The organism is Granulosicoccus antarcticus IMCC3135 (assembly GCF_002215215.1).
Lineage (GTDB): Bacteria > Pseudomonadota > Gammaproteobacteria > Granulosicoccales > Granulosicoccaceae > Granulosicoccus > Granulosicoccus antarcticus.
Window position 1 is genome coordinate 233,630 of sequence record NZ_CP018632.1, and the last position, 115,343, is coordinate 348,972.

The 115,343-nt window shown below is 53.0% G+C and carries 102 protein-coding genes and 2 pseudogenes (2 of these 104 running past the window's edge); 52 read left to right on the forward strand and 52 right to left on the reverse strand.

Features of this window, described 5'->3' with window-relative positions:
- On the reverse strand, positions 1-213 hold the start of the coding sequence (locus IMCC3135_RS01080; protein ID WP_157735687.1) for a hypothetical protein. 312 nt of this gene lie to the left of the window's left edge; 213 of the gene's 525 nt are visible here — the first part of the coding sequence; its start codon is at positions 211-213; the stop codon falls past the left edge of the window.
- Between the two features lie 241 nt (positions 214-454).
- The gene (locus IMCC3135_RS01085; protein ID WP_088915892.1) at positions 455-994 is read right to left on the reverse strand and encodes a hypothetical protein; all 540 of its coding nucleotides are present in this window, start codon (positions 992-994) and stop codon (positions 455-457) included.
- Positions 995-1,576: 582 nt separating this feature from the next.
- Here IMCC3135_RS01085 and IMCC3135_RS34610 point away from each other — a divergent pair.
- A complete protein-coding gene (locus IMCC3135_RS34610) occupies positions 1,577-1,792 on the forward strand; it encodes a hypothetical protein (RefSeq protein WP_205737829.1) in 216 nt (71 codons plus the stop codon).
- Between the two features lie 13 nt (positions 1,793-1,805).
- A complete protein-coding gene (ltrA, locus tag IMCC3135_RS01100) occupies positions 1,806-3,158 on the forward strand; it encodes a group II intron reverse transcriptase/maturase (protein ID WP_088915895.1) in 1,353 nt (450 codons plus the stop codon).
- 275 nt (positions 3,159-3,433) lie between these two features.
- Here the strand turns inward: ltrA and IMCC3135_RS01105 are convergent, their stop codons facing one another.
- Entirely contained in the window at positions 3,434-4,207 is a 774-nt protein-coding gene (locus IMCC3135_RS01105; protein WP_088915896.1) for a DUF5677 domain-containing protein, read from the reverse strand.
- A 764-nt stretch (positions 4,208-4,971) separates the two neighbouring features.
- Between IMCC3135_RS01105 and IMCC3135_RS01110 the strand changes: the two genes are divergently transcribed.
- Positions 4,972-5,793 carry a DUF2799 domain-containing protein gene (locus tag IMCC3135_RS01110; RefSeq protein ID WP_157735689.1) on the forward strand — a complete coding sequence of 274 codons (822 nt, stop codon included), beginning with the start codon at positions 4,972-4,974 and terminating at the stop codon, positions 5,791-5,793.
- A 77-nt stretch (positions 5,794-5,870) separates the two neighbouring features.
- Here the strand turns inward: IMCC3135_RS01110 and IMCC3135_RS01115 are convergent, their stop codons facing one another.
- From IMCC3135_RS01115 to dctP, 4 genes are all read right to left on the reverse strand, one after another.
- Positions 5,871-6,506: a dimethylsulfonioproprionate lyase family protein gene (locus IMCC3135_RS01115; RefSeq protein WP_088915898.1), complete on the reverse strand. Its 636-nt coding sequence runs from the start codon at positions 6,504-6,506 to the stop codon at positions 5,871-5,873.
- A 68-nt stretch (positions 6,507-6,574) separates the two neighbouring features.
- Positions 6,575-7,894 carry a TRAP transporter large permease gene (locus IMCC3135_RS01120; RefSeq protein WP_088915899.1) on the reverse strand — a complete coding sequence of 440 codons (1,320 nt, stop codon included), beginning with the start codon at positions 7,892-7,894 and terminating at the stop codon, positions 6,575-6,577.
- Positions 7,894-8,469: a TRAP transporter small permease subunit gene (locus IMCC3135_RS01125; RefSeq protein ID WP_205737856.1), complete on the reverse strand. Its 576-nt coding sequence runs from the start codon at positions 8,467-8,469 to the stop codon at positions 7,894-7,896. Before IMCC3135_RS01125 ends, IMCC3135_RS01120 begins: the two co-directional genes overlap by 1 nt.
- Positions 8,470-8,481: 12 nt before the next feature.
- Positions 8,482-9,480, reverse strand: coding sequence for a TRAP transporter substrate-binding protein DctP (gene dctP, locus IMCC3135_RS01130; RefSeq protein WP_205737857.1), 999 nt, complete (start codon positions 9,478-9,480; stop codon positions 8,482-8,484).
- Between the two features lie 162 nt (positions 9,481-9,642).
- Here dctP and IMCC3135_RS01135 point away from each other — a divergent pair, with 162 nt between their 5' ends.
- Positions 9,643-9,951 carry a DUF1272 domain-containing protein gene (locus tag IMCC3135_RS01135; protein ID WP_088915901.1) on the forward strand — a complete coding sequence of 103 codons (309 nt, stop codon included), beginning with the start codon at positions 9,643-9,645 and terminating at the stop codon, positions 9,949-9,951.
- 265 nt (positions 9,952-10,216) lie between these two features.
- Positions 10,217-10,918 carry a GntR family transcriptional regulator gene (locus tag IMCC3135_RS01140; RefSeq protein WP_205737858.1) on the forward strand — a complete coding sequence of 234 codons (702 nt, stop codon included), beginning with the start codon at positions 10,217-10,219 and terminating at the stop codon, positions 10,916-10,918.
- A gap of 68 nt (positions 10,919-10,986) precedes the next feature.
- Here the strand turns inward: IMCC3135_RS01140 and IMCC3135_RS01145 are convergent, their stop codons facing one another.
- A complete protein-coding gene (locus IMCC3135_RS01145; RefSeq protein ID WP_088915903.1) occupies positions 10,987-12,360 on the reverse strand; it encodes an NAD-dependent succinate-semialdehyde dehydrogenase in 1,374 nt (457 codons plus the stop codon).
- A 590-nt stretch (positions 12,361-12,950) separates the two neighbouring features.
- On the opposite strand from IMCC3135_RS01145, the gene IMCC3135_RS01155 reads away from it, so the two are divergent.
- Together IMCC3135_RS01155 and IMCC3135_RS01160 are read left to right on the forward strand one after the other, a co-directional pair.
- Entirely contained in the window at positions 12,951-13,838 is an 888-nt protein-coding gene (locus IMCC3135_RS01155) for a hypothetical protein (protein ID WP_088915905.1), read from the forward strand.
- A 78-nt stretch (positions 13,839-13,916) separates the two neighbouring features.
- Positions 13,917-14,309, forward strand: coding sequence for a hypothetical protein (locus IMCC3135_RS01160; RefSeq protein WP_088915906.1), 393 nt, complete (start codon positions 13,917-13,919; stop codon positions 14,307-14,309).
- A 179-nt stretch (positions 14,310-14,488) separates the two neighbouring features.
- Here IMCC3135_RS01160 and IMCC3135_RS35375 read toward each other — a convergent pair.
- The 3 genes and pseudogenes from IMCC3135_RS35375 to IMCC3135_RS01175 all read right to left on the reverse strand — a co-directional run.
- Positions 14,489-14,665: pseudogene (locus tag IMCC3135_RS35375) on the reverse strand (hypothetical protein); the annotation flags it as partial.
- 44 nt (positions 14,666-14,709) lie between these two features.
- On the reverse strand, positions 14,710-15,078 hold the full coding sequence (locus IMCC3135_RS01170; RefSeq protein ID WP_088915908.1) for a hypothetical protein: 369 nt from the start codon (positions 15,076-15,078) through the stop codon (positions 14,710-14,712).
- A 1-nt stretch (position 15,079) separates the two neighbouring features.
- On the reverse strand, positions 15,080-16,564 hold the full coding sequence (locus IMCC3135_RS01175) for a pyridoxal phosphate-dependent decarboxylase family protein (protein WP_205737859.1): 1,485 nt from the start codon (positions 16,562-16,564) through the stop codon (positions 15,080-15,082).
- A gap of 82 nt (positions 16,565-16,646) precedes the next feature.
- Here IMCC3135_RS01175 and IMCC3135_RS01180 point away from each other — a divergent pair, with 82 nt between their 5' ends.
- Both IMCC3135_RS01180 and IMCC3135_RS01185 read left to right on the forward strand, forming a co-directional pair.
- Positions 16,647-17,375 carry a uracil-DNA glycosylase gene (locus IMCC3135_RS01180; protein WP_088915910.1) on the forward strand — a complete coding sequence of 243 codons (729 nt, stop codon included), beginning with the start codon at positions 16,647-16,649 and terminating at the stop codon, positions 17,373-17,375.
- Positions 17,376-17,735: 360 nt separating this feature from the next.
- Positions 17,736-18,455 (forward strand): lectin, encoded by a 720-nt coding sequence (locus IMCC3135_RS01185; protein ID WP_088915911.1) that lies wholly within the window; start codon positions 17,736-17,738, stop codon positions 18,453-18,455.
- Positions 18,456-18,694: 239 nt separating this feature from the next.
- Here IMCC3135_RS01185 and IMCC3135_RS33870 read toward each other — a convergent pair whose 3' ends face one another.
- Together IMCC3135_RS33870 and IMCC3135_RS01190 are read right to left on the reverse strand one after the other, a co-directional pair.
- Complete coding sequence (locus tag IMCC3135_RS33870) at positions 18,695-18,868, reverse strand: hypothetical protein (protein WP_157735690.1); 174 nt, start codon at positions 18,866-18,868, stop codon at positions 18,695-18,697.
- A 174-nt stretch (positions 18,869-19,042) separates the two neighbouring features.
- Positions 19,043-19,465, reverse strand: a complete 423-nt coding sequence (locus tag IMCC3135_RS01190) for a hypothetical protein (RefSeq protein WP_157735691.1) — start codon at positions 19,463-19,465, stop codon at positions 19,043-19,045.
- Positions 19,466-20,275: 810 nt separating this feature from the next.
- Here IMCC3135_RS01190 and tnpA (IMCC3135_RS01195) point away from each other — a divergent pair.
- From tnpA (IMCC3135_RS01195) to tnpC (IMCC3135_RS01205), 3 genes are read left to right on the forward strand one after another with little or no spacing between them, the layout of a single operon-like run.
- Positions 20,276-20,635, forward strand: a complete 360-nt coding sequence (gene tnpA / locus IMCC3135_RS01195) for an IS66 family insertion sequence element accessory protein TnpA (protein WP_088915913.1) — start codon at positions 20,276-20,278, stop codon at positions 20,633-20,635.
- Positions 20,632-21,000: an IS66 family insertion sequence element accessory protein TnpB gene (gene tnpB, locus IMCC3135_RS01200; protein ID WP_157735692.1), complete on the forward strand. Its 369-nt coding sequence runs from the start codon at positions 20,632-20,634 to the stop codon at positions 20,998-21,000. Before tnpA (IMCC3135_RS01195) ends, tnpB (IMCC3135_RS01200) begins: the two co-directional genes overlap by 4 nt.
- A gap of 38 nt (positions 21,001-21,038) precedes the next feature.
- The gene (gene tnpC / locus IMCC3135_RS01205) at positions 21,039-22,679 is read left to right on the forward strand and encodes an IS66 family transposase (protein WP_205737860.1); all 1,641 of its coding nucleotides are present in this window, start codon (positions 21,039-21,041) and stop codon (positions 22,677-22,679) included.
- Between the two features lie 567 nt (positions 22,680-23,246).
- Here the strand turns inward: tnpC (IMCC3135_RS01205) and IMCC3135_RS01215 are convergent.
- The 7 genes from IMCC3135_RS01215 to IMCC3135_RS01245 all read right to left on the reverse strand — a co-directional run bounded on the left by IMCC3135_RS01215 (position 23,247) and on the right by IMCC3135_RS01245 (position 28,176).
- Positions 23,247-23,954 (reverse strand): hypothetical protein, encoded by a 708-nt coding sequence (locus IMCC3135_RS01215; RefSeq protein WP_157735693.1) that lies wholly within the window; start codon positions 23,952-23,954, stop codon positions 23,247-23,249.
- Positions 23,955-24,148: 194 nt separating this feature from the next.
- The gene (gene tnpC, locus IMCC3135_RS01220; protein ID WP_088915917.1) at positions 24,149-25,864 is read right to left on the reverse strand and encodes an IS66 family transposase; all 1,716 of its coding nucleotides are present in this window, start codon (positions 25,862-25,864) and stop codon (positions 24,149-24,151) included.
- Positions 25,861-26,298 (reverse strand): IS66 family insertion sequence element accessory protein TnpB, encoded by a 438-nt coding sequence (gene tnpB, locus IMCC3135_RS01225; protein WP_088915918.1) that lies wholly within the window; start codon positions 26,296-26,298, stop codon positions 25,861-25,863. Before tnpB (IMCC3135_RS01225) ends, tnpC (IMCC3135_RS01220) begins: the two co-directional genes overlap by 4 nt.
- Entirely contained in the window at positions 26,298-26,738 is a 441-nt protein-coding gene (locus tag IMCC3135_RS01230) for a hypothetical protein (RefSeq protein ID WP_088915919.1), read from the reverse strand. Before IMCC3135_RS01230 ends, tnpB (IMCC3135_RS01225) begins: the two co-directional genes overlap by 1 nt.
- Before the next feature lie 97 nt (positions 26,739-26,835).
- On the reverse strand, positions 26,836-27,504 hold the full coding sequence (locus IMCC3135_RS01235) for a transposase (protein ID WP_088915920.1): 669 nt from the start codon (positions 27,502-27,504) through the stop codon (positions 26,836-26,838).
- A 21-nt stretch (positions 27,505-27,525) separates the two neighbouring features.
- On the reverse strand, positions 27,526-27,879 hold the full coding sequence (locus IMCC3135_RS01240) for a hypothetical protein (protein ID WP_157735694.1): 354 nt from the start codon (positions 27,877-27,879) through the stop codon (positions 27,526-27,528).
- Between the two features lie 12 nt (positions 27,880-27,891).
- Positions 27,892-28,176 carry a hypothetical protein gene (locus IMCC3135_RS01245; protein WP_088915922.1) on the reverse strand — a complete coding sequence of 95 codons (285 nt, stop codon included), beginning with the start codon at positions 28,174-28,176 and terminating at the stop codon, positions 27,892-27,894.
- 1,031 nt (positions 28,177-29,207) lie between these two features.
- Between IMCC3135_RS01245 and IMCC3135_RS01250 the strand changes: the two genes are divergently transcribed.
- A complete protein-coding gene (locus IMCC3135_RS01250) occupies positions 29,208-31,196 on the forward strand; it encodes a zinc-dependent peptidase (protein WP_088915923.1) in 1,989 nt (662 codons plus the stop codon).
- Positions 31,197-31,261: 65 nt separating this feature from the next.
- Positions 31,262-31,861, forward strand: coding sequence for an RICIN domain-containing protein (locus IMCC3135_RS01255; RefSeq protein ID WP_157735695.1), 600 nt, complete (start codon positions 31,262-31,264; stop codon positions 31,859-31,861).
- A gap of 645 nt (positions 31,862-32,506) precedes the next feature.
- Here IMCC3135_RS01255 and IMCC3135_RS01265 read toward each other — a convergent pair.
- Positions 32,507-33,544: a type I asparaginase gene (locus IMCC3135_RS01265; RefSeq protein ID WP_088915926.1), complete on the reverse strand. Its 1,038-nt coding sequence runs from the start codon at positions 33,542-33,544 to the stop codon at positions 32,507-32,509.
- Here IMCC3135_RS01265 and IMCC3135_RS01270 point away from each other — a divergent pair.
- Positions 33,543-35,156: an MATE family efflux transporter gene (locus IMCC3135_RS01270; RefSeq protein ID WP_088915927.1), complete on the forward strand. Its 1,614-nt coding sequence runs from the start codon at positions 33,543-33,545 to the stop codon at positions 35,154-35,156. The genes IMCC3135_RS01265 and IMCC3135_RS01270 overlap by 2 nt on opposite strands.
- Positions 35,157-35,302: 146 nt before the next feature.
- On the opposite strand, the gene tnpA (IMCC3135_RS01275) is transcribed toward IMCC3135_RS01270, so the two are convergent.
- The 9 genes from tnpA (IMCC3135_RS01275) to IMCC3135_RS01315 all read right to left on the reverse strand — a co-directional run bounded on the left by tnpA (IMCC3135_RS01275) (position 35,303) and on the right by IMCC3135_RS01315 (position 44,760).
- Positions 35,303-35,737, reverse strand: a complete 435-nt coding sequence (gene tnpA / locus IMCC3135_RS01275) for an IS200/IS605 family transposase (RefSeq protein ID WP_088915928.1) — start codon at positions 35,735-35,737, stop codon at positions 35,303-35,305.
- A gap of 119 nt (positions 35,738-35,856) precedes the next feature.
- Positions 35,857-36,777 (reverse strand): hypothetical protein, encoded by a 921-nt coding sequence (locus tag IMCC3135_RS01280; protein ID WP_088915929.1) that lies wholly within the window; start codon positions 36,775-36,777, stop codon positions 35,857-35,859.
- 224 nt (positions 36,778-37,001) lie between these two features.
- Entirely contained in the window at positions 37,002-38,825 is a 1,824-nt protein-coding gene (locus IMCC3135_RS01285) for a fibronectin type III domain-containing protein (RefSeq protein WP_157735696.1), read from the reverse strand.
- A 244-nt stretch (positions 38,826-39,069) separates the two neighbouring features.
- Complete coding sequence (locus IMCC3135_RS01290) at positions 39,070-39,588, reverse strand: hypothetical protein (protein WP_157735697.1); 519 nt, start codon at positions 39,586-39,588, stop codon at positions 39,070-39,072.
- A 155-nt stretch (positions 39,589-39,743) separates the two neighbouring features.
- Positions 39,744-40,520, reverse strand: a complete 777-nt coding sequence (gene nagB / locus IMCC3135_RS01295; RefSeq protein WP_088915932.1) for a glucosamine-6-phosphate deaminase — start codon at positions 40,518-40,520, stop codon at positions 39,744-39,746.
- On the reverse strand, positions 40,520-41,566 hold the full coding sequence (locus IMCC3135_RS01300; RefSeq protein ID WP_088915933.1) for an ABC transporter ATP-binding protein: 1,047 nt from the start codon (positions 41,564-41,566) through the stop codon (positions 40,520-40,522). Before IMCC3135_RS01300 ends, nagB begins: the two co-directional genes overlap by 1 nt.
- Positions 41,566-42,405 (reverse strand): carbohydrate ABC transporter permease, encoded by an 840-nt coding sequence (locus IMCC3135_RS01305; protein WP_088915934.1) that lies wholly within the window; start codon positions 42,403-42,405, stop codon positions 41,566-41,568. Before IMCC3135_RS01305 ends, IMCC3135_RS01300 begins: the two co-directional genes overlap by 1 nt.
- Positions 42,402-43,346 carry a carbohydrate ABC transporter permease gene (locus IMCC3135_RS01310; RefSeq protein ID WP_088915935.1) on the reverse strand — a complete coding sequence of 315 codons (945 nt, stop codon included), beginning with the start codon at positions 43,344-43,346 and terminating at the stop codon, positions 42,402-42,404. The genes IMCC3135_RS01305 and IMCC3135_RS01310 overlap by 4 nt, the downstream gene beginning before the upstream one ends.
- A 163-nt stretch (positions 43,347-43,509) precedes the next feature.
- Positions 43,510-44,760: an ABC transporter substrate-binding protein gene (locus IMCC3135_RS01315; protein ID WP_088915936.1), complete on the reverse strand. Its 1,251-nt coding sequence runs from the start codon at positions 44,758-44,760 to the stop codon at positions 43,510-43,512.
- A gap of 132 nt (positions 44,761-44,892) precedes the next feature.
- Between IMCC3135_RS01315 and IMCC3135_RS01320 the strand changes: the two genes are divergently transcribed.
- The 3 genes from IMCC3135_RS01320 to IMCC3135_RS01330 are packed head-to-tail and all read left to right on the forward strand — an operon-like array spanning position 44,893 to position 47,803.
- Positions 44,893-45,765 carry a glucosamine kinase nucleotide-binding domain-containing protein gene (locus tag IMCC3135_RS01320; protein ID WP_088915937.1) on the forward strand — a complete coding sequence of 291 codons (873 nt, stop codon included), beginning with the start codon at positions 44,893-44,895 and terminating at the stop codon, positions 45,763-45,765.
- Positions 45,762-46,907 (forward strand): N-acetylglucosamine-6-phosphate deacetylase, encoded by a 1,146-nt coding sequence (locus IMCC3135_RS01325; protein WP_088915938.1) that lies wholly within the window; start codon positions 45,762-45,764, stop codon positions 46,905-46,907. The genes IMCC3135_RS01320 and IMCC3135_RS01325 overlap by 4 nt, the downstream gene beginning before the upstream one ends.
- Complete coding sequence (locus IMCC3135_RS01330; protein WP_088915939.1) at positions 46,904-47,803, forward strand: N-acetylmuramic acid 6-phosphate etherase; 900 nt, start codon at positions 46,904-46,906, stop codon at positions 47,801-47,803. The genes IMCC3135_RS01325 and IMCC3135_RS01330 overlap by 4 nt, the downstream gene beginning before the upstream one ends.
- A 193-nt stretch (positions 47,804-47,996) precedes the next feature.
- Here the strand turns inward: IMCC3135_RS01330 and IMCC3135_RS01335 are convergent, their stop codons facing one another.
- Positions 47,997-48,527: a hypothetical protein gene (locus IMCC3135_RS01335; protein WP_088915940.1), complete on the reverse strand. Its 531-nt coding sequence runs from the start codon at positions 48,525-48,527 to the stop codon at positions 47,997-47,999.
- A gap of 430 nt (positions 48,528-48,957) precedes the next feature.
- Between IMCC3135_RS01335 and IMCC3135_RS01340 the strand changes: the two genes are divergently transcribed.
- From IMCC3135_RS01340 to IMCC3135_RS01410, 15 genes are all read left to right on the forward strand, one after another.
- Complete coding sequence (locus tag IMCC3135_RS01340; RefSeq protein WP_088915941.1) at positions 48,958-49,332, forward strand: hypothetical protein; 375 nt, start codon at positions 48,958-48,960, stop codon at positions 49,330-49,332.
- 12 nt (positions 49,333-49,344) lie between these two features.
- Positions 49,345-49,770, forward strand: coding sequence for a response regulator (locus tag IMCC3135_RS01345; RefSeq protein ID WP_088915942.1), 426 nt, complete (start codon positions 49,345-49,347; stop codon positions 49,768-49,770).
- A gap of 106 nt (positions 49,771-49,876) precedes the next feature.
- Complete coding sequence (locus IMCC3135_RS01350) at positions 49,877-52,579, forward strand: chemotaxis protein CheA (protein ID WP_088915943.1); 2,703 nt, start codon at positions 49,877-49,879, stop codon at positions 52,577-52,579.
- Entirely contained in the window at positions 52,576-53,037 is a 462-nt protein-coding gene (locus tag IMCC3135_RS01355; RefSeq protein WP_088915944.1) for a chemotaxis protein CheW, read from the forward strand. Before IMCC3135_RS01350 ends, IMCC3135_RS01355 begins: the two co-directional genes overlap by 4 nt.
- Before the next feature lie 121 nt (positions 53,038-53,158).
- Positions 53,159-53,545, forward strand: coding sequence for a response regulator (locus IMCC3135_RS01360; RefSeq protein WP_088915945.1), 387 nt, complete (start codon positions 53,159-53,161; stop codon positions 53,543-53,545).
- Position 53,546: 1 nt separating this feature from the next.
- On the forward strand, positions 53,547-54,719 hold the full coding sequence (locus IMCC3135_RS01365; protein WP_157735698.1) for a protein-glutamate methylesterase/protein-glutamine glutaminase: 1,173 nt from the start codon (positions 53,547-53,549) through the stop codon (positions 54,717-54,719).
- Entirely contained in the window at positions 54,716-55,528 is an 813-nt protein-coding gene (locus IMCC3135_RS01370; RefSeq protein WP_088915947.1) for a CheR family methyltransferase, read from the forward strand. The genes IMCC3135_RS01365 and IMCC3135_RS01370 overlap by 4 nt, the downstream gene beginning before the upstream one ends.
- Positions 55,529-55,567: 39 nt before the next feature.
- Positions 55,568-56,020, forward strand: a complete 453-nt coding sequence (locus IMCC3135_RS01375; RefSeq protein WP_088915948.1) for a chemotaxis protein CheX — start codon at positions 55,568-55,570, stop codon at positions 56,018-56,020.
- A gap of 254 nt (positions 56,021-56,274) precedes the next feature.
- The gene (locus IMCC3135_RS01380) at positions 56,275-57,150 is read left to right on the forward strand and encodes a peptidoglycan-binding domain-containing protein (protein WP_088915949.1); all 876 of its coding nucleotides are present in this window, start codon (positions 56,275-56,277) and stop codon (positions 57,148-57,150) included.
- A 40-nt stretch (positions 57,151-57,190) separates the two neighbouring features.
- Positions 57,191-58,204 (forward strand): HEAT repeat domain-containing protein, encoded by a 1,014-nt coding sequence (locus IMCC3135_RS01385; protein ID WP_088915950.1) that lies wholly within the window; start codon positions 57,191-57,193, stop codon positions 58,202-58,204.
- 87 nt (positions 58,205-58,291) lie between these two features.
- The gene (locus IMCC3135_RS01390; protein WP_088915951.1) at positions 58,292-60,106 is read left to right on the forward strand and encodes an efflux RND transporter periplasmic adaptor subunit; all 1,815 of its coding nucleotides are present in this window, start codon (positions 58,292-58,294) and stop codon (positions 60,104-60,106) included.
- Positions 60,058-62,211: an HlyD family efflux transporter periplasmic adaptor subunit gene (locus tag IMCC3135_RS01395; protein WP_157735699.1), complete on the forward strand. Its 2,154-nt coding sequence runs from the start codon at positions 60,058-60,060 to the stop codon at positions 62,209-62,211. Before IMCC3135_RS01390 ends, IMCC3135_RS01395 begins: the two co-directional genes overlap by 49 nt.
- A 168-nt stretch (positions 62,212-62,379) precedes the next feature.
- Positions 62,380-65,553: an ATP-binding protein gene (locus IMCC3135_RS01400; protein WP_088915953.1), complete on the forward strand. Its 3,174-nt coding sequence runs from the start codon at positions 62,380-62,382 to the stop codon at positions 65,551-65,553.
- Positions 65,550-67,367, forward strand: coding sequence for a GGDEF/EAL domain-containing response regulator (locus IMCC3135_RS01405; protein WP_088915954.1), 1,818 nt, complete (start codon positions 65,550-65,552; stop codon positions 67,365-67,367). Before IMCC3135_RS01400 ends, IMCC3135_RS01405 begins: the two co-directional genes overlap by 4 nt.
- A gap of 49 nt (positions 67,368-67,416) precedes the next feature.
- A complete protein-coding gene (locus tag IMCC3135_RS01410) occupies positions 67,417-68,619 on the forward strand; it encodes a serine hydrolase domain-containing protein (protein WP_088915955.1) in 1,203 nt (400 codons plus the stop codon).
- Between the two features lie 85 nt (positions 68,620-68,704).
- Here the strand turns inward: IMCC3135_RS01410 and hemH are convergent, their stop codons facing one another.
- Positions 68,705-69,829, reverse strand: a complete 1,125-nt coding sequence (hemH, locus tag IMCC3135_RS01415; RefSeq protein WP_088915956.1) for a ferrochelatase — start codon at positions 69,827-69,829, stop codon at positions 68,705-68,707.
- Positions 69,830-70,080: 251 nt separating this feature from the next.
- On the opposite strand from hemH, the gene IMCC3135_RS01420 reads away from it, so the two are divergent.
- The 10 genes and pseudogenes from IMCC3135_RS01420 to mazG all read left to right on the forward strand — a co-directional run bounded on the left by IMCC3135_RS01420 (position 70,081) and on the right by mazG (position 85,217).
- Positions 70,081-71,793, forward strand: coding sequence for a hypothetical protein (locus IMCC3135_RS01420; RefSeq protein WP_088915957.1), 1,713 nt, complete (start codon positions 70,081-70,083; stop codon positions 71,791-71,793).
- Positions 71,790-72,086, forward strand: a pseudogene (locus tag IMCC3135_RS01425) (NAD(P) transhydrogenase subunit alpha part 2); the annotation flags it as partial. The gene IMCC3135_RS01420 and the pseudogene IMCC3135_RS01425, both read left to right, overlap by 4 nt.
- A gap of 143 nt (positions 72,087-72,229) precedes the next feature.
- Positions 72,230-73,606 carry an NAD(P)(+) transhydrogenase (Re/Si-specific) subunit beta gene (locus IMCC3135_RS01430; protein WP_088915959.1) on the forward strand — a complete coding sequence of 459 codons (1,377 nt, stop codon included), beginning with the start codon at positions 72,230-72,232 and terminating at the stop codon, positions 73,604-73,606.
- 555 nt (positions 73,607-74,161) lie between these two features.
- Positions 74,162-76,348, forward strand: a complete 2,187-nt coding sequence (locus tag IMCC3135_RS01435; protein WP_088915960.1) for a primosomal protein N' — start codon at positions 74,162-74,164, stop codon at positions 76,346-76,348.
- A gap of 118 nt (positions 76,349-76,466) precedes the next feature.
- Positions 76,467-77,945 carry an arginine--tRNA ligase gene (gene argS, locus IMCC3135_RS01440; RefSeq protein ID WP_088915961.1) on the forward strand — a complete coding sequence of 493 codons (1,479 nt, stop codon included), beginning with the start codon at positions 76,467-76,469 and terminating at the stop codon, positions 77,943-77,945.
- 3 nt (positions 77,946-77,948) lie between these two features.
- Complete coding sequence (locus IMCC3135_RS01445; protein ID WP_088915962.1) at positions 77,949-78,572, forward strand: SPOR domain-containing protein; 624 nt, start codon at positions 77,949-77,951, stop codon at positions 78,570-78,572.
- A gap of 259 nt (positions 78,573-78,831) precedes the next feature.
- The gene (locus IMCC3135_RS35380; RefSeq protein WP_088915963.1) at positions 78,832-79,581 is read left to right on the forward strand and encodes a transposase; all 750 of its coding nucleotides are present in this window, start codon (positions 78,832-78,834) and stop codon (positions 79,579-79,581) included.
- Between the two features lie 85 nt (positions 79,582-79,666).
- Positions 79,667-83,575, forward strand: coding sequence for an ATP-dependent RNA helicase HrpA (gene hrpA, locus IMCC3135_RS01455; RefSeq protein ID WP_088915964.1), 3,909 nt, complete (start codon positions 79,667-79,669; stop codon positions 83,573-83,575).
- A gap of 80 nt (positions 83,576-83,655) precedes the next feature.
- Entirely contained in the window at positions 83,656-84,273 is a 618-nt protein-coding gene (locus IMCC3135_RS01460; protein WP_088915965.1) for a YfaZ family outer membrane protein, read from the forward strand.
- Positions 84,274-84,308: 35 nt separating this feature from the next.
- Positions 84,309-85,217: a nucleoside triphosphate pyrophosphohydrolase gene (gene mazG, locus IMCC3135_RS01465; RefSeq protein WP_088915966.1), complete on the forward strand. Its 909-nt coding sequence runs from the start codon at positions 84,309-84,311 to the stop codon at positions 85,215-85,217.
- Between the two features lie 67 nt (positions 85,218-85,284).
- Here the strand turns inward: mazG and IMCC3135_RS01470 are convergent, their stop codons facing one another.
- The 9 genes from IMCC3135_RS01470 to metG all read right to left on the reverse strand — a co-directional run bounded on the left by IMCC3135_RS01470 (position 85,285) and on the right by metG (position 95,030).
- Entirely contained in the window at positions 85,285-87,039 is a 1,755-nt protein-coding gene (locus IMCC3135_RS01470; RefSeq protein ID WP_088915967.1) for a L,D-transpeptidase family protein, read from the reverse strand.
- A 212-nt stretch (positions 87,040-87,251) separates the two neighbouring features.
- A complete protein-coding gene (locus IMCC3135_RS01475; protein ID WP_088915968.1) occupies positions 87,252-87,680 on the reverse strand; it encodes a DUF1841 family protein in 429 nt (142 codons plus the stop codon).
- A 34-nt stretch (positions 87,681-87,714) separates the two neighbouring features.
- Positions 87,715-88,416, reverse strand: coding sequence for an electron transport complex subunit E (locus IMCC3135_RS01480; protein WP_088915969.1), 702 nt, complete (start codon positions 88,414-88,416; stop codon positions 87,715-87,717).
- On the reverse strand, positions 88,413-89,018 hold the full coding sequence (rsxG, locus tag IMCC3135_RS01485; RefSeq protein WP_088915970.1) for an electron transport complex subunit RsxG: 606 nt from the start codon (positions 89,016-89,018) through the stop codon (positions 88,413-88,415). Before rsxG ends, IMCC3135_RS01480 begins: the two co-directional genes overlap by 4 nt.
- Entirely contained in the window at positions 89,015-90,082 is a 1,068-nt protein-coding gene (locus IMCC3135_RS01490) for an RnfABCDGE type electron transport complex subunit D (protein WP_088915971.1), read from the reverse strand. Before IMCC3135_RS01490 ends, rsxG begins: the two co-directional genes overlap by 4 nt.
- Positions 90,079-91,677, reverse strand: a complete 1,599-nt coding sequence (rsxC, locus tag IMCC3135_RS01495) for an electron transport complex subunit RsxC (protein WP_088915972.1) — start codon at positions 91,675-91,677, stop codon at positions 90,079-90,081. The genes IMCC3135_RS01490 and rsxC overlap by 4 nt, the downstream gene beginning before the upstream one ends.
- Complete coding sequence (locus IMCC3135_RS01500; protein WP_088915973.1) at positions 91,653-92,330, reverse strand: RnfABCDGE type electron transport complex subunit B; 678 nt, start codon at positions 92,328-92,330, stop codon at positions 91,653-91,655. The genes rsxC and IMCC3135_RS01500 overlap by 25 nt, the downstream gene beginning before the upstream one ends.
- A gap of 4 nt (positions 92,331-92,334) precedes the next feature.
- Complete coding sequence (gene rsxA / locus IMCC3135_RS01505; protein ID WP_088915974.1) at positions 92,335-92,910, reverse strand: electron transport complex subunit RsxA; 576 nt, start codon at positions 92,908-92,910, stop codon at positions 92,335-92,337.
- 77 nt (positions 92,911-92,987) lie between these two features.
- A complete protein-coding gene (metG, locus tag IMCC3135_RS01510; protein ID WP_088915975.1) occupies positions 92,988-95,030 on the reverse strand; it encodes a methionine--tRNA ligase in 2,043 nt (680 codons plus the stop codon).
- A gap of 139 nt (positions 95,031-95,169) precedes the next feature.
- On the opposite strand from metG, the gene apbC reads away from it, so the two are divergent.
- From apbC to IMCC3135_RS01530, 4 genes are all read left to right on the forward strand, one after another.
- A complete protein-coding gene (gene apbC / locus IMCC3135_RS01515) occupies positions 95,170-96,261 on the forward strand; it encodes an iron-sulfur cluster carrier protein ApbC (RefSeq protein WP_088915976.1) in 1,092 nt (363 codons plus the stop codon).
- Complete coding sequence (dcd, locus tag IMCC3135_RS01520; protein WP_088915977.1) at positions 96,258-96,827, forward strand: dCTP deaminase; 570 nt, start codon at positions 96,258-96,260, stop codon at positions 96,825-96,827. Before apbC ends, dcd begins: the two co-directional genes overlap by 4 nt.
- 47 nt (positions 96,828-96,874) lie before the next feature.
- Entirely contained in the window at positions 96,875-97,711 is an 837-nt protein-coding gene (locus IMCC3135_RS01525) for a sulfite exporter TauE/SafE family protein (RefSeq protein ID WP_088915978.1), read from the forward strand.
- 177 nt (positions 97,712-97,888) lie between these two features.
- Complete coding sequence (locus IMCC3135_RS01530; RefSeq protein ID WP_088921626.1) at positions 97,889-98,395, forward strand: RNA pyrophosphohydrolase; 507 nt, start codon at positions 97,889-97,891, stop codon at positions 98,393-98,395.
- A 110-nt stretch (positions 98,396-98,505) separates the two neighbouring features.
- Here the strand turns inward: IMCC3135_RS01530 and IMCC3135_RS01535 are convergent, their stop codons facing one another.
- Positions 98,506-98,934, reverse strand: a complete 429-nt coding sequence (locus IMCC3135_RS01535) for a CopD family protein (protein WP_088915979.1) — start codon at positions 98,932-98,934, stop codon at positions 98,506-98,508.
- Position 98,935: 1 nt separating this feature from the next.
- Positions 98,936-99,439 carry a TlpA disulfide reductase family protein gene (locus IMCC3135_RS01540; protein ID WP_088915980.1) on the reverse strand — a complete coding sequence of 168 codons (504 nt, stop codon included), beginning with the start codon at positions 99,437-99,439 and terminating at the stop codon, positions 98,936-98,938.
- Positions 99,440-99,750: 311 nt separating this feature from the next.
- Between IMCC3135_RS01540 and IMCC3135_RS01545 the strand changes: the two genes are divergently transcribed.
- From IMCC3135_RS01545 to IMCC3135_RS01565, 5 genes are all read left to right on the forward strand, one after another.
- Positions 99,751-100,254: an outer membrane beta-barrel protein gene (locus IMCC3135_RS01545; protein ID WP_088915981.1), complete on the forward strand. Its 504-nt coding sequence runs from the start codon at positions 99,751-99,753 to the stop codon at positions 100,252-100,254.
- A gap of 9 nt (positions 100,255-100,263) precedes the next feature.
- The gene (locus tag IMCC3135_RS01550; protein ID WP_157735700.1) at positions 100,264-102,255 is read left to right on the forward strand and encodes an Ig-like domain-containing protein; all 1,992 of its coding nucleotides are present in this window, start codon (positions 100,264-100,266) and stop codon (positions 102,253-102,255) included.
- Positions 102,256-102,388: 133 nt separating this feature from the next.
- Positions 102,389-103,669, forward strand: coding sequence for an HDOD domain-containing protein (locus IMCC3135_RS01555; protein ID WP_088915983.1), 1,281 nt, complete (start codon positions 102,389-102,391; stop codon positions 103,667-103,669).
- 120 nt (positions 103,670-103,789) lie between these two features.
- Entirely contained in the window at positions 103,790-104,971 is a 1,182-nt protein-coding gene (locus IMCC3135_RS01560) for an aminotransferase class V-fold PLP-dependent enzyme (RefSeq protein WP_205737861.1), read from the forward strand.
- A 191-nt stretch (positions 104,972-105,162) separates the two neighbouring features.
- A complete protein-coding gene (locus IMCC3135_RS01565) occupies positions 105,163-105,441 on the forward strand; it encodes a CsbD family protein (RefSeq protein WP_236994725.1) in 279 nt (92 codons plus the stop codon).
- 159 nt (positions 105,442-105,600) lie between these two features.
- Here the strand turns inward: IMCC3135_RS01565 and uxaC are convergent, their stop codons facing one another.
- From uxaC to ileS, 9 genes are all read right to left on the reverse strand, one after another.
- Positions 105,601-107,007, reverse strand: a complete 1,407-nt coding sequence (gene uxaC, locus IMCC3135_RS01570) for a glucuronate isomerase (RefSeq protein WP_088915985.1) — start codon at positions 107,005-107,007, stop codon at positions 105,601-105,603.
- 109 nt (positions 107,008-107,116) lie between these two features.
- Positions 107,117-108,223, reverse strand: a complete 1,107-nt coding sequence (gene hppD / locus IMCC3135_RS01575; RefSeq protein ID WP_088915986.1) for a 4-hydroxyphenylpyruvate dioxygenase — start codon at positions 108,221-108,223, stop codon at positions 107,117-107,119.
- 180 nt (positions 108,224-108,403) lie between these two features.
- A complete protein-coding gene (locus IMCC3135_RS01580; protein WP_088915987.1) occupies positions 108,404-108,754 on the reverse strand; it encodes a pentapeptide repeat-containing protein in 351 nt (116 codons plus the stop codon).
- 325 nt (positions 108,755-109,079) lie between these two features.
- Positions 109,080-109,961 carry a carbohydrate ABC transporter permease gene (locus IMCC3135_RS01585; RefSeq protein WP_088915988.1) on the reverse strand — a complete coding sequence of 294 codons (882 nt, stop codon included), beginning with the start codon at positions 109,959-109,961 and terminating at the stop codon, positions 109,080-109,082.
- Positions 109,962-109,977: 16 nt separating this feature from the next.
- The gene (locus IMCC3135_RS01590; RefSeq protein ID WP_088915989.1) at positions 109,978-111,006 is read right to left on the reverse strand and encodes a carbohydrate ABC transporter permease; all 1,029 of its coding nucleotides are present in this window, start codon (positions 111,004-111,006) and stop codon (positions 109,978-109,980) included.
- An 18-nt stretch (positions 111,007-111,024) separates the two neighbouring features.
- A complete protein-coding gene (locus IMCC3135_RS01595; RefSeq protein WP_088915990.1) occupies positions 111,025-112,266 on the reverse strand; it encodes an ABC transporter substrate-binding protein in 1,242 nt (413 codons plus the stop codon).
- Positions 112,267-112,300: 34 nt separating this feature from the next.
- Positions 112,301-113,254 (reverse strand): 4-hydroxy-3-methylbut-2-enyl diphosphate reductase, encoded by a 954-nt coding sequence (gene ispH / locus IMCC3135_RS01600; RefSeq protein ID WP_088915991.1) that lies wholly within the window; start codon positions 113,252-113,254, stop codon positions 112,301-112,303.
- A 3-nt stretch (positions 113,255-113,257) separates the two neighbouring features.
- Entirely contained in the window at positions 113,258-113,764 is a 507-nt protein-coding gene (lspA, locus tag IMCC3135_RS01605) for a signal peptidase II (protein WP_088915992.1), read from the reverse strand.
- Positions 113,765-113,766: 2 nt separating this feature from the next.
- Positions 113,767-115,343: the 3' portion of an isoleucine--tRNA ligase gene (gene ileS / locus IMCC3135_RS01610; protein WP_088915993.1), read on the reverse strand. The gene runs 1,258 nt beyond the window's last position; 1,577 of the gene's 2,835 nt are visible here — the last part of the coding sequence; the start codon falls outside the window, past its right edge; its stop codon occupies positions 113,767-113,769.

Consider the following 115,343-nt stretch of genomic DNA (forward strand, 5'->3'; position numbering starts at 1 on the left):
ACCGTAGAGTAGAATTTCATTATCTGTATAATTCTGAAACTCTACAATTAATGATACTTCGCTATCGTCTGCGCGAGAGGGGAAATCTTTAAAATGATGATGAACCTTTTCTATTAGATAAAACCCGAAAGACAATAGACCTACAAAAGTGCCTATAGCTGTCAACTTGCTAGGTAAAGACCATGACTTCCATTGTTTTCTAGTCGGTATCAATATTTTTTCCTGTTACTTAATATAAGGCATAACGACAAGAGGCATAACATCGCATTCACCTGCAATTGACATTCCCCGAACAGAGCGTCAGCGTCGGGAGGGCAATGTCAAATGACAGGTGCAATGTACTGTTCGATTTACTTATGGTCTTACTTCGCAGCGGCATGGGCTGTTCTGACTTCGCAAATTCAGTGCGGCTAGTTTTCAGGGTCGCGCGTCTTGGCGGTGGGTATTTGGTTGGCTACTGGTTTTTCTCTAGATGCTTTAAAATGACACTGTTAGATGCCTTGCGAATAACAACATTTTCTGAGCTTTGTTCTATCTCTATGAATCCTGATCTCGCAGGATTTCTGTGTAGAGTGGAAAGGCGTTCTAACTGCATATCCTTATATCTCGACGGTAGAGATGAAATTATTCTCTCATCTAAGTCAAAATATCCTGCAAGTTTTCTTGCTGCAGTTTGAGCATCAATTAGCGTTGCCTCCCCTTCGCTAAAACGATCTAGTTGCATTAAAACGGCATCGACTAAGTCATTGACCAAATTGGAATTCTTTCTTAGTTCCTTTTTTACTTCGCGTGATATTTTTCGAAAATCTTTTTCATTCATGCCTACGTTGCTTGGGCGTTCTTCACTTAAAAGCGGGAATCTCACTTTCCCTTGCTTGTTGTGAACGGTTTTCTCAAGATGCACATTTTTCCAATGCACACCTTGCCCATCTCCTGCTTGATGAGTATCGAAGGAAATATTTTGTCCATTTATTAGTTTTCTTAACTTTGCCAATTTGATTCCTTTGTTCTATCAACATTTCACGACGAATTATCTGCCTGCATCTTAAATTCAAAAATTGCATAGAGTCAATGTATCCGCCGTTTGCTGGGAGCTGCGGTACAAATACTGATCGTACTCATCAGTGAGGGCCGTAAATGATCAGTCGAATTTTGTGCGAACGGATCACTTATCGCATTGACCTTGGCTGTAACGAAGTTTCCTAGCAAATCGAACAGCCGCAATAAGGTGAACTTGAGGCTGACGCGGCGAAGCGGCAGCGCAGACGTGGCTGGGTCAAGTTTCAGCTTCATTGCTTTGTGTACGCCCAGCATGGGCATGAACTAATGAGGTGAAAGTCCTCTGTAGGAAGATCACCATCTAGTGATTCCAGCTATGGAGCCATTAGATGATAACTACTAGCGAATGGCAAGGGCCAATCCGTGAGGAACGGTCTGAAGGAAGCCGCTAGCAAACCTGTGAGCTGATGAACAAGAACATCATATGAGGCGTAGGCAGAAGGCGAGTCAGCACAAGATGACGAAGCCAGGTGATCTGATGGCCACCGTAAATGATGCAGTTGTGCAGGGAAAGTTCATGTTCTTATCTGGGGAGATCTGTTTGACGTGCGATCGGCCTTTTTCCAGTGAGGCGCTGGATGACCAAGCCTTGGCTCTTTGGACTCCATCAGCCAAAGAGAGCGAATCGATGAACACCGATAGCGCCGATGCGGGCAACCGCACTGGTGATCAGACAGAAGTCAGCAGACGGCATAGTAGCCAAACGCTCACCGTAATGGGTGAGACACGGTGAAGGCCCGAACATAATGAATAAAGGAGGAGCCTTGACAGACTTGAGCACACGAACACCGTCCGGTGATGGCGTGACTCAGCGTCTTGTCACGAAGCCAGCCTTTGGTGACGATCTACTTGAACGCATTCTGGACTCTGATAATCTACGCAGAGCTTGGAACCGTGTTCGAGCCAATAAGGGAGCTGCAGGTGTCGATGGCATGTCCATTGATGAGTTTCCTGACTGGGCAAGTGCGGGGCACTGGAAACGTGTTGTCAACGAACTGGAAACAGGTCGTTACCAGCCCTCTCCAGTCCGACGGGTTGAGATCGACAAGCCTGATGGCAGTAAGCGCCCGCTAGGTATTCCGTGCGTTTTAGATCGGATTATCCAGCAAGCTATTGCCCAGATACTAACGCCAGTGTTTGATCCAGACTTCTCTGAGAGTAGTTTTGGATTCAGACCAAGGCGTAGTGCAAAACAAGCGGTTAAGCAGGTTCACTCCATCATCAAGGCGGGACGTCGCATTGCTGTGGATGTGGATTTGTCCAAGTTCTTTGATCGGGTAAATCAGGATCTGCTCATGTCACTTCTCGGCAGAAAGATTCGAGACAAGCGTGTGCTACGATTGATCAAACGTTACCTGAGAGCTGGGGTTATCGATAACCAGCTTTATCAAGAGAGTCGAGACGGTGTACCTCAGGGCGGCCCACTTTCGCCGTTATTGTCGAATATCATGCTTGACCCTTTAGACAAGGAGCTGGAAAGACGCGGCCATCAATTTTCTCGCTACGCGGACGACTTTACTATTTTAGTCAGTAGTCAGCGTGCTGGCGAACGGGTGCTACACAGCATCAGCCAATTCTTGCAAAACCGTTTGAAACTGGTTGTGAATACAACTAAAAGCCGTGTCGTTAAAGCCAAAGATTGTCAGTTCCTGGGTTTCACTTTCGGGTCTGGCAGAATTCAATGGCACGCGTCGTCCTTGCACAATTTCAAACGTGAGGTACGACGTTTAACGAACCGCAACTGGGGTGTATCCATGCGCTACCAGATATTCAGGCTCAGCCAGTACTTACGTGGCTGGGTAAACTATTTTGGCATTGCCAACTGCTATAACCAGTGTGTCGAACTCGATCATTGGATACGACGCCGTTTACGAATGGCCTACTGGCGGCAGTGGCGTTTACCTCGTACCAAAATAGGAAAACTGTTAAAGCTGGGAGTTAAGATACAGACAGCGGTTGCGTGCGGTCGCACGAGTAAAGGACCTTGCCGTAGTTCCAAGACCCCGGGCATTCAACAGGCGTTATCTAACGCCTACTTGAAAGCTGAAGGTTTGTTCTCATTACGCCAAGGGTGGATCTCACTTCACCATTCAGTATGAAACGCCCTGTGCGGACCCGCATGCAGGGTGTTGTGGGGAGGGCTGGCTAAACACCAGCCCTTACCCGATTCGGTATGCGTTTAAAATTGACATGTCCGTCGTGACTCGCGCTCCGTTGCTAATGTTAGTATGTCAAGACTAATCAAAATAGTGTCTACTGCCAGCGAGCATACGGCGTAAAATTATATCCAATTGCAATAAAGAAAATAGAAATTTCTCAACAACTGCGTTAGCTCTCTATTCGCACTGCGATCTGCTGCGTTTCCATATGTTATTTATTGGCAATTTGAAAATTCTCTCCCAACATCATCTTCATACTTAGTCAGCAATTTCATAAACAAAATGGATTTCGTGTAGTCCAACGCGATTTTTTCTTCTTGTATGTATGCAGTTAAAAAACAATTCGTAATCTGATTAAGCATAATTGCCGTGGCATGTGCTGGCAAAGTCATTCCTGAATTTGATTGGCCAATCAAAAGTAAATCTTCTTTCGCTTCCTCCATACCCAGTAGTGTTTTCATTTCACTGTAATCAGCGTGGATATTTCTACTCGCTAGTTTGTAATAGTGAGACCATCCATCTAAATTTACATGCCCTCTTAATTTTTCCAGCTTTGAATACCCAGTAAACTTGCGAGCCCAGTGCCAGTGAATTTCGCCCTCACTCAATGCTTCTTTTAGCTCTAAAGCGTCCTCTAACTCCTTATCAGTATATGGTTCAACTTCCATTTTCTCTGCAGTTTTTTGATACTCTTCAATTCCTTCTACATTTTTTATATAGCCGTGTCTAATATAATCAACTGCAGCACTCTTCCCATATTTATGAATTATCAAGCAAGTTACTGATATCTCGAATAAAGTCCGCCACCTAGCCAAAGCACCATCAGGATAACCTCCCTTTATTAAATGTATAATCTCTGATGTAATTCTGCATGCATTCGCATGGAGTCTCATGAGTACGCCAAGTAGCGGATCATTTTCTAACTCCGGGAAACTTAGATAATATTCTTGAAACCAGAAAGCGGCTTCCTGAGTCGCAATGTAATGCAACTCAAGTTTATCGAGTCCTGGCCCCCAACGTTTACAATTTCTATCTATAAACTCTTGATGCTCTTTGCGCTGGCTTAATAAGTTGTCTTTTTCTGTGTCTTTTGTTGTTTCGAAAAATATTTTCGTAGCCTCATCCAGTAATTCTTCAAATTCAATCTGACTATCTTTTTTTCAAGCCTACTTTGAGCTGCTTTCAAAATATCGTCAAACATTTTTGTTCCTATTAGTGAAAACGCGCGAGCGATCTTCTTCTTCTTCTTCTTCTTCTTCTTCTTCTTCTTCTTCTTCTTCTACACACAGATCCAGTCTCGGCGCAGACGTGAACTTCTCTGTTGCACTATATTTTTTTCAAATCAGCACGTTTTCGTAATGTGGCCGAATTGTTGAAAGTGGACCTTAGCAAACCGAACAAGTATTCGGTGGGTTCAGTTATGCACCAATACCAACGCCTCACCCGTATCAGTAAAAGCCCGCGTCACCCCATCACCAATACGAATTCAAAACCCATCCAAGTCCACTACGCCCCCACCATCCACCCCTGAAATATCGCACATACGTCACATTTCTCCAAACCCTATATCCCGTTATTTTTACCACCCCCAAATAACCCCTTCCAAGTTAAAGAAGCTCCCCCGAAGCAAACGTCCCCAAACCTAATTTCTGCCGCCCAAACCACAGTCAGCAACCAGCCTGTCAGTAAAACTCCCAGACTGGTAAAATCCAGCCACGGCTGCTTGCCGCTACTCAAAAAAGGGAGAATGATTGTGTCTACAAAGGATGTGCAAGTTGGTGTCAAGGGCAGGCCTGCCTGGTATCTACCCGCTCAAGTCTGTTTGCTGCTGGTCTTGGCTTTTTCCTTGTCCAGTTGCCAGACCATTACTCGTATCAGTTGCAACCAGAAGAACTGGACCAAGGCCGGTCAGAAGGACGGTAAGGCAGGCAAGGTGTCTGAGGTGAGCTTTCAGGAGCATTTCGATAAATGCTCTGCAGCAGGCTCCGATGCCGACGAGGCTGCTTACATGACCGGCTATCGCTCAGGGCTGGGTAACTTCTGCACGCTTGATAATGGACTGGAACAAGCCACTCAGGGTTTTGAAAACAAGAACATCTGCCTGAGCGTCATGGGGCCTGATTTTGACAACGGTTTCGCGCAAGGCCTGGCCGTTCTCTGTAGTGCTTCGGGTGGCCAGCGGTTCGGTATGTCCGGGGGAACTTACAGAGGTTCCTGTCCTGCTGGAACCGAGCAGGAATTTCTCACAAGCTATCTCAACGCGATTAACTTGGCGCTGCCGCAATCCATGCAGGACATCGCAACGCTTGAGGAAAAACGCGACTCACTGGACTCCGAGATCGATCTTCTGGAAACACTGGTGAGCTATCAGGACAAGGAGCTTAAGTCTGCTGAAGCTGCTGAGAGCAAAGCCTTCAAAGATCTGGTGAAACAGCAACGCTCTACCTACAAGAGTGATTTGAGTAGTCGCCAGAGTGAAAAGTGGAAGACCGAAAGTGATCTGGACGAGGCCGAGAAAAAACGCGAGAACTTGCAGAAAATGCAGCAGCAGTGGCAGATTGAACTGGATTCCTGATTAATTCACGATCACCAAACAGGGTGCTCTTCAGGATCTGGCAACCAGCATATAGGTGCACGACGGCGGCCAGATACCTATCGGCCTTTCCACAGGCACCAGGTAGCCAGCAATGGCGAGACTCCTGAACGCATGGAATGCAGGGCATTAGGCGGATTATGGACGATGCCGCCAATGCCCGGCTCATGCCACTCACCACTGTTCTGCTGCCACTGACCCGGTGTCAGTGCCACATAAACCTCTTCAGGCAAGTGTCGATGCTCGGGGTAGGTGACACCCGGTCTCATCACACTTACGCCAATCCAGACATCATCGCGCTCTTCCAGTCCACCCTTGCCAACCAGTGTCGCATTAGCATGACCGGAAAGAAAAGGCTCACCGGTACGCTCGGCACCGGGGCGTATGAACCAGCTCAGTTGCGGTGCCAGGCTAGCCAGTGACCGAGCATGTTCGATAAGCGCTGCCAATGCGTCTGTTGCCTGTGTGCTCCCCTCTGTCGCAGGTACCGACAGATCTTCCACAAGACCATCGAGCAAACTGCAGCAGGGCTGGATCACCGGTTCCGGACTCATCCTTTGCCCGGGTGTGGCCTGCATGGCATCCACAATGCGCTGCACGGTCAGGCGGGCAGGGCTATGGGCTGCGCTACGATCATCAATGGCCGCCTGCAGGGTGTGCAGAAAATGTTGCAGTTCAGGATGTCGATCATGCATGAGCCGCGCCGGTGAGCAAGAGTCAATCTTTTAATACACCGGCGCATGATGCAAAGTCAATGAAGGTTTTAAATGGCATCCCCCATCACCAGATTCGGCAGCCAGGTGGCCAGTCCCGGAAAAATAGCCAGCAATATGATCGCCAGGATCATGCAGCCAACATAGGGCAAGGAACCCAGCAGAATCGTCTTCAACTTGATATCCGGTGCAATGCCGTTAATGACATACAGATTGAGTCCCACCGGTGGCGAGATCAGGCCGATCTCCATATTGATCGTCAGAATGACAGCAAACCAGTAGGGGTCAAACCCTGCGGTGGTAATGACCGGCAACAGCACAGGGGCTGCCATCAGGATCACGGCCACGGGCGGCAGAAAAAAGCCTGCAACCAGCAAGAACACATTGATCAGAGCCATCAGTACCCAGCGGTTCACATCCAGATCACCAATAGCGGCGGCAATCGTCTGAGTGATATAGAGGCTGGAGAGCATATAGCTGAAGACCGCTGCCGCACCAATGATAAACAGGATCATGACGCTTTCGCGAGTCGAATCCCGCAGTACGACCCACAGGGACTTCGGGCTCCACAAGCGATAGATGATGATGGCAATCAGCAGGCACAACAGGGCACCAACAGCAGCGGTCTCTGATGGGGTGGCCACACCGCCGTACATCGAATACAGCACACCGGCGATAATCAACAGGAAAGGCAGGACTCGAGGCAGTATCTCGAACTTTTCTTTCCAGCTGAAGCTGCGCGCCTCCAGTGCACCGCTGAACGCCTGTTGCCGCCAGGTGCTGTAGATAGACCAGGCCATGAACAGACCCATCAGTAGCAGTCCGGGAATGACACCTGCCAGAAACAAGCGGCCAATAGAGGTCTCGGTGGCAATGCCGTAGACGATCATGGTGACAGAGGGGGGAATGAGAATACCCAGCGTGCCGCCGGCCGCAATAGAGCCTGCCGCCACACCATCCGGATATCCGCGTTTGCGCATCTCGGGGATGCCCATCTTGCCGATCGCGGCACAGGTGGCAGGTGAGGAGCCGGACATGGCAGCAAACAGGGCGCAGGCACCCAGATTGGATATCACCAGGCCACCGGGCACCCGTGTCAGCCAGCGATCCAGAGCCTCGTACAGATCGGCACCGGCGCGGGTCGAGGAGATGGCCGAGCCCATGATCACGAACATGGGGATGGACAACAGAGCAAAGCTGTTCAGGTCGCCGAAGAAGACTTCGGGCATCAGCTCCAGTGAGCGCAGACCGTCAAAGGCGAACAGGAAGCCTGCCGAGACGATCAACAAGCCGGTGGCAACCGAGACACCGGAAAACAGGACGACGATGGTAATCAGGGCAACCAGTGCCCCCAGAGTCAACGGATCCATCAGTGTTTGCGCTCGTCAGTGTGCAAGGTATCCAGGCCTGTGGCGACGGCGACCAGATCCGCTATCAGTTGCAGGATGAACAGGCCAAAGCCGACCGGCATGGCAAGGTAGGGAATCCACAGTCTCGGGCCCCACACGGTTTCAGAACGCCAGCCTTTCTCCCAGGTCACCAACCACAGTTCAAGGCCATAGAAGAACATGATGCCCATGACGCCGATGGCGGCTACAAGCGTGACCATCGACAGGGCCTTGGCCGCCTTGGCGGGCAATAGCAGCGGTAATAGATCCACGCTGACATGACCACGCGCCCGCTGTACATAGGGTAAGCCGATCAGGGTTGCTGCAATCATCAGATAGATGACGGTTTCTGTCTGCCAGACCGTGGAGGCATTGTTGATCTTGCGTACCCAGATCATCTGGCAGGTCAGTAGTACGGCAATCAGAATCATGCTGGCCGAGACGGCTCCGCATACACCGGAGATTCTGTCTACCGTGCGCATCCACAAGGGACGAGGCAGGGAGCTTGCGTTCTCCTGCCTCGTGCTTGTGGTGTCTTGAGGTTTGTGATCAGTCACGGTAGGGATCGATTACTGGACTGACAAAGCCAGATCAAGCAGTTCCTGACCATCGGGGGTATCTTCGACAAAACTCTTGTAGGAGGACTCGGTCGCCATGGCACGCCAGGCATCAAATTCCTCGGCGCTCATTTGCTTGATTTCAACCCCGGCTTCTGTGAAGACTCTGACAGACTCTGCATCCTCTTTCTTGGCCTCTTCAAGGTAGTAGGCCTGGGCATTGGCAGAGGCAGCGCGCAGTGCTTCCTGCTGAGCTTCGTTCAGGTCATCAAAGGCATCCTTGTTCATCAGCAAAGGCTGATACATGAACCACAGGGCGACATCGCCTGCTGGTGTATAGCACTTGACCTGTTCATACAAACGGTAGGAGACAAAGGAGGAGGATGAGGTATTGGCACCATCGAGTACGCCGGTCTGCATGGCGGTGTAGATCTCGGAGGAGGCCATGGAAGCAATGGAGCCACCGGCCTTGGCCAGCATCTGCTCGAAGGCTTTGCCTGCCGCTCGTAATTGCATACCAGCGACATCATCAGGGCTGGAGATACATTTGTCCTTGCCTGCAAAACCACCGGCCAGATAGCCATGCACCAATACCATCACATCGTCTTCTGCCATGATGGATTCGATACGCTGCATGAATTCAGAGTCGTTCATGCGCGCTGCATGATCGTGGTTCTTGATCAGACCTGGCATCAGTGTCAGGTTGTAGGCAGGCTGTTGTCCGCCCGCGTAGGACAGCGGTAGAACAGTCATGTCCAACTGACCGCGAGACAGCGGCTTGTATTGTTCTGTGGCAGGAAACAGGGATTTGGATGGAAATATCTTGATATCCAGATCCACATCGGCTGCCGCTACTTCATCGGCCACCATTTGTGCCACTTTGTGGCGAATGTCATTGGTTGACCACTGATGCGATAAACGCAGCTCCGTGGCGCTGGCGATGCCACTTGTAAGCCCGAAAACGCAAAGGCTGGACATCAGCAATCGGTTGAGAGTCGGATTCTTTTTCATATTCCACCTTCCAGTTTATGAGACGCCGCGACTTGGTAGGTCACCACACACAAGAGAAGTGTTATGGTTGGCGCTAAGGTTTGTATACAATATATGACGCCTTGAATGCAAGTTTTAACGACGTCCGTTTTGCTCCTCCACGCCTTCACCGGTTGCAAAAATATGCTGGAATTAAGACCCAATTGCGAGTGCTGTGACAGGGATCTACCGCCTGAATCTACAGAGGCGATGATATGCACCTATGAATGTACGTTCTGTAAGCAGTGCGTCGATGAGGTGCTCCACAATGTATGTCCCAATTGCGGTGGAGGCTTTGTTTCTCGACCCTTTCGCCCAAGAATCGCCCGTCGGCAGGGCGTCAGTCTTGAACACCAGCCGGCCTCAACCAAGCGGGTTCAGACACGCTACAGCCTGGATGAACTGAAGGAGTTTTGTGAAAAGACCAGGCACCTGCAGCCTGAAGAGCGATAGGTCGAAAAGTTGATATCAACTGGAAATGCAGCAGCGCTCTAGCCGAGTCCAGATCATTGAACGGGCGGCAAGAGCAGGTTGGTGATACCGAGGCCGGTCGCCTCTCAAAGTGAATAGCATCTGCCGCTGCAAGGCCCATTTATAGAGATATTATGGATGGCACACGGTTTGTATACAATATATGACCCTTGGAGTGCAATTCTTGAAGTAGTATTTATCCAGATGATTCAACTTCAGATTAAACGGTATGGCTGGAAAACCCGACGTGCGAAAGGAAAACACTACAGCTGGGGTTGAACCCGCTGTTCGCCCCGCCATGCAGATACGCGAGCAGATCGAGCAGGATATTCTGCTCGGCGAACTGCCCCTAGGGTATCGTCTGGACGAGCAGCAACTGGCTGATCGATTCTGTGTGTCGCGCACCCCGGTCAGAGAAGCTCTGCAGCTGTTGATCGCATCCGGCCTGGTGGAGCATCGGCCTAACCGAGGGGCGTTTGTACATACCCCCTCACTGACAGACCTGCTGGAGATGTTCGAGGTCATGGCCGAGCTTGAGGCCATGTGCGGTCGACTGGCAACGCGGCGTGCTACACAGGAAGATATTCAGGAACTGCAAGCGCTGGGACGTGACTGTGAGGCCGCCTTGAAGGGCGGTGATAGCAACCACTACTATCGTGAGAACGAGCGCCTGCATCAGGCTTTATACCGTATGTCCGGAAATCGTTTTCTGGCGGCGCAAGCCTCCTCATTGCACCATCAGCTGCAGGCCTATCGACGTCTGCAGCTACGTGTCCCTTATCGTATGCGGCAATCGATGAGCGAGCACGAGGAGATCATTGTTGCCATTGCAGCTGGCGATGTTGGGCGCGTCGAAGTGGCCATTCGCCAGCATATTTCGATTCAGGGAGAGCGGTTCAACGATTTGCTGTCTTCACAGAGACAGCAAAACGATAAGGTCAGATCCTGAATCACTGAATTCTGGAACTTCAGAACCGTAGAGCCTTGAGACTCCAGAACTCAGGGCTTGCTGATTTTCTAGGAAGCAGGGGGTAGCAATACGGTTTTCAGATTCATGAATTCGTGCAGCCCATAAGGTCCCAGCTCCCGACCATGGCCCGAACGCTTGATGCCACCAAAAGGCGCCTCAGGTGAGGAGGCGACAATCTGATTGACAGCGGTCATGCCCGCTTCGATATCACGGATAAAGCGCTCTTGTTCGGCAGGCTCGGTGGTCCACACCGAAGAGCCCAGTCCGAAGGGAATGTCATTGGCAAGTTTGATGGCTTCATCAATATCAGCCACTTTAAAGGCCATCATCACCGGCCCGAATATCTCCTCGGCCATCAGGTCACTGCTGGGTGGTACATTCACCAGAATACCCGGAGACATGAAGGCACCGTCGCCCGGCAACGCTTCGCCACCGAACAGCAGGGTGGCTCCGGCTTTTTTCGCAGACTCCAGCTGTGACAGCACCGTGTCCCGTTGTTCAAAGCTCGACAGGGGGCCCATGTCGGTGTTGGCATCCATGGGGTCACCGGTGGTCACCGCTTTCATGGCTTCCGAATACTTCTCCAGAAATGCGTCATGGATGTCAGCATGCACAATCAGACGTTTGGCGCAGATACAGGACTGTCCCGTGTTCTGGATACGGCCTGTGACCGCTTTGCTGACCGCATCGTCCAAGTCTGCTGATGGCATGACAATGAACGGGTCAGAGCCGCCCAGTTCCAGTACGACTTTTTTCAAATGGCGTCCGGCTTGCTCGGCAACAGCCATCCCTGCGCCTTCGCTTCCTGTCAGTGTGACAGCGACAATACGTTCATCGGCAATGATGTCGGCAACCGCTCCAGACTTGATGGCAAGATTCTGAAACAGGCCTTCTGGGCCGTCAGCCGCCAGCACCATCTCTTCCATCAAGGCTCCAACGCCCTGCACAATACTGGCATGCTTCAACAGTCCGACATTGCCGGCCATGATGGTGGGTGCCAGAAAACGTACAGCCTGCCAGAAGGGGAAGTTCCACGGCATGACGGCCAGTACCGGGCCCTGCGGCAACCATTGGGCAAGCGCTTTGTTGCCGTTGCTCAGCTCTATGTTCTCAGGCTCCAGCATAGCGGGGCCATGCTCGGCGTAATAACGAAAAGCCGCGGCGCACTTTTGCACTTCGGCCACCGAGGAGGCGTAGGTTTTACCCATCTCCTGGGTTGCCATTGTTGCCAGTCGATCTTTCTGGGATTCGTACTGATCGGCCAGTCGGTTCAACAGAGCTGAACGTTCTTCCAGGCTCGATGTTCGCCATTGCTGATAAGCCGTTGCGGCCTTGTCGAGTTTCTCTTCGATCTGTGCGGCAGTCAGTTCTTCGTGAGTGCTTATCTGCTGACCCGTCGCCGGGTTGGTGCTGGTGAACATGCAATCTCCTGTAGATGTTTATCGGCAAGATAATCGGTGAAAAGTATTTGCATGAGTCAGAGGTAGGCACCTGCAACCATGCACAGTCTTCAAACAATACCGGTGAAGATCCTGCGATAACGAGACAGGTAAATGTTCTACAGTTGCGCTCTTGGGAGGCTGTCCAGGATATCGCCCACCTCAGGAACTGGACCATCTGGTGTCCGAAGCTGTATTTCGCTGGATTGCGAGCAAGTCAGGCAGGTATGGTCTGCTTTCGGCCGAGGCCGGTAGTACATTGGATAAAAAGCTGTGGGTCTGCAAAGTGCTTGTAGCGGGCTGTCGCATCTGATTTGCCGGAATTCGCCTGTCGGTCAGCAATCGGCCAAGAGCAGGAATAGGCGTCTTGCCTGCGACGGTCTGCTTTCCAGCAAATCACAGGGCTTACAAAAGGTGAACAGTTCTCTGGCGAAGTGTTCACCTTTTGGCCTTGCTGACCAAGGCTACGAGGCATGAACGGTGTAAGTATGCGGTTGTGGATTTGACAGGTTCAGTTAAAAAGTGAACACTTCCTTATCAAACTGTTCACTCTCCAATACACGGAAGATTTAATGAAACTATATTTCCTGGTGGCTTTGTGCACCATGCTTTTAGCAAGCTGTAGTAGCAGTTCTTCTACTCAAGACAGTGAAGTGGATACTACTTTGACAGGTGTGTTTTTGGATAGTGCAGTAGAAGGTGTTTCCTACAATACCGAAACCCTCTCTGGAGTGACCAACGAAAATGGAGAGTTTCAATACGTAGAAGGCGAAAGCGTTACATTTTCTGTTGGAGATCTAAGTTTTCCACTAATTAGTGCCATGGAAACTGTTACCCCTATTGACATGTCTGAGGCTAGGAGCATCTACGACAACGTGGTTGTGAACACTATTGTTCTCCTCCAATCTCTAGACGTTGACGCTAACCCAAGTAATGGTATCGAAATATCAGATCAAGCCGCTGCTGCAAGTGCTGCAGCGATCGACTTGAACGTAGCCCCTTCAGAATTCTCACAAAACCCAGACGTCGTTAACTTAATTGCAAATTCAGGCTCATCCAACACGAGCTTGATTCCCGCAGAAGTCGCATTGGTTCATTTTCAAATGACGCTCGTTGGTACAGGGGAGCTACAATCTTTGACTAGACTTGAATACACAAATTTGATGATTGGAAGCACTGCTGATTTTGCATCCGGTTCAAAAATATACTATCGCTCCGACGGCGTGAAATTCTCAAGAAGGTTAAACGGTGATGAATACCAAGGAACTTGGTCTCTTGATTCGAACGGATTGATTTGTGAAGAGATTAGAGGTGGTGAGTCAACTTACTGCATCGCGGATGCAGAGAATTACCTGATGACTAAGAATCCAGCAGTTGGCAGTTACAATTATTCAGAAACAGGTTTTGTTAGTGGTGTAACTATAACCACTGGCAACACACTCGGTTTATCTGGACCGTAGTCGAGGTTGTGATTCGAGTCATATCTACCTCACCGTTAGTGTTTACCAATCAGCTGTTAGAACTCAGGAAAAATTACTGTGAAAATTATTCGGATATTGTCTTTGACAACGGCTTGCCTCGTCTCTGGTTGTGCGGCAAATAGTGAAGTAAAAGAAATCGAGATAGATCTAGTAGCGTTGACAAAAATACAATTGCAAGAGTTACTGGTGAACCATACGTTCCCTTTCTCAAAAGGAGGTATGTTTTTCGAGTCTGATACAGTTGCGACTGTGCATTGGGATGGGGAAAATGAAGACACGATCTGGTATGCAACCGAAGATAGTACGTTTTGCTATACCGCAGAGGTATTCGGTGGCGCAGAGGAATGCTTGGGCTTGAAAAAGACAGCTTCAGGGGATTATTTGCGTGAATTTGAAGGAAAGACAATTCCTGTCAAAGCATCTGACATAAAGGAAGGGAAAACTTTCTAGAATCAACCTGAAGGTGAACACTTTCCCCAGCAATCAGTTCACCTTTCCGATCTATAAACCGGACTGTCATCAACATCTGACGAACAGCCGAATTGGGTCGATACCGGGAGTTGCCTTCGACGTGCGATCCATGTCCGCGACGGTCCGTAAAGAGGACTTTCCGGACCGTTGTACACCGATCAGTGAACCGTATTTCGGCCGGCCTGCATCAGGGTGGTCATCATAGGTAATGCAGAAAATTCGTGATTTCCAAAGCCTGCGTTTACGTCTCCGTTGGAGACTCCAGTGGCAGACTGGTTCTCGTAGACACCTGACGCCACCAATGCCTCTATAACTGTCAGGCCGCTAGTGACAGCCCGATCAGGTCGATTGCTGACGTGTGCCGCTTTTCATTCAAAGACTATTCGCAAATTGCGAATCGAGCATCGAACTCTGGCGCCTGGAAAAATTTCAGGCGAAAGTCGTCAACATCATTCTGTACAGTGAGGTTGTAGTCGCTGTTCAGCTCTTCATTGTACGGAGCACCCTTGTCCCCTGACGCTACGCGGTTGAAATCGCCAGTCAGGATATTGTTCTCGATTTGACACGCATCGTAGTTACCTCTGAAGTTCCCGCCGAACTGGATCCAATTGTCGTTATAGTGAACGTAATAACCGCCAAACTCGCATTTTAAACCCTGAAAGCCGTGTACCATTTTTACGCTCCAGGTGGTGTGGTTAGAAGGCTTTCGCAGTGCCAAGTATGACTTTTTCCGGTTGATATCTGCCATTCTATCCATCACCAATAAGACTATTGCCAATGCGCAGAGTTTCCGCCACTAGCAGGTGCAAGTCTTCGGGCAAGGTTCGATGATTGTTGATTGCCGCTCGCAGGCAGTGGCTAGCGTGTACTGTGGTATCAGAGAGTACCGCAGTACCTTCCTCTTGCAATCGGAGCATGATCTCGGTGTTCAGTGCTTTCAGTTCATCCTTGCTCCTGCCACCTGGATCAAACAGGAAGCAGACAATATTGATGCTGGTCGGGAAAAGCAATCGCAGTTGGGTGGCCTGTTCAATCAATGCCGATAAGTAAGCTGCCTTGGCAATGTCTTGATCGATGAGTCGCCCGAATTTTTTGACGCCATGCTCTCGCAGAGACATCCATACTTTCAGGGCGCGAAATCCACGCGACGTCTGGATACCGTAGTCATGTAGAAACGGAGCAGCTGCCAAACCACGAGCAGCAGGCTTCAAATATTCGGGCGACAGCGAGAACGCTTTCAAGTGTGCAGACTTGTCACGCACCAGGGCGCATCCCACCTCAAATGGTGCATGCAACCATTTATGCGGGTCCAGTGCCACCGAGTCTGCACGCTCGATACCGGCCACCCGCCATCGGTTGTTCGGAGCAATGGCAATCAATGCACCGATACAGCCGTCCACGTGAAAAGACAACCCTTGCTCTTCACAGAATTCCGCAATGGATTCAAGGTCATCAATTGCGCCGGTGTTGACGGTACCAGCGGTAGCAATAACGCAAGCTGGCCTGAGCCCCTCTGAGCGGTGTTGCGCGACCAGACTACGCAATACGTCCACATCCATGCTCATATCGCTCTTTGATGGCACTCTAACCAAAGCATGGTTTCCCAATCCCAGTGTCTCCATGGCTTGCTGGTGACAGCTATGCAGCTGATCTGATCCGTAGTAGCGTAACGGTTTCGGCATTGCCGCTACGCCCTCTTCACGAACATCGCATCCGGCGTGTCGGTTGCGCGCAACGGTCAGCCCGATCAGATTCGCTACCGAGCCACCGCTGACAAGTGAACCGCTGGTGGACTCCGGCAGGCCTATCATTTCTCGAAGCCATTGAACCACCTGACCATCCATCAGGGCAGCAGCATGATTCCCGCCACCAAGGTTAGAGCCTTGAATCGCTGCCATGAAATCTGCCAGCGCTCCGGTGACATTGCTGGTGCCCATATACCACGCCCAGAAGCGCGGATGAATGTTCCCCATGGGATACGCCATGACCGTGTCATTGACCTCAGCCACGATCTGGGAAAGTGGCGTTGGGTCTTCTGGCACACGTGAGGTAAATCCGATTCTTATGGAATCCGGCATTTCCCGCCAGACGGGTCGATTTCGAACATCCCGTGTATGCTCAATGGCAGCATCGGTGACTTGATGGGCGAGGCGACGCATCGCGTTCCAATCTTGCGGATCCAGGTTCTCATAGTCCATCGGTTCCACCTCACAGCGTAAACGCAATAAAGACACGCTAGTGCTTGCGGTCAAGTGCTGACCACAGGGTACAGTAGCACTTAAGAGACGGATTCTTCATCACGCCTTTTTAGTCTTTATGGCAGGAACCGGAAAAATTCGAACCTGGATACTCATTGCAGAACAGCAGCTGTACTATCGATTTTTTTATTCAAAACGGGATTCTATGGCTCAACCTAAAATACTCGGACTGAAAGGTGCATTAGAAATGCGTCTGTCGCAAGTGGATGATAATCACATCGCGCCATTGTCTGAATTCGTGCGTAGACTTCGAGTGAAGATGGGGCCTGGTGCTGCAATTCCGTTTGTTGATCCGTGGGATGGGGGCGTTGAGGCGGAAGTACTGTTCTTGCTCGAAGCACCAGGATCGAAGGCCAGAAGCTCTGGATTCGTATCGATGAACAATCCCGATGAGACTGCAAGAAACTTCTTCGAAGTTACGCGAGACTCAGGCATTGATCGCAAACACATAGTCATTTGGAACAGAGTCCCTTGGTACATCGGATGTTATTCTCGAATTCGACCTGCAAAATCAGCCGACATTGCCAAGGGAATAGAATCACTCGCTGAACTAATTGAGCTTTTGCCAAAACTGCGTGCGTGCGTTCTGGTTGGAGGCAAAGCGCAAAAGGCTTTGGATCATGTGAAACGCGTAGCGCCACATCTTGCGGTTTTTTCATGCCCACATCCGAGTCCGATGTTTGTTAATCGTAAGCCTGAGAACAGAGAGATTTTGCTAAGCAAGTGTCGAGAAGTGCAATCTTTTTTGCTCGGTCAAGGCCACGTAGTGGGGATCAAGCAGGCATAGAGATAGTTGTTTCCCAGGTGCTCTGTACAGCAGCATAGTGCTTGGAGCGGCCGGTCGCAGTTTGATTTTTTGGTGCATTTTCGATAGTTTCTATCAGGCGGCACTCGGCCAAATTCCTGCAGCATGAGACGAGCCTATCGAATTTCCTGTTTCTGGCGTCTATTTGACGATCCTCAGCGGTCAACAAAAATGGGGCTGAAACTCGGACATACCGCCAACGCTCTCAAGTTGACCAACCCCTGTGTGCCAAGGCGAAGCACGAGCTAGTAACGTTCATAGAGTTGAGAGCATCAAATGACTACGTTCATTTAGTAGCCAATATAATTTCCTCAATCCCTAACCATCAGGAGTTATGCACTAATGAGTGAAAACACAAAATCTGCGAACTGCAACATTGCGTTGTTTAGGGCTGCGGTCCTTGGCATCGCTTTCACTGGTTATTCCATGAGCTTCAGTGCATGGGCACAGAGTTCTGAAATGACTTTCTTCATCACTAGCGCCGGTCCGGGAAAAGGCGGTGATCTCGGCGGACTGGAAGGTGCTGATGCGCACTGTTCAACGCTGGCGGCAGCTAGTGGCTCAAAGTTGTCGAACTGGAAAGCGTATCTCAGCGTCAATGCAATGGTTGATCGCTCTGGTGATCAGGCCAAGGTAATACCCGGTGTTAATGCTCGTAATCGAATTGGCACGGGACCATGGAGCAACGCCAAAGGTGTTTTGATTGCAAATGATGTCGAAGAGCTTCACTCGGCCACTAATCTGATCAACTTGAAAACCGGTTTAGACGAAAATGGCAATGCTGTCAACGGACGTGCTGATAAGCCAAACCGACACGATATAATTACGGGCTCTACGCCACAAGGTCAGTATTCAACAGCAGGTGGCGACACTACTTGTATTGGCTGGACAAGTAGCGGGAAAGGGTCAGCTATTGTTGGGCATCATGACCGTGCAGGCCTGAGTGAGGACAGACACATGGTGTCATGGAACTCAGCCCATGGTTCTGCGGGGTGTGCTGCTGAAGATTTGCCGAAAACCGGTGGAGATGGTTTATTTTATTGTTTTTACGAGGCTGAATAAGTATGCAACTGAGGTTCTGTTTCAGGTTAACTCGGGTTTAGCGAGCTAAACTCATTTTCCAAAATTAAAGGAAAACACAAAAGAATCAATCGGGCATCATCTTCATTGGTAACTAGGATCCTAAGACATAAGCGGGTCCAGATTTCCGTTCGATGATATTAAGACCATGAAAACGTTAGCGTTGGTGTCGCTATTTGTCTGATCGATTTTTTTCCTTTTCGCCAATTTGTGCCGCTCTGTCAGTTCGATATCGATGTATCGATCGGTGATGGCGCTGGAGCTGTGTCCAGCGTCGTCTCTGACGTGTTCCCGGGGACGAACTTCACATCTTCTGAAATCCCCGTGTGACGCAACCAGTTGGCCGTACTGTCCATCATGGTTTCCGCTTCTTCATTGAACCCCTGGGTGTTCATACTATCGATCGTGCGATCAAAGCAGACCTGCACGAAGTTCCGGATATGGGGGGGTGTTTAAGGGGCCTTTGTCTCGATGTGCGGGAAACAACGGCAGTCTATCTGCCGGTGAGGGCAGTGCCGACATGCCTCGAAATCGGCGCCAGCGGCGTAGGGCGGCCAGCATGGTATCGCTCACCACAATCTGACGCTCTTTATGCCTTTGCCCACCGTGGTAAACCACCAGTGATCTTCATGATCCTTGTGGAAATCGCTCATCGTTGGTGTCCAGCGATCGCTGGCTGCAAGCTCAGAGATACGCAAATACATACTGAAGAGCGCACAGATCATGAACAGGGTGCGTTCATGGGTATCTGGGTTTTCCGCGGCCAAGTGTTCAGCCGTATCCAACACTGTTTGCCGCTGGGACTGGCTCAGCCGTCGCACGTCGCTATGACCTTGGCGTTTCTGCACGAATTTGCTCTTCTGCCGAATGAGCGCCACCGAGTTCGATAAGCAGTATTCTTCCATCTGCAGATATTGGAAGAAACTGCCTACAATCGCCATCAATTCCTTGATGGCGCCATTGGTCGGTGCGTACTCAGTTTTGTCAGGCATTTCGCCTTTCTTGAAGGCCATCCTCGATCGCCTCATGCACTAAAACTCACGGGTGCTGAGTCAATGCGTAAAGTGCTGGGCCAGTTGACTGATGGTGAACACTTGGAGTAAAAATACCCTTCGCCGATGCGTTGGTCAGTCAGGTGTTCACGTTCGGCCGGGTTGGGTGTTCATAATCACCGGAATACGCAATCAGGAATTGATCGTTGATCCGGTGGCAGCATCTTCTTCAATACCGCTTCACGACGTTCTGGTGAATAACCCATAATTTCTCTGTTGACCGCTCCCTGCTAATTCTTAAGAGTCTACCCGAGGGTAGAGGTCAACTATCCTTACGCAGGGGGATCCGCTCCAAGCAGAGACTGTGTGAAAACAATAGGCTAAAATTGGCGTGTTTTTGGGCATTTGGAGTTGCAAATGAGCGGTTACTGGCCGGGAACTGCTGCTAGCGTCGAGTGTCAGCAATTCTGGAAAATTGCGCTCGCGCGATCCTGATCAATCCCGGAGCCGAAAGATCTTTGCGCAGTGTGGCGAGATGCGGAGCCATGAATGACAGACTCTCAACGGTGTTTCCATTGAAAATAAGTTACGAAAGGCTACTTGTCAGAGCTCCGTAAATTGTTGATACTCAGGTGCGCTTTCACTGGCCGGGAACTGCTGATTTAAAACCTTCATAAGATTGACAGTCATGTTTATCGGCCCTATGGAGAGAGATAATTCGTACACGGTAAGCGCTCATAAAACCGACGTTATTGCGCGACCCCGATTGCACACGCGAGGATAGCTCCACACGCAATCGGAGCAGACCTGATGTCATCGTCTCAGCACGCCAAGATCCAAACCATCTCGACCCTGTCACGGCAAGACTTCTGGCAACAACATGTGCAGCAGTGGTTGCAGAGTTCACAGAGCAAATCTGCGTACTGTCGTGATCGAGGATTGAAGTACCACCAGTTCATCTACTGGCACAGTCGATTCGCCTCAAGTGAGCCTGGAGCGGAACAACGCTTGGCTGTTCCGGCCAAGCGATTTGTGACGGTGGCCGTGGCAAACCCTGTTTCAACAACATCGTCTGCGGGACTTCGGTTGTCGTTACCCAACGGTACGTGTATTGAAGGCATCAATTCACAATCCGTCGAATGGGTTGGTGCCCTGATCTCACAACTATGAAGGTCTATACCCTGCGGCCGGATGTCTCCCTGACACAGGTGTACGTGTATCGCGACCCTATTGACTTCAGAAAGGGCCATCGGGGGCTCTCCGCTATCGTGGAGCAAGAGCTGGGACATAGTCCTTTCAGCGACTTACTCTACGTATTTGGCAATCGCGATCGATCGAAGATCAAGTGTCTGTTCTGGGAGGACAACGGGTTCGTTCTCTACTACAAGGCACTGTCGGAAGACAAATTCCATTGGCCGCAGTCACACGATGAGTTGCTAATTCTCAGTGGTGAGCAATTGAATTGGTTGCTTGATGGATACGATATATCCCTGATGAAACCGCATCGGAAATTGTTGTATGAATCGGTCTGCTAACGGCTTTTATTATAGGATAATCTGTTAAAATACAAGCTATGAATCTGGTAGAAAGAGCCATTGAATTAACGTGCTTTGCAGGCGGTAAATTGCCTTCGCGAGATGCGTTGCTCGTGGCCTTCTTTGATCTGGAGAAGCAACTCGGTGAGCAGCAAAAGTCTGCCGCTGACTTGCAAAGCGCCCTGGTTATTCAAACACAACTGGTTGGCAAGAAGAGCGAAGTCATCACCTCTCAACAAGCTCGTATCAAGATTCTTGAGGAACGTTTGAATCTTGCTGCCATTGAGCGCTTCGGTGCCAGCAGCGAGCAGAACCCGCTGCAAATTGATTGCTTCAACGAGGCGGAAGTCGTGACAGGCGACGTAACCGATGATGATGCCGAGTCAACCGATGATAATGAGAAGACAACCAAGCCCAAAACCAAGCGCAACAAGGGACTCTCGGCTGACATCCCGCGGGTACAACAACGCATCACGCTGACAGACGAAGAGCGGGCCGGGGCGATCGATACCTTCTTTGTCACTGTCAAGGAGGAGCTCGACATCACCCCTGCCAAGGTGCAGGTGATCGAGCACCTGCAGGAGAAGGCGGTCTACCTGGATGAGGATGGCAAGCGCTGCATCCGAGCAGCAGCCCGACCAGCTCATCCACTGGGCAAGGCCATCGCCAGTACCGCCTTGCTGGCCTTCATCATCGTGAGCAAGTACTGCGACTGTTTGCCGTTGTACCGCCTCGAAGGCATTCTGAAGCGCTATGGCGGCTCGATTACCCGAGCGACCATGGCAAACTGGATGATCAGGCTCTCCCTGCAGCTGCAGTCGCTGGTGAATCTGCTTCAGGAGGTGCAGCTCACAGCGGATTACCTGATGATCGATGAGACACGAATGCAGGTGCTCAAGGAGCCCGGGATGGACCCCACGGGGGACAAGTGGATCTGGGTGATCCGGGGTGGACCTCCAGACAAACCGGTGGTGATATTTGATTATGACAAGTCACGCGCGGGAGCGGTGGCCGGGCGATTGCTCGACGGCTTCGAGGGCAGCTATGTCCAGACTGACGGCTACAGTGGCTATGATTGGCCTGTGAAAGCAGTAGGCGCTGTGCACCTGGGCTGTTTTGATCACTCAAGGCGTAAGTTCGTCGCTGCCATCAAGGCGATGCCGAAGGCGAAGAAGTCCGAGGGCAAACCGGCGAAGTGTGAGGTGGCACTGGAGAAAATTGATGCTTTGTATCGCATCGAGCGTGAAATCAAAGGACTGCCCGATGACGAGCGATATGACTATCGCCAGCAGCATAGCGTGCCCAAACTTGAAGCCCTGCATGCCTGGCTGGTAGAGAATGCACCGAAGGTAGAGAAAGATTCACTGACAGGCAAAGCGATGTTCTACACACTGAAGCAGTGGCCAAAGCTGATACGTTACTGCGAGCATGGGCAATTGCGCATCAGCAATATTCTGGCAGAAAACAGCGTCAGACCGTTTGCGGTAGGTAGGAGGTCATGGCTGTTTGCAGATACGCCAGCAGGTGCCAAGGCCAGTGCAATATTCTTTACGCTGATCGAAAGTGCCAAAGCCAATGGCCTTGAGCCCTTCGACTACATCAAATATGTAGTCGACAATATCGCCGCTGCGGAGACGGTCGAAGACATCGAAGCTCTTCTGCCGTGGAACATGAAGTAGAGCTACATCCAGAACGCAAGATACCCGGTTTTAACAGCGCTTACATTCGTACACGCATATCTCCGAGACCTCCTCTAAATGTGTATATTGCCGTGTAAATATCCCCATCGATACTCCCTATCCACTTACCTCGTATTGGGTCAGTATTTCCTTCATTTTTTTCGATGTGATCGGGAACTCTACTTAGATCTTCCTATTTATTTGGTTGTTCAAGCATTTGAAGTATGAATTTATCTTTTCTCAGAGCATCTATGCGTTCAAACCCAATACCATGCTTATCTACATTTTTCGATTTTTATTCTCATCCCATTCAAAAAGATTTTCTGGACTATAAGCTTTATCATGAGAGCATGAAGACTTGTCATCATCCAAAATCATGAAATCGCCTTTGATAGGGCTATTCATTTTATTCATACATCGAAGACCCAAGCGCAGATCTGTGTAATCTGCAAAATATTGACAACTACCGCATTTCATAGAAACTTCCATATAACTTAATATTTGTATTATACGTAGCCGGAATCAAATGTTTCTGAGTCTCCGATTGTGTTGTAGCCACGTTCCACCTTAGTTGATTGGCTCGATTAAATGTTGCACTTCGCCATGTCCATGAACTACATATATTTGATCATAATTATGGGTCGCACCCAGCTCGGCAAACGCCAACTGAACTAAGTGAGAGCTAGCCAACCATATCTCATTGATAATGCAAAGCCAGTACTCACTACCGACATGGTGCTTTCCGGGCAGATCTGTTTTTGCTCGGATTCTTTCGCCTAGTGAGTAGATAAGGTTCTCGCCAATATCAGCAGATACATCTTCGTTGAAGATACCGTACTCCATTCGCCCTTGCGTATCGCAGTCTGTATCATGAATCGTGATAGAGGCTGCGTCAGCATTCATATTTATCAGTCTGTTGGCATAGCCGAGCCCTAATACTTCGTCGATGTGTAGCTTGATTTCTCCCTTTATTTTTCGTACGTTGTTTATTGGTGTCGCTATCATCACAAGTAGTATTTTGCCCACAGGAATCTTGTCCTTGAACTGGTTGTACAGGTCAGACATCATCATGTCGGCAGGACTATCTCCAGCAAGCCTTGATTGATCGTTTATTTTTGAACCATTTAGCATCGGTTCGATTAGCCGCGTAACCTCCACAGCAACCACTCGCCCCGGCAGGTCGATATATGCATCTGGTGGATCCTCTCCATCTCGATACGAGCCTCCAATCAATGTCACTAAATGATTCAGTGCAAATATCTCTTCTGGTCTCACAGTCGATGTTCCGTAGCTGCTAGATATACTATATGTATTGTACTTCTATGCTTCACGAGGATTCACAAAACTGAAATCTAACATTTGCCTTCAGGAACACTGGAGGAACGCGGGTTATGGGCCAATGGCACTCGGATAAGCGTGAGCTTCCGGCAGCCCAGTAAAATTCGAGGCTCAACTGTGCTACGTCAGAATCACTTTTGCTGGCTGGGGTAGTTCCAGGGCATCCAGTTCTGCGGGGCGGCACGCACGGCTAGCTGATTTCTCTGTACCGCTATCAAGTAGGCTAAGGCATCGACATTTGACTCCATACAGGTGGCCAGTATCGAGGTGATGGTGTCTGAGACTTGCGCGCCGTTCTCTGTCTTAAAGAATTGAGAATTCTTGCGGCCTCTGACCATCAACTTGATGATTCTTTCGCACTCGTTGTTATCCAATGCCGCCCCGGGGGTATGGCAGAAAGCACACAATCCGTCGTAGTGTCGATCAAAGTACGCCATGGCACGGCCCAGATTGCTGTTTGGCTCCACCGGACCACCCTCTACGGTCTGTGCCTGGCACCACTGTCTGATCTGAGCCATCAATGGAAGTGAATGCGCGTGATGATAGGCCTGGCGCTGCTGGGGATCGAACACCTGTTCTTTGCAATGATCGTCGTTGACCCATATTCCGGCGTAAAGCTCCAGTGCAAACAGGCTCTCCTCGGGGCATTGCAAGGCCAGCTCGGCAAAGCCCCTTCGACCATGCGAGTTACAAAGTGAGACCACAAAGTCCTTGTCAGTCACGTGATTGGAGCTCAAGGCATCGCTCATCAGAATGGGCACCGGCAATCCGGATTCTCGTTTACCCAGAATCTCATCGAACCATTCGCCAGCGTGACCCACGCTGGTTTGATACAGCACCAATCGTTGTGCCGGCATTAGTGTCGGAGGATCCGTGGTTGCACTATTTCCCTCTTTTGGCAAAATAGCCAGACAGGCCGAGCTGTAAACCCCTGAGCGGTGTTCGCGCCCCTTGGGTGCTGCCTGTTTAATCAGAATTCGGTGCGTCGTGTCATCCAGATAGAACAACTCAGCGTTGGCTGCCATCGATATCATGGCCACAAACACCGGCGTCAAGTGATCGGCCAGCTTCTGGCACTGATCGAAGATCGTGGAGGCGCTCAGGTGTGAGCCGAGCAACCCTTGCAGTGTCTCCTGGCGGTAGAACGGGGTAGCGGCAAAGTACCGGTAGATCGCCATCAGGGCGCAGGCCGAGTAGCCATACATCTGATCGGGCCGTCCATCGGCACGCACCTCAGGTGGCAGTTCGGCAGTAAAAATTTCATGACAGGCCGAGCATCTTAATTGGTCGCTCACATGCTGCTCGGCACTGAAGGGCGAGTGCCCGACAATGCGCAGCAACTGGGCTGGATGGTACTTGTACACCTTGCCAGCCTGACAACTGGGGCAACCATCACCCTTGTTCAAGCCCTCGATGCCATGATGATGGACCGTGGGTTTGATGGCAGGCTTCTTGTCCTTCTTCTTGCGCCTGTCCTTCTTGTCGGTGCCGGTACGCGGGCGTGCTGTGTCGGGCTGTCCGTCAGCATCGGCTTTCGTGTTGCCATCGGCACCGTTGCTTTTCTTCTTACCGGGATGGTTTTTCAACTGCTCGGACGGATTAATCATGCCCAGCAGCTTTCGCAACTTCACAATGGTGAGATCGTTGTGACTGATGCGCTCTTGCAAGCTGGCCAGTGTCAACATGGCACTGCTAAGCAGGTCATAGTCATCGGCACTAAGCGCCATGCCATGCTCGCGCGCCTCGGTAATGCGTGCCATCAGCTCATCGAGCTGGGCCTCGCTCAGGTCGATGAAACCGGTGGTTTTCTCACCCTTGGCTGGGGACTTGGGGGCTTGCACGCTCATGGTCGAGGGGATTGGGGAGCACGGGGTGTTGTTGCGGGAGTGGGACAAAGCATAGCGGATACCTGTGAAGACGCAAGGGGCGTTGCATGACAATCACCGGGTTCTGACGTGGGTTGACCCGCTGAGAACCACTCGCCGCTGAGCAACAAGCGCAGTTGCCGGGCACTGGCCGGTGACAGGGCTTCATGGCCAGTAGGCCAGCCGGTGAACTTGCCACGCGAGAGTCTTTTCGTCATCAGCCAATAGCCAGTACCGTCATAACTCAAGGCTCTAATCATGGTCCTTGCGCGATTGATAAACACGAAAATCGTTCCATCACTTGGATCTTGTTCCAGCGTGTTCCGGCACTGAGCAACGAAGCCGTCAATTCCGCGCCTGAAATCCGAAGGAGCCACCCCAAGCAGTATCGGGCTTTGATGGGTAAGCAGAATCATCAGCAGGCCCTCGTGTTGCCGCCAACCCGGGCGGCCGCCTGGAACACCTCGTCGAGCGTGAATGCACGATGGATATGAATCACGGCCTTGTTAGGTAGCTCGATGATCAGACTTTCAGTGATTGGCGGAGCCGGCTCAACCAAAGCCTTTTCAACGTGGGGTAACCGAACGAAGCCAGCTGGATGCTCGGCATCAACAGGACACTCCGGGGAAGTACTATGGGGTGCAGGCTGCGTACCAGACCATTGTTTGAGTGCATTGGCGTTAATGCGCAATGCCCGACAAACATGGAAGGCACAGTGTTGCTCAAGCAACGCCACCGCACAGTGGCGCAATGCCATCGGTGTCGGTCCACGTCGTGTCCGGCTGCTGCGCCATTGTTCGAAAGCGTGCTGAGCGCTTCTCAGTGAAGGTTTGAAATCAACTACGGCTGCGTTCATCGACTGTCTCCAAAGAATCGGTTGCTGGTGGAGACACAGTGAACCAGACAATCAGGGTGAAATTTTACTGGGCTGCCGGAAGCTCACGGATAAGCCATCACTGCTCGTACATATGACAGCAAGTTCGCGCGGCGGATCGCGGAATATCCAACAATTTGCGCGATTTGGGCCTTCGTTTAATGGCTCTTGGCTCTCGTTGTCCCGGGCGATTTGCGACCCGAGGTCCTGCAACCTCGTGGAGTAAATAGTTCCAACCCTGGGCATCAAGTTGCTGACCACACTGGGACCAGGCGCTCCACAGTTGCACGGTATGTCGGAAGCTGATTGAGCGCGGCTCCCTATGTATCAGAGTCGCGGCCTCACTCATCAATAACCGTGTCAAATTGTAAGCAAGCAGGTGCACCCAGAGTTCCTTTCTGATCATCTCGGCACTGAGACAGCTCAGTATCCCTGCGTCCAGAGAGCATTTGAGCGAGCGAAAATCTGTCTCCACGTTCCATCGACGTAAGTACATTGCAACAATACCTTTGGCGCTGACCAGACGTTGGTCAGTGAATGAGGTAATGAAAAAGGTATCCTGATATCCACGACGACGGCTGATCACCTGACGAACTCTGATTTGCCTGGGGCACGATTCGTAAGTCTCGGCATCCATCCATTCTGGCCTGACCGGTCGATTCAGCGTTAGGTAGGCGCGTCGTTTTTCGGGGCGAGAGCGACTGCCGTTGATTTCGAAAACCCCATCGCATCCGATATTCTGCAGCATCACAAACGTCCAGTAGGTCTCCTAGATTGCATCGCCGACCAGAATGTCCCCTTGCGTCAAACTGCGAGCCAGAATCCTCATTTGCGACAGCACCCCCGTGGCCTTACCCTTAGCTGGTGCTATCAACGCATCAATGATCGCACCCGTGGCCGCGCACGACAATGCAACCATGCGAGCTTCGGGGAAACCAACCCCTTTTTTCTGACTGGAGGGCTGCGGAAACTCTCGCTGGTTGTCGGGCGTGTCCGGCATCGAGAGCCCAGTGCCATCGATGAAATAGACAGGACACCCACGCCAGAGCCACTCGGGCAAGGCGTTATCACTGACTTGTTGGCCAACTGCTTTGAAGAGCGTTTCGACCAGCAATACGGGCAAGCGGGCGCGTGCCTAACAATTAGCTGCTGTCGATGTTCCCGGCGGACGCAGTCCGTGGCTCAGACAGCGGATGATGCGATCGTTGACCGCCCGTTGGCAGGAGCTGTCGTCGTTGAGCACCTGTGCGACGAACATCGCCAGAGTCTCAGTCGGTGGGTAGGTGCGCTCTCGATGCGCAGGAAGCTGAGCCTCGATGGTGGCCAGGAACCGATCATCGGTAATTAAATTGAAGACACCGACAGAGTCGAGTCTGGCACGCAGGTGTTGCTCTGAGGGCAACTCACAGGTAGGCTGCATGGTGGCTGGTTCCGGTTACGTTGATGGCGTCGCAACCTGAAACGTACTCGCCGGAACCGGCCACTGCAACCTTCAAAAATCGCTTTAGATCAGAGCCTTGGATCTAAACCGAGTGCCATTGGCCCTGGATTTCGCAGATTGATACTCAAGGTAAATTCAAAGTCGTTCGAAACCCCGTGATTTGATGAATATTAAATTTCAGGAAACCTAGGGTTTACCCTAATATGAAAAAGAAAGCTTTCTTGTTATCGTGCAGTTCATGAATTTGGCAGCGGCAGGAATCAGATGTCTACAATTTAGTGGCTTAAGTACAAATAACACTGACCTTTCTAGAGCATCTTAGAGTTCGAGGGGCGAGGGCGGAGTCAGTGCCGATGGTAATCAGATATCGTGGGCTGATGATGGTCATTATGAGGTTCAGTCTGCGACCAGCTACAACTCGATGAGCGAAGGCGGAACTTCAGGAACGTTTCCACATGGCACCTACAATGTGATAAATCAGACGACCGGGGAACGTTATGAGAATATCCAGTTGTCTTCCTCAGTAAATTTCTGCATCGCAGTTTCAAGCACTAAGGAGAACAGTCAAACAGAAAGTACTTCAAAGCAGGACAGTCAGGCTGATTCAGCTGAAAGAAGTGATCAATACAAGCCACGTTTTACCATAACCATCCCCGCCGGGCTGTTAACAATGAGATGCAGCTCAACAATGGCGTTGCGATCGATTGTGAGGAGGTCACGGGCGAGCCCATAACAGATGCAGCACATTTATCCAAGCAACATCCGAATGCGTTGGGCCCAGCGAATATCAATGAGCAATTGAAAGTCCAAGAGGATCAGAAGGTAACAGAAGGCTCCTAATCGATAAAGCAGTCGTACCATTCTATGGTGGGCAGATCAAATGTCTCTGGCATTGAACTGACTTTGACTTTGATTCGAACGTTCAGACATAACAAAAATCGTCTTTAAGTTAATCTGCCTTTTAAAAATAATTACAGCACAACAATCTAATTAAACGGAGTTGATAGAGGATGTCGCCAATAAGTGGATTAAGCGCTCTGACTGCACAAAACAGTCGTTTACAGTACACGTATCGCGACAGAGAACAGAATGGCGGAAACAATGACGCATCCAGCCCGATTAGGGTAGAAGGCAACACGATCTCTTGGCCAAACGATGGTTGGTATGAGATTCAGTACGCCAAGAGCTTCAACACCGTAAGCGAGGGCGGAGCCTACGCGCAGCTGGATGACGGTATTTACAACATTATCAACCATACTACGGGGGCCAGGTACGAGGGACTTGTGGTCGGCTCTTCTGCCGCATCGCAAGATGATCAAAGAATGCCGGCCGTGGCGTACAATCCTTTCTCCGTCATAGCAACAAATGCCAGTGCCGTTTCAGTAGAAGGTAATCGTATTTCCTGGCCTGATGACGGATGGTACGAAGTGCAAGACGCTGTAACGTATCGCACCGTCTCGGAGGGCGGAACGTCGGCGGTCGTTGCTGATGGTGTTTATACCGTCATCAATCACACTACAGCAGAAAAGAACAGAAACGTGGTGGTTGGCAACCCAGATGCAGGGCTGGCCGATCCGATTGATGGCGAGGATACAGATATATCAGCTGTCGGTGACCTCATAGAAGACATCACCGATTTTCTTCCAAGTAGCGGGATAAGTCGTGAACTTCAGCACTTGAACGCCCAACAGGGAAGCGCCCTCGCAGGTGAGTTGCGATATAGTAACATTCAGTTTACGGATGGAACACGGGCTGCCTTGCTGCGTTTTCCAGGTATGCCAGAAATCATGGTCAGGACAGAGCCAGATGGAATGTCTGAGTTCTATCGAGTGACTAACGACGGACCTGAGCTGTTAGCACCGGGTGACACAGTACGTGCATCGTTCCTGGGACAAGGCACGGTAACCATCGATGGTGATGGTCAAGGGCTCACAGCATCTGGGGTGAGTTCGTACATGTCGTTTGGAGCAGCAGGGTATACGGTTGATTTAACATCAGGTCAGATCCTGGGAAGCTCAGGCTATTCGGGACCTCATTTTGGTTTTACAAATGTGCCCGATGCCACAGCGGAGACGGTTGATGCCAACCTCTGGCAAGGTGCCGAATTGGCTATCCGGGAGTTGCCGGTAGGCACTGATGTGCATGGTTCTGCTGCGTACGACTTCTACGCCGGTACACCGGAAGGGGCAGCGATTCTTGCGCGAGAGCAAGCATTCTATGGCGGCTTTGGTGTTGATAAGCAAGCACTTTTTGTCGCACGAACTCGCTTTCTAAGAGATGAAGGAGGTATAGAGCTTTTCGAGGCGTTTATGCCAAGGCGTACAGCCTTGCTGGACGATCCGGTGCAGCTTGCGGAATATGACGCGCAGTTCGATAAGATGTTGAACCATGTGTCTAACAGCCGAACCAGTAGAAGCGGTGGTATTCCAGCCAGTGAACTCGATGCGTCTCTTCGCGTGTTGATTGCTGCAGATGCTGCAGAGGCGTTTGGTCATTCACCGCGGCTGATCGACATGGTCATCAGCGATCTGGACAGGGGCTGGAGCGTGGCCAACGACATCCCAGGTAGAGGGGGCCAATATGAATACTGGCAACCCATTTTTAAATCCGTTAAAGGTCACATTACTCTTGGCCTTGGCTCTTGGCTTGGCAGCTTCGCCGATCCGAACGACTCATATGATGTGGTTGCTCACGAGATGGTGCACTCGCTCGATGGTTTTGGTAATAATGGGCTAGACGGTCTTCCAGCGTCTACATCTGCCGAGGATCGGGCTGCCTTTATAAATATTCGCGATGAGCTGTACGACGACTATAACAGCGATACCCCCACTCGTCGATACACTCCGGAGATGGCCTATGCTTTCACGGACAAGTTTGAGTTTTTAGCCCGTTTTTCTGAAATTTTTCTTACAAATACAGCGAGCGCTGAGACGGTTAAAGCAGTATCGCCAGAGCTGTACGGTATTCTCAGTCGCTTTTATGATACTAACTACGAATGATCATATACCAATCGTTTTTCTTCAGTGGCTTGTTGTGCATCACTGGGTGTGCAAAGAGGCGGTTTGTGCCTATCTTACTAGCGGCTGTAACAGCATCAAATGTAGCGGGTTGTTCATCAGATCAAGCAGAGACAAATATGGCGGTAGCTTTTACTGATGTGTATTACATTAGAACAATCACTGAAGCAGGCCCGGTCCATCTAGAAGCGAGTCAGCGATACGGCTCCAATAGAATAGGCGGAGAAACCATCGACCCTCTTCCCATAGCAAATGAAGCGTTCGCATGGCGATTCACTGGAGGGGACATTCTTAACATTGAAAGTCAAAACCGCCTAATTGAACCCACGACAACGCTGGTTGTACGTGCTAATGACGGGATCATGCAAGTCGCAATGGTAGATGATGGTGCTGCCGATCGCGAGCTTTCGAACTGGAGATTAGTACCGCTTGGTAACGGACGTTGTCATCTCATTAATGAAAGTCTGGGTAGTGACTTGGCCTTGACTATCACTGACGGTTTTGTAATAGCGAATGATATTGAGCGATATTCTGTTGAAATGCTTGGTATCGATGATGCACTCAATCAACAATGGACAATCGTTAGGGTTGGGAACCCACCCGGCGATTATGCGCAGTTTTGTGGCGAGGTGCTGGTTCCGGAATAGGGTCTTCATCTGATGAAAGTAATAACGTGCGTTTCGTATGCTATACGACATAGAAGCTTGTGTGGCGGCTTGGTGGTGGTAGGCGGTTTATACTTCCTATACTCTGCGGGCTTAAAGCTATTGATCAGCTCTATTTGGCAAGGGTTTTTACTTGACGTCCAAAGTATGAGGCACCGGCGAACCCTTTAGCTACTCTCACTTCCCAGCGTAAACTTATCATCTCTTTCGGTATGCTCGCATAATGTTGCTGGAGAATAATGAGAATCAACACTCCCGGACAGGTTCTATGGAATACCCCTAGAGGCCAAGGTGTTAACTTTTCCATAGTCGCTCCTGTTGTGTGCCACATTGCCGAAATGCTCAAGACGCATAACTACCCTTTGCGTATACCCATCAGAGATCAATGGCACAGGAAAAATCAAATTAAAAATGGTGAGAAGCAACTGTGGGTTATGGACCCAGATGGTTATCTTTTACGCTTAATTCAGGATTTGAGGACTAGAAAAGCAGAGGCATGAATTCACTGTTGCACTGGGTCGACAGCGGGTTTTCCATCGGACCCGAGATGGTCACAATTTCCAAATGTCAGATGGTTCTGGTGCTACCCCGCAACAGGTCAGTTTATATGTGGGCAGTTTCTGATCGCTATGACATTTCACCGCATAAAGACTGACGCAACAGCGCCCGAATCTCATCGGCTGAGTCGTGAGTGCCTAGCAGAAAATGCAGCTTGGCAAACGTGGCCTCGGGTGTCATGTCGGCCACAGGTACCACGCCTATTCGATCCAGCGCAGCGCCGGTGGCATAGGTGCCTTGTTCCACCGCACCGGTGGGGCATTGGCTGGTATTGACAACAACAATGCCGCGTTTGACCGCATCGGCCAGCACCGCCATCAGTTCGGCATTGGCGTCAGCAATATTGCCCACGCCATAGCTTTCCAGAATCAGGCCGCGTCGGGCCGGGCTGTGCAGAACCGCGGCTGCCAGTTCGGCTGAGATGCCCGGATAGATCGGCAGCACGGCCACCGCTTCGGGTTCGAAGCTGGGGACATTGAAGTCCTGCGCTGAGGCGGGCAACCAGCGCTCGGTGTAGAGCTTGACGCGAATGCCGACATCGGCCAGGTAGGGGCAGTTGGGTGAATCAAAGGCGTTGAAGGTATTGCTGCGCAGCTTGCGACTGCGATTACCCCGCATCAGCAGGCGATCAAAATAGATGCAGACCTCGTGCAGTGAGGGTTCGCCTGCGAGCATGATGGCGGTGCGCACATTGTCCAAGGCATCGCTGCGCGGCTCGATCAGGGGGATCTGTGAGCCTGTGAGGATGACCGGCTTGTCGGTGCCCTTGAGCATGAATGACAGGGCGGAAGCAGTCCAGGCCATGGTATCGGTGCCGTGCAGAATGACAAAGCCTGCGTAATCATCCCAGCGCGCCAGCAGGGTATTGGCAATGTCGACCCAGTTGGCAGGCTGCAGGTTGGCGCTGTCTATCAAGGCATCCAGTTCGATGATGTCGAAGGCCGGCATGCCAGCGGTATTGCTGTTATGCAGTGATTGCAATAGCAACTGGCCGAAGCCTGTCATTGTTCGATGTCCGTCCGAGGACTGACTCATGCCAATGGTGCCGCCGGTATGTAGTACCAGAATAGTAGGGCTTGCCGAATCCTGATTATCGAATGTCGTCATGGCGTGGTGGTCTGTCGAGTGTTGCAAGGAGCTGGTTGCCGATTGTATCGCTATTGCGAAGCAGACAGACTGGCGATTCGGGTGTCTGCTCCCTGTGCATAGCGGGCTTGATCCACGGCGATCTTTTGCCGAAACAACCATGCTAGAAGGCTGGATTGATGTGCATGAAGCGAGTATTCTTGGCATGTTCTGTTGCGCCCTTTTCTCAGGCATTGTGTCTGAGCCGGGTACAACACGGCATGAGGAAATTCGGGTGAGTGGGAAGGATTCTGTTGTCGGCACGGCTCCAACGATGCGCACTGTGGTCGCTCTGGGTTGGCCTCTGGCCATGAATGCTCTGTTGCTGCAGGCTACCTTGATAATCGATACCATTCTGGTCACGCCTCTGGGAGAGGCATCATTGGCGGCCATGGGACTGGCAGCCAGCCTGGCGGGACTGCTGGTCGGTATTCTGTTCGCCTTCTCCAATGGCACACAGCTGATCGTGGCCCAGGCGGTAGGAGCACAGCAATTCAAGGCTATCAGTAGTGGGTTCTGGTCAGGCTTGCTGATCAACCTGTCACTGGCCGTCGTCGGGGTCTGTCTCATTCTGACGGGTGGGCCTGCACTGTTGAACAAGCTGGCTGAAGTGCCGAGCATTGGAGTTGAGGCCTTCGAGTATTTACAGGTTTTCTGCGGTGTCATTCTGGGCCTGGCCATCGTGCAGAACATCACGGTCTTCTTTAATGCTCGCGGTAAAAGTCGTATTCCCTTCTACAGCAACTTGCTGGAGCTGCCCGTGAATGCAGGGCTGAGTCTGGTGCTGATTCATGGTCTACTGGGTTTTCCTGCGATGGGTCTGGCAGGTGCCGCCATCGGCAGCCTGGTGGCGGTGTGCATACGCGCCTTGTTTCTGGCCTTTCACCTATGGCGAGTGCCGCAAGCTGAGACGGCGATTCCGACGCGATCCTGCAGGGACATGCTTGGCAATATCAAACGCCATCTGTCACTGGCATGGCCCATTGCCGGCTCCTTTATCAGCATGACCTTTGCCATGAGCATTTGCATGATGTTGTATTCGCGCTTGGGGATCAATCAGTTTGCGGCGCTGACACTGGTATTTCCGTGGATCAGGATCGGTGGTCTGATCGTCACCTCCTGGGCGCAGGCGATGGGAATATTTGTGGGGCAGATGCTGGGGCGTAATGATACGCAGGCGTTGGACAGCTTTGTCAGTCAGGCCTGGCGCTTTGCTTTTTATCTAAGCCTGCTGGTGGCATCACTGTATCTGCTGATGATATTCAGCTTCCAGTGGTTGTATCCGGATCTGCAGCCGGAAACCCGGCGATACCTGTTGCAGTTTCTACCGGTATTACTGGTGCTGCCTTTGATTCGCAGCTCCAATACCATTTGCGGTAATCTGATGCGAGCCGGCGGCGATGCGGCCTATTCGATGAATATCCATCTGAGTGCTCAGTGGCTGGTGACGGTGCCACTGACCGCGGTGCTGGTCCTGTATTTCTCAGTACCTGTGTTCTGGATATTCTCGGTCGTCTTGCTGGAAGAGACGATCAAGGCGTGGCCGTTCCACCGGCGAATATTCAGTGGCCGGTGGAAGCGACAATTGGCATAAGGGGTCTGGTGTGACAGAGACTGGCTGAATTATTATTACTAAAAGATCCCTACGCGGAGCGCAGGGGCTTGAGTCGGCCCCATAGGGGCCCGGTATGCCTGGCCGTCAGAGACGACCAGGAAGCCAACCCCCCAGCATTTACATAACTACAGCCCGAGCTGGCGCTGCTCTATTTGTTGATCCTTCTTATCTTGATACCGAACATAAGCCTGGATCTTTTCCAGATCCAAACCCACCGTGTCAACGCAGTACCCCTTTGTCCAGAAGTGATTGCCCCAATACGGCTTTGTCCGTAACTCTTTGAAACGCTGGAGAACTCGTATTGCCGTCCTCCCCTTCACCATTCCGACATAATCCGATACCGACAGCTTCGGCGGTATCGACACGATCAAGTGAACGTGGTCGATCTGCACGTTCAACTCCACCACTTCGCACTTCTTCTGCTCCGAAAAAGCCCTAATACAACTGGATACTTCTTGTTTCACCGAACCGGCAAGAACCCGGTACCGATACTTGGGTGTCCAAACCACATGATATTGGCAGTGCCATATCGTGTGTGATAGCTTCTTAAAACGACTCATTGGTATTCCTCGAATGAGGCTATGGGGATAGCTCACGAGAGGTTTACCATTGAGTCGGACTATCGGCAAAGCCTCAGCCCTCTGACCACGTCCGGAGGACGTGGGTTTCTACGATACGACTAAAAATCGCCAAAATCGCAGTAGAGATCGGCTCCTAATGTCCTTACCAGATATTCATCCAGTATCAGCCCATTCTCTGTGTTTGTTACTTTCCAGAATTGATCCTCAGCAGCCTTGGCAATGGTTGTCGTACCTGAGGAAGCTGTATGGCTGTAATTCAAGGTCCCCGAGATTGCTTCGCATTTGGAAGAGCTGTCTATTACGGCACCATCAAGCGTGTAAGACAGGTTCATTGTTCCGTCATAACCACCATAGCCACGGCTCTGACTTTCGATGACCGCTGTTTGCTGGCGGTAGCCAGTATCAAGCAACGAACTTTCTATGGTAAAGGTTGTGTTTGTAGTGAGGCCCGCGCTATCGTCAGACCATTCATCCGTTCCCGACCATTTGATGGAGTTTCCTGTGTTTGTTCGCGTTGCAACTTGATTTTCGACGTGAACATTGGCAAGTTCCTGCCTTTCATAGGTATCAGAGTAACTACCTGTGCCTGAGGCATCTATGTCGATGCGAATCGCTTGAGTTATTCCAACGTATCCCAGTTCTTCTGTAGGGGCTTGGTAGAAATCACTTTCTTCGTTGTAAGGTCGCTCTTTGGGCAGGATGGATTCGTAATATCCTGATATGTAATTCAAAGCTTCAAAGGCTTCAGAGATATTATCGTCATGGTACTTATCCCGCACCTCAAGCTCTACACCCTCTGTATTTGGAGTGTTGTCTACAGTGCCGTCTGTAGTGCCGACCGTAGCGTCGTCTATAGTCCCAGTCGTATCATTACCCGATGCACCCTCAGTCTCGGTGCTCGTTCCATCTGGCAGAGACTCTGTATTGGAATTATCGGAGCTGGAACAGCCTGAGGCAAGGACCGCACTGAACATCAGTGTGATCGCGAATTTATTGAATTTGGAGGTCAGTGAAGTCATTAGTATTTTCCTTAAGACTGTTCACAAAATAGTGCCTGATCACTATGCAAGAGCGGGTGATCGGGCGCGATTCTATAGAGGAAAAATGGACTCCGTTGCTTTATTTTTACTGCTTGTCGGGTATTTATACCCACTAGGGTGCTTACTTGTGAATCAAGAATCCTGCTGCCGTTTCAGTCGATAGGACTAGCGACAGCAGGACAGTTCAACAAGTACCTATGCGCCTAATTCAAATCAAACAGAAAGCCTTCCGGGACGGCATAGTAACTATCATTGTCGATGATGTCGTTCTTGCCGATGACGAATGCTTCGCCGTTATCCATGTTGACTCCAGAGCCGAATTCGGTGATGCCCTCGGGCGCAATCAGGCGGGTCTTTGCTCCCCAGATGCCCAATGAGTTCTGTTCGTAGACGTAAACCTGCCCGGAGTCTTTCACCAGACCGTGAGCATAGTCATAGCCTGCCAGCAATAAACCCTCTTCAATCTTCATGGTTGGCGCAACGGCACCTCGATACCAGATACTGAATCCTGTGAGTTCCGTCACCTCAGACCAGATCCCGTCATCATCCAGCTCGTAAATGGCAATATTACCGCTCGCCAGACTGATGGCAATGGTATCTCCATCAATAGCAACAGACGATGCTGTGAGGTACTCGGCAGCCGCTCCTGCTGGTATCAGTTCCTGCTCAAGTTCCCAGTTGCCAGCAACCTTGCGGTACAAGAATGCGCCACCAGAGCGATTTCCATTCTGCTCAAAAGTGTTCGTTCCTGCCAGCAGGCGATCGTTGTCCAGAGTGAGACGTCCCTGAAAAAATTCTGTTTGTCCGTCCGCATGGGGTATCTGCTGTGCAAGCTCCCACTGACCACTCGACACATTACGTTCGAACAGATCGATACCGGTAGACCGGGAAATGGCCAAGGTGTCACCATCAATGACAAAACCATCACGATCCACATACGTAGCTCCCTTTATACGTTGCGTTTCATTCCAGATACCTGAACTGTCACGTGTGTAGACATAAAGCATATAGATCAGGAAACTGTCCTCATCGACGTCAGTGCCACGAACCATCAGCGTATCGCCGGACATGGCGATGGCTGAACCGAAACTTTCGCCGTAAATGTCCCCCTCTGGGTTCAGCTGTTGAGTGACTTGCCAGTCTCCTGCACTCGTATCGCGAGTCAGAATATAAACTGCAGGATCCTCTTGATCAGCTCCGATGACCGCGGTGTTTCCTTCAAAGGCGGAGCCTGGCTCATAGCTTGCTGTCGCAGACGGATTGTCTGGCAAGAGTGTCTGTTGCGCTTGTTGCACATTGAGTGTGCTGGATGGAGAACGATCTCCATCAGCATCCACGGCTACGAACTCATACCAGTAGAACACCCCTTGTGTTCGAGTGTCGTCGTAGTAACTGGTGCCATTAGTGCTGCCGATAAACTCACCATCACGCCAGATTTCAGTCAACGTCACGCGTTCACTGGCGTCAGGGCGGTCCCAGAACAATTCAGCCGCTGAATAATAGAGTTCGATGGAGGCGTTGGCCGGACTGGAAGGCAGCGTATCATCCGGATCGGGACCGTTGCCGGGATCGATACTCACGTCCACAGTCAATCCCTCAAACCGGACACCGGTGGTGAGATTGATAACATTATAAGTTCCAGCGGGAACGTTACAGGAGAGACCTCCTTCACAAAGCGATGAGTAACTGCTGGCATCCTGCACCTGATACCAACCATCGTCTGGCCAGCTGATCGTATTGCCTTGTACAGTTGGTACAAGGGGGAGCGTGGAATCAGATTCACTGACTGTCACACCTTCGAAACGCTCGCCGGTCGTGTGGTTGATGACGATATAGGTGCCGGGGTCTACTTCGCAACTACCCCCACCTTCACAAAGTGAAGCGTAAGTCGATGTATCCTGCACCTGGTACCAGCCATCGTCAGGCCAGCTGATCTGCTGGCCTGTCACGGTGGGCGAGGCGAGCGCTATTGAAGCGTGGGTGAGGCCGACAATGAAAATCGGCAATAAAGAATGGGATAGATGCATGAACGCGCCCTGTTTACCTTGGTGAGTCGAACTGCTCGACGGCGAAGGCGGTAAGTAGATGTTTTCACCGCTCTCATTGGCTTTCGACACCAGAGTAAGGCCTGACTGAAAGTTCAGTCAACGGCACCCCATGGGTTTTAATACCTGTTTTAATCGCAAATAACGCTACAGCCACTTATCAAGCTTGGATATCTTCATGAATATATATCTGGGGACGCAGTGGCCAACTCCCTCCAAGAAATCCCTAACAGCTATCACCCAGATCCGACACTTGGCTGAAGCCAACCTTGGTGGCGGTTACACTGACTCTGTCAAAAGTACTGCCATCGTTGTCGAGATCGGCATCGTCATTGAATTCAATGGTCAGAGTATTGCCGGAGAGGGTTAGCTCGGCCTCGTTGAATTGGAATATGCCGTCCATGAAAATGAGATCTTTAATCGGCTCCTTGGTTACTTCGCCGCGTGATGGGGTTATCGGCACGCAATTGCTGATATCGTCGAAGTCGTAGAAGGAGGCCGGAGAAATGACATCCGAGCCGGGGGTCTCGATAATCAGAAATGCCTCGTCTCCGAGCTGGCCGTTCCAATCATCCTGCAAATCGTAGAAGCCGGTAAAGGGGGCCAGCAGTGCGATGGCGGCAGGTGAATCATCGACATCTCCGGCGGCACCACCACCCGTGGAACTGTCACAGGCCGACAGCAGCAACAGGGCGCCGGCCATCGTTGGCAGGAGCGGGTTAATCTTGAGGGCTGTGGTTAACATGGGTATACCTGTACGTATGTGTTGGTCTTTCAGGTGAAACACCCGCTAATCTCGGTTCCGAGGTTTAGCGCTCCGCGCAGGGTGAGTTGAGGAAATACAGCAGGAAGATACGACAGTGAACGTGAACGCCGGCTGAATGCGACAGGAATCATGACCTATCGAAAAGCCGCCCACTCCGGTTCATTGTTGAAAACAAAATCATAATATTCCCTACCTTGCAATTGAGAGGCCGAAGCGTGATCCACGACCACTTTGCAATGAGGGTGCAGTTGCAGGGCCGAGGCACTCACCATGGAGGTGATGGGCCCTTCAACCGCTTGCGCGATGATGGCCGCCTTGGCCTCGCCGGTGGCCAGCAGGATGATTTCGCGTGCCTCCAGAATAGTGCCAACCCCCATCGTCAGGGCTCTTTTGGGGACTTGCTCCGGGTCGCCACCAAACATGGCAGCGTTTTGTCGACGGGTTGTGGGGGTCAGGCATTTGTCACGGGTCCGGGACATGATGGCTGACAAGGGTTCGTTGAAACCGATATGACCGGCCTCGCCGATGCCCAGCAATTGCAGATCAATACCGCCGGCGTTACGGATCAGCTCTTCATAGTCTTTGGCTGCCTGTTGCAGGTCCTCGGCATCGCCTTCGGGCACATGCGTGTTATCTGACCAGAAATCTGAATGGGAGAAGAAATGCTGCTGCATGTAATGCCGGTAGGATTGCGGATCATCGGGGGCCAGGCCGATGTATTCATCCAGGTTGAAGCTGGTGCAGTGCTCGAATGAGACCTCGCGCCGCAACAGGCTGGCATACACCTGTTCCATGGTGCGACCGGTGGCAAGCCCCAGAACCGAGGCGGGGCAGCTGGCGATTCGATTCTGAATCAATTGCGCAACCAGCTCCACGGCGGCAGTGGCATCGGGCCGGATGATGACTTCCATTACTGTGAGATTCGCAGATCGTCAGCATCGAACAGATGGCATTTTTCAGGGGCTATGCCCAGCGTGCAACTGTCACCGGGTCTGAACAGATGCTCGCCATCCAGTTTGGCGACCATGGGCTGACCACTGGTCAGCGTCAGGTGCACAAAGGCCTCTCCACCCAGGTGTTCAAACACCTGGACCGTGCCTTGAAAGGCACCGTTTTCATCAACCTGCAGGTGTTCGGGTCGGGCACCGAGTGTGAGTTTGCCGTTATTCTGTGAGCTCTGACAGACGACACGCTGGTCCAGCAAGATCTGGCCATTCAGGCAGTCGACCTCCAGAAAATTCATGGCGGGTGAGCCGATGAAGCCTGCCACGAACCGATTGGCTGGCGTCCGGTAAAGCTCCAGCGGTGTACCGATTTGTTCAACCCGGCCTGCGCGAAACACGACGATACGATCTGCCAGCGTCATGGCCTCTACCTGGTCATGTGTGACGTAGATCATGGTGTTCTTGAGGCGTTGATGTAGCTTGAGTATCTCGACACGCATATGCACCCGCAGAGCCGCATCCAGATTTGACAGCGGTTCATCGAACAGGAAAACCTTTGGTTCGCGCACGATGGCACGACCAATGGCCACTCGCTGACGCTGACCACCGGAGAGTTCGCGGGGCTTGCGAGTCATCATGTCCTGCAGGCCGAGAATGTCAGCGGCGATGTTAACGCGGCGCTCGATCTCGTTTTTTTCAACCTTGTCGTGCTTGAGTGAAAAGCCCAGGTTGCCGCGCACATCCTTGTGAGGATAAAGCGCGTAGGATTGGAACACCATGGCAATGCCGCGATTTGACGGTGGCTGGTAATCCACACGCTGACCATCGATATGGATTTCCCCCTGACTCAGGGTTTCCAGGCCTGCGATCATGCGCAGCAAGGTGGATTTTCCGCAGCCACTGGGGCCGACGAAAACCACGAGTTCGCCATCGTCCACCGACAGGTTCATGTCGTGGATGACCTGCGTTTTGCCGAAGAATTTCTCGACTCCCTTGAGTTCAAGCGTTGCCATCAGCCTTTCACTGCTCCTGAAGTAATGCCGCGAATCAACTGGCGCGAAAAGATCACATACATGACGAGTACCGGCAGAATGGCCACTGACAGGGCCGCGAGTACGGCTCCCCAGTTGACGGTGTATTGCCCGATGAATTGTTGAACGCCCAGTGTCACGGTGCGCGTCTCCTCTCCAGGGGAAAGAATCAGCGGGAACCACAGATCGTTCCAGATGGGAATCATGGAAAAAACTGCAACGGTGGCAATGACTGGCCGAACCAGCGGGATCACGACTTCCAGAAAGATCCGGTATTCGGAGAGTCCGTCGATGCGTGCACTGTCCTTGATTTCGCGAGATACGGAACGCAGGAACTCGGAGAAAATGAAGATGGCGATTGGCAAGCCTTGCGCGGTATAAACCAGAATCAGGGCGGTGAGCGTGTTGGCCAGTCCCAGCTCGACGATGAGATTCAGCAGCGCCACGGTACCCAGTCGAATGGGCACCATGATGCCCAGAATCAGATAGATGCTGATGAGGCTGTTACCGCGAAACTCGTACTCTGATACGGCGTGCGCCGCCATGGCGCCAAACAGCAGTATGAGAAACAGCGAGACGCAGGTGACCGTCAGACTGTTGCCGAAATACATCGGAAAATCGCTGTTTGTCAGTACGCTTTCATAGCCTTTGAACGAGAAGGCATCCCCGGTGGGCAGTCCCAGAGGATCTCTGAATATGGCCTTGCGAGACTTGAGGCTGTTGATGACGATCAAGACCAGCGGGAACAGGGCCAGTGCCGTCCACAACAACAGGACGGTGTGGATACCGGCGCTGCCGATTGCATTGCGAGTGCGGCTCATGAATCGTACCGTTGCAGTTTGCGCTGGACACCGAACAGGTAGAAGCCCACGCCGATCAGAATAATGAAGAACAGTGCGGAGGCGACTGTGGCTCCCATATGTTCATCTCCCAGTTGCGCCTGAAAGCCGAAAAAGCTGCGGAACAGGAAAGTGCCCATGACATCGGTGGAGAAATTAGGGCCTGCCAGACCACCTTGCAGCGTATAAATGATGTCGAAGCTGGCAGTGAAGTTGCCGATATAGGTCAGGATACCCACCAAGCCCAGTGTGGGCAGGATCAAGGGTAGTTTGACCTTCCAGAATATCCACCAGCCGTTCAGACCATCGATGCGTGCAGCCTCGATGGTCTCTTCGGGAATGTTCAGCAGGGCGGCGTAGAACAACATCAGCGGAATGCCGACGTATTGCCAGATAGAGATGAGAGTGACGGTGAGCAGGGCGCTGCTCTCCAGCCCCAACCAGGGTTGGAACCAGTGTCCGATACCCAGTGCCTGCATGGCTGAGGAGGTGACGCCCCAGGTGGGTGAGAGCATCAATTGCCAGATGAATCCCACCACCACCACCGATAGCAGGGTGGGCAGGAAGAATACCGTGCGATAGATGGCGGCACCCTTCAGGGTGGGAATGCTCAGTAGCGCGGCCAGTGTCAGTGCAATCGGATTCTGGATCAGCATGTGCAGCAGGAACAACAGGACATTGTTCTTGAAGGCATTCCAGAACTGCTCAGCCCAGTACGGTTCGCCAAGTAGTTTTGTGTAGTTGGCAAGACCGATGAATTTGTCTGCCCCATCGGCGCTTACGTACAGTGAAAGACGCAGCGATTCGATGATGGGGTAGATGGCAAAGACGGTGTAGATCAGCGTGGCCGGTGCCAGAAAAACGAAGATGTACCAGCGCTTTGCAGCCTTGTGGGTGGCGACAGGTTTTGAGGTCGGGTTCACTGGTCAGATACTCCCGTCAGCGGACTTGAGAATCTCCATAGACCTGGGCTTGTGTGACTGAATCGCTGGAGTTGCATGAATGTTGAGATCGGGTTTTCAGAATGCAAAAGCGGGTGCGTCAACGTCGTATCGTAGCGTTGACGCACCGGTTGCAACTCAGAACTCAGGGCTTGTACCAGCCATCGATATTGGCTTGAGCATCGGCCGCGGCGGCTTCTGGTGTCATGCTGCCGTTGATGACGTTCGCTGTCAGCGTCCACAGGTGATTGCCCAGCGCAGGTTCGCCGCGAGACAGTATCTGGTGAGCCACACGGATAGTCGGTTCACATTGCTCACGCATGGCAATGAACTCCTTGGCCAGATCGTTCTCTACCGTGATCTCGTGAGTGCCCAGTGAAAAGAAACCCGGTGCCGCATTGGTCAGCAGTGCCGCAAATTCGGCCCCCGTTGTCCATTCAAGGAAGGTTCTGGCCGCTTCTTGGTTCTTGCTGGCTGCATTCATGCCGATGCCAATGTCAGTGTGATCACTGATATAGCATTTGCTGTCAGCATCCTTGGCAGGTGGCGCAAATGCGCCCAATTCAAATTCAGCAAACTCCTGAAAGCCTGTGATCTCCCACGATCCCGTGGGATAGATGGCGGCACGACCCAGCGTGAACAGGTTCTGGCTGTCGGTATAGGATTGAGCCTGATAGCCGTTACCCAGATACGGAATCCACTTTTCCATCTGGCGAAAGCCTTCGACGAAAGGCTCGTCAGTGAACTTGGCCTCGCCCTTGAGCAGAGCCAGTCGACCTTCTTCGCCTGCCCAGTAGGTTGGGCCAATATTGGTGTAGCCCATGGTGGCCGCTTCCCATTGGTCTTTCGTACCCATGGCCATGGGTATGTAGCTACCCTCATCTTTGATCTTGTCGAGTGCTGCATAGAATTCGGCTTCGGTCTTTGGAACCTCGATTCCCAACTCTGCAAAGGCGTCCTTGTTGTACATGAAGCCATGGATGACCGAGGCCATGGGAACACAGAAAGTTGCATCGCCTGCATCAGTGGACCAGGCGCTTTTGGCAACGTCAGAAAAATTCTCGAGGCCTGGCAGATCTTTGATATCAGCCAGATCACCGGCATCGTACATAGCCAATGCGTTGTCAAACGGGCGGCAGGTTATGATGTCACCTGCGGTACCGCCCGCCAGGCGTGCGTTCAAGGCGGCGTTGTATTCAGTGGCGGTGGTGGGTTTGAACTGCACCTCGATGTCCGGGTGTTCCGATTCGAATGCGGGCAGAATCTTTTCATCCCAGATAGCCTGATCTTCAGCCCGCCAGCTCTCGATGGAGATAACGGTCTTGTCGGCCAGGGCGATGCCTGACAGACTGATACCGACAATCATTGCTGCCGTGTTGAGTGCGAATGCGCGCATGGAGTTCTCCTTTATCATTGGTTCCTGCCAAACAGTCACTGGATACTATCGCCTTTGTGATCGTGCGTAAAATCAAACTTCGAATGGCTTAATCTGTTCTCTTCGTTTTCACGACAACACAGGATCGATGGCATGGCGGTGATCATGACGGTAGACGGCGGCGGCAGCCGCTGTCGTCTGGCAGCGTTTGATGAGGCAGGTGGGGAGCTTGCGCGGATAACGGTGAACGAACATGCCAGCTTGTCGCTAGGTGTCACGCAGGCCTGGCAGCACGTGGAGCAAGGCATGGTTCAAATGCGGCAGGTGTTGCAGTTGGCTGCTGACTGGTTGCCGGACAAGCTGGTTCTGGGATTGGCAGGTTCGCTGCAGGAGAGTCGGCGGCGCGAGTTTCTGTCTCTGATGCCCGGCAGTCTGGACTGCACACTGGTAACCGACGGTCATGCGCAATTGATGGGTGCCAGTGGTGGTCGGCCCGGAGTCTGTCTGGCCATCGGTACCGGCAGTGTGTTGCATTGGCTGGATGATCAGGGCAAGCCGGGCATGGTGGGTGGCTGGGGTTTTCCGGCAGGTGATGAAGCTTCAGGCGCCTGGTTTGGTTTACGACTGGTGCAGTGCTATCTCTGGCATTTTGATGGCAAGCGCCATGAAAGCACGCTCATGAAAGTCGCCGAGGAGCGCATCGGCAACAACATCTCCTCCATCCAGCAATGGAGCACACAATGTCGATCAGGTGAGCTGGCAACGTTGGCACCGCTGGTTTTCGAACATGCTGCACAGGGTGATGAACTGGCCTTGTCGATCCTGCAAGAGGCCGCCGAGCATGCTTTGTCGCTGGTGAGTCTGGCACCTGAAAACTTGCCGGTCTATATCGTCGGAGGCGTGGGGGAGCAGCTGCGCGAGTTGCTGGTTGAACGTCTGGGGTCGCGGGTGGCAGCGGCACAGGGTGATGCCTTGAGGGGACTGTGGCAATTGTCACGAATCAGTGAGAAGGGAGAAACAACATGAGGGCAACAGAAACACTTGGCCGCTGGTTGCGTTCCGATGGCTGGTTTGATGGGGTGTGTCTGCACGACAGAATGGTCAGCGGATTTCGTCCGGATGCGGCCGGTGCCAAGGGGCCTCTTTTCATTCCTGCGCCACTGGACTTGCATGTGCATGGCGGCGGTGGGGCTGATGTAATGCAAGGCGACGAGGCTCTACGCACCGTACTGCACACGCATGCCCGGCATGGCACAGCAGGATTGCTGGCAACTTCGGTCACGGCACCCTTGGAGGCTATTGATGACTTCCTGGCGAGCGTGGCTCGTGTGGCAAAGCAGCTTGAGCTATCCACCCGTGACAGTCAGGCGGGGGATGAATCACTAACACTGAGCGGCGCCCGTTTGCTTGGAGTGCATCTGGAAGGGCCTTTCATCAGTCCCGACAAACTGGGCGCACAACCGAATTTTCCAGCACCACTGGATCTTGCAAAGCTGGAAACCTGGTTCAAGACGGGGCTGGTCAAGGTCATAACCTACGCCCCCGAACTGGATCCGGGCACGCAAGTGCCCGGGCTATGTCAGCGTTACGGGGTCAGGGCACAGATTGGTCATACCTTGTGCAGCTGGGCTCAGGCTGCACAGGCCATGGCGGCAGGGGCTGGCGTTACTCATCTATACAATGCCATGAGTCCGGTTCTGCATCGCGGGGGTGGTGCTGCCGTTGCAGCGCTTGCCTATGCCACACATGCGGAAGTCATTACTGATGGCATCCATGTGGACAAGGCGGCATTTGATGCTGCCAGACGCTCTATAGACGGTCTTTACAGTATTACCGATGCGACCGCCGCCGCCGGCATGCCCGACGGTGAGTACCAGCTGGGTTCCCTGACCATCAGCAAGACCGGTCATCGTGTCGAACTGCCCGATGGTACTTTGGCTGGCAGTTGTCTGACTCAGCAGCGTTCTGTTCAGGTGCTGCGTGGCTGGGGTCTGAGTTGGGCAGAGATTGCCGGCTTGAGCAGCACGGTGCCAGCGCAGTGGTTACAGCGCACAGACTATGGCCTCATTGCGCCTGAGGCGCATGCCAGTTGGCTTGAAATCAATAACGATGAGCCGGATGCCCTCTGGCTCAATGGAATTCGGCATACCCTGGAGACATTGCCATGAACCTTGCGCCCACTGAAAGTATTGATTCTGCTTCGAAGGATCTTGATCTGAAATCCAACGTCCAGATTCTCGATGCTCTGCTCGACAGTCAACAGCGTGCCGTTGATGCTGTTCGTCAGGTCAGAGACTCGCTGGATGTTGCCGTCGTCTCGGCGACACATCGTCTGCAGAGCGGGCATGGGCGGTTGATTCTTGCTGGTGCTGGCGCCTCAGGCCGATTGGCGGTTCAGGATGGTGCAGAGATGTGGCCCACCTACGGCTGGCCGCATGAGCGTTTGCTGCTGTGCATGGCAGGTGGCAGTGAGGCTTTGTTGGCCAGTGTTGAGGGTGTTGAAGACGATGCGGATGCAGCCATGGCTGATGTGGCAACAGCCGCCGTTGGTGAGCATGATGTTGTCATCGCTCTGGCAGCCAGTGGCTCGTCGCCCTGGAGCTGTGCCTGGCTGGAGGCATCACGCAAACGCGGTGCGCTGACAATCGGTATGTCTAACAATCCGGATACACGACTGTTACGTGCGGCTGAATGTCCCATCTGGCTGGATAGTGGTGCAGAAGTGCTGGCAGGCTCGACGCGTATGGCTGCCGGAACGGCTCAGAAGATTGCTCTCAATCTTTTCAGCACCAACCTGATGATCCGCATGAACCGGACTTATGGCAATCTGATGGTGGACATGGCTGCCGTCAACAAAAAGCTGGATCAGCGGCGAATCCGTTTGTTACAAGGGGTATTGCCTGATGTTGATGACCAGCGGGCCGCTGTGGCTATTGAAGCGGCTGGCGGTTGGGTAAAGTTGGCAGCGCTGGTTGCATTGGGTGACACGGCAGAGGTCGGTCGGCAACGACTCGATAGTCACCAAGGCTCATTGCGAGCAGCAATGGCGGAGATTAACGCTTAGGGGGAGGCGGCGGCGGGGCATGAAACGGATAGTTACTTGCTTCGCGATCCCTCAAGGGCTTGTATAACTGTTATTCAGCTTGATCAGGAAAGGGACGGAGTAGTCTTTCTGAAGTTTTCCTGGTGCGGTGAAGCATTCAGCAAACCATTCATGGGTTTGCATGCTCCACCGCACTCATTATTCAGGCGGTGGCTTAGTTGGCCAATGCCTGCAGCTTCTCCAGTGTTGGCCCGATGATCGGGTGTACTACTTCGGCTACGCCGGGAATGGCAGTTACTTTCTCGATCAAGGGCTGCAAGGCTGCAATGCCATTGTTGAGAACAGCACTGATAGGACCTTTGGCAGCTTCTGGCAAACGTGTGATGACATCACTCAGGCCACTCAGTGGGGCCGTTGCTGCCTTGATGTCTGGCACGGCCGATGTGGCAGATTCGACGTCTGTAATGCCTGAAAGCGCCTCTGTTGTCGAACCGAACACACCTTCCAGTGCGCTGGTTATCTTGCTCAGATCAACACCTGCAGGCGCGGCATTTTTAGCCGCTTGAAGTGCCTCGGCGCTCACTGTCGTGGCTTGCTCGGTGGCTTGCTCGGTGGCTTGTTCGGTGACTTGGGACGCCGTGTTCTGAGCTGTGGCAACGGCATCGCCTGCGTCGTTGTTGCTCAGATACTGTCTGCCAAACCAGGCTAGTACAACAACGACTGCCAGAGGTATTAACCATTTCATCAGACTGCTACCTGTTGACTGGCAGTGTCGATCAAGGCATCAGTAGCGGCAGGGCTGCTGGTCGAATTCATCAGATAGAATGACATGTGTAACTCCATGGGTTTTGCAACTTCTGGCACCACTAGGATGTAGGGGGCCTTGCGGGTTGTGTCTTTAACGCGAATGATACTACCGGCATCTGCTGGGACGAGGAATATGACTCTGTGAAGTACATAGTTTACAAACCTTTCACAAACTGCCCGGATATAGGTGAATCGTAGCAGTGGTGGGGGTTAGAGCATGAGTAACATATGGCATTTAGCTTTTTTCGGCCATTTCACAGATCAAGCATGAGCCTCTGCTGGTCGATAGGAGATTGGCGAGGCGGCATGATTAGCTGTTTGCTGCCAACTACGCGATATTTAATTGCAAAAACGAAAGGTGCTAATACATGAAGCTGGATAGTGCTGAACCAGAGAGTGAGCTGCAAGAGGGGAGCGATAAGGACCCTATTGTCCGGGCCGCAGTCGAGAAACTGCGGCTAGGTGAGTCTGACACGGGCATGAATGATCACGATATACGGGCTTCGTTGACCATAATCAATGGCTACAGTTCGGCATTGGAATCAAGCTTCCAGGAGCTCAGAGATCTGTATAACGAGACTCTCGAGCAAAAAGACGGATTTACAGACGAAGCACGTAGTGCTCGGCTCATGACATTGGAAGCAGATTGTCGTTTTTGCCTTTCCCGGATGTGCGGTTCTGTGGCCAAACTCAAGGAACGTCTTCAAAGTGAAGGCGTGTGGCAAGTTTCCTCTCAGAATTAGATCGGAGCCCTCATGAATTCTCCAGCACGTGCTGCCGTGGGTAACTTGGTCAATGAACTTGTTCTGGTTGATGATGACAAGCTGACTGTCGAAATAGTGTCCTGGATTGTCAAGAAGAGTTCGTATCAATCGACATTATTCACAAACGCCGATGAAGCCCTGGCGTATTTGAGAATCAACACACCGAAGTTACTGGTGGTTGATTTTTACATGCCACAAATAACAGGTCTTGAATTCATCACAGAATTGCACGCCTGCTCGGATCTTTCACGCACATCGGTGTACCTGTGCTCAGCTGTTTCGCCTTCATTCGAAGACAGCAAGTTACTGGCGTCAATGAACGTGCAAACATTGGAAAAGCAGTTGATATGCGATAGGAAACAGCTAGGCGTATTACTCGAAGAGAAGCTGGAAATCATACCGGCAAAGATTATCTAACGCCCGTGATGCAGCAAGTAGTTCAGTGTCTCTCCATCGTGTCGATAGCTGATCAGGGTTAAGGTTTTCCCTAGCGGCAGGTTACAGATACCGAGACATTAGTTTTATGTTTGATACGCTCCAAGAATTTCTGACAAAAAGTCAGGACAGTCTTAATCAGATGGACCTGGACGTCATCAGCCTGGAGAAGAACGCCCAGGATGATAAAGCCCTGTCCAGCATGTTTGCGATCATTCACTCGGTCAAGGCTGCCGCCAGAGCCCATGGCCTGACTACGATTGAGCTTGTGGCACACGCGGGTGAAGGTTTGCTGGATAGATTGCGCTCCGGCGAGGTTGTGCCGGACAAGGATAAGGTCGGGCTGTTACTTGAACTGGCTGACTCTCTTCGGGAGCTGATGGATCTGGTTGCTACAGCGGAGGCCGAAGAAGGCGACTACAGCGGCCTGATCAAGCGACTTGAAAGCAATGATACCCTCACGGAAGCAGCACCAGTTGTAAGTTCAGATTCGGATGAGCTGGTCGGGGAGCCTGTTGTGCTTGAACTCGACGACGAAATGAAAGAGGTGCTCAAGGATTTTTTGCAGGAAAGCTACGAAAATCTGGACCGCGTGGATAGTGAGCTGATCGAGCTGGAAGGAGAGCCGGACAATCGCGAGCTACTGTCGTCCATATTCCGTTCCATGCATACCATCAAGGGTACTTGCGGTTTTTTCGGTTTTGACAAGCTGGAAAAAGTGACACACGTCGGTGAGAACTTACTGGTCAAGCTGCGCGACGGCAAGTACAGCATGAGCGAAGACATTGCCAATGGCTTGCTGCTGATGGTCGATGCTGTCCGCGACATGCTTGGCGAGATCTCGGAAAATGGTCATGACGGCAGGAAACTCTACGGCGCTCTGATCGAACGATTGAGTGAGCTGAAGGATAATGGCGGCATTGCGAAAGAGGCCGTTGTCGTTGTCAATGATGATATCGAGGTGGGCGCTGGGGCACACGTTTTCAGTGCCGAACCTGAACCTGTAAAACCAGAACCCTCGCAAGCAGCGCCAGTTGCAGCTGTGCCTGCGCCAGCAACCGCAACCACAGAGACAACCCCCGCAGAGCCTTCCCGGGAAAAAAGTGGTGGCATGGTGGTGGAAGCTTCCATCCGTGTGGATGTGCCTGTTCTGGATGCCTTGATGAATCTGGTTGGCGAGCTGGTATTGGCGCGGAATCAAATCGTTGAGTACATCGGATCCCATGAGAACACCCAGATGGTGGCTGCCGCTCAGCGACTCAATCTGATTACCAGCGAGTTGCAGGAAGGCGTGATGCAGACGCGTATGCAGCCGATACACAGTATCTGGGCAAAACTGCCACGGGTTGTGCGGGACTTGTCCCGATCATGCGGTAAACAGATTCGTGTGGAAATGGAAGGCAAGTCCACCGAGCTGGACAAGAGCCTGATTGAGGCCATGAAAGATCCGATCACCCATCTGGTCAGAAATTCGGTAGATCACGGCGTCGAAACTCCTGAGCAGCGTGTTGCCGCTGGCAAGCCTGCTGAAGGCGTATTGCTGTTGCGAGCCTTTCATGAGGGAGGGCAGGTGCACATCGAGATCTCGGATGATGGCGCTGGTATCCCACCTGAACGGATCAGGGACAAGGCGATAGAGAATGGTGTGATAACCGCCGAGCAAGGGGCCAGCATGTCAGATCAGGAGATCTGCAAGCTGATCTTTCTACCAGGGCTGTCTACGGCTGAAAAGGTAACCAATATTTCTGGTCGCGGCGTGGGTATGGATGTCGTCAAGACCAATATCGAGAAAATCAGTGGAACCATCGATCTGGATTCGGTTGTCGGACGAGGCACGACCTTCAAGATAAGGGTTCCCCTGACGCTGGCAATTGTACCGGCGCTTATTGTCACGACGGGTGCGCAGCGGTTTGCGATACCACAGGTCAACCTGATCGAGTTGATCCGGATTGATGAGGAGGCTCAATCGCGCGCCATTGAATATATACATGGTTGTCCGGTGCATCGACTCCGTGGGCAGTTGCTGCCACTGGTGTACTTGCATAAGGAGTTAAGGTTGAAAACCCCTGAGCCAGGGGCATTGAATATCGTGGTGTTACAGGCGGATAAATGTCGCTTTGGACTGGTGGTCGATCAGATCAACGACACACAGGAGATCGTCGTGAAGCCGTTGGCAGAGGCACTCAAGAATATTCCGGTGTTCGCTGGTGCCACCATCATGGGGGACGGTCGTGTGGCGCTGATTCTTGATGCCCTGGGTATTGGTCAACGTGCACGGGTTATGAGTGATAGTCCGAATCGGGCAGCCAATCTGACAACGGGTAATAACTCGGAAAAAACCGGTAAAAGTGAAACTCTGCTGCTGGTGAGTACTTCCAGCAATGGTCGATTGGCGATTCCATTGAATCGGGTAGCACGACTGGAACAGTTTGATACCAAGCAGACGGAAGCCGTGGGTGGTGCCTCGGTTGTGCAGTATCGAGGACAGATTCTGCCGCTTGTGAAGTTATCCGACTTCCTGTTGGAAAGACGCTCCGGACGCGATGGTGAGGTTGCCGATAAAGAGTTGATTCAGGTTGTCGTGTTTGGTGATGAGGGGCGTCAGGTTGGCTTGATTGTGTCAGAAATCATTGATGTGGTTGATGAGGTTCTGACGACGCGTGGCAAGACCAGTCGGGTTGGTGTGCTGGGTACTGCAGCCATTCATGGCCAGGTTACTGAGTTGTTCGATGTATCGGAGTTCATCAAGTCGACTGCCGATCTGATTGTCGAGCTTAGGGAGGCGGTATGAATCAAGTAACTCCACAGAATTATTGTACTTTCTATCTGGATAAATACTATTTCGGAATCGAAGTGGAGCAGGTTCAGGAGATTATCCGTTTTCAGGAGATCACCCCTGTGGCACTGGCACCCGATGTTGTCAAGGGTCTGATCAACTTGCGGGGCCAGATTGTGACGGCCATTGATCTGCGTAGTTTGCTGGAGTTGCCAGAAAGAGCCGAAGGTGAAGTCCCCATGAACATCGTGGTCAGAACACCGCTGGGTGCTTTCAGTTTGCTGGCTGATCGTGTGGGTGATGTGCTTGAGTTATCTGATGATAGTTTCGAGGCACCGCCGGACAATCTGAGCGGCATGGCACGTGAGCTGATTCAGCGAGCCTACAAACTGGACAATACCCTGCTGTTGACCATGGCTATCAAAAAAGTGGTGAGTTCCGAAGTTCTGAATCGACGGCAAAGTGCTGCCTGACAGCTCCATGGGTACTTAAGTGCGATTGGTGAGGTCAGTTGTCAGGATCCGCTGCCGCTAACATTTAATGTGTTTCGCATGAAAATGACGAGGCATAGACGAAAATTTCAGGAATACAGCCATGTCTCAACAGTCTGTACACGCTTTGATAATCGATGATTCCAGGGCCGTGCGAACAATACTCAAACGTATGCTGACGGGTGTGGGCTTTCGTACCTCAGAAGCGGTCAATGGCCTGGAAGGTCTTGAGCTTCTGAAACAGCATGACGACATTACAATCGCACTGGTGGATTGGAACATGCCACTGATGAATGGTTACGATTTTGTCAAAGCGGTACGCGCGGATCCCGCCTACCGCGATCTATGGTTGATGATGGTGACTACGGAGACGGAAATGTCTCGCGTCGTCAAGGCGATGGCCGCTGGTGCCAATGAATACGTCATGAAGCCATTTACCGAAGATGTCATTGTCGACAAACTCAAATTGCTGGGTCTGGTCGCTGCTTGAAATGCAAACCAAGCGTGTATTGGTCGTTGATGATTCAAGCATGTATCAGCGTCTGTTGTCTGATGTCATAAACACACATCCCGAACTTGAAGTCGTGGGAGTGGCTACCAATGGCAAGCAGGCGTTGCAGTTGGTCGAATCCTTGCGTCCCGATGTGGTGACTCTGGATATTCTGATGCCGGAAATGGATGGCATCCAGGCTTTGCTGGAGCTGCGTCGCCAATGGCCAGAAGTCCGAACTATCATGGTCAGCTCGCTGACATCGGAAGGTTCAGACGCGGCACTGGATGCATTGACACTGGGCGCTCATGAATATGCGATGAAACCTGATTCAACAGGCGGCGTTAGCAGTATCCGCTCCATGTTGAGTGATGATTTACTACCGAAGATCGAGGCACTGTGTGGTCTCGCCTCCAATAGCATAAAGCCACAGGCTACTCAATCTGAGATGTACACTGCGCCAAATTCCATGCCGCTGCCTGTCAATTTGAAGCGTTCGGCTGATCATCTCGAACTGGTTGTCATCGGGGTGTCCACCGGCGGGCCTGATGCCTTGACCAAGTTATTGCTGCAGCTTCCGGCTGACTTCGAGGTACCTGTTTGTATTGTGCAGCACATGCCAGCCGAGTTCACAGGCAAACTGGCTGCAAGGTTGAACTCTGCCAGCAAGGTCAGCGTTCGTGAGGCGCAGGCAGGAGACCGACTCGAACCCGGCACTGTATACATCGCTCCCGGTGATTTTCATATGGTGCTGGAAAGAGTGGGCTTGTATGACTTTGTCCGCTTGAACAAGAACCCGCTTGAGAATTCCTGTCGCCCTTCAGTGGATCCACTGTTTCGTTCTGCAGCAGCCATACACGGCGCTCGCTGTCTGGGAGTTGTATTGACCGGCATGGGGCAAGATGGATTCAAGGGCTCGGAGGTACTGTATACCGCCGGAGCCACCATTATTGTCCAGGATGAGGCTAGTAGTGTTGTCTGGGGCATGCCCAGGCTGATTGCCCAGGCCGGTCTGGCCGAAGCGCAGGTGCCGCTGGACAGAATGGCGACTGCGATCCTTGATCGGGTCAGAGCACCGGGTAGGAAGTTCGTACCCAGAGCAACTGCTTTGTCGGACGATAGCAGTGATGTGGAAGCGAATGGACAGCGCGGTTTGCGAGGGCATGGATCATGAACCCGGTAAGCGCCCTGGATTTTGACTATGTACGGGATCTGGTCTATCGGGAGTCGGCAATAGCCATAGATCCTGATATGCAATATCTGGTGGAATCCAGATTAACGTCGCTCATTCGAAAAACCGAATTTTCAGACATACCTGAGCTCGTATCATCACTGCGCAGAAAGCACGATCCAGAAATGGTTTGCCGTGTGGTGGATGCCATGACGACGAACGAGACATCGTTCTTTCGTGATTCTCATCCCTTTGAAACACTGTGCAAGGATGTGTTGCAACGCGTAGCGAAAAGTCATTCAGATACGATACGAATCTGGTGTGCGGCTTGTTCCACCGGACAGGAAGCTTATACGATAGCCATGTCCATTCTCGAGCATTGTCCTGAGCTGATGCCGAGAATTTCCATTCTTGGCACCGATATTTCTGCTGAGGTGGTCGCCAAGGCTCAATCTGGTCAATACAACCGACTGGAAGTCAATCGCGGTCTTCCGATGCAGTATCTGACAAAATATTTTACCCAGCAAGGCCTGGCCTGGGAGGTAAAGCCGATTCTGAAAGAATCGATCCGTTTCGAGCAGATGAATCTGATTGGAAGTTGGGAGCATTTGCCGCAGATGGACATCATCTTCATGCGCAATGTACTCATCTATTTCGATCCGGATGTCAAATCCCGAATGTTGGGTAACACCACTAAGGTGCTGCGATCCGGAGGCTGTCTTTTTCTGGGGTTGTCGGAGACGACACTGAACCTCAACACAAATTATCAGCGCGTGACGACCGATAGCAGTCATTACTACAAGCTTGCTTGAACAGAACGTGGCTCAGCCTGGTGCGGGGAAAGAAATGATATGAAAACATTAAGTGAGGAAGAGCTGGCCGATGCTATCGATGTGGTCTGCATGACCGTATTCGAGATGCCCGTCAGTATCGGTTTGCCGGAGCAAATCGAGGGAGATGAATGCATGGATGCCGGTATTCAGATATCGGGAGCGTGGCATGGTCGTGTTCAGGTGCGGGCCAGTGTGAAGTTCTTGAGCCGTGCGGCATCACATATATTTCTCAAGGATGTCAGCGAAGTTGATCGGCAGGATTGTATCGATATTATTTCCGAGTTCACCAATATGCTGGGGGGGAGCATCAAATGCATGTTGCCCGAATCCTGCAATCTGGGCTTGCCGATGGTTTGCATGCAGGACATCGAGACTAGCCCGGACGTCAAATGGCATTATTTCAATTGCGGTAAGCAGGCGATTGCCGTGGCAATGCTGGAGGCTACTACAGGTCAATCCGCAGCAGCCTGAATGTTACTTGTTTACAGTATTTTACAAAAATTACTTTGAATAAGCTGTTTTAGCAGATTAATGGCCTGCTTTGAAACAGTTAGTCATGTGAAATTTCACACCAGTTGGTTCTCGCATTCTCAGATGGATTAGACTGCATGTCTCGGCGGGCCGGTAACAGGTCGCCTGACTTGAGTGTGTGTCTGTTTCAGCCTGAGCATGGCTGCTCCGGCACGCACACATGAATCGTGCGATGTAAAACACTGGAGTGTGACATGCTGAAAAAATCCTCATTGCTAGGTAAAGAAGCCGGGCGATATCTGTTGATTGCATCCATGACCGGACTGATGGTGGGTTGTGGTGGTGGCAGCAGCAGTGATACGAATCCAGAAGGGACAGACCCAGATCTCATTCCGGGTGCTGAAATCCCGCTCGGAGAGCAGGATTTCGATTTTGATGGCATCTTGAATGCTGATGATGAAGACGCCGATGGCGATGGTCTGAATGATTTCACCGACGACAACTTTGTTGATCTGGACGAAGATGGACTGGATGACTTCTCGTTACTGACAGAAGCTCAGATAGAAGCCGAAACGGTATTGCCTGTGTCAGCGCAGAACCCCTGCGGCAGTCAAGGTGGAACCGATAACAACTCCTCAAACGATGCCTGGAGCGACAATTGCGTCGTGAGACGCTCGACCACCGCAGGCGGTCAGTTTGCCGATAGTCTGTTCTCCGCTGGAATCCAGCGTGTGCTGTACTGCTCAGGTTTTGCCACAGATGCGGACTATGCCGGTGACAACGACTATACGAATTTTGCCGACGGTGAATACGGTCCTGCCAGTGAAGCTGCAATCGAAAGATTTCAAGAGGAAGAGTTACTGGTCGCTGATGGCGTCGTTGGTCGCCAGACTTGGGCACGACTGGATGAGCGAGTTGAGCTGTTGAATCCTGGAGTATTGAATGAGACGCCGGATACATATGGTTTTCGTAACGGTGTTTGTGCCGGTATACCCATGTTTTATCAGGATGTTTCTACATTCGATGGTGGTCTGACGATAGTCGGTGGCCAGTGGACGCTGGCACGCAATCAACCCAATGAGGATGAATCGGTGCCTTTCTCCTATGAAGCGCCATTTAACGAACTTTGAGATACGGCGTGTGGCTTTCCGTTTCAACCGTTGACAGCGCATGTCCAAGTCACTGATGGTTGCGGCCGGCTCCGGTCTGGTTGCTCTTGCAGTCACGCTCTGGCTCTGGCATTCGCCAGGGGCAGAGCGCGGGGTAGTGAATGAAAGCCCTGATGTTGCAAAGGGCCTGGCAAAAGCTGACAGCTCTGCAGTGGAGAACGGTTCACCGTTCTCCACCGTGGCCGAACAAACGATAAATGCGCCGGTAACTGTTACGCCGCAGGCAACGACTGGCGGCACTACTGCCACGGCTCCGCCAGCACTGCCTGCTCTGGATGTTTCGCTGATTGCGCAGACGGCGATGAGCGATGCAGACTATGAAGCTCTGGTCGCACGCCTCAAGACGGATCCGGCATTACTGCTACAGCTTGTAGATGAGTTCCGCCAGGAACAAAATCCTGAGCGGCTTGCTTTGCTGGCACGCTTGCTGGGTGAGGCGGGTGGTGCGGATGTGACGCAGCTGGCCAGTGAGTTGATCTTCTCCGGTAATGATACGTCGCGTGAGCTGGGTTTGCAGATACTGCGACAGGTGCAACCGGGTAATACTGAAGCACGCAGCATTGCTTCGGGTCTGTTGGCAACCGAAGTCGAGCCTAAGGTATTGATGAGCACTCTGACGGTGCTGGCAAGTCCGGGAACTGTTGATGAGGGCAGTCGAGCCTTGCTCGGCGATCAAGTGGCGTTGCTGGCTTCCCACGAAAATGCAGGTGTACGGGGTGTCAGTCTGGATATTCTGTCACGATGGAGTACCGATGGACGAGACACACCTGTGCTGATCAATGCACTGCAGGACCCAGAGCCTCGTGTACGTGAGTCAGCAGCCTATGCTCTGGTCGGACATGAGGATGCCAGCGAGACGGTGATCCAGTCCTTGCTGATTGTTTTGCGAAATGCTGATGAGCAGAAGGCCACACGTCGTGCCGCACTCATGGCTTTGCGCAGCTTTGCTTTGAATGCTGAACTACAGAGCGAGCTGCAAACCGTGGAACGTGAGCTGGATACCGTTATTCGCTGATTGTTGTCCGACAGTTGTCTGCGGTAACGGCTTGGCAGGATAGTTGCTCCACCGAGTATTCAAACTCTGCTTCCTGTCTGACGTTTCATGCCCGCAGCTGACAATCTACTGATTGAGCCTTCAGGCAAACGGCAGGATCAGTTCGTTGAGCGCAGTCATGCGGAGAGTTCAGAAATCAGTGCATGGCTGCAGTGGTTGAGCGAATTGTTGCCGGCGGCGCATTGTATAGCGTTGGTGCGTGTTGACAGTTCGGGTGAGCCACTGGTTATCAGTCGCAATCCGGGTTCATTGCCAGTACCGGATGTGGCCTTGATTCTGGCTGGCCGCGCGTCTCGCACAACCAGCCGGCAGCGCTTGCTGACAGAGGCGCCGGAGGGGCAGATATTGGCCTTGCCGATTCCCGATAGTCGCCATGAAGGTGGTGTGTCCTCGGTACTGCTGCTGATCAGTGATCTGTTGAACAAACAACAGCAAGGTACTTTGCTGGGCCTAGCCAGCTGGGCATTGCGAAGTCTGCTCTGGGTTGAAGGGGCGCCCAAATCGATTCCAGAGTCTCTGTGCAATACTCAGGCGTTGGCAGAGCCGATCCGCGTGCAGGCTCTGCTGGATCAGCTGTCATTACGTTTCGATGGTGCACAATGCACACTTGCCTGGATGAAACAAAGGCGGGGCAAACGATATGAAGCTTGTGTCATTGCAGTTTGCGGACAAAGTCGGGTAGACCCTACCAGTACTGCCGTACGCAAATTGGCGGAGTTCATGGAAGGCCTTTGTCAGGCAGATATGCAAGCTCTGGCACCTGTCTACGAGGCAGGTCCTGGGGTGAGTTCATCCCGGGATGTCGCTTCTTCGGATCCGGTGGAACTACCGGTACGATTTGTTGTGCCGATCAAGGTCCGTCAGCAACTGCTGATGATCTGTATGTTACGGCCGGCAGGTCAAAGGCTGTCAACCAGCGTACGTCTGCAGCTGGCTCAGGAGTTGGTACCGGCCTTTCAGAGTGCCTGGTTGGCACAGGAACTTGATGAGCCAGTTCGCAAGATTGTCTGGCGACGTTTGCTGGCGCGCTATCGTCAGCGAACACACGTAACCGGAATGCGATGGGTACAGGCGTGTCTGCTTCTCATCGTGCTGGGTTTTGTGCTTTATCCGGTAGACAAGCGTGTCAGTGCCGAAGTGCATGTCGAGGCGGCCGAACGGCACGCACTGATAGCGCCTCTGGATGGATTTGTTAAGTCGGTTCAGGCAAGAGCTGGCGATCGGATCGCACAGGGAGATTTGCTGGCAACGCTCGATGCTGACGACCTGCTGAGGCAGGCCGATAAATGGAGCGCGGAAGAGCAGAAAAATCAGCAGGAGTATCTCAGCGCACTGGCCATGCATGATCGGGTCGAACTCAGTTCATTACGCGAAAGCAGGCTGCTGATTCAGACCGAATTGGAACAGGTGCAGGCACAGTTGGCACGTCATGAATTACGTGCACCGATTGCCGGCATCGTACTGAGTGATTCTGTTGAGGATGCTCTGGGCTCGGCTGTCAAGGCTGGCCAGATATTATTCGAAGTCGGTTCTGCCGAGCAGTATCGACTGGCTTTGCAAGTGCCTGAACGACGTATAGGTGAGATATCTTCAGGGCAGAGCGTGGCATTGAGGATGACGGCCGATCCCAAACACCGCAGATACGCTAGCGTGGATATGGTGATACCGATAGCCACGGCGAGCCAGGGGCAGAACACCTTCAAAGTCTACGCCGTACCTGACGAGCAGCAAAGCGTGTTACGTCCGGGAATGAAGGGTATTGGCAAGGTATTGGTGGGGCGTGAATCGCGATTGCGCCAATGGACCGGATCCCTATGGTCGCGTTGCGTCTGGCTGGCCTGGAAATTGGGGCTGAGCAGTTGAATAAGCAGATGACAGGCGAAGGCGAGTACGCAAAGCAGATGTTGCAGTGCAAGCCGCGACTGGCTCATCATCTGCGTGTGCAGGAACAGCTATTTCGAAAGCGAACCTGGAGCGTGCTTCATAACACCGTGTCGGGTCAGTTTGTGCGCGTCGATTGTCGCCTGTGGTCGGCACTGAGGCAGTTACGCGGTGAGCTTTCGCTGGCAGAATGGTTGCAGGCACATGAAGCTGCCTTTGGGAAAGTGGCACTACTTGAGTCGATTGCGCAGTTGCATCGACATGGTTTGTTGAATGGCATGCCTGCTGCAAAAGGGGACAGTCTCAGGGCTTCCAAAGCGGGTGGCTTCAACCCTCTGATGGTCAAGTTGCCATTGCTGAATCCTACGCCTCTTCTTGGCAAGCTTGCCCGGATAAGTAGCCCTGTTAGCGGCAGAATTGCATTACTGACAATCGCTCTGCTGGCCGGTATTGCTGCGGTGATTGCGGTTCTTGACAGCGAACGTCTGATGTTCGATTGGCAGCGAGTGCTGTCCAGGCCTGAGCAGTGGTGGCAATACCTGATTATCTATCCCTGTCTGAAAGGCATGCATGAGCTGGCGCATGGCCTGACGTTGCAGCGTTTGGGCGGTCAGGTCAGGGAAGCTGGAATTTCACTGCTGGTGCTGGTTCCCATTCCCTATGTTGATGCGACAAATGCCTGGTCGCTGGCGCACCGCAAGGATCGATTGCTGGTGACCGGAGCAGGCATGCTCAGTGATATCACCTTGGCCAGCGTTGCACTGTTCTCATGGTATGTGCTGGAGCCAGGGGGCATCACCGATATGGCGTTCTCGATTGTGCTCATGAGTGGCGTTTCCATCTTTGTTTTCAATGCCAATCCACTGCTCAAGTTTGATGGCTATTATCTGCTTGAGGACCTGCTGGATAGCCCGGGCCTGGCGCGTCGCTCCGTTGCCTACTGGCAGTATCTGTTCAAGCGTTATCTGTTTCTGGCTAAAGGCCTGTCTCGCCCGTTCGTAGCCGTGGGTGAGCGACGCTGGTTGTTACCCTACGGTGTAGCGAGTCTGTGTTATCGGGTGGTTCTGTCTATGGTGATCAGTCTGTTTCTGATTCGTCAGTTCCATGAGCTGGGTATGGTGCTTGCCGCCTTTTCCATTATTCCACTGTTCATCAAACCTCTGCCGCGACTGGTTCGCTATCTGTTTCTGTCTGTGCAGTTGGAGCAGGTGCGCCGACGGGCGTTCACAAGGCTTGTATTGCTTTGTCTGTTGGTGGCGGTGCCGGTCATTGCAATCCCCTTGCCATCTTCCACGCGTGCCGAGGGAATTCTCTGGGTTCCGGAGCAGGCTGAAATTTACGCCAGTGAGCAAGGTCAGTTGATACGCTGGTTCGTCGTTAATGGCGAACGCGTGGTTAAGGGGCAGCACTTGATGCAGCTGGCCTCGCCGGAGTTGACAATAGAGCTGCAACGATACGAGTCCTCCATAGCCTTGTTGGAGCTTCAACATGCAGCCTTGCGCAGTGCATCCCCTGAGCTGGCTGCCAAGCGCAAGGTAGAGATCGAGCAGCAGCGAGTCATTGCTGTACGCCTGCAGAAGCGGATCGAGGCACTGAATGTCTATGCCACACATGCCGGTCGCATCGCCTTCGACCAGAACAAGCTGCTGACAGGCCAGCACATCGAACAGGGACAGTTACTACTCTACCTGATAGAAGAAGATGCTCTGGTGGTACGTGCTGTAGTCGACCAACGTCAGCTAGGCAGGGTGGAGAACGGTGTGATCAAAGCGAATGTACGATTAGCGGCTGATATTACAACCTCACTACCGGCGACCCTGTCGCGTCAGGTACCCGCAGCAAATAACCGTTTACCCAGTCTGGCGCTGGCAAACGCAGGATTTGGCGGAATCGATATGGAGTCGCGGCAGGCTGATGCCAAAACACGCGAGCAGATCTTTCATCTGGAATTGACTCTAGCTCCCACAATGGGTGAGCAAGGTCTGGGCGGGCGTGCCTTTATTACTTTGCAGCATCCCGCTGAAACTTTGGGCAAGCGCTGGTGGCGAGGCTCAAGACAGTTGTTTATCAAGCATCTGGGAGCATGACGTGGAACTGTTATATGTAACAGATTTGCTTTCGAGGTGCATTCCTTGCTGCAGTTTTTACAACACCAGGAGTCGGATTTCGAAAATGAATGCATATGCTGCGGCGCCAGGCCTGCAAAGTGCCGGCGGGGGTGGTAGTCGCATTCTCCACAGTTGGAAGTACTGAGCATGTCTGTGCCTGATTCGGTCGTCAAGCAGGGCGTGCGCACGAGTGATAGACGGATCCTGAGCCGTCTGGCTGTGCTTAACCCGATGCACCATATACGCAAGTTAGGTGCGCGGTTTCATATCGCCATGGGTTTGTCCTCCTTTGTCAGTAGCGTGATGCTCATTGCCATGTTCATTGGACTGATACCCAATCAGGAAGCCGTTCTGCAGCAGTCCCGTACCGCGCTGTCCGAAGCGATCGCAACTTTTGGCTCGGTTTTACTGAGAGAAGGAGATGTGTCGGGTCTGCGTTACTCTCTTGAATTCGTGGTAGAGCAGAATCCGGATATACAGGGGATCGAATTGCGGCGTGACCGAGGAGGAGACTACTTGTTCCAGTCCGAGGCAAAGCGCGTGGCGTCCGCAGAATCATCGATCGTTATTCTGACGGACGATGTGAAAGTACCGCTGATGCAGCGCGGACGTGAATGGGGCGCGTTGATATTCAAATTTGAATCTTCAAACAATGGAAGCTGGCTGGAGCGTTACTGGAACTCTCCCTTGTTTCTGATAGCGTTCATGGGGTTTGCCTGTTTTCCGTTGTTCTATCTGTTTCTTGGCAAGATGCTCAAGGAGCTGAATCCCTCGCAAGCGGTTCCTTCAAGAGTCCGTTCAGCACTGGACACCATCGCTGAGGCATTGCTGGTTCTGGATTCTGGCGGCAACATCGTACTTGCCAACGCCGCCTTTGCCCAACTCACTGGAATGCCTCCTGAGTCACTACTGGGTATGCCTGCGGGGGATTTGCCCTGGGCGGCGGAGAACCAGCAAGAAAAACCTGTATGGGAAGATTCCCTGATCAATGCAACACCGACGCGTCACAACAAGATCGGTCTGACAGATGCATCGGGTCATGTGCGTACCTTCATTGTCAACTGCTCGCCGGTCTTTGCCGCTGATAATCAAGTGGGTGGTGTTCTGATCAGCATGGATGATGTAACCCAGCTGGAAGAGCAGGAGATCCTGCTACGTGAATCCATGCAAATCGCGGAAGAAGCCAGTCAGGCAAAAAGTGCGTTTCTGTCCAACATGAGTCATGAGATACGGACTCCCATGACCGCCATTCTCGGTTTTACAGAGGTCATGCGCCGTAACAACGGAACCAGCGAATCGGAGCGTCTGGACTACCTGAATACGATTGCCAACAGTGGTCAGCATTTGCTGGAGCTGATCAACGATGTACTGGATCTGTCGAAAGTCGAATCTGGTGCCATGGAGGTCGAACTGCTGCCTTGCGATTGTCCAAAGATTGCACAGGAGGTGGTGCGAGTCCTTCAATCAAAGGCTAACGAAAAACATATCGAGTTGTCCATCGAGGTACTCACCGACTTTCCTGATGTCATCGTTGCGGATCCGTCGCGATTGCGGCAGGTGATAACCAATCTGGTAGGCAATGCCATCAAGTTCACCGATAGTGGCAGTGTGCTCATTCGGCTGTCCTTTATGGTGCAAGCGGTGCGAGAACAATCCCGTATTCGCATTGATATCGTTGATAGTGGTATCGGCATGAGCGAGGAACAGCAGGGTCGCATCTTCGAGGCGTTCACGCAGGCCAGTGCCAGTATTTCACGGCGATTTGGCGGTACAGGCCTTGGCTTGTCAATCAGTCGGCAATTAACCGAAGCCATGAACGGTACGTTGAGCGTCAGTAGCACGGAAGGTGTGGGTAGTACTTTTCATGTGGACTTGCCGGTGGCGACCGAAGACTTCCTCTTGCAATCGCCTGAAGATATTCTCGGATCCTTGAACAAGGTCTCAATACAGACCCGAGTGACGTGGGATCTGCCCGCTAGCCGTATTCTGGTGGTTGATGACGGTCCGGAAAACCGCCTGTTGATGTCTGTGGTGCTCGGTGGCCTTAAACTTACTGTCGAATTGGCCGAAAATGGAAAGGAGGGTCTTGATGCAGCAGTCGCGGCAATGGTCAAGGAGCCTTACGATCTAATTTTCATGGACATACAAATGCCTGTAATGGATGGGTATGAAGCAGTATCACAAATGCGGAAGGCTGGCATTGAAACTCCTATTGTGGCTTTGACGGCAAATGCCATGAAAGGCTTCGAGGCGAGTATTCTCGAAGCTGGCTTCTCGCATTATATGGTCAAGCCCATTGACATGGATTTGCTTGGCGATCTGCTTGCCAGACAGTTGGGTGGTACTCGTCGGGAAATCGAAGAGAATGTAGTGGCTGATCTGGATGCGAGTGCGGTCCCGGCACTGGAGTCCGCGCCGCTCTCGGATGCGAACGTGGAGGCAATCGATGTTATGCCACCCACTGATGTTCCCGTCATGCCGGTTGATGATTTCGCCGGGGTGGTGCCGGTGTTCAGTACCTTGCCTGTGGAGATTAGCGATTTTCATGAGGTGGTGGCGCAATTCATACCTCGAGTGCAAGAAGAGCAGCTGCGTCTGGAAACGGCGGTTCAGGACGATGATCACGAGACCGTTGCTCAGATAGGTCACTGGTTACGCGGCTCGGGAGGCAACGTGGGCTACGCAGGGTTCGCCGATCTGTGTAATGAGCTGGAAGAGTGTGCACACTCCAATCCGGCACGCTTGCCGGACTTACTGGAACAGATAAAGATCTATACGCGTCGAGTGCTGGCGGGTTGGCATGCCACGCCCGTTCCGGGTGAGGAGGTTGCGGTTGCAGATACAAGTGCAGACCCGGTTCGGGTCCCGAGCTCGGACTCGATCCTGGACGCTGTCGTGGACATGCCTGCAGATGTGAACGTGGAGGCAGTCGATGTCATGCCACCCGCTGATGTTCCCGTCATACCGGTTGATGATTTTGCCGGGGTCGTGCCGGTGTTCAGTACCTTGCCTGTGGAGATTCGTGATTTTCATGAGGTGGTGGCGCAATTCATACCGCGAGTGCAGGAAGAGCAGCTGCGTCTGGAAACGGCAGTGCAGGAGGGTGATTACGAGACCGTTGCTCAGATAGGTCATTGGTTACGTGGCTCGGGAGGTAACGTGGGCTACGCAGGGTTCGCCGATCTGTGCAATGAGCTGGAGGAGTGTGCGCACTCCAATCCGGCGCGCTTGCCGGACTTGCTGGATCAGATCAAGATCCATACACGTCAGGTACTGGCGGGTTGGCGTGCCACGCCCGTTCCGGATGCTGCCAACCGATGAACAAGCCCAGCACCTCGCCTCACGATTCTGCGGATAGTGTGCCCGCCCATATGGATGCGCATACACGCAAACTGGTGGCTAGTGCCAAGATCATGATGGTGGATGATGAGCCCATCAACATGCGTGTATTGCAGTTGCATCTGACTGCGCAGGGCTACGGACGGTTTGTCAGTGTGAGCGATTCGACGCAGGCCATGGCGATCATCCGCACCGAGAGACCCAGTGTTCTATTACTGGATCTGAATATGCCGGAAGTATCCGGATTGGAAATTCTGCGTGATGTCAGAAATGATGATGATCTGAAGCAGCTGCCCATTATCGTATTGACCTCGTCCAATGATCCGGAAACCAAGGTGGAAGCGCTGCAGTTGGGAGCAACTGACTTCTTGCCCAAGCCTGTGGATGCGAATGAGTTGGCGTTGCGCATGAAGAATACGATTGTGTCACGCGCCTACGAGCAGCGCCTGATGCATTTTGATGCGCTGACCAATTTACCTAACCGGATGTATTTTTCCCGCCTTGTCCAGCGTCTGGTCAAATCATCCCCTGCGCAGACTGACAAGATATCGTTGCTGTTGATCAACATCAATCGCTTCAAGACGATCAACGATACGTTCGGATCAGATCGAGGCGATGACGTGCTCTGGACGTTTAGTCAGCGGCTACAGGCAGTGTTTGATAAATCAGATGACGTATCACCATTGAAGAATATCACCAGCGTCTCTTCCCATTGCATTTCCAGACTGGGAGGGGCACGCTTTGGTGTCCTGCTTACATTCAGTGAAGTGCTGAAGGATGAATCAGGATTGCTGGACTGGCTGCCCAATATTATTGCCGACCTGGAAATTCCCTTTGTGGTCGATCAGCAGGATGTCTATGTTTCGATCAGTGCCGGCGTGTCTGCGCTGAGTGTCGATACCCGCAGCGTGGAAAGCCTGATCAACAATGCCGAGACGGCGATGCGTTTTGCACAGAAACTGCAACCACCCGGTTATGCGTTCTATTCATCGGACATGATGTCGATTGCCAAGCGGGCCTTGCGTATGGAGAACGCATTGCGCACGGCGTTACTCAACAATGAGATGAGCCTGGTCTATCAACCGAAGGTGAATGTGAGTACGGGCGTGATTAACGGTGCCGAAGCCTTGTTGCGTTGGGAAAGCCCGGAGCTTGGCTTCGTTTCGCCGGTAGAATTCATACCGGTTGCGGAGTCGTCGGGGATGATTGTCGCCATTGGCCAATGGGTACTTGAATCAGCCTGCTATCAGGCTGTCGAATTTCGTCGTAATTGCAATCCGAACTTCAAGATAGCGGTGAATGTCTCCATCCGCCAGCTATATGAAGCGGGTTTCCATGACATGATTGAACAGACTCTCAAGACAACGGGTTTGCCGTCCAGTGCTCTGATCATCGAGCTGACTGAAAACATGATCATGGACGATGTCGAGAGCAACATCGAGAAGCTGTCGAAACTGCGTGATATTGGTGTCGGCATCTCGGTTGATGATTTTGGCACAGGCTATTCTTCCCTGAGCTATCTGCAGCGCTTCCCGATCGACCAACTGAAGATTGATCGATCCTTTATCATGGAGATTACGCAGGCCAACGTCAAAGCGCCTATCGTCAAGGCGATCGTGTCGCTGGCACATGACCTTGAACTAAGCGTGGTCGCTGAAGGCATCGAGGAGCAAGTGCAGCTGGATCATATCCGTCTGCTCGGCTGCGAAGAATATCAGGGCTATTTCAAGAGTCGCCCGGTGAATGCCGTGGAATTCGAGCGCCTCATGATGGAAGATTTGCGGAAATGCGCCTGAGGGTTCGATAGACTATCCGTATTCCCGTTTTCGAATCCGGCCCCTGCGTATGGAATTTCAGTCAACTCGCGTTGCTTCACTGCGAAATCATGTTCAACATCAGGTAGCGACCGGCCAGTTCAAAGGGGTGGCCTGGTGTCTTGAACATCGTGGCAAGGTGGTCGAGCAAGGCATGGCCGGATATCAGGATGCTCAGAGCGAGCAGCCCCTGAACAAGGATACGCTGTATCGCCTGTATTCCATGACGAAGCCGATTGTCTCGGTCTATTGTCTGCAGTTGATTGAGCAGGGCTTACTACAACTTGATGATACGATCAGTCGCTGGCTGCCGGCATTTGCCGGGCAACGCGTACTCGGTGCCGACGGTTCGTTACAAGCTTGCCAGCGAGCCATCACTATTGAAGACCTGCTGACTCATCGCGCCGGGCTATCCTACGATTTTCTGCCTGGGTGTCCAGTTGCTGATCAGTATCGCGCGGCAGCTCTGGCGGCTGATGGATCTCGATCACTGCAGGATCTCAGCGCAGCACTGGCGAGCATGCCATTGGCGCATCAGCCCGGCACTCGCTGGTACTACAGTTATGCAACCGATGTGCTGGCCAGCATTCTGGAGAAGGTTTCCGGCAAGCCCTTGTCAGCGTGTTTGCAAGATGCCCTGTTCGAACCTCTGGGCATGTCAGAGACCGGATTTCAGCTCAGTGAGGAGAATCATCATCGTCTGGCGCAGATGTTCGGCCAGCGAGAGCTGGGGGAAGCTCCGGCGGCGGCGGCGGATGAGAATAAGGTGCCGAGCAATCAATTACGAGCCATGAACGTGGATGCCAGCTATCCGTCCACAGACCCTGATTTCGCACGCGGCGGTATTGGTCTGTATTCGACAGTCGACGACTATCGACAATTCATGAGTGTGTTGATGCACGGCAAAGCGTCATCTGGAGAGCTGATATTGTCCCGACCCATGCTGGATTGTCTGTGGCAAAACCGCCTGACACAACAACAGATGCCCATTACCATCGGTACTAAAGCCTACCCGGGCTACGGCTGGGGCCTGGTGGGCCGAGTCATGGCGGATACTTCCGCCTCCATGCGTTTGACGGGGATCGGTGAAGGCGGTTGGGCAGGCGCTGCCTGTACTTATTTCTGGGTGGACCGCGCCAATGAGTTCAGTGGCATTGTCATGGCCCAGTATCTGGGCTCTGAAGTCACGCTCGGCCCGGATATTCAGGCGCTTGCCTACGGAACGCTAGCTTAGGGATTGTTTCACGATCCCTTAGTAAATGACTTCCTCGCGGCAGAAACATCTCACTCGAGAGTTGCTGCCGCGCAGGCTCTGTCAGTCAGTCTTTGCCAAGCAACTTTGTCCGCTGGGTCTTGGCCCTGGCGGCTGTGGCTTGTAGCTGTTCGCGCTCGGTTTCAATATCACGCTCCGGATCGGTTTCAGGCCAGCCTTGGGCGTGACGTTCAACCAGATTTCCCAGAAATGTAATATGGTCCTGTCGATCATTCAGGCACGGGATGTACTGAAATCGCTCACCGCCATTTTCTTCGAAATATTCACGGTTCTCGCCGCAGATTTCCTCAATGGTTTCCAGGCAGTCTGCCGAGAAGGCAGGACTCATGATATCGATGGATTTGAAGCCTTCGCCCGGCAGCTTTTTCATGGTTTCATCGCAATAGGGACGCAACCATTCCTCTTTGCCGACGCGTGATTGAAAAACGACCCGAATCTGCTCGGTGGCCAGGCCCAGTTCCTCGCCTAGCAGACGTGAGGTCTTGTGGCACAGGCAGAAGTAGGGATCGCCGGCTAACAGATAGCGTTGTGGTATGCCGTGATAGGAGGTCACCAGCAGATCGCCGCGACCGTTCGCCTCCCAGCTTTCCCGCACGCTGTCGGCCAGTGCTTTGATAAAAGCGTGGTGATCGCAGAATTGATTGATGAATCGCATTTCAGGTATCCAGCGCGTGCGCTGCATGCGACTGGCAACTGCATCGAAAACCGAGGCGGTAGTGGTGCCTGAATACTGCGGGTACATGGGTAGCACGATCAGCCGTCGAACATTGGCCGCTTCCAGTTCCGTGATAGCACTATCAATAGAGGGCTGGGCATATCGCATGCCCAGTGAAACGGTAACATGCTCGCCAAAGCGCTTTTCCAGTTCGACGGCCAGTGCCGCACTTTGCTGGCGCGAAATGCTCAGCAGGGGGGAGCCGGTCTCATCTGACCATACTTCACGATAAGCCTTGGCGCTGCGGGCCGGACGGATTCTGAGAATGACGCCGTGCAAAATGATTTTCCAGAGCCAGCGCGGTAGTTCTATGATGCGCGGGTCGCTCAGAAATTCGGCAAGATAACGTCTGACAGCACCGGTTTCGGGGGCTGCGGGTGTGCCGAGATTGACGATCAGAACACCGAGTCGTCCTTCGGACTCATGCGCGTAGTTGGGTGTGCCGATATATTTCATGTGCTTGCAGGCAGTGCCGGGTTCAGGGGGTGGGACAACATATGTATGCGAAAAGTCAGGTTTGAGTCTGTCATACGAGACCTGAACGTGATTGGTTGCTGACAGATGTGAGGTATCACAACCGAGCGAGGTTATTGGGCCAAGAGTGCAAACGTATCCCCGATCGGATCACTTGTGCGGGTAAACTGCGTATCGTTTCAAGTATAACTGTTTGGACAAATGCCGATTCCTCAACGCGCCAGAGGTGCGACTTGTCGCTAATCATCGCCCTACCCAGAGAGCGTCGCTCCGGTGAACGTCGTGTCGCGTTAGATCCGTCTCGCGTAGAACGTTTGCAGCAATCTGGCCAACAGGTCCGGATTGAGGCGCAATGTGGCCATTTAGCCAGCTTTTATGACGAGTCTTATCAAGACGTTACGGTCATGGGCAGCTTTGCCGATGTCGTTCGCGAGGCGGACATCGTCGTCAAGGTGGTGTGTCCTACGCTCGACGAAATTGCCTTGTTGCAGCCGCATACAGTGCTGGTCTGCATCATGTCAGCCTTCCAGCATCTGGAAGAAGTTGAAGCTCTGCGAGAGCGCCAGATAACCGTCCTGGGCATGGATCATCTGCCTCGAACCACACGGGCGCAGCCTATGGATGCCCTGTCTTCACAAGCGACGGTGGCCGGCTACAAGGCGGCCCTGCTGGCAGCTGAGCTGTCACCAAGGCTTTTTCCCATGCTGACAACCGCTGCCGGAACTATCAGGCCTTCACGAGTGCTGGTCATCGGCGCAGGTGTGGCCGGACTGCAAGCCATTGCCACGTCTCGGCGCCTGGGTGCACAAGTCGAAGCCTATGACATCCGCAAGGCCGCCAAGGAACAGATTGAATCGCTGGGTGCCCGCATGATCGACACGGGAGTCGAGGTGGAAGGCGCCGGTGGTGTCGCACGGGCCCTGCGCAAGGATGAAAAACAGCTTCAGCACGATGTCTTGGCTGAGCATCTGGCGCGGGCTCATGTGGTCATCTGTGCGGCAGCGCTGCCGGGCAGACGCGCACCCCGAATCATTACCAAGGATATGGTCAACGGCATGCTGCCAGAGTCGGTCATTGTGGATATGGCAGCCTCGAGCGGTGGTAACTGTGAGTTGACACGTATCGGGGAGCACTACTATTACAACGACACACTGATCGCCGGGCCCTTGAACCTGCCCAGTCACGGCGCGGTACATGCGAGTGAGATGTATGCTCGCAATGTGCATAACATGCTGCAGCTGATCATCGTCGACAACGAAGTGGTGCTGAACCCAGAAGACGAAATCATTGCGCGTTGTGTACTGATGCACGCTGGCAGCATCAATCACCCCAATATTGCGAGTCTGCTCAAGACCGAAGCCGTGCCCTTTGGTCACGCAGCCCCTGCTCCGGCTGAGCTGCCGGATCAGAATTCGGGCTGGCTGAGGGAGGAGGCCGACACCAATGATTCTCCAGTTGCAGATGCAGAGCAGGCAACTGGCGGGAGTGATGAGTCGGTTACCGACCGCACTGCGGGGGCGGAGCAAGACATGGGCGACGATGCTACATCCCCAGGGGCCGCGCAATCGATTGATCAGGTGGACACTTTGGCGACTCTTGAGCTATCGGACAGCGCTATCGACGAACAGGACTTACGGGATCTGGCCGCACTGGAAGGTGTGGACGCCGATGAGATCGTCAGGCTGGCCGCGACTAGTAAACCTGCAGGTGTCACCGTTGCTGTTGAGGAAGCCGAATTGCCTTGCGACGAACTGATACTGATTGATGGTGTGGGGCCTGCGCTGCAACAGCGACTCTACGCCTTTGGCTATCGGCTCTGGCAGGATCTTGCTGAACTTGACGACGATGCCCTGGAGAAACTGACCGTGCGACTTGAGCTCAGTGATGAGGTCAGGGAACAGGATTGGCGTGGACAGGCGCAGCGATTGATGGAGAAAAAACCATGAGCGGCATCGGTGGGCTTTACCTGATACTACTGGCCGCGGTGGCAGGCTATTTATTGATAGCCCGGGTGCCATCCATCTTGCACACACCGATGATGTCCGGCTCCAACTTCATTCACGGTATCGTGTTGGCAGGAGCCATGCTGGCACTAGGCAACGCGCAGGGAACGATTGAGCAGGTCATCGGTTTTATTGCCGTCACTGCGGGGGCTGCCAATGTCGTGGGTGGTTTCGTGATCACCGATCGTATGCTGGCCTTGTTCAATCACAAGTCCATGAAGCGAGGCAGTTCCTCGACTGCTGGCGGTCGCCATAATCCAGTGGGAGAGGACCGGCGATTGCCTGGTGCCAAAAATCGTCCACTGTCGCGATCTGAATCCGTACCGGTTACCAGAAAAGGTACCGACCGCTCATCTGGCGATAACGCATGAACCAGAGTATGCCCATCAGTCTGCAGCTGGTCTGGTTCATTGCAACGGTTCTATTTGTGATCGGTTTGCGCAGACTCAGCTCGCCTACGCGTGCTCGTACTGGAATATGGTTTGCCGGCCTCGGTATGTTGCTGGCCATTATCTCCATGTTTCTGCATCCGGAATTGGGGCGTAATCACGTTCTTATTCTGCTGGCAATGGCATTGGGGGGCGGTATTGCCTTCTTGCATGCACGCAAGGTCGACATGACCAACATTCCGCAGATGGTTGCCTTGTACAACGGCCTTGGCGGTGCTGCTGCGGCAAGCATCGGCATGCTCGTACTGTTGCATGTGTCCGATTATGGCCCTGGGGTCAAGGCACTGGCGGTCGTCAGCGGCTTGATTGGCTGGATCTCCTTTTCCGGATCCATTTTCGCTTTCCTGCGGCTCAGTGGTTACTTCTCGCGACGCGAAGGTTTTGCCAAGCGCCAGGTTGCCTATCTGGCCAGTGGCGCGCTGGTACTACTACTGGGCTTGATCCTGGCAACTTCGGCTACGGCCCATCCGGTGCTGCTCTTGCTGTTTGCCTTGCTGGCCGTGAGCTTCGGGCTGTTGATGACCTTGCCCACTTCAGCTGCAGATATGCCCGTACTCATCTCTTTCTACAATGCCCTGACGGGACTAGCGGTAGCCCTTGACGGATTTGTGCTGGATAACCCTGCCATGGTGATCGCTGGCACCATCGTGTTTGCTGCAGGCTCTCTGTTGACCCGCTTGATGGCAAGGTCTGTGAATCGCCGCCTGAGTGAAATCATGTATTCAGGGTTCGGGATTCAAGTTGATACGCCCACCTCGACGCATGGCAGAGATCATGTGAATACAACCGATGCGCGCGATGCGGCGGTGGACATGGCCTATGCAAACCGTGTGATGATCGTGCCGGGCTACGGTATGGCAACGGCCCAGGCACAGCACAAGATCCGGGAATTGACGCAGCTGCTCGATGAGCGCGGTGTGCAGACTGAATTTGCCATACACCCGGTAGCTGGGCGCATGCCCGGACACATGAATGTTCTGCTGGCTGAAGCGGGTGTACCGTACGAGAAAATCAGCGATCTGAACGCGATCAACTCGGAATTTTCCCAGATTGATGTGGTACTCGTTGTCGGCGCCAATGACATTGTCAATCCGGCGGCTCGAGATGATAGTGAGTCACCGCTGTTCGGTATGCCAGTACTGAATGTGGATCATGCTGCACGCGTGATCGTGCTCAAGCGTGGCGATGGAACGGGTTACGCGGGTGTGGAGAATGCGTTGCTGTTTGCGCCGGTGACGCGTGTGCTGTTCGGCGATGCGCGAGACTCTGTGCAGGAACTCATCATGGCCATCAAGGGGCTGGATTGATCGTTGCTCAAAGACGATCAGATAGGTCTTGATTCGCCACGATTTTCTTGTGTGATGGGGTATCACACCTGCTCGACAGGGTTGCATCCTGATCAGAGAGCCGTCGGAATGAGTGTCGCGAACCATGTGCACAGCGCTCTTCAAATACAGCTTATTGCCAGAAAATAAATGCTGAATAACGGTTAGATGTCTGAAAATTGTCGTTACTCACGCTTGACGAATGTGATATTGCATCTGGCTTATGCACAATTGCCCACAAGGCTTGCCTGATTCGAAAAAATCCTGTATTGAGAAATAGTAGACCCCACATTGGATTTGTAACGTGTTGAAATATATAAACATTATGATCATTTACGAATCCGGAGAAATTTGACTGAATCATGAATGAATCGAATTGCGATCAGGTTCTACAAAGTTTGTCCACATACTTATCCACAGGCGTTTGTGGAGAATCGAGAATTTTTTGGCGCTATGGGCACAATGGTTTGACGGGACTTCAGAAAGCTGTTGGAACGCGTGTAGAAACCGCATTGTTGTCGAATTCTGGCTAAGCCCATGAATCCATTGGTGCAAGTTGCAGTCAAGACTCCGGTCTATGGCGTCTTCGACTATCGCTGGAAATCGCCTCTGCCGGCAGTGGCGGGGACTCGCGTAACGGTCCCCTTTGGCCGTCGCCAAGTCATCGGTATTGTGGTTGCAGCCATCGAGCATAGTGATGTGCCTGCAGCGAAACTGCGCGCTGTCCATAAGGTGCACGATGAGAAAGCCATACTGCCCGAAGATCTGATGACGCTGCTGAAGTGGGCCAGTCGCTACTACCATTATCCGTTGGGGGAGGTTCTGGGCTCAGCCTTGCCCAGTCTGCTGCGCAAGGGACATGCGGCAACACTGGCTGAACGTGAATACTTTCGTTCGACACCCCAGGATGAGTCGAGCACCGATGTTCGCGTGACGGTCGTACAAAAACGACTGCTCGACCATCTGCGTGGCTCTGGTGGCAGGCCGGTGGCCCCGGATAGTCTGCGTGCCCTCAGCCCACGCTGGCGTCATTCGCTCGAACCGCTAATCGAACAAGGCCTGGTTGCTTGCGATACTGCTATTGAAGTGCCGCGTAACGAGGCGGCGGAGCAAGGGCCAACATTGTCGGATGAGCAGGCAAGAGCGGTAGAGGCTGTCAACGCAAAACTGGGAACATTCGCAAGCTTCCTGCTGCGTGGCGTTACTGGCAGTGGCAAGACCGAAGTTTATCTGCGCTGCATCGAAGAGGTGAGCAGGCGAGGTTTGCAGGTGCTGGTTCTGGTGCCTGAAATTTCCCTGACACCACAATTAATGAGTCGATTCGAACGACGCATCAGTGGGTGTCTGGTGAATCTGCATTCCGGACTCAATGATACTGAGCGCTTGCAGAACTGGCTTTGCGCGTATGAAGGGCATGCTGACGTGGTCATCGGTACACGCTCCTCCATTCTGGCGCCCATGCCCAGACTGGGACTGATTATCATCGATGAAGAGCATGACGGATCGCTGAAGCAGCAGGATGGTTTTCGTTATCACGCACGGGACCTGGCTCTGATGCGTGCCCGTAACCGACAATGCCCGGTATTGCTGGGCACGGCTACACCGTCGTTCGAAAGTATTCACAATGTGACGGCTGGGCGGTTTGTCGAACTGGCACTGACGCGGCGGGCAGGTGATGCCGTGGCTCCTACCATGGGCTTACTGGACATCAGGCGGCGCAAGCTGATCGAAGGTATGAGTGATCGCTTGCTGGACGCTATTCGGGAGCATCTGGGCAGGGGGGGGCAGGCGCTGGTCTTCATTAATCGACGCGGGTTTGCCCCCACCTTGCTATGCAACGATTGTGGTGCGGCAGCTGATTGCCGCCGTTGCGATGCACATATGACCGTTCATGCGCGCCACAACCGACTGCGATGCCATCATTGTGGATCAGAACGAGCGTTGCCCTCGGTCTGTGACAGTTGTGGTTCAGCTGAGCTGGATCGGGTTGGTTACGGCACTGAGCGGATTACAGAAGCATTGCAGATCGAGTTTCCGGAGATCGATATTGCCCGCATCGATCGTGACAGCACACGACGCAAGGGGGCGTTGGAGGCGCAGTTGAATCGCGCCAATAGTGGTGAGGCGCGAATTCTGGTTGGCACACAGATGCTGGCCAAAGGACATCATTTTCCGAAGCTGACGCTCGTTTGTATTCTGGACGCGGATCGTGGCCTGTTCGGTACCGATTTCCGTTCACTGGAGCATATGGCGCAGCTGATCGTGCAGGTGGCGGGACGCGCGGGCCGAGAGAAACAGCGTGGCGCCGTTCTGGTACAGACACGTAATCCTGACAATCCGATGCTGCAGACACTGGTAAAGGAAGGTTACGAGTCCTTTGCCGAAATTGCCATGTCCGATCGGCGTCTGGCAGAATTGCCGCCGTTCTCATTCATGGCCCTGGTCAGAGCTGAAGCCAGCGACGCCAGAGAAGCACATGGCTTCCTTGTGCAGGTTGCCGATAGCTTGCACGCTAACAAGTCAGGTCGACTGGATGTCATGGGTCCGGCACCAGCGCCCATGGAGCGGCTCGGCGGGCGTTATCGTGCGCAATTGCTTTTGCAGTCAAACTTGCGTTCAACGCTTAATGACAGTCTTTCCCGACTGTGCACTGTTATTGATCAGCTGCCTGGCGCCCGACGCTGTCGGTGGTCCATCGATGTCGACCCCGTGGATTTGTTCTAAGTAATCTTGTTTAGAGTCTTGTTCCCGACCCGGTACTCGGTTCATAGGTTGAGCACAACAGTCTGCCGGGGCGTGAGTGTTAAACTCGCCATCCGGAAATCCGCATGAAGACTTCATCGTGAAAGGTCTGATCGAACAACAGCTGGCAGCAGCACTTGAAGTGCTACAGGCCAATGGCACAGTCCCTGCGGATATCCGGCCTGCAATCAGTGTCTCGCGGACTCGCGATTCCAGCCATGGTGACTTTGCATCCAATCTTGCAATGATGCTGGCGAAGCCTGCAGGCCGCGCGCCACGCGATATCGCTCATGCTCTTATCGATGCCTTGCCGGGCGCTGATGCCATTCGTGAGGTGGTTATCGCAGGCCCTGGCTTCATCAATTTCTTTCAGGTCGATGAGGCCCAGAATGCGGTGGTGGCAACGGTACTGTCGCAAGCCGATGCGTTTGGCCGCAGTCAGACAGGTGCTGGCAAGCGAGTACAGGTCGAGTTCGTCTCGGCCAATCCCACCGGGCCGTTGCACGTGGGGCATGGCCGTGGCGCGGCGTTGGGGGCAACGATTGCCAACCTGATGGAGGCTGTTGGATTTGACGTGCAACGTGAGTATTACGTCAATGATGCTGGCCGGCAAATGGATATTCTGAATTCCATACTCGACGATATCAAGCAGGATCTGGGTGAGTTCGGTGTGCACTACGACCGATGGTTCAGTGAGCGCAGCCTGACTGACGATGTGACTCGCGTCGTCGACAAGCTGGAGGCATCCGGGCATCTGTACGAAAAAGACGGCGTGCGCTGGTTCCGTTCCACCGACTTTGGTGATGACAAGGATCGTGCTGTGGTTCGAGCCAATGGCCAGAGCACCTACTTTGCCTCGGACATTGCCTATATTGATAATAAGCTGGAGCGTGGTTTTGATCAGGTACTGTATGTCTTCGGCGCCGATCACCATGGCTACACCGCACGAATGGTGGCAGCCTGTCAGGCACTGGGGCATTCACGCGAGAAACTCGAATTTCTACTGATTCAATTTGCGATTCTGTTTCGCAGTGGCGAACGGGTGCAAATGTCTACCCGTTCTGGTTCATTCGTCACGATTCGCGAACTGCGAGATGAAGTTGGCAAGGACGCTGCCCGCTTCTTCTATGTGATGCGCAAGTACTCACAACACCTGGACTTCGACCTGGATCTGGCGAAATCACAGTCAAATGATAACCCCGTGTATTACGTACAGTATGCCTACGCAAGAATTTGCAGCGTCATGCGTCAGCTGGACCAGCGTCAACTCGTCTTTGATCAGGCTGCAGGCCTTGCTGCCATTGGCCGTCTGAGTGAAACATCCGAGACTGAGCTGATGACTCTGCTGGCGACTTACCCCGATTTGATCGCTCGTGCAGCCCTTGCACACGAGCCTCATCAACTCACGGGATACTTGCGGGATCTGGCAAATGGTCTACACAGTTATTACAACGCGCATAAAGTTCTTGTCGAGGATGATGAATTGCGGAATGCGCGACTTTGCCTGCTATTGGCGGTACAGCAGGTGCTAGGTAACGGGTTAACGCTCATCGGCGTATCCACCCCAGAGGTTATGTAGTACATGGTAAGTGGTCCACAATCAGAACCGCACAGTAATCGCCTGTTCGTCCTGGCGCTGGGGCTGCTTGTGGGCTTCGTCATCGGCTTTGTCGTCCTGCTATCCAGAATTCCGGTAGGCATGTCATCCAGTGACATTACTGCAAGTCAGGTTAGTCCGAATGCGGTCAGTAACCGCTTCCAGTTCTATTCCCTGTTGCCTGAACAGACCATTGCTCAAGAGGAAAAAGTTGAGCAAAAGGAAAAGGAAGCTGCCGTGCGCGAAGTAGTGCCTGCCGCCAAAGTCATTCCGCCGGCAACAAGAGTAGTACCCGGAAGTGTGCAAAGCCTGACAGCTCGTAGTCTGGCTGCAGAGAGTTATGCAGAGATACCACCCGCTAACATCGGTCGGGAATCCTACTTCCTGCAGGCCGGTAATTACCTTAACGCAGAAGACGCCGAAAAATCGCGCGCTGCACTGCTTCTGCTGGGGATGGAAGCTTTCATCGTCGCTCGCGGAGAAAGCAATGGCACCATCGGCCACCGCGTGCGGATCGGACCCTTCTACGACCAGGCCCGCATCAACTCCGCCAAAGAACGACTCAAGCGCAACGGCATCAACTACAAACTCATCCGCGTAACCGGCTAACCTGGGTCGGACCATCGTAACCCACTGATATACAAAATATAATCTTGTTATTTCGAGCCAATTACGGTCCTAAATCAAGCTTTTTCCTATCAAAAACCTCCATTTAAGAAATATCGACTGAGTCTCATTTTGTCCTCGTGCTGATTGCCAGCACCTGCTCGAAGGTGTTTACTCCAGTAGCCGCAAGGCCTTCCCGCATGAAGCAGGAAGACAAGTTATTTTCATCAACAGATGAATCAGTTTCCAAGGAGGGAACGAAATGCCGAGAGCCAATCGCCACTTTATTGCAGGTCAGGTCTGGCACATCACCCAGCGCTGCCATCAGAAAGAATTTCTGCTTCGATTCCAGGTGGATCGACGCCGCTGGCTTTACTGGTTGTATCAGGCGCGGCGCCGGTACGGGCTTAGCGTGCTGAATTACATCGTCACCTCCAACCATATTCACCTCCTGGTGCATGACGGCGGTAATAACGCCATTCCAGCCGCGATGCAGCTCGTTTCCGGCCGAACTGCACAGGAATTCAACAAACGACAAGGTCGCACTGGAGCCTTCTGGGAAGATCGTTATCACGCTACCGCTGTTCAGACCGACCAGCATCTTTCTCGATGCATGGCCTACATTGACCTGAACATGGTGCGGGCTGGAGAGGTCTCCCATCCTGAAGAGTGGTCATGTAGTGGCTATCATGAGACCAAGCACCCTCGACGTCGTGGTTCGCGTATCGATATGGAGGGCATTTGCAGACTGCTCAATTTCGAGACGCCAGAACAGCTGATGGTGGCTCGTGAAAGCTGGATTGATGACCAGCTGTGCAACGGTAATTTGCAGCGTGAAGGGATGTGGACTGACAGCGTGGCCGTGGGCAACCTTGAATACGCCTTATGGATGAAACGAGCTCTGGCGTACAGCAATCCGGGTCGGCGTGCACGGCCGGAGAAATCGGGTAGTTTTGCAGTACGCGAACAGATGTCAAGTTATTGCACCATAGGCAGTACAATTACGGCTTAAATGCCCTGATTCAGGGGCTTGAATCCGCAATTAAGGGCAAAATACGGGCTTTTTAGCTCGTATTTTGTTTGTTTATCAAATAGTTATGGTGGTCCGACCCAAGAGATCCGAGAAGGAATGGCATCGGCTGGTGGATGGCTGTGTGCTGGTGGATCAGCACAAGCTGCGGCGGATGGTGAAGAAGGTTGCAACAAAAGCGACGGATGATCCGGAGACGCAGCGTTTTGAGCAGCGTCTGGCAGCATCGACGGCGCGCCGGGCAACCCGTGCGCAGAATTTGCCAACGCCCGTTTATCCTCCTGAGCTGCCAGTGGTTGAGCAGCGTGAAGAAATACTGGAGGCCATCAAGCAGCATCAGGTGGTGATCCTGTGCGGCGAAACCGGATCGGGCAAAACCACACAGCTACCCAAGATCTGTCTGGAAGCGGGACGAGGTGTTGCAGGTCTTATCGGACACACGCAGCCCAGGCGTATCGCGGCGCGTACTGTTGCGGCCCGTATTGCCAGTGAGCTGGAAACCAGTGTCGGTGAGGCCGTTGGTTTCAAGATCCGCTTTAGCGACCAGGTCAGTGATCGCACCTATATCAAGCTGATGACCGACGGCATCCTGTTGGCAGAGATCCAGAACGATCCCTGGCTGAACCAATATGACACGCTGATTATCGATGAGGCTCATGAGCGCTCACTCAACATCGACTTCTTGCTCGGCTATCTGAAGAACCTGCTGAAGCGACGCCCTGACCTGAAGCTGATTATTACCTCGGCTACCATCGACCCTGAGCGATTCGCCGAACACTTCGATGGAGCGCCCATCATCACCGCTGAGGGTCGCGCCTATCCGGTGGAGTTGCGCTATCAGCCGCCTGAGGCCGAATCCGATTCGCTGGATGACATCGACATGCCTACGGCCATCACCAATGCCTGTGAAACGCTATTGAAGGAACGTCATCACGACATCCTCGTGTTTCTCAGTGGTGAACGGGATATTCGCGAAATGGCGGATCTGTTAGGCAAGCAGTCCTCACATAACCGCGCCTTTCGTGGTGTGGACATATTGCCTCTGTTTTCGCGCCTGTCCAATGCCGAGCAAAACAGGATTTTCCAGTCGCATACCAACCCTCGAATCGTGCTGGCCACCAATGTGGCTGAAACCTCGTTGACCGTACCGGGTATCAGAGCCGTGGTTGATCCCGGTTACGCACGTCTGTCGCGCTACAGTGTGCGCAGCAAGGTGCAGCGTCTGCCTATTGAAAAAGTCTCTCAAGCGTCTGCCAATCAGCGTATGGGACGCTGCGGTCGTGTGGCACCAGGTGTCTGCATCCGGTTGTATTCCGAAGAGGATTTTCTATCACGTGCGGAGTTTACGGAACCGGAAATTCTGCGTACCAACCTGGCCTCCGTCATTTTGCAGATGGCCTCCATGAAGCTTGGACGTATTGACCAATTCCCGTTCGTCGAAGCGCCCGAATCCAAGTTCGTCAATGATGGCTATCGCACGCTCCAGGAACTGGCCGCACTGGATGACAACCGCCAGCTGACAACACTGGGTAAGCGTCTTGCCAGGCTGCCCATAGATCCACGTCTGGGGCGAATGCTGCTGGCATCTGCCGATGAAGGTTGCGTTAGCGAAGTGCTGACATTGGTCAGTGGCTTGTCGGTTCAGGATCCGCGTGAGCGTCCTTTCGACAAGCGCCAGGCGGCGGATGAGCAGCATGCCGAGTTCAATCATGAATCATCAGATTACATGGCGTGGTTGAACCTGTGGAACTTCGTGACGGTGCAAAAGGAGGCCCTGTCCAATTCTCAGTTTCGCAAGATGTGTCGCCAACGATTCCTGTCGGCATTACGCATCATTGAATGGATGGATGTACGACGACAGCTGGAGCGTCTGTGCAAGGAGCTCGATCTGAAGCAGAGCAGTGGTGAGGCTGAGCAGGACAATATTCATCGAGCCTTGCTCACCGGTCTGCTGGCCAACGTCGCTATCAAGACTGAAAAGCAGAATTATCTGGGCACACGTAACCGGCATCTGAATATCTTCCCGGGTTCGGGTTTGTTCAAGAAAGGTCCCAAGTGGATCATGGCAGGTGAGGTCGCTGAAACCAGCAAGCTCTACGCTCGTCAGATCGGCGCTATCCAGCCCGAATGGATCGAAGCACTGGCTGCACATCTGTTGCAGTACAGTTATCGTGACGCCCACTGGCATCGAAAGAAAGGCACCGTGAACGCCTGGGCACAGTCCACGCTCTATGGCTTGATCATCAACCCGAAAAAGGGCGTCAATTACGCCAATATCAATCCGGCAGAATCGCGCCAGATTTTTATCCGTGAAGCATTGGTTGCCGGAGAGCTGAATACCAAGGGCGATTTTCACCGCTACAATCAGGAGCTACTTGATGAGGTCACCAGTCTGGAAGAGAAATCCAGGCGTCGTGACATTGTCGTCGATCCGGAAGAGCTGGTGCGTTTTTACGATGGCATCATTCCTGAGGATATCTGCACCGCTGCCAGTTTTGAAAAATGGCGCCACAGCTTCGAGACGCAAAATCCAAGAGGACTGTTCTTTGCTCGAGAACAGTTATTGGTGGATGACGCGGTCGATGTCAGTGCCAGAGATTATCCGGACCAGATGGAAATGGGCAATATGGTATTGCCCTTGCGCTATCACTTTGCACCTGGAGAAGAGGATGACGGCGTCACGCTGATCTGTCCGGTCGAGGTATTGAATCGGGTGTCCGGAACGCGTTGCGAATGGCTGGTGCCCGGCATGCTGGAAGAGAAGATTACGCTGCTCATCAAGTCCTTGCCCAAGAGCCTGCGTCGTAATTTTGTACCTGCTCCGGATTTTGCGGCGGCTGCCAATGCTGCGATGAATCCGGAAGAGGGCTCTTTACCTGTTACGCTCTCACGGCATTTGCAACGTATGACCGGTGTGCAGATCTCGCACGAAGACTGGGATGTTCAGACATTGCCCAAGCACTTGAATATGCGCTTCGAAGTGGTTGGCAACAGTGGTCAAGTGCTTAGAAGTGGTCGCGATCTGACTGCACTGCAAGCAGCTTATGTGGGTGAGGTCGAAGAGACGCTGTTGCGTTTCAGTGACAATAGTATCGAGCGCGATGAGGTCTCTGACTGGAACTTCGGTGATTTGCCAGAAAGTGTCGACATCGAAAAAAGTGGTATGACGCTACAGGGGTTTCCGGCGCTGCTGGCGAAGGGCGATACCGTTGGCATCAAATTGTTTGCCACACAGGCCGCGGCAATGAGTGCCATGCCTCTGGGTGTTCGTGCCTTGTACAAGCAGATACTGCGCGATGAGGTACGTTATCTACAGCGCAAATTGCCTAATATCAATGTGCTGAGTTTGCGATTTACACCCTTCGGCAACAAGCAGATGCTGATTGACGATATCGTCAATGCAGCGCTTGATCAGGCGTTTATCGATCTGGACAATTTGCCGCGCAGTCGTGACAGTTTCCTGCAACAGCTTGAAACCGGTCGGCCATTGCTGATTGGAATCGCAGCGCAGTTATGTGATGTACTGGGCCAGATATTCGAACAGCACCGCCAGGTTGCCAAGCGACTTGAAGGTTCAATATCGCTCAGTTGGATCGAGCCTGCTGTGGATATCAAAGATCAGATTGCACAGTTGATTTCTGTAGGATTCGTGACGCGAACCGGTCTGCAGCGACTCAATCGTTTACCCGTTTATTTTCAGGCCATGGACAAGCGTCTTGATGCCATTGACATGGCACCGGACAAGGATCGGCGCCGTCGTGCCGAGCTGTTGCCGGTGTGGGAAGCTTTCAAGACTCTACGGCCAGAGCGTGATGATGATCCGGCATACCGCCAGGCTCACAGTGATTTAAGGTGGGCTTTCGAGGAGCTGCGAGTCTCCTTGTTTGCACAGGATCTGCGTACGCGCGAGAAGGTCTCAGTCTCGCGTCTGGAAAACCGGGTTCAGGATCTGGCCAAGTGGATGCCGAAACTCTGACAGCGTTATGCAAATTGCTTGCGAGGCTGAAAATCGCGGCTAGACTTCCTTCAATTAACTATTACATCCCGGAGTGGGACATGAAAAAATATCTTGCGAGCGCAGTTCTGCTGATCGCAACTGGGCCAGTGTGGGCAGGCAGTCTGGACTTGTCGCTGAGCAATGAGACCGCCAACCTGATCGTCACGTTGAACAATGATCCGTTCAATTCGCGACGGGATGTGTCGGACGATGGTGGTGCAGAGGTTGCTGTTGGTGCTTTCATCAGTGAGGTTGGTGACAAGTTGGTGCATGCCACCTTGCTTGCTCGTGGCATCACGCAGACCGCTAATTCGCAATACCAGATCAGTGCTGGCATGAAGCTGGTTGGTGGTGAGGTTGAAGTCGGAGTTGACCGTGAGGTTAGTTCGGATTCTGAGACAGTAGGGGCTCTGGCGCTGGGCTTTCAGGTTGGATTCTTGTTGCAACCCTCCGTACAAAATCCGGTGGAACTCAGTGTCGAGGGTTTCTATGCGCCTAATATCACCAGTTTTTCTCATGCGGAACGCTACGGTGAAGTAGGTGCCAAGCTGCAGGTAGAGATCATGCCGCGTGCGCGTGCCTATATTGGTTATCGACGGATACGATTCGATACGGAAGACTACGAGAATATTCGTCTGGATCGCAGCGCCCACGTCGGACTCAATATCTCATTCTGATCGGCTTGTCGTGAGAGTAGTGGTAGTGTTGGCTCATGAATACTGATGAATCTGCACTACCGCAACTACTTGCCATTATGCGTCGCTTGCGTGATCCGCAAAGCGGCTGCGCCTGGGATGTAAAACAGACTTTCCAGACCATTGCACCGTTCACGGTGGAAGAGGCCTACGAAGTCGCTGATGCCATCGAACGCAACGATCTTGATGATTTGCGTGATGAGCTTGGAGATCTGCTTTTCCAGGTAGTCTTTCATGCGCAAATAGCCAGCGAAATGGGAGCGTTCAACTTTGATGACGTAGCCCAGTCTATCGTTGACAAGATGACCCGTCGTCACCCGCATGTTTTTGCGGGCGTGACCTATGAGTCTGAAGAGGCACTTAAAGCAGGTTGGGAAGCCATCAAGGCTGAAGAACGACGCCTGAAGCTGGTGCGTCGGCAAGCGTTATCGGGCACGACTGATAAGCCGGTGGCTGAGCCTGTGAGGGAATCTACGCTCGAGGCACCCTTCGTTAATACTGCAGTCTCTGACAATCTGCCGCATTCAGCCGTGGATGGCATCGCCAGAAACCTTCCTGCGCTCAAGCGTGCCGACAAGCTGCAGAAGCGCTGTGCTCGCGTCGGTTTCGACTGGCCGGAAATAGAACCGGTGTGGCACAAGCTTGCCGAAGAAATTGCCGAGGTCAAGGAAGCACTGGCCAGCGGTGAGCAGGATGCTGTCGAGGATGAAATAGGCGACTTGCTGTTTACTGTTGTCAATCTGGCGCGTCACTGCTCCATTGATTCTGAACAAGCCTTGCAGCGTGCCAGCAACAAATTCGAGACACGCTACCGGCGAGTAGAGCAATTGGCAGCCGGGCAGAGTGCTCCTATGACAAGCCTCTCACTAGAGCAACTGGATGCCCTATGGGATAAAGCCAAGAAGGGCGATGCGCCATCTGATTGATGGCGAAATTCCCCCGTATTGCCAGCCGATTATTCTTGAAGCTGGCATATCAACCAAAATCCAACATCTATAACGTAGCGATCGGCTGGTTCAGTATTGAAAGCAGGGTGTCGCTGGTTTGCAAGGCAATCAGCAGGGCTGCATCATGATGGTAGACATCGGCACGTTGCTGCAAGTCTCCGTCAGCATCGATCCAGGTCGTCATATAGGTCAGGTGGGTCGGTATATGTGTTCGTAGCCGAACTCTGTGAGTTTCCGGGTCACTCAGAGCCTTACGTATTTCTTTTGCACTGTAGCCATCTTCCTTCATTAGTAGCGTGGCCAATGCATCAGGATCACTGAGGCGGATGCAACCATGGCTGTAGGCCCGCTGATTGAATGAGAAGTGTTGTTTCTCCGGTGTGTCATGCAGATAGATGGCATAGGGGTTGGGCATCATGAATTTCATTCTGCCCAGAGCATTGATAGGGCCTCCGCGCTGGCGCAGTGTGTAGGGAAACGGTTTGGTCTGGTAATCGGCAGCCGTGACAGACTCGGGTGCTATGACGACAACGTGGTTGTTTACGCGTTGCAGAAACTCAAACTGACGGGACACCAGGTAGCCAGGATTGCGCATTTCCAGAGGGATCAGTTCGCTGTTGGTGATTGATTCCGGTACGGTCCAGGTCGGATTGAATTCCATATAACTCATGTCACGTGAGAAAGCCGGAGTCTTGTGGTCCTCGGACCCCATGACCGAGACCATCGACATCTTGATTTCCTGGCCATCGCGAAATTCCACACGATAATCCGGGATGTTGATGAACAGATGCTTCTGTCCCAATTCACGTGGCATCCAGCGCCAGCGCTCCAGGCTCAGTGCGACAGCCTGGATCTCATCGTCAATACTCCGGTTCAGTGCTTCTCGTGTCATCCTGCCAACGTGACCGTCAGGCAGTAATCCATGTCTTTTCTGAAACTGTTGCAATGCTATCGTCAGCTGGCTGTCGAATAGCGGTGTAATAGGGGTGTTCAGTGGCAACTCGCGGGTTTCAACAAGGCGTTGTTTGATCGTCATGACATCCTTGTGGGACATGGATGCCGAGAGGGTGACTGGTTGACGGAGTGTGGGGCGTACTGTACCTGCGGCGCGTTCTGTCAGCAGATTGCGCATATGAGTCGTCAAGCGTCGATATTCTGCGCTAGCCGGCATTGCAGTATTGAGTGCTGCCGAAACGCTAGCCTGGCGACTCCAGATTGAATCCAGCAATGCTGCGGTATCGATCTGCGGTGCATCCCTGAACAGCATCCGCTGTGTGGCACGTGGATCAACCACGCCCTGCCCCAGGTGTGTTGCCAATTGCACAAAGCTTTGGTCCATCTGTGCCGACAGATCACTGCGCAACTGTTCATTGCTTCGTCCTGCTGCCGGTTGCTGCAAGGAGCTTGCGCGGATCGAGGCGCGGTTTGAATTATTCAGCGATTCCACGGTTCGCAGAATCTTGTCAAGGCCGTAACTTTCCGGATTCAGGCCATGGTGTGCAGCATTCTGGATGGCACGAATCAATTGTCGAGAGTTTCCGGACGTTCCTCGATTGTTTAACCAGGGACCACCATTGGCCAGAAGCTGGAGCTGCTTGCGACTCTGCCGAGGGGACAGGCTTGGTGCATCTTGATTGATGCTTTCCAGGCGTCCGCTTTGTGTAGAGTCTGCCGCTTTCGATGCATCCAGAAAGGACTGCACCTCACTCCTCGGTTCTGGATCAGCCGCTAAAGCGTTGTTAAAGAAGCAAGCTGCCGCAATGGCGCCCGCCAACAGCCAGACATTAGTGTTTTTCTGCACGCAACAAGGGGCTCTGATCGCAGTCCCGGGGAGGCTGAACCCGAGCAGTTGATAGGATTTCTATTCCTTCCAGCCATGCTGCAGAATCGACCTGAACGGCGTCGGCTGAATCTATTACCGGCTTGTTGTTGTCTGGGTTTGCTTAACTGCGATGCATATAACATACGCGCCGTGAACAGCGTCGCTTTGTCAGTTGACTAATTCAAGGCCCTTTACAGCAATTCCTGCAGACTGGCCAGATAGCCTTGTTCATCAGGTGCTCGGCTCTGGCGTTGAGCTTCCCAGAGGAACAATCCCAGGCGTTCTATCATCAGGTGCTCGACAGTGTGTCCATCACCATGCTTGAGCAACAGTGAGCGGGTAATGGAGGCAATGCCTGCTGGTCGGTCGGTACCTACCTGTTCACGCAATGCCAGGTGCAGGCTTAGATGCAGGAAGGGATTTTCGTGGCCATCCTCCGCGGTGAAATCATGATCGACTATATCTTCCTTGCCGCTAAGCATGGCGTGATATTCAGGATGATCGCTCAGCAGACTGACGATCTGTTTCTCCAGCGGCTCCAATGCCAGTCCCTGGGTGTGTTTCTTCCAGGTACTGCGGAACATTTCGCGAGTTCGGGTTCGATCTTGTGTGAACAGCATGTTGATGAGTCTCCTTGAATCTGGTGCGTAGCGTTCAGTGCGCTGTCGGGGGTGACACTGGCGAGGCTGCCGTCAGGTTTTGTGATTGAGTTTCTGCACGCCGACTGTCAATCCAGTTCTTGCCCGCGAGTAGCAATCCGAGTGCGAAAAAAGCTCCGGGCGGCAACAGTGCTATGAGCATGCCGTGATCGGCTGCGAACACGTGAAGTGTCAGAAACCGCGCACTTTCGCCAAATAACAGATACGCATTGTCAAAGAGCGTGCCTTGGCCAATCAGTTCCCGAATACCGCCCAAAATAACAAGCACCCACAGAAAGCCCAGGCCCATGGCACAGGCATCGTGTAGTGAGTCCCGCAGATCATGTCGCGAAGCAAAGGCCTCGGAGCGTCCGATGATCAGGCAGTTGGTGACTATCAAGGGTAGAAAGATTCCCAATGCTGCATGCAGTGCCGGCAACCAGGCCCGCATGAATAGCTCAATCAATGTCACCGTACTTGCAATAATGAGCACATAGAGCGGTATGCGAATCGCCGGTGTGACAATGCTGCGCAGGCTGGACACCGCACCGTTGGCAATCACCAAAGTCAATAGCGTTGCCAACCCCAGGCCCAGCCCATTCACCATATTGTTGCTGACAGCCAGCAAGGGGCAGAGGCCCAGTAGTTTCACCAGGCCGGGGTTTTCCGACCAGAGCCCTTGGGACCAGAGCTTGCGGGTAGTGATTGGATCGCTCATGAGACAAATAGCTCCTGCCGGTGCAGGGAATACCACTTCAAGGCACGGTAGACGGCATTGATGACAGCACGCGGTGTGATCGTCGCACCGGTAAAGGCGTCAAAGCTGCCGCCGTTCTTTCTGACTGCCCAGTCTGTTGGGAGGCTGGAAGCCAGTGACTGACCGTTGAATCCCGTGATCCAGTCTGAATGTGAGTACTCGATGTCGTCGCCCAGTCCGGGTGTTTCCCGATGTTCTATCACTCTGACTCCGGTAATCTGCCCTTCATAGCTCAGGCCAAGCAACAGATGAATGTCACCATTGTAGCCATCAGGTGCTATGACACTTAATACGGCAGCCGAAGGTGTCTGGTTCTGGTAAACGGTATACAGGGGCTGTGGGACATCACTACCCAGTTCAGGGGCTGTGATCATCTGTGCCGAATCGAGGGGTTCGGCGTCGAAGGGGCCTTCTGGCAGTACCGCTATCAGGCCCTGCTGCAACCACTGTTGCTGCGCTTTTTCGATACGCTCACGTGTCAGAGAATGAGCCGCGGAGAGGGCCGCAATGGCCACCAATACACACAGTCCGAGCGTCAGTCCGGTTTTTGTAATGCTGTTCATGACCCCTTGGGCCCTGTGAACAAATAGTCAATCAAGGGCACACAGGTATTCATGAGTAATACAGCAAAGGCAAATCCTTCAGGATAACTGCTGAATTCTCGAATTATGAAGGTAAACAGGCCAATGCCAATGCCGTACACCAGTTTGCCGCTGTTGCTGGTAGCTGCACTAACCGGATCAGTTGCAATGAAAAAGACCCCCAGCATGATCGCGCCGGACATCAGTGCTGGCAGGACAGGTAATGCACTGGATGATGTCAGCAAGCCATAGCCTGCATACAGACCGGCCAGTGAGGCTATTACAGAAATGGGAATATGCCAGGAGATCACACGAATCAGCAGCAGATAGAGACCACCACACAACCAGGCGATGCTTACCCAGATCCAGGGCGAATGCAGAATCAGTTGCGTCGACACTTGCCGATAATCGTTAACACTGACCGAAGTGTCCGATAAGTTCGCACTCGCACTCGCACCCGTACCCGACGAGACCGGTGCGTTCACTGTGAAAGTATCTGTCTCCACCCGCCGAATTTCACGCAGACGGTCCAGTGGCGTGGCCCCGCTCATCGCATCCCATTCATCAGCTTGTAGTTGCTGAGTGGAGCTCGTAGGCTCAGGGTCTTGTGACAGGGACCAATCCGTCATGGTGACCGGAAAGGAGACGAGCAGGACAGCGTAGGCCACCATGGCAGGATTAAAAGGATTGTGCCCCAGACCTCCGTACAGGTGCTTGCCAAGGGTGGTCATGACACCCACGCCTACGATCAACTGCCATAGCGGTAGCGAGGGCGGCACACACAGCGCCAGCAACCAGGCCGCAAGTGCAATACTGCCATCACTGAGAGCCGGGCGTATCGGGCGATCACGTAAGTGCAGTAGCGCCGCCTCCATGCACAAGGCGCTCAGGATAGCGACCAGTACATTGAAAAGCACCCCGGCATCTATCGTCAGTGCCATGACCAGGGTGCCTGGCAGCAGCGCCAGCATGACATGGCTCATGATCCGTCCGACGCTGCGACGCGGAAAGTTCAGTGCCTTCGTATCAGGGGTCAGTGTGCTCATGATTGTCCATCGGGACCGGTATCTCCGCCGGTGTTCATGGCTTTGTCTACTCGCGGTTTACGGCGTTGTCTTGCGCGGTTCAGGGCATCGGCGATAGGATCAGCACTGACCGCCAGTTTTGACTTCGCTGCCAGGCGGCGCTCTTCGCGTACGGCCGCGCGTTGTGCCAAACGTTGTTCTCTGGCCAGATACCGCTGCTCGGCGGCCATCGCTGCTGCATCCTGGCGTTGCTGCTCACGACGGGCGTCTTTGGCATGGCGAAAGGTGGCTGTCAGTGCAATGGCCGAGGGGCAGACAACATCGCAGCAGCCGCATTCGATACAGCTATCCAGTCCGAAGCGCTGTGCCCCTTCCTGGTGGTCGGCTCGGGCATACCAGTACAATTGCTGGGGCAGCAGTTGTTCCGGGCAGACCTCGCTGCAGGCTCCGCATCTGATACAGGGTTGTACTGTTGAATCAGCCTGTAATGTATGCACACTGATACAGTTGGTCGTTGCGCTCACCGGTGCGTCCAGTGACATCAGGTCGAATCCGCTCAGCGGCCCACCGACGCGGACGCGATACCTGTCTGGGCCGCGGCTCTGACAGGTGTCCAGAACGGCCTGATTACCACTCATACGCAAGACATCGGCCACCGTGGTTCCGAAAGTCACACGTACATTGACCGGCACCGGGCAGGCCTCGCCTGCAATGGTAACGATTCTCGATGTGAGTGGTACGCCTGCCTGGGCTTTATGAGCCGCTAATGCGGTGGCGACGTTAATGCTCAGGATGCCACGATGAGCCGCTCGTTCGCCAGCTGCCAGTTGTTGTCCGGTGATGCGTTGAATCAGGGAGCGCTCCGCACCGGAAGGGTAGATAGGGGGCAGCAATTGTAGTTCGATAGAGTTCGGTTGAGCGGCTAGTGCCTCTTGCAGAGCACTGATGGCCGCAAGCTTGTCATTCTCGATAGCCAGCACAGAGCGGCGGCAGCGTGTCATCGACATCAGTGCACTGATGGCTTCGATAATCGCAGGCGCCTCGCACATCATCAGCGCCTCGTCACAGCTGATCAAGGGTTCGCATTCAACCGCATTGATCAGCAGTATTTCCAATGGCCCGCTTGCCACTTGCGCGCTTGCAAACTTTTCACTGGTTGCAAATCCGGCACCGCCCAGCCCTCTGATGCCACACTGCGCCAGGCGCTCGATGCTCAGCAGGTTCTGGATCGGGTGTGTCGCTGAATGATCAGCCGTGTCGGTATCTGGTTGAATCACGATACAGAGTTCATGCCGTGCAGAAGGATGCAGAATGGCCCGTGGTTCAATGGCAACAATACAACCACTGGCGCTGGCGATCAGGCCCTCTGCCAGCATTTGCCCTCGCTGAATCTGTTGTCCCACGCTAACCAATGGTGTCAAAGCTTCGCGTCGATAATTGAGCAGCGGTAGCACCAGTTGTGCTGGCAGCGGCAAAGTGGATATTTTTCCATCGAGCGGCAGGCCCGGCTTGTTGCGTGGCAGGGCCAGCCCACCGTGTAGTTCTGGTAGCTGCGAATCCGACAGTGCGGGCCACCAGCGGCGTAGTACATTCATACCGGTTTCGGCCAGCGCCATTGCGCGAGTGGAATGTTGGCGGCTACCAGTTCAATGCAGTCGACAGGACAAGGTGGCAGGCATAGTTCGCATCCCGTGCATTGATCACTGATGACCGTGTGCATCAAGCGTGATGCACCGACAATCGCATCGACCGGGCAGGCAAGGATGCACAGTGTGCAACCGATGCAGGCAGGCTCATCAATGACGGCCACCTGTGGGGGTTTGTTCTCGCCACGTTCGGCATCCAGTGCAATGATCTCTTTGCCCAGAAAGTCCGCCAGCTCACTGATCAGAGCGTCACCACCGGGTGGGCATTGATTGATGGGAGCATTCTCCAGCACGATGGCGGTGGCGTAGGGACGGCAGCCTGGATAAGCACATTGGGCACACTGGGTCTGTGGCAGCTTTGCATTGACCGCTTCAATCAATAGCTCGATCGGTTGTTCGGTAGGCTGCTCACTCAGTGGCTGATTCACGGTCGCAGCTACCGGGATGTGTTCGTCATCCTGGCCGCTCTGCGATTCTGCAGGCAGGTTTGTATCAGTCCTCAACGGACGCAATCTGGGCAAATGAAATCGCAGGGCGACACTGGAGGAGGATAGCCAGGCCAGCAGGATGCCCAGCAGTGCGGTAATGGCCGCAAAGGCGAGTAAGGCCAGAAGTGTCGTCATGGTCTCAGGCGAGTCCGCTGAAGCCCATGAACGCCAGCGACATGATGCCGGCCGTCATGAGCGCTGCGGCGCTTCCCTTGAAAGGGCCAGGCACATCGGCCAGTTCGATCCGTTCACGCAATACTGAAAACAGAATCAGGACCAGAGTAAAGCCAACGGCGGCGCCAAAGCCATACAGCATGGCCTGTAGCAGGTCATGGTGTTTGTTGACGCTGAGCAAAGCGACTCCCAGCACCGCGCAATTAGTGGTAATCAGTGGCAGATAGATGCCCAGAATGCGATGCAGTAGTGGGCTTTGGCGGCGAATGACGATCTCGGTGAACTGGACCACCACCGCGATCACCAGAATGAAGCTCAAGGTTCGCAGATACTCCAGCTCGAAGGGGATGAGCAGCCACTGATTGACCAGGTAGCTGAGAGCGGCCGAGAGTGTCAGAACGAAGGTTGTTGCGATACCCATGCCCAGCGCCGAGTCGAGCCGCTTCGAGACACCCATGAAAGGACACAAGCCCAGAAACTGTACCAGCACGAAGTTGTTGACCAGCACCGTGCCTAACAGAATAAGAGCAATTTCACGCATCAGTGGTTCTGCCAGCTGTACAGGCTCGAGCGAGGCACAGCGTCATCACCGTGCCTGTACAGTGCAGCTACCATCGACTATTTCACTCGCATACCAGGGGTTGCGCCCTCGTCAGGTGTCAGAATGAACAGATCAGAACCGCCGGGACCAGCTGCCAGCACCATGCCGCTGGACAGGCCGAAGCGCATCTGGCGAGGCTTCAGATTTGCCACCATGACGGTTCGGCGACCAATCAGATCCTCTGGCTTGTAAGCCGCCTTGATGCCAGCAAATACCGTGCGTGTCTCCTCCAGTCCGATATCCAGCGTCAGCTCAACCAGCTTGTCTGCACCCTTCACCGGTTGAGCATCGGTAATTAGCGCAACCCGCAGATCCACCTTGTCGAAATCACCGATCTCGATTTCAGGCTTGAGGGGTTCCATCACCGCCTCGGCAGCCTTGGCTGGTGCCGCTTTGGTTTCCGTCTGGGCCTCGGCACTACCGGCTTTGGTGTCATCCAGAATCTTGTCGATCTGTACCGGATCGACACGCGTCATCATTGGCTGATAACGGTTGATGGTATGGCCAATCAGCGGCTGATCCAGTGAGTCGAGCGTCAGCGTTGTATTGAGAAATTGCTCAGTCTTGCTGGTCAGGGCTGGCAGAACCGGGCTCAGGTAAGTGACGATGATGCGGAAGTAGTTGAGTCCTACCGTGCAGATCTGTTGCACAGCTTCGGCCTGCTCGGGATCCTTGATCTTGACCCAGGGCTCGGCATCATTGATGTATGTATTGGCGTGCTCTGCCAGCTGCATGATCTCGCGCATGGCTTTGCCGTATTCGCGCTGCTCGTAGTACTGCATGATGATGTGACGCGCACTGGTGAAATCGGCATAGGCGCCCAACTGGTCTTCCGGATAGCTGGCACTGAGCTGCCCATCGAAGCGTTTGCTGATGAAACCCGCACAACGACTGGCAATATTGACAACCTTGCCCACCAGGTCCGCGTTGACTCGCGTAGTGAAGTCGTCGAAGTTCATGTTCAGATCAACGACATTGCCGGTCAGTTTTGAGGCGTAGTAGTAGCGCAGGTACTCAGGCTCCAGGTGCTTCAGCCAGGTCTCGATGGTTACAGATGTGCCGCGAGACTTGGACATCTTCAGATTGTCGACGGTCAGAAAGCCGTGGCAGAACACGCCCGTTGGTTTTCTGTAGCCAGCGCCTTCGAGCATGGCAGGCCAGAACAGGCCGTGAAAGTTGACAATATCCTTGCCAATGAAGTGATACAGCTCAACATCACTGCCTTCCTTCCAGCTGGCTTCCCAGTCTTCACCGGTACGGGCTGCCAGGTTCTTGTGGCTGGCGATATAAGCAATAGGTGCATCCAGCCAGACATAGAAATATTTGCCCGGTGCGTCAGGGATCTCGAAACCGAAGTAGGGTGCGTTGCGCGAGATATCCCAGTCCTGCAAACCGCCATCCAGCCACTCCTTGAGCTTGTTGGCCATTTCTGGCTGCAAAGAGCCACTGGCAGTCCATTCGCGCAGCATGTCGGCAAAATTGCCCAAGGCAAAGAAATACTGTTCAGAGTCACGCAGTTCCGGAGTCGTTCCGGAAACCTGGGAGATGGGATCTTTCAGGTCAGTGGCATCGTAAGTTGCGCTGCAGTTCTCACAATTGTCGCCATACTGGTCCGCAGTGCCGCAGCTGGGGCAGATGCCTTTGACAAAGCGATCTGGCAGAAACATTTCACGCTCGCTGTCATAGAGCTGCTTGATGGTACGTTTGACAATATTTCCGGCATCGCGATTACGCGTATAGATGAGATTGGCCAGTTCTCGATTTTCTTCCGAATGGGTGGTATGGAAGTTGTCAGGCGAGAGCAGGAAGCCGGCAATATCTCGTTCATGCTCGGATTTGATGCGGGCGATCAGGGCCTGCGGCTCGACGCCTTCTGCCTGCGCCTTGAGCATGATGGGGGTTCCGTGCGCATCATCCGCCCAGACCCACTGGACTTCGTTGCCCATCAGTCGTTGGAAGCGCACCCAGATGTCAGTCTGAATGTACTCCAGCATGTGGCCGATGTGCAGGGCGCCATTGGCGTAGGGAAGGGCACTGGTTACCAGAATACGGCGGCTCATCAAGTCTGTGTCACTGTAGTTGCGTTGCAGGAAATACTTAGGTTTCGCCCGCGGTGCTTACGTGTATAGTTGCGGGTTGCTTGATAGTTTAACAGTCCCGTTGAACCAGTTCATACAGTATAAGGAGCGTTGCAGTCGCATGTCTGAAGTCTCACGCGAAAAAATCGAAGCCGTTCTCGCTCAGGTAGTCGATCCTCACCTTGCGGTGAGTCTCATGGAAGCGAAGGTCGTCCAGGAGATACGTATCGACAATGGCGCCGTTGCCATTGACCTGCGCATGTCATATCCCTGTCAGCGTTGGGCACAAACCCTGCGTAGCATGGTTGTCGAGCCGGTGTCAGCGCTTGAAGGCGTCTCGGCGGTAACAGTCAATGTCACGCAAAAGATCATTGCTCATTCTGTGCAGCATGGTGTCAAGCGTCTGGAAAACGTCAAGAACATCATTGCGGTGGCCTCTGGCAAGGGCGGTGTTGGTAAATCCACCACTTCCGCCAACCTGGCACTGGCGCTGGCCTCCGAAGGCGCAACCGTCGGATTGCTGGATGCCGATATCTACGGTCCTAGCCAGCCACGCATGATGGGACTCTCAGGGCAGCCTGAATCCAAGGATGGTAAAAGTCTGGAGCCCATGGAAAACTATGGTGTGCAGACGATGTCGATCGGTTTTCTGATCGATGAAGAGACGCCCATGATCTGGCGTGGCCCGATGGTTACGCAGGCATTGGAACAATTGCTGAACGATACACGCTGGCGAGATCTGGATTATCTGATCATCGATCTGCCGCCCGGTACCGGCGATACGCAATTGACGCTGGCCCAGAAAGTCCCGGTCAGTGGTGCAATCATTGTCACGACCCCTCAGGATATCGCCTTGCTGGATGCTCGCAAGGGACTGAAAATGTTCGAGAAAGTAGAAGTTCCTATTCTCGGCATCGTTGAAAACATGTCGACTCATATTTGTAGTGAGTGTGGTCACGAAGAGCATATCTTTGGCCAGGGTGGCGGTCAGACGATGGCCAGTGAAGCCGGCATCGAGCTATTGGGCTCCCTGCCTTTGGAAATGAGCATTCGTATGCAGGCCGACAGTGGCAAGCCGACGGTTGTAGCAGAGCCAGACAGTCGCACGGCAGAGGCGTATCGTGAGATAGCCCGCAAGGCTGCGGCACGTCTGTCCCGGCAAGCCAAGGACTACTCGGCTGCATTCCCAACCATCGTGATACAAAACACGTGAGCATCAAATCCGACAAGTGGATCCGGCGTATGGCCGCCAGCAGCGGCATGATAGAGCCGTTTGAGGAAGGCCAGGTTCGGTTAGACGAGAATAATGAGCGCATCGTCTCATATGGCACTTCAAGCTACGGCTACGATGTGCGCTGTGCTGATGAGTTCAAGATATTCACGAATATCAATCACGCCATCGTGGATCCGAAAGCCTTTGATTCAGGCAGCTTTGTCGACATCAAATCTGATGTCTGCATTATTCCGCCTAATTCCTTTGCGCTGGCACGAACCGTCGAATATTTCCGTATTCCGCGTAACGTGCTGACGGTTTGTCTGGGCAAGAGCACCTATGCGCGTTGCGGCATTATCGTCAATGTAACGCCGCTGGAGCCCGAATGGGAAGGTCACGTCACCCTCGAATTTTCCAACACGACACCGTTGCCGGCGAAGATCTACGCCAACGAAGGTATCGCGCAGATGCTGTTCTTTGAAAGTGACGAGGTCTGTGAAACGTCCTACGCCGACCGGGGTGGAAAATACCAGGGGCAGCGTGGGGTGACTCTACCAAGAACCTGAGGGTTCCAGCAGCATGGGCCTGTTACGGGTATCGGCGGTGAACTGACATGCCAGTTGGTCTGGATGTATCCGCCCTCTTGTTGATCATGGCAGCCTTGCTGGTTGCCGGCTGTGCCATCGGATTCTGTGCCGGATTTTTCGGTATCGGCGGTGGTGCCATATCGGTGCCGGTGTTCTTTGAGGTTTACCGTCTCACCGGCAATGTCGATGATATTGCCATGCCGTTGGCGGTCGGCACCTCGCTGGCCATGATCATCCCCACCTCATACCTGTCGGCGCGTGAACACGCTCGCCTGGGCACGCTTGATCTCGCAGTACTGCGCACCTGGCTGCTGCCCATACTGGTTGGTGTGATTTGTGGCAGCGTGCTGGCAGGTTTTGCCGACGCAGAGCTCTTCCAGTTAGTGTTTGTCGTTGTTGGTGGGGTGATGTCGACCCGCATGTTGTTCGGTGGTAACAGCCAGCAGATCAAAGACACTCTGCCCGGACGAGGGCTGTTGTCCGCGTACGGTCTGGGTATCGGCTTGTTGTCGGCGCTGATGGGGATCGGCGGCGGGGCACTGTCAACAATGATTCTGACGTTGTACGGGCGCACTATCCATCAGGCCATATCAACATCGGCTGGTGTGGGTTTGCTGATTGCTGTGCCGGGCGCCATCGGGTACGTTATCGCCGGCTGGGGAAATCCCGAGCTACCAGCCGATGCCATGGGGTATGTCTCCCTGCTGACTCTGATGGTGGTCATGCCTGCGGCGATCATGACGACACGATTGGGCGCAAGGGCCGCCCACACTCGATCACGTGCACAGCTATCCCGCTATTTCGGTCTGTTCTTGCTGACGGTTGCGCTGCGTTTTCTCGTGGCTATTGTGTTCGGCGTCTGAACGCCATGTATGTAACATTCGGGTGAAAAAAAACTTTATTCAGATTGCTGGGAAGTCCTCATTCATTGATTTCAGCGCTTTGTGGAGTCAAAAACCGGTCTGCTTGCTGCTTGCCAATTTGCCAGTGGTGGTTTTTTTTGGTTGAATCGGGGATATATCAAAAATTTGAGCACCGACATGATTGACTGCGATGGGTATCGAGCGAATGTCGGCATCATTCTGAGTAACAACGAAGGGCAGGTCTTTTGGGCAAGGCGAGTTGGACAGAACGCATGGCAGTTCCCACAAGGTGGAATTGACCATGCAGAATCCCCCGAAGAGGCGATGTACCGCGAGTTGAAGGAAGAGACCGGGCTGTCGCCCGGCGATGTCGATGTGTTGGGTTGTACGCGTGAATGGCTGAAGTATCGACTGCCAAAGCGTTATGTGCGGCGGAATCAGAAGCCGCTTTGCATTGGTCAGAAACAGATCTGGTACATGCTGCGCATGTTGGGCAATGAAACAGCCGTGGATCTGGCCAATAGTCCGAAGCCGGAATTTGACCACTGGCGCTGGGTGGATTACTGGGAGCCATCCCGACAGGTCATCTTCTTCAAACGCAAGGTCTACAAGCGAGCCTTGACCGAGCTGGAGCCGTTATTGGTTGATACGACTGTCAGCTGTTCACTCAAGCTGCTCAGTTAGGTCGCAGGAGGCTCTGAGGGCGGATTGCAGAGCGTCCCATCGTGCCTGAATGGTTCAGGCTTGGGACGCACCTGCTTTGGCTGACAGCAGCTTCTCAGTGCGCCTGTCGTTCAGTTGAATGGTCGTGCAATAACCAGAATGACAATTCCTGCCAGAAACGCAACCGGCACCTCGTTGAACCAGCGATACCACACGTGTGAGTGGGTATTACCATCATCCCGAAAGAGTCTGACCAGTCTGGCGCAATAAAGGTGATAGCCGATCAGGCCCAGCACCAGCAGGAGTTTGAGTTTCATCCAGGCTAGCGTCATCAGACCAGGCAGCCAGATGATCAGCAACAGCGAACCAAAGACAATCGTGAGCAGGGCGCCAATATTGGTGATGGCCAGCAATTTGCGCTCCATCACTTTGAACGTATCCATCTGTCCTTGATTCGCCTGATCGCTCATGGCGTGGTAGACGAATACGCGAGGCAGATAGAAGAGCCCCGCAAACCAGGTCACCATGAAAATAACGTGCAGTGATTTGATCCACAACATCTCAGCCCAGCTCCAGTAATTTGTCGAGCTCGTCGCGCAGCGCATCAAACTCGATGGCACCGACATACCGTTTCACCAGCCGACCGTCTGAATCCATCAGAAAGCTGATCGGTGTGCCCTGTACCGGACCAAAAGCTGCGACAGCATCCCCTTTGAGATCCAGGGCTACCGGGAAAGGAAACTGTTGAGCCTGGGCCAGTTCCAGCACGTCATTGGGTGGGTCATAGGGCATGGCGACAGCGATTACCTTTACGCCATGCGGTGTGTAGTCATCGTAGAGCGAAGCCAGCTCAGGCATCTCGGCCAGACAGATAGCGCACGTGGTTGACCAGAAATTCACGAACAACGGGCTGTCGATGTCGGCCACGGCAATCTGCTGGCCATCGAGCGTGCTGAAGGAGAGCTGGGCCACGGAATCATCCAGCTCGGTACGGTTGCTGCATGAGGCAAGCAAAGCGGTAGCTAGCAGGCATATGCCAGTCAGCCAGCGAAAACGATATTTCATGGGTTTGCTACGAGTCCCTGCACAGAGTGCCGGGAGATGCAAAGAGAGAATCGGCACGGGTCTGCCTGCTGGATGTGAGTGGAGCTAATCATACCGAGTCGGAGTCATTTGGGTGAGTTGGATAACGCAATGTGTTCAAGACAACAAAACGTTAAGGAAATTCGCCAAGTGGCCGACATTTTCGATGGGTGTTTTTGGTCTGGTTCAAGTTTGTTGCCAAGAAAACCTCGATCAGTACAACGCCTTGTTCAATTTAAAACGCTTCTACGCAGCCTTGCAAAGAAGCAAGTAGTTAACTGGAGATCTGGTTCATGAGAAGACTACTCAGCGGTTTGGTGCTGAGCCTTGGCCTACTGTCAGGAGCTGCACATGCAGATCCTGCCAAGTTTTATTTTGGTGCAGGGTTAGCCGACGGAAGTGTCGACGTGACAAACGGTAGTGACAAAACCCTCGGTGCGATATCTGTCACCGTTGGTCTTCAATTTCTCGATTTCATCGGGGTTGAGTTTGGTGTGGGTTCGGGGTCGGATCAGTCCGGCAGCATTCTCAGTGAACCACTGGTGACCTATCAGAGCGCCATGCTTCGCCTTGGGTACCGATGGGACCGTGTGGGCGTCTATCTTCTGGGCGGCCACGCTCGAATGGATATCGACTCGGATTACAACAACAGCGATGCCGGCAATGTGTATGGCTTCGGTATCAACCTGTTTGGCAACGAAACCACCGCGCTGAACCTGCATGTGCTTGATTTCGATGATGGAGCCTTTACGAGCACCACCGTCGGATTCCAGCACTACTTCGGCGGCTTCAGGTAGGAGATAGGCATGCGAACGAGAAAAAGTGTGGGAATGGATAAATATGCACTGGCCGCTTTGCTAGTGGCGGGAACTTTGATTCTTGGCGGTTGCGGACAGCGTAGCGATCTTGCCACCAGCACAGATCAGACTGATTCCGGGACTGACACCGATACCGACACTGATGTCGATAGCGGCACCGATGAGCCGGATGTGGGGGCTGCCAATTCGGCTGAGCTGAACATGCGAGTGTTGAGTAACGTCAACAGCATCAATACGGGTGGTACTGATGTGGCCAACATCACCGCGCTGGTGACCGATGTCAACAATAATGCTCTGGCCGAGACCCAGGTGACGTTCAGTTCAACGGGCGGGGTGTTGCAGAACATCTCCAGTATTACTGACGAAAATGGCGAAGCGAGTGCGACGCTGAATCTGGCTCAGGATTTTCAGAACCAGGACATTGTGGTGACCGTATCTGCCAACAACTTCGATGCGGCAGTCACAGTGACAGCGCTGGGAAGTACATTGGAAGTCACTGGACCAGAGACGCTGGTGCTGGGTGACAAGGCCGAGCTGGTTTTGAGCCTGGTTGCCGGTAATGGTGAGCCAATCGCCAACCAGCCAATGAGCGTGACATCAGCGGTTAACAATACAATTGAGCCTGCGATAGCGGTGACAGATCCTGATGGTCGCGTCTCTATCCTGGTGGGTTCTGAAAACTCTGATGACACGATTCGCATCAGTGGCTTGAACGGTACGGTCAATGCCACCCATCAGTTTGAAGTGGCTGCTGACATTCTTAAATTTTCCGACGCAGCAATCGATTCAGAACTACCGGTGTCAACAATCAACTCCATTGCCGTCTCCTGGAGCAGTGAGGGTCTGCCAGTGGTTGGGAGAGAGCTGCGATTCTCGACAACTGCGGGTGAAATTGTGGGTGATAGCACTGTGTTGACGAATGCCGAGGGGCAGGCGACCGTCATGTTGCAATCCAGTAGCGCCGGACCAGCCAAGGTTACCGTTGAAGCGGCAGATGAAGGGCAGCCAAAAACCAGTGTTGATATCGAGTTCGTTGCGACTGTGCCAGGCATGGTTGCCATTGACGCGACTTCCACTCGTGTTCATACCCAAGAGGCCAGTACCATTGTGGCACTGGTTACCGACGTGAATGGTAATCCAGTCAAGAATCAGGTTGTAGACTTCACTAGCGCTGATCTGAAGGGAGGTCAGTTGAACCCCGCTTCTGCCAAGAGCAATAGTAGCGGTATTGCAAGTGTGGCTTTTACTGCAGGCAATAATGCAACTGAGGTTGATGATATACAGATTCAAGCTAAGGTGAAAGGTACTGAGCTGGTTGATATTCTTGATCTGACTGTTGTCAAGCGGGTGCTTAACGTCACGATCGGTACCTCCAATGAAATAAATATCAAGCCACTGGGTACTCAGTACGCGATGCCGTTTATCGTGCAAGTAGCTGACGGTAGTGGTACGCCGCTGGAAGACGCGACGGTGAAGCTCTCCATCCGGCCGATGACTTTCACCAAGGGCTATATGGTACTGGTCAATGAGGGTGGGTTCGAGTATGCAGCTGATATTGAAAACTGGTCTGCACACCACTGGGCAGTGGCAGATGCCCATATCATTTGTAGCACAGAGGATGGTAATGGCAATCGTATACTCGATACAGGTGAAGACCTGAACGGTAATGGCTCGCTTGATCCGCAGGATCCCGCAGCACTGGCCGCCATTGACAGTGATGAATACGCCACTATCAGCGGTGGAACACTCACGACTGACAAGAACGGTTCTGGCTATTTCGAAATGTTGTATCCAGCCAGTAACTCCCTTTGGAGCTATGTGCAAATCACGGCACGTGCCGAAGCACTGGGTGCTGAGGCCGATGACTTTTTCCGCACAATTCTGCCCTTGCCAGCCACTGAAATATCAGAGGAAAGTGAGAATCCGGCTAACCATTTCAGCCCATACGGGGTGGATCTGGATTGCAGCAACACCAATTGATACGGTGCTGGAAGAGCCGCAGGCTTGCTGCGGCTCGTAAACTTATTCACGAAACAGCCGACATAGTAGACAGCTGGCAACACTGCTGAATCTGCCAACGGGACAGAGCGGCGAACCGGAAGATACAGGTACTATGGTTTTCAAGAGCGATTCGAATCCAGCGGTGTCAAACGCTGACGAGAACAGTGTGATGATACTGGCCGCAGCTGCGAAGGTATCTCCGGTTGGTGAGCTCAACGACGCCAACCGGGAGGCCTTGTGCAAGACTGCAACTGTTGTGCATGTTCAACGCAACGATCAGATCAAGCCTGAGAATTCACACCGGTGGTTGATGTATCTGGTTGAAGGTTCTGTGCACCTGTATTCCGGCAAGGAGGAGATCGGCGTAATCAACGCAGGAACGCCTGAAGCCTTGAAGCCTTTGTTTCTGGATAAGGGGGCTCATCAGAGCGCACGAACCAACACAGTTGCCAGGATCGTGAAGTTTGGTCGAGAGCAGTTGAGTATATTGCTCAAGGAGCAACAGAAAAACGCTATTAACGTCATGGATGTGCAAGTCGGCGAGCTGGATAATCTGGTGTTCGACGATATTGTAGCGGCCATGGAAACGAACAAAATCACTCTGGCAAGTTCTGCCGAAGGGGCTGAAAAAATACTGGCATCCTATCGTACGGTTGCCGGCATTCCAGAGTTGGCCGAAGTCATTCAGAGTGATCCCGGTCTGGCTGTGCATATTGTGCGCGCCGCCAACAAGGTTGATTCAAGCAACAATGATTCAACCTCCAGCATACGAGGCGCAATCACTCGCCTGGGTGTGACAGAAACTCAACGAACCCTGATTGACCTTCTACAGAACAACACCATGGTGCCTGCCAGCGCGGTGATTGAAAAACGCCTGCGTCGATTTTTACAGCGCACACGGTTATCGGCAGCCATAGTGCAAGTGCTGTCGACCAAAGTCCCAGACCTGAAGCCGGAAGTGGCCACGATGGTTGCATTGGCATCAGATGTCGGTGAGCTATTGATTCTGACACATGCCAACCGTCATGCAGATCGTTTTACTGACGAGCAACAGCTTGTTGATGTCATCAAGAATTTGCGGGTTATTGTCAGTGCCTGGTTGATGTCACACTGGGATTTTCCAGAAGAATTCATTGATGCCTGTAATGTTGCACGTGACTGGTATCGTAATCACAATGGCGAGATAACTTACACGGATCTGGTGACGGCAGCTCTGCTGATCATTCAATCCGAGATGCCAGAGCCCATGCATAGTTCGATTCCCTCGGCCAATAATCTGCTGCTGGCCAGACGCCTGCAACAGGCAGGCATCGATCTGACTGCACCTGATGAAATCGTCAAGGCTGCGACCGGGCGCCTGCTCACCTTGCAGGAGCTACTCAAGGCGGCCTAGTCAGGCTGCTTGGATCGCAAGTAGTCCTGGGTCTTGTCGATGAGGTGTTTGCTCCCCTGTTTGCTGGTTGAGCAAGGGGCGCTATACTCGAAGAGAATATAGTCTTCGACAGGCATGATCATGGACATTACTCAGATTCGGCGTGATACCCCCGGTGTTGCCAATGTTATTCACCTGCTCGCCTCCGGCTCAGCCTTGATGCCGCGTTGTGTCAGCGAGGCGGTGGTGAGTCACATTGAGCTCGAATCGCTGCACGGCGGTTATGAGGCAGCAGAGATGCAAGCCGACTCCTTGAACTCTGTCTATGACAGTATTGCGCGCCTCATCGGTGCCACCGCCAAAGAGATTGCGCTGCTTGAGAATGCCACTGTTGCCTGGTGCCAGGCCTTCTATGCTTTGCCACTGCAGCGCGGACAGCGCATTCTGACCTGTGAAGCGGAATATGCGGCCAACTATGTGGCTTTCCTGCAACGGGCTCGTCGCGATGGCCTGATCATTGACGTGATTCCCAGTACCGCCTCCGGCGAGTTGGACCTGGATGCCTTGGCTTCAATGATGGATGAGAGCGTCGGGTTGATTGCCATCACTTGGGTGCCGACCAATGGAGGGCTGGTCAATCCAGCCGCTGAGGTTGGAAAAATTGCCAGACGTTACGATGTGCCGTATTTGCTGGATGCCTGTCAAGCCGTAGGACAGATGCCGGTGAATGTCGTGGAGATCGGTTGTGATTTTCTGTCGGCAACCGGGCGCAAGTTTTTGCGTGGTCCACGCGGTACCGGCTTTCTTTATGTCTGTGAATCCTGGATAGAGAAACTGGAGCCTGTTGTCATTGATCATTTTGCAGCGCCCTGGATTGCTACGGATCAATACGAACTTCGATCTGATGCGCGCCGCTTCGAGAACTGGGAAAATGCCTATGCGCTCAGAGCCGGCCTGGGAAAGGCAGCAGATTACGCCTTGTCGATAGGGCTCGAGGCTATACAGGCCCGAGTGGTTGGCTTGACAGCACAGTTGCGTGAGCAGCTACAAGGTTTGCCGGGTGCCAGGCTTCGTGATCTGGGTGCCAATCCCTGCGCTATTGCCAGCTTCAGTCTTGAGGCTCTGGAGCCTGGAGCCGTTGTTCGTACTTTGCGGTCGCGAGGTATCAATATCGGGGCGTCTGATCCATCCAGCACCCGTTTGGATGCCGAGCGTCGAGCACTACCCACACTGCTGCGGGTCGGCCCGCATTATTACAATACCGAAGATGAGATTGAGCAGCTCGTGGATGCTTTGAAGACCTTGATTCCTACGACAAATTGAATTCGATCCACTAGTAGTCCTCAGATGGGTACGGCTGTCGGAATTTGTCCTGCAAGTGTGCTGCCCGTCACCCTATCCTTTTTTTCAAAGCCATTTTCTATCTGTAATGCTGCGTTAGATTTGCTCCAGATGTTCAACACCTCACCGGGTGTTCAAGCAATTTTTGGTAATAACTGAACAGGAGAAAAATCATGATGAAGCGCATATTGGGTGCATCCATTCTTGGCCTGGCTCTGCTTGGTGGATCTGCAATGGCAGATGATGGCAAGTGGAACCAGATAGAAGGTAACTGGGACCAGATGAAGGGTAGCGTGCAGGAGAAGTGGGGCGATCTGACCAACGATGAAGTCGATCAACTCTCTGGTAATCGCGAACAGTTCGTCGGTATGATCAAAGAGAAATACGGTATCGCCCAGGAAGAGGCAGAAGAGCAGGTTAACGAGTGGGCTGATGCTCTTGGTATGGACTAAAGCTCGGTAAAAGCTTTGTCTGATGAGCAAGTTTTTTGACCGATAAGTTTTCTGATCGATAAGTTACTGAGGCCGGATATCTTCCGGCCTCATTCTGTTCTTGCCCAGTTTCATGACCAACCGCTGTCTTCTGTTGGCATACTGCGGAGAACCCTGTCCTTACAGTCGGTAAGCTTTTTTCACCAAGCCATAAGTCAGTTCGAAGGCCAGCTCAATGGCATCCTTCTCACGCAATCTGCCGGTTGTCACAAGCGTTGCCAAATAAGCGCAATCCACACGACGCGCGACATCATGTCGTGCCGGAATCGAGCAAAATGCTCGGGTGTCATCATTGAAGCCTGCCGTGTTGTAGAAACCACAAGTCTCAGTGGTGGTTTCGCGGAAACGGCGCATACCTTCATAGCTGTCGAAAAACCACCACGGCGGTCCCAGCTTCAAAGCGGGATAAACCCCTGCCAATGGTGCAAGCTCTCTGGAAAAGGCAGTTTCATCCAGAGTGAAGACAATAATCGTCAGGCTCTTCTCCATACCCACTGCATTCAGCAATGGTTGCAATGCATGCACGTACTCGGTGCGGGTAGGAATGTCAAAGCCCTTGTCACGACCGTGCGTTGCGGCAACGCCATGATTGTGACTGCGTGCAGAGCCTGGGTGGATCTGCATAATCAGTCCGTCGTCCAGACTCATGCGAGCCATTTCTGTGAGCATATGTCCGCGAAACGCGTCAGCCTCCTCGGCGCTGCATTGACCTGCCAGGGCTTTTTCAAACAACTTTGACGCTTGTTCTGGAGGAAAGTCTTCGGTACGAGCGCTGGCATGGCCATGATCGGTAGCCGTGGCACCCATGGTCTTGAAGAATTGACGGCGTAGGCGATGCGCTTGTAAGTAGCCGCTGAAGGTTTGTGTATCACAGCCGGTGAGACTGCCAAGCTGTGCCACGTTGTTGGCAAAATCGGCGAACTCCGGATCGACCACGGCATCGGGTCGGTAAGTTGTGATGATTCGCCCCTGCCAATCCGAGTCACCTAATTGCTTGTGCCACTTCAATTCATCGAGCGCACTTTCGGTGGTTGCCAGTGCTTCGATATTGAAGCGATCGAATAGCGCGCGCGGCAAAAAGTCGGGAGTGGCCAGGCTGTTTGTAATATGCGTGTAGTAATCATCGGCGGTCTCTGCGGACAGCTCTTCACGAATGCCAAAGACATGCTCGAAGGAATGATCAAGCCACAGCTGGGAGGGCGTGCCACGAAACAGATGATAGTTTTTTGCAAACAACGCCCAGATAGCTCGCGGGTCTTGCTCCACGGTCGTGCCGTCGGCACGCGGAACGCCGAGTGAGTCCAGCTCGATACCCTGGGAGACCAGCATGCGAAAGACATAGTGGTCAGGGACGACAAACAACTCGGCAGCGTTTGCAAACGGGGTGTTGTTGGCAAACCAGGCCGGCTCGGTATGGCCGTGAGGGCTGATGATAGGTAGATTGCTGATCGATGTATACAGGTCACGAGCAATCCCTCTGCTACGGTCATCCAGGGGCAGTAGTCGGTCAGTATCTAGCTGGGGCATGGCTGATAGATGGCACTGGGAGTGCAAGTGGCTGAAAGAACCATGACAATATCACGATGCCTGCTTACTGCTGTAGGCCAGGACTCGTCCCTGAGTCCAGAGCCGCCTATCAGGCCGAGGCTTTCAGCACGCCGCGTTGAATCTGATCTTCTTCGATGGATTCAAACAAGGCCTTGAAGTTACCCTCGCCAAACCCGTCATCGCCTTTGCGCTGAATGAATTCGAAAAAGATGGGCCCTATGACGGTTTTGGAAAAAATCTGTAACAGAATACGGGTTGTGCCGCCGTCGACAACACCTTCACCGTCGATCAGAATGCCGTGCTTTTTCATCAGCTCGATCGGCTCTTCGTGATCCGAGACTCGATCATGTGATTTGTCGTAATAGATCGAAGGGGGTCCCGGCATGAACTGCATGCCCTGGGCGGCAATACGATCAGTCGCCGCGTAGATGTCATCGGTGCCAACGGCGATATGTTGAATGCCTTCGCCTTTGTATTCCTTGATGTACTCTTCGATCTGACTGTTCTCATCAGCACTTTCATTGATGGGGATTCTGATCTTGCCGCAAGGCGAGGTCAGCGCACGGCTGGTCAGACCCGTCATTTTTCCCTTGATATCAAAGAATCGGATTTCACGAAAATTGAATACCGTTGCGTAGAACTGATACCAGGTATCCATATTGCCGCGCATGACGTTGTGCGTCAGATGATCAAGGTAGTAGAAACCAGCACCAGTAGGCTGTGGATCACGGGCGCCTAACCATTCGAATTCATTGTCATAAGGAGAGCGTCCCTGATCGTAGTCTTCGACCAGATACAGCAGGGAGCCACCGATGCCGATCACGGCAGGCACGTCCAGGGATTTGTCGTTGCCAGTATATTCAGTGGCACCGTAGTTCAGCGCACATTGCAGTGCATGCTGGGCATCGACGACACGCCATGCCATGGCAGGAGCACAGGGGCCGTGTTCTTCTACAAACCGTGAGGCATGACTGTCAGGTTCGCGGTTGAGAATGTAGTTCACTCGTCCCTGTCGGTACAGAGAAACGTTTTTGCTCTTGTGCCGAGCCACTTCGGTGTAACCCATCTGTATGAACAAGGCTTCAAGCTGTGCCGGATCATGATGAGCGAATTCGACAAATTCGAAACCATCGGTTCCTGCAATGTTGAGCTTGTCGATGGTGGCTTTGGGTGCATCGTGGGGATAAGGGCCCATGAGTGTCTCCTGTGTCCGCGGTAAGTTGATTGTTCAGGCATCAGTATGGGAATGCTGCGGACACGATGCAATAATCTTTAGAAATACGCGTATTTGATGCGTTAAAAGCTTTATTTTGAAAAAAATAGTTGAAATGCAGGTGGTTGATGCGATTTATGTGCGAGCAAAGCTACGGGAAATTCAAGCGGAATTCTCAAGCTTCTCGTAGGCTGCCAGCAAATCACTCACCAGTATCCCGTTGATGCTCATATCGGTCAGGTTGGCGTTGCTGATCTTCACGTTGGAAAAGTTGATGTTATCGAAAGTGGCATCTTGCAGGTTGATGTTATGAAACGTTGCTGCACCCAGATTCACATCATCAAATTTGGCGCGGGCCAGGTTGGTATCGTTGAAGGTAGCATCACTAAGCACTGCAAAAAAATGCGATTCAGCCATATTCACGCCATCAAAATTCGACATGGCCATATTGGCGCGCTGGTAGTGTTGTCTTTGTAACTGTGGGCCATTGAATGGGTCTGATTCGTTGCTCATGGCGTTCTGTTTCCTGCGAGTACAAGAGAGGTATGAGCAAACAGTCTAATGGATCGTGAAATACACACTATCCATTTCACGACCTCTAAGGGGTCGTGAAACAATAAACTATACTTTTCAGTCGCCCCTGCATCCTGCCCTTCTGCGTTGTTTGTCGGTTGAATAGCCCGCTATTCGCCCTCCTCACGCCTTGCCGGGCAGGCGCAGGACCAACCGAAAAGTATAGTTAATTATTTCACGACCCCTAAGTGAAACTGTCAAGATCACAAACCGCTCGCATCCATACCCGCTAGGCACCCCTGTCGTGGATCGCCAGAGTTCATCATCAACCCTTGACAGCCCCTGACGTCAAACCACTCACAAGCTGACGCTGGAAAAACACGATCAGTATGAACAAGGGCAAGACAGCTGAGACCGCTGCTGCCACGGCGTACATGATCTTGTCTTCGGACTGGGTGGTGCCCAGAAAGCTGGCAACCTTCGGAATGATTGTCTGGTTCTCCTGACTGAGCAGAATGGAGGTAACTGTGAAATCGTTGTAGGCCAGTAGAAAGCTGAAGAGGCCTGTTGTTATGATGCCGGGCCACATCAATGGCAGGACGGTATATCGGAATGCCTGAAACTGGGTGCAACCATCAATCATGGCACTGTCATCAATTTCTCTGGGAATAGTGAGAAAAAAAGAATGTAGCATCCAGAGTGTAAATGGTTGGTTGATGGCCACCAGTACGATAATGGTGGTGGGTAGATAACCCCAGATATTCAATTCGAAAAATGGCAGCAAATAGCCTGATACCAATGTCACGTGCGGCATGGCTCGGAACACCAGAGCCGCTATCAGTAGCCAGAAGGCATAACGAAATCCGGAGCGTGCCAGCGCATAGGCGCCCAGTGTGCCAATCAATAGTGATAATACAACTACTGATACAGTAACAATCAGCGTGTTGATAGCCGCTTTCCAGAAACCTTGCTCAATCCAGGCGCCCTGGTAAGCCTCAGAGGTAAAGGCATCACCGGTGCGCTCAATTGTATTCGGGCCCAGCAGTGCACTCATCCAGTCGGTACGTGACAGAAAGTCGGCTTCAACCTTGAATGAGCCCCAGAGTGTCCAGAGAAAGGGGAGTGCGGCGAGCATGATCCATAGCAGTACGACGCCTGCCGCCAGGATCTTGAAAAATAGTGAATACGCGCGACTGCCAATTATCATGATGCGATTCGCTGCTTCAGCTCTTGTGGTGAAAGCCGCGCCAGGTGCGTAGCACCATTGGCATCAGCAGTACGATCACGCCCAGTATTGTCAGCATTGAGGTGGCTGCGGCCGAACCAAACAGCGGTGTGTCATTGCTACGCAAGTCGTTGTAGATCAAGTAGCTCAGAGAGGAGGCATTTGCCTGGGCACTCAAACCGACAATGGGTTCAAACACACGAAAGTTATCCATCAGCTGCATCAAGGCGACGAAGATGGCGACAGGGGCCAGATGGGGCAAGACAACATAGCGAATGCGCTGCCAGCGATTCGTGCCATCGACATGAGCTGACTCGATAATGTTCCTGGGTACGGTTTGCAGGCCGGCGTAGAAGATGATGAAACTCAGAGGCGTTGAATGCCACACCCCATAGATCATCAAGGTCAGCCAGGTCAATGCGGGCGAGGCTTTCAACGACAGGGTCGGATCATTGAACAGCAGTTGCAGATTGGCGCCGATGAGGCCACGGGAATCGATCATCCAGAACAGGATCATGGCACCGATTAACGGTGTCACGATCATGGGCAGCAGTGAAAAGAAGATCACCGGTCCCTTGAGCAAAGCGGGCAGGGTATTGACCGCCAGGGCGATGATGAAGCCTGCCAGAATTACCAATGGCGTGACGATGAGGGTATAGCTCAGAGTAAAGCTCAAGGCCTTGTAGAAAGGCAAATTGAGTATCTGGCTGAATGCCGCACCCAGACTCGTGCGCTCTTGCCAGATGGACTGTACCTCGTCAACAGCCAGGTGCGTGGCATTGGTGTAGGTGCCCAGGCCATTGTATTGGCCCATGGGTTTGGCCTGCTCCAGAATGGCCATGGACTGCGTGTCCACATGCATTTCCTGTTTGCAGCCAAAGGGGCCGCAGCTCTCCACCGGAATCATGACTTGTTCATGTTCAACGAACAAGGACTGATAGGCTACCGAGAGAACCGGCACGGCGATGAACAGCAGCATGATCAGAGCCGAGGGCAGTATGAAAAGCAGAAATTGCCGGTGTCTCATGATCAGAGGCAAAAGCTCTTATTTGAGAAAACCACCTTCTTTGGCAGTCGTTGTATAGGCTTGTGTCGCATCTGCGAGTGCCTGTTCAGCGCTTTCCTTGCCTTGCAGAAATTCGCTCAGATTGTCTGATAGCGCTGTATGCAGAAGACCTAAATAGGGCAGCATCGGAAAAGACTCTGCACCGGCTTTGACAGTCTCGAACGCGCCCGCTGCCGCTGGTGTGGGTTGGTAGCCATCTATCAGCCAGACCGCCTCTTCAGCGTGTTCTTCAAGCAGTTCGGGTGATATGGCGTGCATCATGGCGATGAAGGATGCCTCAGCATCCTCTTCAGATGTGTTTTTGGCGATCGTAAAGCCGACCCACCACAGATAGCTGGCAGGCATCTCGCCCCCATTAACGGTCGGTGCAGCCGCAAACACAGAGTTGGCTGCAACGATGGGTAGCGATGTGCCTTCCGGGTCCAGGACGGCGCTGGTGCGCGAGTTCCAGCCGTTGTAAATGGCTACTTCCCCAGCCGCCCACAGGCGAGCCACTTCATTGGTGTTGAAGGTAGCAAAGTCCGGGTTCATGTATTCACTGAGTGCCTTGAGCATGTTCAGTGTCTCGATCGCAGCGTTGCCTTCGATGCTGGACTCTGCCGAATCAGGTTTGAACAGTTCACCGCCAAAGCCTGCGTACATGTTGAGAAATTCGGTACCCAGATCCCAGCCGGGTTTCAGATTCAACGCCAGCGGATACTCCATGATGCCTTGCTCGCGCAGTGCTTTGGCGGCTGTCAGAATTTCTTCGTAGGTGGTGGGTGGCTGCAGGCCTGCCTTGTCCAGCAGATCCTTGCGAAACCACAGATGTTGAGTATTGACCAGGAAGGCTATTGCCTTCACCTGGCCATCGATACGTACCAGCTGGTTGTCCTGCAGTTTCTGCCCGAATCGGACAATCAGGTCGTCCAGAGGACGTACCAGATCATCGTTGAGTAATGGCGGCAGAGAGTTGTTCGGTACCAGAGCCACTGTGTAGGTGGAGGGGTTGGCGCTGAGAGCGGGCACCTGAATGTTCTTGTGCTCAGCTGTCTGGTTCTTGCTGACGTCCACGGTGTCGCTGGCGCATTCCTGAGCGCGATTGGCAACCGTATGCATGGCTGTAAAATCGTCCGACAGCAGGCTGACTGAGCCTGAGCTGATGTCGCAGTCAGCTTGCGCGAAACCGATCGACGTCATCAGAGCCACCGTTACGGCGAGTAAGTTCAACTTTGCTTTCATGGTGGTTCAGAGGGTTATGAGGTGGGGTCAGAAGTCAGGAGGCTGGGCGGTCAATACGTCGCAAGGGCTTGGGAATGGAGAAAGTGATGGTTTCCTTGATTCCTTCGTATTCAATGGCTGTCTGGCCACCTTCTTGACGCAGTCGTTCGAGCACTTCATTGACCAGTATTTCGGGAGCAGAGGCACCGGCGGTAACACCGACAGCTTGCTTGCCGACCAGCCAGGCGCTGTCAATATCGATGGCGCGCGTAATCAGGCGTGATTCCACACCAGCACGCTCGCCCAGCTCTGCGAGTCTGTTGGAGTTGGAGCTGTTGCTGGCGCCCACAACCAATAACAGGTCGACCTCTTCACACAACTTTTTCACCGCATCCTGGCGGTTTTGTGTGGCGTAGCAGATGTCATCCCGATTTGGTGCAGCAATACTGGGAAAACGCTGACGCAGCACATCGATGATCTCTTGAGTGTCGTCCACCGACAGGGTTGTCTGGGATACAAAGGCAAGATCTTCCGGATTCTTGATTTCCAGCGTTGCTACATCAGCTGGTTTTTCCACCAGAATGATGCGGCCACCGTTTTTGGTGTCATAGCGACCCATGGTGCCTTCAACCTCGGGGTGTCCGGCATGGCCGATCAGGATCACCTCTTTGCCTTGTCTGGCGTACTTGACAACTTCCAGATGGACCTTGGTCACCAATGGGCAGGTTGCATCGAACACCTGCAGGCCACGCCCTTGGGCGGTGCTTTCGACCTCGTGTGAGACGCCATGCGCACTGAAAATGACAGTGGCATCGTCTGGCACTTCGTCCAGTTCTTCGACGAAGACAGCGCCTTTGTCGCGCAGTCCGTCGACGACGTACTTGTTATGGACTACTTCATGACGGACGTAGATGGGGGCGCCATGTATTTCGATGGCGCGTTCAACGATTTCAATCGCTCTGTCAACACCTGCGCAGAAGCCGCGAGGATTGGCGAGTAGAATTTTCATATTTCAGGATGCCGGTTTATCGGTGTCTGCAGACTCAGTCGCTGGTCCATCTTTCTGGAATAGCGTCAGACCCAATAGCAAAACCGTGCCGCAGCTGATAGCGGCATCGGCGATATTGAAGGAGGGGAAATAGCTGGTCTGCCAGTACACCTGGATGAAATCCACGACATACCCATGCCAGGCACGATCGATCAGGTTGCCGATAGCGCCTCCCAGGATTAGTGAAATAGCAAGACTCAGCCAGCGCTCGGCACGTTGCATGCGATACAGCCACACACACAATACAATGCTGACAACCAGGCTGACAATTGTGAAAAACCAGCGCTGCCAGCCGCCTTCATTGTCAAGAAAGCTGAAGGCAGCTCCGTAGTTGTAAGCCTTGGTAATGTTGAAAAACCCGGTAACAGGAATCTGTTCGTACATCGCCAACGTCGAATCGGCCCAGATCTTGGTGATCTGGTCCAGTACGGCTATGATGGCAACCAGGCCAAAGCGTAAAAAATGGGACATGGTCAGGCAATGGCTCGCTTTTCGCCGGCACCATGCACATTGCTGATGCAGCGTGAACAGACTTCCGGATGTTCCGCGTCAGAACCGACATCATCTCGCACATGCCAGCAACGCACGCATTTCTCGCCAGTGGCCTTGGCAGTGCTGATGGCATATTCAGAGCCGTTCGCGACTTGTATTTCCAGATTCTCTGGCTTCTGCTCCAGTGGGGCAACCTGGGCTGTGGATGTAATGAAGACAAAGCGCAGCTCATCACCCAGCTTGTCCAGTGTCTGGACCAGCTCTGCAGAGGCATAGAGCGTCACGCTGGCTTCCAATGCGCCGCCAATCTCACCGGCACTACGCAGGGTTTCGAGTGATTTGGAAACAGTATCTCGAATCTGCGACAGAGCCTGCCAGTCTTCGGCGCTGACTGCTGTGCTATCACCCAGTGGGTAGAGCGTGTCCAGATAGGTCTCAGTGAAGATGGTTGGCGCCCGTGATGCCTTGTCAGTCTCTGAATGCTGGCGCAGATGCTGCCAGATTTCATCGGCCGTGAAGCTCAGAACAGGCGCTATCCAGCGCACCAGGGCATCCGTGATCATATACATCGCAGTCTGGGCTGAACGACGGCCGCGGCTATCGGTTGCCATGGTGTACTGGCGATCCTTGATGATGTCCAGGTAGAAGCTGGACATATCGATCGAGCAGAAATGATGAATGGTCTGATAAACCGTATGGAACTGGTATGACTCGTAGGCTTCCTGGATCGTGCTCTGGGTACGAAGTGCACAGTCAACTGCCCAGCGATCCAGCTCCAGCATGTCCTCAGGTGCAACGGTATGCAGCTTTGGATCAAAGTCGTTGATGGCGCTGAGCAGGTAGCGGGCCGTGTTGCGAATACGTCGATAGGCGTCGGAGGTGCGATCGAGTATCTCGTTGGAGACGGTCATCTCGCCCCGATAATCAGTCGAGCAGACCCACAGACGGACGATATCCGCACCCAGGGTTTTCAGCAGTTTCTGTGGCGCGATGATATTGCCGAGCGACTTGGACATCTTGCGTCCCTGTTGATCGACAGTGAATCCATGTGTCAGTACCTGGCGATAAGGCGCCTGGCGATTGATCGCAACACTGGTCAGGATGGATGAATGAAACCAGCCACGATGTTGATCTGAGCCTTCCAGGTAGAGATCTGCGGGGTAGCTCAGTTGCTCGTTTTGCTGGAGTACATGCATCCAGGAGGTGCCTGAGTCGAACCAGACATCCAGAACATCCGTAACCTTGTCATACAGTGCGGCATCATCGCCCAGCAGATCCACAGGTTCCAGATCGAACCAGGCCTGAATGCCTTGCTCGGCAATACGCAGGGCGACCTTTTCCAGCAATGATGATGTATCCGGATGCAGCTCGCCCGTTTCCTTGTTCAGGAACAAGGTGATGGGAACACCCCAGTAGCGCTGTCGCGAGATACACCAATCAGGACGGCCGGCGATCATGCCGCGAATGCGTGACTGGCCCCAGTCGGGAATCCACTCAACCTTGTCGATCTCGCTCAGCGTGTCCTGTCGCAGTCCTTCAGTCTCCATGCCGATGAACC

Bases quoted from the DNA above. Each gene is read 5' to 3' on its own strand.
- IMCC3135_RS01355 (WP_088915944.1), top strand. From the start codon at position 52,576: ATGAATCAAGTAACTCCACAGAATTATTGTACTTTCTATCTGGATAAA.
- rsxG (WP_088915970.1), bottom strand. From the start codon at position 89,018: ATGAACAGCATTACAAAAACCGGACTGACGCTCGGACTGTGTGTATTG.
- nagB (WP_088915932.1), bottom strand. From the start codon at position 40,520: ATGGAAGTCATCATCCGGCCCGATGCCACTGCCGCCGTGGAGCTGGTT.
- IMCC3135_RS01500 (WP_088915973.1), bottom strand. From the start codon at position 92,330: ATGACGACACTTCTGGCCTTACTCGCCTTTGCGGCCATTACCGCACTG.
- IMCC3135_RS01475 (WP_088915968.1), bottom strand. From the start codon at position 87,680: ATGCTGTTCACACAAGATCGAACCCGAACTCGCGAAATGTTCCGCAGT.
- hemH (WP_088915956.1), bottom strand. From the start codon at position 69,829: ATGAAATATATCGGCACACCCAACTACGCGCATGAGTCCGAAGGACGA.
- IMCC3135_RS35380 (WP_088915963.1), top strand. From the start codon at position 78,832: ATGCCGAGAGCCAATCGCCACTTTATTGCAGGTCAGGTCTGGCACATC.
- tnpB (WP_157735692.1), top strand. From the start codon at position 20,632: ATGAAGGTCTATACCCTGCGGCCGGATGTCTCCCTGACACAGGTGTAC.
- IMCC3135_RS01235 (WP_088915920.1), bottom strand. From the start codon at position 27,504: ATGCTGCAGAATATCGGATGCGATGGGGTTTTCGAAATCAACGGCAGT.
- IMCC3135_RS01120 (WP_088915899.1), bottom strand. From the start codon at position 7,894: ATGGATCCGTTGACTCTGGGGGCACTGGTTGCCCTGATTACCATCGTC.
- IMCC3135_RS01325 (WP_088915938.1), top strand. From the start codon at position 45,762: ATGAGGGCAACAGAAACACTTGGCCGCTGGTTGCGTTCCGATGGCTGG.
- IMCC3135_RS01460 (WP_088915965.1), top strand. From the start codon at position 83,656: ATGAAAAAATATCTTGCGAGCGCAGTTCTGCTGATCGCAACTGGGCCA.
- IMCC3135_RS01375 (WP_088915948.1), top strand. From the start codon at position 55,568: ATGAAAACATTAAGTGAGGAAGAGCTGGCCGATGCTATCGATGTGGTC.
- IMCC3135_RS01170 (WP_088915908.1), bottom strand. From the start codon at position 15,078: ATGGCAGATATCAACCGGAAAAAGTCATACTTGGCACTGCGAAAGCCT.
- IMCC3135_RS01530 (WP_088921626.1), top strand. From the start codon at position 97,889: ATGATTGACTGCGATGGGTATCGAGCGAATGTCGGCATCATTCTGAGT.
- IMCC3135_RS33870 (WP_157735690.1), bottom strand. From the start codon at position 18,868: ATGAACACCCAGGGGTTCAATGAAGAAGCGGAAACCATGATGGACAGT.
- IMCC3135_RS01245 (WP_088915922.1), bottom strand. From the start codon at position 28,176: ATGCAGCCTACCTGTGAGTTGCCCTCAGAGCAACACCTGCGTGCCAGA.
- IMCC3135_RS01135 (WP_088915901.1), top strand. From the start codon at position 9,643: ATGCTGGAATTAAGACCCAATTGCGAGTGCTGTGACAGGGATCTACCG.
- IMCC3135_RS01145 (WP_088915903.1), bottom strand. From the start codon at position 12,360: ATGTTCACCAGCACCAACCCGGCGACGGGTCAGCAGATAAGCACTCAC.
- tnpA (WP_088915928.1), bottom strand. From the start codon at position 35,737: ATGAGTCGTTTTAAGAAGCTATCACACACGATATGGCACTGCCAATAT.
- IMCC3135_RS01320 (WP_088915937.1), top strand. From the start codon at position 44,893: ATGGCGGTGATCATGACGGTAGACGGCGGCGGCAGCCGCTGTCGTCTG.
- IMCC3135_RS01230 (WP_088915919.1), bottom strand. From the start codon at position 26,738: ATGAACGCAGCCGTAGTTGATTTCAAACCTTCACTGAGAAGCGCTCAG.
- IMCC3135_RS01580 (WP_088915987.1), bottom strand. From the start codon at position 108,754: ATGAGCAACGAATCAGACCCATTCAATGGCCCACAGTTACAAAGACAA.
- IMCC3135_RS01380 (WP_088915949.1), top strand. From the start codon at position 56,275: ATGCTGAAAAAATCCTCATTGCTAGGTAAAGAAGCCGGGCGATATCTG.
- hppD (WP_088915986.1), bottom strand. From the start codon at position 108,223: ATGGGCCCTTATCCCCACGATGCACCCAAAGCCACCATCGACAAGCTC.
- IMCC3135_RS01155 (WP_088915905.1), top strand. From the start codon at position 12,951: ATGAAACTATATTTCCTGGTGGCTTTGTGCACCATGCTTTTAGCAAGC.
- IMCC3135_RS01370 (WP_088915947.1), top strand. From the start codon at position 54,716: ATGAACCCGGTAAGCGCCCTGGATTTTGACTATGTACGGGATCTGGTC.
- IMCC3135_RS01590 (WP_088915989.1), bottom strand. From the start codon at position 111,006: ATGAGACACCGGCAATTTCTGCTTTTCATACTGCCCTCGGCTCTGATC.
- IMCC3135_RS01280 (WP_088915929.1), bottom strand. From the start codon at position 36,777: ATGACTTCACTGACCTCCAAATTCAATAAATTCGCGATCACACTGATG.
- IMCC3135_RS01490 (WP_088915971.1), bottom strand. From the start codon at position 90,082: ATGAGCACACTGACCCCTGATACGAAGGCACTGAACTTTCCGCGTCGC.
- IMCC3135_RS01285 (WP_157735696.1), bottom strand. From the start codon at position 38,825: ATGCATCTATCCCATTCTTTATTGCCGATTTTCATTGTCGGCCTCACC.
- dctP (WP_205737857.1), bottom strand. From the start codon at position 9,480: ATGAAAAAGAATCCGACTCTCAACCGATTGCTGATGTCCAGCCTTTGC.
- IMCC3135_RS34610 (WP_205737829.1), top strand. From the start codon at position 1,577: ATGTTCTTATCTGGGGAGATCTGTTTGACGTGCGATCGGCCTTTTTCC.
- IMCC3135_RS01265 (WP_088915926.1), bottom strand. From the start codon at position 33,544: ATGACGACATTCGATAATCAGGATTCGGCAAGCCCTACTATTCTGGTA.
- IMCC3135_RS01585 (WP_088915988.1), bottom strand. From the start codon at position 109,961: ATGATAATTGGCAGTCGCGCGTATTCACTATTTTTCAAGATCCTGGCG.
- IMCC3135_RS01315 (WP_088915936.1), bottom strand. From the start codon at position 44,760: ATGCGCGCATTCGCACTCAACACGGCAGCAATGATTGTCGGTATCAGT.
- IMCC3135_RS01525 (WP_088915978.1), top strand. From the start codon at position 96,875: ATGCCAGTTGGTCTGGATGTATCCGCCCTCTTGTTGATCATGGCAGCC.
- IMCC3135_RS01305 (WP_088915934.1), bottom strand. From the start codon at position 42,405: ATGAGCCGCACTCGCAATGCAATCGGCAGCGCCGGTATCCACACCGTC.
- IMCC3135_RS01350 (WP_088915943.1), top strand. From the start codon at position 49,877: ATGTTTGATACGCTCCAAGAATTTCTGACAAAAAGTCAGGACAGTCTT.
- metG (WP_088915975.1), bottom strand. From the start codon at position 95,030: ATGAGCCGCCGTATTCTGGTAACCAGTGCCCTTCCCTACGCCAATGGC.
- IMCC3135_RS01540 (WP_088915980.1), bottom strand. From the start codon at position 99,439: ATGAAATATCGTTTTCGCTGGCTGACTGGCATATGCCTGCTAGCTACC.
- apbC (WP_088915976.1), top strand. From the start codon at position 95,170: ATGTCTGAAGTCTCACGCGAAAAAATCGAAGCCGTTCTCGCTCAGGTA.
- IMCC3135_RS01390 (WP_088915951.1), top strand. From the start codon at position 58,292: ATGCCCGCAGCTGACAATCTACTGATTGAGCCTTCAGGCAAACGGCAG.
- IMCC3135_RS01480 (WP_088915969.1), bottom strand. From the start codon at position 88,416: ATGAGCGATCCAATCACTACCCGCAAGCTCTGGTCCCAAGGGCTCTGG.
- IMCC3135_RS01190 (WP_157735691.1), bottom strand. From the start codon at position 19,465: ATGCCTGACAAAACTGAGTACGCACCGACCAATGGCGCCATCAAGGAA.
- IMCC3135_RS01555 (WP_088915983.1), top strand. From the start codon at position 102,389: ATGGTTTTCAAGAGCGATTCGAATCCAGCGGTGTCAAACGCTGACGAG.
- IMCC3135_RS01395 (WP_157735699.1), top strand. From the start codon at position 60,058: ATGGTCGCGTTGCGTCTGGCTGGCCTGGAAATTGGGGCTGAGCAGTTG.
- IMCC3135_RS01115 (WP_088915898.1), bottom strand. From the start codon at position 6,506: ATGCATGATCGACATCCTGAACTGCAACATTTTCTGCACACCCTGCAG.
- IMCC3135_RS01435 (WP_088915960.1), top strand. From the start codon at position 74,162: ATGAATCCATTGGTGCAAGTTGCAGTCAAGACTCCGGTCTATGGCGTC.
- IMCC3135_RS01545 (WP_088915981.1), top strand. From the start codon at position 99,751: ATGAGAAGACTACTCAGCGGTTTGGTGCTGAGCCTTGGCCTACTGTCA.
- tnpB (WP_088915918.1), bottom strand. From the start codon at position 26,298: ATGATTCTGCTTACCCATCAAAGCCCGATACTGCTTGGGGTGGCTCCT.
- tnpC (WP_205737860.1), top strand. From the start codon at position 21,039: ATGAATCTGGTAGAAAGAGCCATTGAATTAACGTGCTTTGCAGGCGGT.
- IMCC3135_RS01330 (WP_088915939.1), top strand. From the start codon at position 46,904: ATGAACCTTGCGCCCACTGAAAGTATTGATTCTGCTTCGAAGGATCTT.
- IMCC3135_RS01360 (WP_088915945.1), top strand. From the start codon at position 53,159: ATGTCTCAACAGTCTGTACACGCTTTGATAATCGATGATTCCAGGGCC.
- IMCC3135_RS01595 (WP_088915990.1), bottom strand. From the start codon at position 112,266: ATGAAAGCAAAGTTGAACTTACTCGCCGTAACGGTGGCTCTGATGACG.
- ltrA (WP_088915895.1), top strand. From the start codon at position 1,806: ATGAATAAAGGAGGAGCCTTGACAGACTTGAGCACACGAACACCGTCC.
- IMCC3135_RS01340 (WP_088915941.1), top strand. From the start codon at position 48,958: ATGAAGCTGGATAGTGCTGAACCAGAGAGTGAGCTGCAAGAGGGGAGC.
- tnpC (WP_088915917.1), bottom strand. From the start codon at position 25,864: ATGAGCGTGCAAGCCCCCAAGTCCCCAGCCAAGGGTGAGAAAACCACC.
- IMCC3135_RS01550 (WP_157735700.1), top strand. From the start codon at position 100,264: ATGCGAACGAGAAAAAGTGTGGGAATGGATAAATATGCACTGGCCGCT.
- IMCC3135_RS01565 (WP_236994725.1), top strand. From the start codon at position 105,163: ATGATGAAGCGCATATTGGGTGCATCCATTCTTGGCCTGGCTCTGCTT.
- IMCC3135_RS01335 (WP_088915940.1), bottom strand. From the start codon at position 48,527: ATGAAATGGTTAATACCTCTGGCAGTCGTTGTTGTACTAGCCTGGTTT.
- rsxC (WP_088915972.1), bottom strand. From the start codon at position 91,677: ATGGCGCTGGCCGAAACCGGTATGAATGTACTACGCCGCTGGTGGCCC.
- IMCC3135_RS01300 (WP_088915933.1), bottom strand. From the start codon at position 41,566: ATGGCAACGCTTGAACTCAAGGGAGTCGAGAAATTCTTCGGCAAAACG.
- IMCC3135_RS01560 (WP_205737861.1), top strand. From the start codon at position 103,790: ATGGACATTACTCAGATTCGGCGTGATACCCCCGGTGTTGCCAATGTT.
- lspA (WP_088915992.1), bottom strand. From the start codon at position 113,764: ATGTCCCATTTTTTACGCTTTGGCCTGGTTGCCATCATAGCCGTACTG.
- IMCC3135_RS01400 (WP_088915953.1), top strand. From the start codon at position 62,380: ATGTCTGTGCCTGATTCGGTCGTCAAGCAGGGCGTGCGCACGAGTGAT.
- mazG (WP_088915966.1), top strand. From the start codon at position 84,309: ATGAATACTGATGAATCTGCACTACCGCAACTACTTGCCATTATGCGT.
- IMCC3135_RS01445 (WP_088915962.1), top strand. From the start codon at position 77,949: ATGGTAAGTGGTCCACAATCAGAACCGCACAGTAATCGCCTGTTCGTC.
- IMCC3135_RS01430 (WP_088915959.1), top strand. From the start codon at position 72,230: ATGCCCATCAGTCTGCAGCTGGTCTGGTTCATTGCAACGGTTCTATTT.
- IMCC3135_RS01185 (WP_088915911.1), top strand. From the start codon at position 17,736: ATGAGTGAAAACACAAAATCTGCGAACTGCAACATTGCGTTGTTTAGG.
- IMCC3135_RS01535 (WP_088915979.1), bottom strand. From the start codon at position 98,934: ATGTTGTGGATCAAATCACTGCACGTTATTTTCATGGTGACCTGGTTT.
- IMCC3135_RS01365 (WP_157735698.1), top strand. From the start codon at position 53,547: ATGCAAACCAAGCGTGTATTGGTCGTTGATGATTCAAGCATGTATCAG.
- rsxA (WP_088915974.1), bottom strand. From the start codon at position 92,910: ATGCGTGAAATTGCTCTTATTCTGTTAGGCACGGTGCTGGTCAACAAC.
- IMCC3135_RS01385 (WP_088915950.1), top strand. From the start codon at position 57,191: ATGTCCAAGTCACTGATGGTTGCGGCCGGCTCCGGTCTGGTTGCTCTT.
- IMCC3135_RS01345 (WP_088915942.1), top strand. From the start codon at position 49,345: ATGAATTCTCCAGCACGTGCTGCCGTGGGTAACTTGGTCAATGAACTT.
- tnpA (WP_088915913.1), top strand. From the start codon at position 20,276: ATGTCATCGTCTCAGCACGCCAAGATCCAAACCATCTCGACCCTGTCA.
- IMCC3135_RS01270 (WP_088915927.1), top strand. From the start codon at position 33,543: ATGGCGTGGTGGTCTGTCGAGTGTTGCAAGGAGCTGGTTGCCGATTGT.
- IMCC3135_RS01405 (WP_088915954.1), top strand. From the start codon at position 65,550: ATGAACAAGCCCAGCACCTCGCCTCACGATTCTGCGGATAGTGTGCCC.
- IMCC3135_RS01290 (WP_157735697.1), bottom strand. From the start codon at position 39,588: ATGTTAACCACAGCCCTCAAGATTAACCCGCTCCTGCCAACGATGGCC.
- ispH (WP_088915991.1), bottom strand. From the start codon at position 113,254: ATGAAAATTCTACTCGCCAATCCTCGCGGCTTCTGCGCAGGTGTTGAC.
- hrpA (WP_088915964.1), top strand. From the start codon at position 79,667: ATGGTGGTCCGACCCAAGAGATCCGAGAAGGAATGGCATCGGCTGGTG.
- IMCC3135_RS01180 (WP_088915910.1), top strand. From the start codon at position 16,647: ATGGCAGGAACCGGAAAAATTCGAACCTGGATACTCATTGCAGAACAG.
- IMCC3135_RS01410 (WP_088915955.1), top strand. From the start codon at position 67,417: ATGGAATTTCAGTCAACTCGCGTTGCTTCACTGCGAAATCATGTTCAA.
- IMCC3135_RS01250 (WP_088915923.1), top strand. From the start codon at position 29,208: ATGTCGCCAATAAGTGGATTAAGCGCTCTGACTGCACAAAACAGTCGT.
- uxaC (WP_088915985.1), bottom strand. From the start codon at position 107,007: ATGCCCCAGCTAGATACTGACCGACTACTGCCCCTGGATGACCGTAGC.